The sequence below is a fragment of the Chryseobacterium electrogenes genome (assembly GCF_053553015.1).
Genome location: NZ_JBNPPB010000002.1, coordinates 2,130,382 through 2,245,724, shown reverse-complemented (window position 1 = coordinate 2,245,724; position 115,343 = coordinate 2,130,382). Strand labels below are relative to the sequence as shown.

Here is a 115,343-nt window from a genome sequence, read left to right as displayed (position 1 = left end):
TAATATCAATTTTCTCGGATGACATAAAATTGAAAACCTGTTCTGTAGGCATATTTCCTACTAGATCATCTTTTGCCATAGGACATCCACCAATACCTTTTATCGCACTATCAAACCTTCTGCAGCCTTCGTCATAAGCCGCTTTCAGTTTTTTGTAAGAATCCTCGTAACGGTTATGTAAGTGCGCCCCAAATTTTATGTTGGGATATTTAGCTGGGATTTTATTAAAAAGCAAACTTATTTTCTCCACATCTCCAACACCTGTCGTATCAGAAAGTAAAACATTTTCTATACCAACCTCAGAGAATCTTTGCGCCCAGAAATCTACATCTTCCCACTTCCAGTTTTCGCCATAAGGATTCCCAAAAGCCATCGAGAAGTACAGGTTAAGTTGTTTATTTTCTGCTTTTGTTAAGGCATTCATTTTCACAATTTCTTCAAAAGCATCTTCTCTACTTTTATTAGTATTACGATGCTGGAAGGTTTCTGATATAGAAAAAGGAAACCCAACAATATCCACATTATCATGCTTCAGTGCTTTCTCTGCACCACGATAATTAGCAACAATTACAGAGATTTTAGTATTAGACAGAGACTTATCAATCTCATCTACTACCGTTCCAGAATCTGCCATCTGTGGGATCGTCCTAGGACTTACAAAGCTTGCACAATCTAACACATCAAAACCCACTTCCATTAGAGCATTAATGTAATCTATTTTTTTATCCGTTGGGATCATCTCTCCCCAACCTTGCATGGCATCACGTGGACATTCTGTTAGAAACATGTTTTTCTTTTTACGTTTTATTTAATTTGGGCGTGCCCTTCAGTTTCGTTTTAGGACTCAACTTCAGGTCGCGCTATCCGTTACAATCTTTCGCCCCTTGGCTTATCCATAGCTTGCAAAAGGATTTTCACTGCTATCGCTCACGCAGACAATTCGACTGTTTATAACGCTCGCTTCGCTCGCGTTACTTAAGTTTTCTATAGACCAATAAAAGCCCAGAAAGCATTTGTCATTAATTGCATAAATATATAACTTTGCCCTAATATACCAAAAAAGATGACAACAATAGATTTTAACAAAGAATGGAGAGAAAAACTTCTTAACCGATTCATCACTTATGTCAAAATATATTCTACCAGCGACCCAGAAAGTGAGACTACACCGTCCACACCACAACAATGGGACATGGCAAAATTACTTTTCCAAGAGTTGCAGACCTTAGGTCTAGAAGATGTTACGATGAATGAGCACGGTTATGTTTTTGGATTTATTCCGTCCAATATAGATACCAAGGTTCCTCAAGTTGGATTTATTGCACATTATGATAGCACGCCAGATTTTAATGGTATTGGCGTTAATCCTCAGATTTGGGAAAATTACGATGGATCTAATCTATTGCTGAACAAAGAGACGGGATTTACTCTATCTTCAGAAAAATTTACAGATCTTAAAAAATATATCGGTCAGACCATTATCACAACAGATGGTACGACACTTCTAAGTGCAGACGATAAAGCGGGCGTTGCAGAAATTGTAACGGCAGCAGAATTCTTATTAGCACATCCAGAGATAAAACATGGTAGAATTTCTATCGGTTTTAACCCAGATGAAGAAATTGGTCGTGGCGCACATAAATTTGATGTAGAAAAATTTGGTGCAGAATGGGCTTATACCATGGATGGTGGAGAAATAGGAGAGTTGGAGTATGAGAACTTTAATGCAGCTGGCGCAGTGATTAATATCCATGGCTTGTCTGTGCATCCTGGTTATTCTTTCGGGAAAATGCTTAATGCAGGATTGGTTGCAGCAGAATTTATACAATCGCTTCCTGCTAACGAAACGCCAGCTACAACTAGAGGATTTGATGGGTTTTTCCATTTGACAGACTTTAAAGGGGATGTTTCTGATGCTAAATTGCAATATATTATCAGAGATCATGATGATGCAAAATTCGAGGCTAGAAAGCAATTGATGCAAGAAAAAGTAGATGCTATCAATGCAAAATACGGCGAGAATACTGCAGACTTAGAAATTAAAGCGCAGTATCTTAACATGAAAAAACAATTCGAAGGGAAAATGCATATTATCGACATTGCAGAGCAAGCAATGAAGGATGCTGGTATAGAACCGAAAATTAGAGCAATCCGTGGTGGGACAGATGGTGCACAGCTATCTTATATGGGATTACCTTGTCCTAACATTTTTGCGGGTGGACATAATTTCCATGGTCCGTATGAATTTGTACCTTTAGAAAATATGGAAGCAGCGATTAAAGTGATTGTTAATATCGCTCAATCTGTAAAATAAAAGACTCTCATAGCCCCGATAGTAGCGGTTACCCCGCAATATGCGGTGGCAACGGTGGGGCATGAGGAGTAGAAGCGGATAGCGGGAATTGCTCCAAAAAAATATATATTAAGTCATAAAATTAATTGAGGATGACTATTAAGGAAAAACAAAATGAGTTGATAGAAGAGTTTTCTTTTCTGGATGATTGGGAGCAGAAATATGAGTATATCATAGACCTAGGCAAAGAACTGAAAGGGATCTCCGAGGATAAAAAAATAGACGAAAACTTGATTAGAGGTTGCCAGTCTAAAGTATGGATTGATGCTCGTTTTGAGGAAGGGAAATTGTTTTTTGATGCAGATTCTGATGGGATTTTGCCAAAGGGAATTGTTGCATTATTAGTCCAAATATATAGTGGACATGGGACGCAAGAGATTTTGGATTCTGATTTTGACTTTATAGGAGATATTGGATTGCAGGAGTTCTTGTCGCCTTCTCGCGCTAATGGATTAATGGCAATGACCAAGCAGATTAAGTTTTACGCTGTAGCTTATCAATTAAAAAAGTGAAAAGAATATTAGCATATCGTTTTTCTGCTTTTGGAGATGTTGCGATGACAGTTCCTGTGTTTCGAGAATTTTTGGAACAAAATAAGGATGTGGAAGTTGTTTTTGTAAGCCGGAAAAACTTTAAAGATTTGTTTGATGATGTTCCTAATCTTAAGTTTCACGGAATTAATTTTGACGATTACAAAGGAATTCTCGGTATCAGAAGATTAGCCAAAGAACTTTTAAAAACGTATAAGCCAGATTATGTTGCAGATTTTCATGACGTAATTAGAACCAAGATGATAGATTCTATCTTCAAAAGGCATGGTCAGAAAGTTTATAAAATTAATAAAGGAAAAGAAGATAAGGAAGCCTTAACCAACATCTGGAATCTCGATAAAAAGCAATTAAAACGTACCGTAGAACGTTACGCAGATATTCTTAGAAGTATGGGTTTTTCTGTAAAGTTATCGCAAAAATTACGTACCACAGATACTCCAAAATCAGGCATTGGCTTTGCCCCTTTTGCACAGCATAAAGGGAAATTAATGCCTCATGATAAGTCCTATGAATTGATTAAAGTTCTTGCAAAGCACCATAAGATTTATTTTTTTGGTGGCGGTAAAGAAGAATCTGAAATACTTCTAAAATGGGAAACCGAAATCCCTAATACTTACAGTCTTGCAGGAAAATTAAGTCTTAAAGAAGAATTGAAACATATTTCTGATTTAGAATTAATGATTTCTATGGATTCTGCCAATATGCACCTTGCGAGTTTGGTCGGGACGAGATGTATATCTGTCTGGGGAGAGACGCATCATTTTGCTGGATTTTTGGGTTATGGACAGTCTTTAGATGATATTGTACATGTTAAAGATTTAAGTTGTAGACCATGTTCGGTTTTTGGTGACAAAGAGTGTTTTAGAGGTGATTATGCATGCCTCGAAGAACTGAATATTCAGCATATTATTGATAAGATATGAAACTGTCTATCTGTATTCCTATTTATAATTTTGATGTAAGGCAATTGGTTGGCGACTTGGCACATCAAATGTCTAATCTTCCTTATGATATAGAAATTGTTCTGATTGATGATGGATCAACAAATGATTTTAATATTTTGAATCAACAAATTGAGTCTAAAGTGGCTCAATTTGTTTTTTTACCGAAGAATATAGGTAGAAGTAAAATCAGGAATCTTTTTCTAGATTATGCTACCGGCGATTATTTTTTGTTTTTGGATTGTGATGGGAAACTGTTAACAGATGATTTTCTTAAAAGCTATATAGAATCAATAATTAAGGTTAATCCAGATGTTATCTATGGTGGTCGTGTTGTTGCTAAAGAAAAACCTTCTGATGATTATTTATTACGATGGAATTTTTCTCAACAACGCGAGAATCTTCCATTAAAGAAAAGATTATTTGTGCCATATCTTAGTTTCCAAACTAATAATTTCGTTGTCAAGAAATATATTTTTAAACAGTTTCAATTCAATGAAAATCTTAATCAATATGGTTATGAGGATTTGTTGTTTGCGATGGATCTAAAACAAGCTCATATCCCTATTTTCCATCTCGATAACCCAATCTTGAATGATGATGTAGAAACTAATGTTATTTTCATCGAAAAGTCTAGACAAGCTGCAGAAAGTCTTTCTAAAATTTTATCCGATAAAAACTCGTCATTTAAGGTTAATGATTTAAAATTAAGTAGAGCTTATCTATTCCTGAAGAAATATAAATTGATTTTTATATTCAGATTGTTTTTTAATATGATGCAAGGCTTAATCGTTAAGCAATTAAAAAGAGGAGATGTAAGTCTTAGGTATCTTGATATCTTTAAGCTAGGTACTCTTATTAACTCTTTGCGATAGACTTTAATCTTAATTCCTATATTTTCTCAACTTTTCCTTCTTAGTCTTTTTTTTGTATTTAATTTCCTTATTTGTTGAGAAACTGAGACTGTCTTTTCAATAAAAAATGAAGGTAACCTAAAAGTATGCCTATTATTTCAAAATTGAGGCTAAAAAGCAATATTTTCAATTTGAATGAATTAATTCAAAATCTCTGTCAACTACTATAAACACTAGGGAAGTATAAAGCAAAAAAAATCCTAAGACTAATCTTAGGATTTCTGGGTGGGCCCTGAGGGATTCGAACCCCCGACCCTCTCGGTGTAAACGAGATGCTCTGAACCAACTGAGCTAAGAGCCCGAAATTTTTTAAAGGATTTTCGAACCTTTTGTGGGCCCTGAGGGATTCGAACCCCCGACCCTCTCGGTGTAAACGAGATGCTCTGAACCAACTGAGCTAAGAGCCCTTACTTAGAGAAATATGTTTCTCCGTTTAGAGTGGTGCAAAGATACGATTTATCTTTTATTATCCAAATTTTTTTCTAAAAAATCTCCCACTACAAAGTTACTTCCACCAATAAAAATCATTTCTTCTTTTGTACAATATTGTTTTGCAGAGAGATAGCCTTCTTGTACACTGTCAAAAATTTTATAAAAAATTTTCGAAATTTTTAGTAGATCTTCGTATTCATGAGGATGGCGACCTCTTTCTATGTTTGGTTTAACAAAATAGTAGCTCGCATTACCAGGTAAAATTTGTAATACTTCATCTATTTTTTTATCATTAACAAAGCCTAGAACTATATGTTTATGCTCTGGTAATTGTTTTAGTTGGTCAAAAACCATTGATAATCCAGCGTGATTGTGTCCAGTATCGCAAATTGTTAAAGGCATGTCAGAGAAAACAAACCAACGACCTATAAACCCTGTGTTTTTATGGACGTTTAATAATCCATTTATAATTGCATTGTTATCAATGATAAAGCCTTGTTTTCTGAGAGCTTCGATTAGGCTGATGACAACTTTTATATTATTTTTTTGATAATTACCTTTGAGGTCAGAATCGTAAGACTGCGAAAGTAGAGTAGCATCTATAAAAAGAGCATTAAGCTCTTTTGCCCGATCTTCTATGATATTTTTAACAATCGGATTATTATCTCCGTTAATGATTGGGATGTTATTTTTGATAATTCCTGCTTTTTCAAAAGCAATTTCTTCAATCGTATTACCGAGAATATTCTGGTGATCTAACGCAATATTGGTAATCGCTGTAACTAATGGCGAAATAATATTGGTAGCGTCTAATCTACCGCCCAATCCAACTTCTATGATGGCAATGTCTACCTTTTCCCTTGCGAAATATTCAAAAGCCATTATGGTTGTGAATTCAAAAAAAGAAGGCTGAATGTCTTCAGGGATATTCTGAAGTTTCAAGATCATATCGTAAACAAATTGTTGGTCACAATTTTTACCATTAACCTTTATTCTTTCTGTAAAATCTATGAGGTGTGGAGAGTTGTATAAACCAATTTTGTAGCCAGATTCTTGTAAAACCGAAGCTAGCATATTGCTTGTAGAGCCTTTGCCATTGGTACCACCAATATGAATGCATTTTAGCTTTTCTTGAGGATTTCCAAAATGAGCACACAATTTCGTGATGTTTTGCAAGCCTGGCTTGTAAGCAGATTGTCCGTCTCGTTGATAATTAGGAATCTGAGCAAAAAGCCAATCTATAGCTTCTTTATAGTTGCTTTCTGAGAAGTTTTCGGGGGATTTGAAGTTCATATCATCAATTATCTATTGCAAAAATAAATGCTATTATTTTTACAATATTTATTTTAACAAAGTTTAATATGATTCTAGAACTTTATGGTATAAGTTCCTTTAGAATTGGTTGTTGATTTTTTGGCTTTAACATATTGTTTTAGCCAGATTACAGCCGCAGTTATGGTGCATTTGTCATTAATGCCGCTGCTTCTTCCTGCAGAGGTTACGATGCCGTTTTTGTCAACCATAAAGGACATGACCAATTCTCCTTTTGTGGTACAATTGTGAGAAGGTAATTTTCCTGCTTTTCCCATCGTTCCGGGTATAAAAGCGATTAAATTTCGGTCTTTGCCAATGGTTGTTATTTTTTCTTTTTCGTCTTGTTTAGCTTCATTTTTTGCTAGTTCTTCAGCTTTTTTCTTATCGATTTTTGGCGTTTCTTTTTCGATAATTTCTTTTTCTGGTTTGGTTTCAGAAACAGCAATTTTTTCCTTTTTAACAGTATCGATAGGGATTACTGTAGCTTCGGGAATGTAAATGTCGGGTTTTGATAAACTATCTTGTTCTTCAATAATTTCTTCTTTTAGTAAAACATTGTCCGTGGTAAAGTAATCTTCTTGTTTAAAAGAATATGAAAATGCAAAATATGCCATCGCTAGCAGAAGGAAAAATGCAAAATAAACCGTAATCGGAACTTTGGAAAGTGCTTTAGTTTTTCGACGAAATTCCATTTTACGATGGTTTATTGATGATGTCTAAAAATTCGTTAGAATGGTATTGGATTTTCATCAACATATAATCTACTTTGGCTACTAGATAGTTGTGGAAAATATAGGCGAAAAAACCAATAAAAAGACCAACAGCAGCTGGTGATAGTGCTTTGTAGAATTGAGCTGCCAAGATCTGTTGTGTTTCTGTATTAGATGATCCTGCTAGCCCTGAGAAGATACTCCCAAAAGCAATAACGCTCCCGAAGATCCCTAATATTGGGGCAATGCCAGAAATGGTTGCCAGATAATTAATGTTTTTTTCAGCTTTGTTTAGTTCTATTTGAGCTTGAGTTTCCATTGCGTTAGAGATTTCGCTAATGGGACGCCCCAATCTGTACAATCCTTTTTCTATACTTCTTGCCTCCGGAGAGTTATCTCTTCTACAGAAGTCTATGGCTGCTTGTACACGAGTCTCGCTTAAGAGATCATTAATGTTTTTTAAAAGATAAGGATCTACGCGGTTTTCTCTATTGAGTTTTAAAAATTTTTCTACAAAAAAATATAATGCTGTTAATCCTAGAAAAATTAATAAAATAACGATAATAGTGCCTGTTAATCCACTACCGAAAAGAAATTCCAAAAAAGAAATACCTTGTTTTGCCATAATTTTGATCTGAAAAATATTTATGATTCAAATTTAATGAATCTGTATTGGGAAAAAAAATTAGAATACGATTTTATACGTGCCTTTAGAAGAAACTTTAGCTTTTTCTGCTTTAACATATTGTTTTACCCATTGGATTGCTGTGGATGATACGCAAGGATCTGATATACCAGATGATCTATTGGCAGATACGACATTTCCGGCTTTGTCAACAGTATAACTAATACTGATACTACCTGATGCTTCACAGTTTTGTTTTGGTTGTGCGCCACCTCGTCCCATTGTTCCAGGGATAAAGCCAACTAGCTTTCTATCAATTCCGATTTTGCTGTCGCCATCGCTGTCACCGCCAACAGGATCGCCATAATTTCCTGCTCCCGTGCCTGTGCCTTGTGATCCAGAATTGGTGCCACGTCCTTTTAGTAAGTTTCCAATAGCTGCATTGCCACGTCCGTCACCCGTTGCACCTTCTTTTTTGATATTTCCTTTAGCAATAGTCTTGGATTCTGTTTTTTTATCACTTGTAGAAGTGGATGTTGTTTTAGCTTTTTCTACTTTTTTAGCTGTAGCAACTTTGGTTTCGCTTCTTGTTGGTGTAGGAACAACATTGTCAGGAATTGGTTTCTCAATAACGTCCTTAGTGATTTTTGGTAATTCTATAGGAGGTTCTTCTTTGACGATTTTTTCTTCTATTAATGGCGCTGGGCTTCCTTCTTCTGCTTTTGGTTCTTCAATGCCTTTCCCATTGGTATTATCTCCGAAGTTAATCAACATATTGGAGACATCCAATTCTACCATGTCTTCTTTAACATTCGTTTTTTTAGTCGCTAAAGTTTTAGATGAAACAAAAAAGAAGAAAAATAGAATAGTACATATTGACACGCCTATTAAGAATGCTTTGGTTAAAGTATTATCGTAATGCTTCCGGAATGCATAAGCGCCGTAAGCTTTGTGTCTGTCTTCAAAAATTATGTCGTCTAAATCCTGATACATATATCTATCTGCTAATATTATATAAAAGCCTATCTGTACGTTACAAATCACTTTTATAACGTATAGATAGGTTTTATAGTATTTGGTTAAATTAGATTAATCTTCTACCTCAATGTCATCATGCTTAAAGTGACATTTTAGTTTGAAAACAATTGGCTCATCGGACCCTGTATAAAAGTCGCTGATCTCGCCTGTCCAAAATAATTGTAAGTTTTGATCTTCGTCTAGGTTAAATTTCAGATCATTTTGATAAAGAAAAGCGTCTTCGTCATCATAAAGATCAACTTCTGTATAGCTCTCGTCGTCGTTATCCTCTATCGTGAAACTTTGGTTCTGAAGTTCATCAGAATTAATCGGGAAATCCGAAATTTTAAAAGAAAGCTGTGGGAAATTGTACTGTAATGAGTCGTCATCTACATGGTCTAGAGAATCATCGGTTATAATTTCTACTTCCAAAATATTCTGTGCATTAATATAGACCGCTTTGCAATAAGTGTTTCGGATGTGGTACTTAAGTGTTTCATCCGGATGATAAATTTTTAATAGCCCTTTCATTGTAAGGTTAACAAGTTGTTATAATTATTTGGTTTTAATTGTCTGAAAACAAAGATAAAAAATAGATTTATTTTGAGGGGATTTTGTTTTAAAAATTTTATTATCATTTGTTTTAATCATATTTAGCTCATAATTAATTAATTTTGTTAGCGATATAACAACCATTTGATATGAAATATTCTATACCCAAAGTTTTTTTACTGTTTATTTTAACTATTTCTTTATTTTCTTGTAAGAAAGAAGATGCGCCGGTTAATAAAAATGCAAAAGAAGTTGTTTCTCAAAGCGTTGATATTGATAGTCTTGCTCATAATTATTATGAACAGTATCTTAGATTTTATCCTTTAGAAGCTACATCTCAGGGAGATACCAGATATAATGATCAGTTACCAATTAATATAAGTAAGGCTTTTATTTCTGAAGAGATTGCATTTTATGATTCTGTCCAAAAAGAGCTTAAACAGGTAGATTATGATAATCTGACGGATGATAAAAAAGTAATTTATGATGTTTTGGATTACACACTTAAGGATAAACAAGAGCATTATGCTTATCATCCAGAATATATTCCGTTTACGCAGTTTTCTGGTTTGCCGCTGGATTTTCCATTGTTGGGAAGCGGGCAGGGAAGTCAACCTTTTGCCACCGAAAAAGATTATGAAAATTGGGCAAGGCGTATGGATCAATTCCCAATTTGGATAGATGCTGCGATTGCTAATTTTAGAGAAGGAATGGCTGCTGGTGTTGTATTACCTAAGTCTTTGGTCATTAAAATGATTCCTCAGATGGATGCCGAAGAAATAGTATCTTTAGACTTTAACAAGAATATTTTTTATGGACCGATAAAGAATTTACCTAAAGATTTTAAACCTGTAATTGCTAACAAATACACTAAATTATATCAAGATGCTATAAAAAGTAAAATTGTGCCTGCATATACCAAGATGCACTATTTTTTATTGAAAGAATATTTGCCTAAGTCTAGATTAACAGATGGTTACAATGCTTTGCCAGAAGGTGCTAATGCCTATAATTTTTATGTTAAAAGTTGGACAACTACTAATAAATCACCAGACGAAATCCACAAAACAGGACTTGCAGAAGTTGCCAGAATAAGATCCGAAATGGAAAAAGTGCAAAAGAAAGTCGGCTTTAAAGGTTCTTTAGATGAGTTTTTAACCCATGTCAAAAATGACCCAAAAGCTATGCCTTATTCAACGTCAAAAGAAATTTTGGACGGATTTCAATCGATTTTGACTAAAATAACACCAAAGCTGGAAACGATGTTTAATGTAACACCAAAAACGCCGTTCGAGATTCGTCAAACCGAAAAATTTAGAGAAGCCAGCGCAAGCGCAGAGTATATGCAAGGTACGCCAGATGGCAAGCGTCCTGGGATTTTTTACATTCCGATTCCTGATCCTAAGAAATTTAATGTGACGTCTGGCATGGAGTCTCTTTTCTTGCACGAAGCCATACCTGGGCATCATTACCAAGTGTCGCTTCAACAAGAAAATACTAAGCTTCCTAAGTTTATGAGATTTGGTTGGTTAGGTGCTTATGGCGAAGGTTGGGCGCTGTATTGCGAGTCTTTAGGTTCAGAATTTGGTTTATATACAGATCCTTATCAGAAGCTTGGTTCATTAAGTGATGAGATGTTGCGCGCGGTGAGATTAGTGATTGATACAGGACTCCATACCGGAACAATGACGAGGGAAGAAGCGATAAAATATTTCTTAAGCAATGTTGCTTATGATGAAGCTGGAGCAACCGCTGAGGTAGAGCGTTATATGGCGATGCCTGGGCAAGCATTAAGTTATAAAACTGGTGCGATGAAAATTAGAGAACTCAGAAATTTATATCAAAAGCAATTAGGAAAGAAGTTTAATCTTGCTAATTTCCATGATGAAGTTTTGAGTCAAGGTTGTTTACCACTTGACGTTTTAGATCGAAAAATGAAACTTTGGGCTAAAAATCAAAAGTAATTTTAAAGTTTAGTCTAAATAATATAAATGTCGCCAAAAGTAAAATTAGGCGACATTTTCGTTTATTTTTCGAATAACATTTTCGTAATAAAATCCTTTTCGCCTTTTCCACGAGCGGGAGAATATTCTCTTCCATAGAAAATAATCTGAAGATGAAGCTTGTTCCAAAGTTCTTTTTTCCAAAGCTTTTTAGCATCATTTTCGGTTTGGACAACATTTTTGCCTTCTGTTAATTTCCAAAGTTTCATCAAGCGATGGATGTGCGTATCCACAGGAAAAGCAGGAACCCCGAAAGCCTGACTCATTACCACAGATGCCGTCTTATGACCAACGCCAGGTAAGGCTTCTAATTCTTCGAAAGTCTGCGGAACTTCACCATTATGACGTTCTAAGAGAAGTTCTGACATTCTCTTGAGGTTTTTAGCTTTGGTGTTGCTTAGACCAATTTCTTTAATCAATTCTTTAATCTCGAAGACTTCTAATTTTGCCATTCTTTGCGGTGTTCCCGCCACCTCAAATAAATTCGGTGATATTTCGTTCACTTTTTTATCCGTCGTCTGCGCAGATAGTGCTACAGCGACTAATAAGGTAAAAGCGTCGGTATGATGTAGTGGGATAGGTTGTACGGGATATAGTTTTTCGAGTTCTATATGTACAATCTCTGCTCTTTGTTTTTTCGTCATAATGGTTGTAAATTTACAAAAAAAGATATGTTAAAAGTAGGAGATCAATTACCGTCATTCGAAGGAATTAATCAAGACGAAGCCACGATAAAAAGTTCTGATTTTAAAGGTAAAAAACTAGTGGTTTTCTTTTATCCAAAGGCTAGTACGCCAGGTTGTACAGCGGAAGTATGTAACCTTAGAGATAATTATTCTGTGTTACAAGAGCAAGGTTTTCAGTTGTTGGGCGTGAGCGCTGATAATGCGAAAAGACAGAAGAATTTTATAGAGAAGAACAATTTACCTTTTGATCTGATTGCGGATACAGAGCAAGATGTCATCAACAAATTTGGGGTTTGGCAGCTGAAAAAATTTATGGGACGTGAGTTTATGGGGATTGTCCGTACGACTTTTGTGTTTGACGAAAACGGAATTTGTATTGATATTATCGACAAGGTGAAAACCAAAGATCATGCAGCTCAGTTGTTAGAAAAGTAGCACTCCCAACTTGCGTGAGCCTTCCTACAATTGCATGAGGTTAGAAACATTGTTGTTTTAGACAAAATGCAACTGTAGGAGGGTTCCCACAGATTGTGTACGCCTTTTTTCTATTGCATGAAGTCACAAACGGAGTTGTTTTAAACAAAATGCAATCGCATGAAGTTGCAAATAGGTTTGTTTTAAATAAAATGCAGTCGTGTTTTATATGCAATCTGGTAAGGCCTTATAATATTGTTGGTAATCATTATTTCCTTTTGTGGAGGCTATAAGGTAGCTTCATAATACATTAATTCATCGTCGTCATCAGGTAGTCTAATCATTCTTTGATAAGTTAGACCTAGCTTTTCAATTAACTTTTGAGAAGCAATATTAGTTTCAAGAGTGATGGCAGATACTTTTTTTAATTTAAAATCAATTTTAGCAGCGTCCAATATTCTTTTAGATGCTTCATAGCCGTAGCCTTTGCCTTCATATTGTTCTAAGAAAGCAAAGCCTATATCGGCAATATCCAGACCTTCTCTGGTAAAGAGTCCGCTAGAGCCAATTTTGTCACCAGAATCTTTTAAGACAATCGTGTAACTCCCGAATCCATTGCGCTCAAAATTAGGAAGATGTCGATTGATGATATATTGTCGTGCGTCTTCTTTAGACTTGATATTTCTGTCACCGATGTATTGTAGCCATTTCGGCATGGTCATCAAGTCAAAAATCAAATCTACATCTTCTAGATCTGTTGGTTTTAGAAGTAATCTTTCGGTTTCAAAACTTTTGTAAGCCATCATTAAGGGACGATTACGGTGAAGATATAGGCTAATAAATTTACTAATAATACCACGCCGTATAATACGTTTGTTTTTCCTCTGTTAAGCGACAACATTACGATGTATATGGATAATGACATCAATACCATAGATTTTATATCCAATCCTAACACTAATGGAATATCATAGACTAAACATACTACAGCTACTGCAGGAATCGTCAAGCCAATACTTGCTAATGCAGATCCTAATGCTAGATTAAGACTGGTCTGTAGATGGTTTCTCCTTGCTGCTTTTATGGCTGCTAGACCTTCTGGTAAAAGAACAACTGCTGCAATGATAACTCCGACTAAAGATTTTGGTGCACCCATGTTTTCTACAACGCTTTCTATGGTTGGAGATAATGCTTTTGCTAAAAGGACAACCACACCAAGACATATTAAAAGATAAGTAATACTAATGATTGTATTGGCATTAGTTGGTGGTTTGGTATCGTCATTTTCTCCTTCTCCTTCTGCTAAGAAATAATTTCTGTGACGCACAGTCTGTACCATTAAGAATGTTCCGTAGATGACTAAAGATGCAAATGCAAAAAATATTAACTGTGCATTATTGAAAATTGGTGCATTAATACTTGTAGTATAATTGGGAAGTATTAATGTTAATACTAAAATAGCAACTAAACTTATCAACGCTGTATTAGCTGAGGTTCTGGCAAAGTACTGCTCATGAAATTTAGCTCCGCCAACTAATAGACAGGCACCCAAGATTCCGTTCAGGATTAACATGATGGCTGCGAAAACAGTGTCTCTCGCTAGGGTTACTGCGCTTTCTCCACCTGCTATCATTAATGATATAATTAGAGCAACTTCTATAATGGTAATGGCTATGGCTAGGATGATAGTACCAAAAGGTTCTCCTACTTTTAATGCAACTATCTCCGCGTGATGTACGGCAGATAAAACACTTGCAATTAATAGAATGGCACCAATCATAATAAACCAAGTATTGTTATCAGTCACTCCACTGAAATAATATATCCAAGCTAAAATAGGGAAGATGTGTGTCCAGTGTAATTTGAATTTCATTTGATTTCGATTTTTTACAAAATACAATTTTTCAGGTTAAAACACAAGAAAAAGGGAGCCGAATTTCGGCTCCCTTGTATTAATTATCTGTAATAAGGAAATTATTGTGCTAGTTCCATCTCGCTGATTAAGTGTCCAGCTCCTGAGAATTTGTCAATAATCCAAAGTACAAAACGTGCATCTACGTTAATGGTTCTTTGTAATTCTGGCTCGAAAACAATATCACCACTTAGAGCTTCGCTGTTACCATCAAAAGCTAATCCTATTAGGTGTCCGTTAGCATCCAAAATTGGAGATCCAGAGTTACCACCTGTAATATCGTTATTAGATAGGAAGTTAACGTAAAGGTTGCCGTCTTTGTCAGCATATTTACCGAAGTCTTTTTTCTTACCCATAGAAATTAATTTTGTAGGTAGGTCAAATTCTTCGTCGCCTTTTTTGTATTTTGCTACCATACCATCTATTGTTGTATAGTAGTTTTCTTTGATTCCTTTGTAGTTTCTATCTGCTCTTTTAGGTAGAGTGTCAATGCTTCCGTATGTTAATCTCATAGTAGAGTTAGCATCTGGATAGAAACTTTTGTTAGGTTGTGATTTTCTTAAACCATCCAAAAATAGTCTTGTGTTGTTGGCAAAAGCATTATCTACTTTTTCGTACTTTTCGCTAGAGTTTTTTTGCTCTGCAACAATACCATCGGCGATTTTCTTAAGAGGATCAGTGTTTAACTTAGATTTATCAGGATTGTTAAGAAATGCCGTAGCAGATTCTTTAGTCGCAAAAATCGAAGAGAAAGCGATGTTAGATACTTTAGAAGCGTCAGTGCTTAAGATTGTAGGTGATCCAACTTCCTTGCTTACTCTTTGTTGATACAATGAGAACATTGAGCTAATCATTTCGCCCTCTAATTTATAACTGAAAGTTTCATATACTCTATTGATAGCATCAGTAACCTTTGGTTTCATATCTGCTCTTCCTTTCTCATCCTGATCTGTGTAAGTCTTAAGCAAGCCACCTAGAGAAGCAGCAATGCTGATATACTTAGCATTTCTTGATAATTGAGACATGTAGTTTCTCTCAGCATTTCTGCTAGAGATCTGCTTGTAATATGAGTCTATATTAGGAAGAACATCATAATATGTCTCGTTGTTTTCTGGCATAGCTGCCCACTGCGTATAAGATTGTTCTATCTTTTGTTTGTCTGCGATAGTTCCGTTTTTAACAACAGCATCTATAGTACCTTGTCTGTTTTTCCAATAATTAGCAACAGAAGCATATTGAGACGCATAACCTAGCTTAACCGCTTGGTCTTTGTCCATGTATTTCTTCATTACATCCATAGCTACTTTAGAAGATTCTACCCAAGCTGGATAATCTTTTTCTATCATCTGCTTAATCCCGAAAGATGTTAAGTAACGGTTGGTTCTACCTGGATATCCCATAATCATTGCAAAATCGCCAGGCTTATAACCTTTAAGAGAGACTGGCAAAGAGTGCTTAGGTTTCATAGGAACGTTGTTGATAGAATATTCTGCTGGATTACCGTTAGTGTCAGAATAAATTCTAAATACTGAGAAATCTGCAGTGTGTCTTGGCCACTCCCAGTTATCTGTATCACCACCAAATTTTCCTAATGAGTTAGGAGGCGTACCTACTAATCTAACATCTTTGTAATCTTGATAAACGAAATAGTAAAACTCGTTACCGTTAAAGAAATCTCTTACAACAACTGTATATTTTCCGTTTTCGCTATTTTCTGTTTGGATCGCTTTGTATTCTGTATCAATCACTTTTTTTCTATCTTCAGAAGACATAGAGTTATTAAGTTTAGACGTGATACGTTGTGTAACATCATCCATTCTTACCATAAATCTTACAGAAAGTCCTTTTGCAGGAAGTTCTTCTCCTCTTTTCATAGCCCAAAAACCATTGGTTAGATAGTCTTTTTCTGGGGTAGACAAAGCTGCGATATTACCGTACCCACAATGGTGGTTGGTAAATAATAAACCTTCTTTAGAAACAACTTCTGCAGTACATCCACCACCGAATTGTACAATTGCATCTTTTAAGCTAGAGTTATTAACAGAGTAGATTTCTTCAGGAGTCAGTCTAAGACCTTCCTTTTTCATATCTACACCATTAAGCCTTTTAACAAGCATTAGAAGCCACATTCCTTCATCTGCTCTCATCTGAGCAAAACTCAGTAAGAAAGTAAGCGCTAAAAATATTCTTTTCATTAAGTTAAATTTGTTCGCTAATTTACTGCTTTTATTCCGTTTTTTCTAAAATTGTGGAACGAAATTGGCTGTGGGTATAATATTAAATTAAATATAGTATGAAATACCTTAGTTTTATCTCGAAAATTTCACCTCTTTTTTTACTCATTATTATGGCTTGTAGTACGAAACCAACCATAACAGTTAGTAATACGGAGCTCAAGAGACAATGGATGATGATTGAGTTTCGGGATTATAAGAAGGAAGAATTAATAAAGAAAAAGGCGTCATTAGACTTAACTAATTCTCAATATTCTGCTAATATGGGATGTAACAGCATTGGTTTTGATGTCGATATAAAAGATACTTCTAATGTTGTTTTTTTCAAAAATACGAAGTACAAAAAAATTGTGCTTAGATAATAATCAGTTGGAGGAACGCTTCATAAAAGCTTTATCAGAAGTTAATCATTATAATATTAATGGTCATTTTTTAACATTAACCAATTCTAAAGGAGAGATCATACGATTTGTTGCAGCAGATTGGGATTAATATAATAACACTTTAACAAAAATATTATGAAAAGACAAGCTATCGCCGTATGGAACGGTACAGTAAAAGAAGGTGCAGGACATTTGACGACCGCCAGCCGTGTGTTAGACAATACACAATATTCTTTCAAAAGTAGATTCGAAGACGGTATTGGTACCAATCCAGAAGAGCTTTTGGCAGCGGCTCATGCAGGTTGCTTTACGATGAAAACCAGTGCAGACTTAACAGAAGCAGGCTACACGCCAGAGAACTTGGAGACAACTTCTGTTATTGTTTTTGAAAATGGAAAAGTTGCAAAATCAGAGTTGACATTAGTAGCAAAAGTACCAGGAATTACAGAAGATGAGTTTCAGAAAATTGCACAAAAAGCAAAAGATACTTGCCCTGTAAGTGTAGCCTTCAGTTTTGAAAAAACGTTGGTAGCGACTTTGGTTTCGTAAAATTTACAGGATTTAATTTTTTAAGAATTCCAGGATATTTCTTCTAATTGACGAAGTTATATTCTGGAATTTTTTTTGATTAATATCTTTTAAGCTTTAAATAAAATAAAAAAATAACATCCATTTTTTGTAATTTTTAAATTAAAAAACTAACTTGTGAAACTTACAAGTAATTGACAAATTTAAATGCTAGATAAAAAAGAACATCAGTACGAAAAGGCAGTTTTGGTAGGTGTTGTAACACAACAACAAGACGAAGAAAAGCTTAAAGAGTATATGGACGAGTTGGAGTTTTTAGCTTACACAGCGGGAGCGTCAGTAGAACATAGATTTACTCAGAAGCTAACACAACCAGATTCTAAAACCTTTGTTGGAAGTGGTAAAGCTTTAGAAATTAAAGAATACGTTAAGGAACACGATATAAAAACAATTATTTTTGATGACGAATTATCTCCTTCTCAATTAAAAAATTTAGAGAGAGAAATAGAAGTCAAAATCCTGGATAGAACCAATCTTATCCTTGATATTTTTGCACAAAGAGCTCAGACTTCTTATGCGAGAACTCAGGTAGAATTGGCACAATATCAATATTTATTACCACGATTGACAAGAATGTGGACCCACCTCGAGAGACAGAAAGGTGGTATCGGGATGCGTGGTCCTGGAGAAACCGAAATAGAAACCGATAGAAGGATTATCCGTGACAGGATTACCTTGCTTAAAGATAAACTGAAAACCATAGATCGCCAGATGGCAACCCAACGAAATAATCGTGGTAAGGTTGTGAGAGCAGCTTTGGTTGGTTATACCAACGTTGGTAAGTCAACGCTAATGAATGCTATCTCTAAGTCTGATGTATTTGCCGAGAACAAATTGTTTGCAACATTAGACACAACGGTGAGAAAGGTCGTTATCGGGAATCTTCCGTTCTTATTAACGGATACAGTTGGGTTTATTAGAAAACTACCTACACAATTGGTAGAGTCTTTCAAGTCTACTTTGGATGAGGTGCGAGAAGCCGATTTGTTGATTCATGTTGTGGATATTTCGCATAAAAGTTTTGAAGATCATATTGATTCTGTTAATCAAATTTTAATGGAAATCAATGCACATCAAAAACCAATGATTATGGTTTTTAATAAAATTGATGATTTCTCTTACAGCAAAAAAGATGAAGATGACTTAACGCCAGGAACTAAAGAAAATATCTCGTTGGAAGAATGGGAGAAAACTTGGATGGCAAAAGCCAAGTATCCTACGGTCTTTATATCAGCTCTAACCAAAGAAAATTTCTCAGAAATGAAAAAAATGATTTACGATGAGGTAATGAAAATTCATATTTCACGTTTTCCTTATAATGACTTCTTGTTTGAGTTTTTTGAGGATGAAGAGTAATTTTTATCATACCTTTAGTTGTAAAGTTGGACAATTGCTAATGCTATTGTGCGCTGTTTTTTTATTTTCTCAAGATGCGCCTAATCTCAAAGAAATAAAAAAGCAAGTTAATAGTATTAGCTCTATTTATAATTACGACAAGTTAGTTTTCAAGCTTCGTGGCATGCCACAATCTTTGGATAGCCTAGAGGCAAAACACCTTTATTACGGTAAAATGTTTACCGATTATAGCATCAATCCAACAGATCAAGATTACAAAGATTTTACTAAAGCTTTCCAGGAGAGAGATTATACTAAAGCAATTCCGTTTGGAGAGAATTTAACCTTTAAGGATCCTTCTAATATAGAAATTTTGTTCTTGTTATTGCAATGTTATGAGCAGGTGCAAGATCAGAAAAAATTTGTCTATACTTTGCAAAAATTCCGTGCAATGACTGCTACAGTAATGACTTCTGGTAATGGTGAGACAGAGAATTCTGCTTATATCGTCAACTCAGTTGGAGAAGAGTATGTCTTGTTAAATGTCTTGAAAATCCCTTTCCAAAGTTACCAGAGATCGTCCAAAACGGTTAAAGATGGTACTTTTGATGTTTGGGTAAAGGATAAAGACAAAATTTATATCAAAGTTCTCAACAGCTTTGATTAGATTATCATTAAATAACACTTATTAAAATATGGAATTATATTATTCATTCTCGGTCTTAATTGTTTTGGCATCGATATTTGCTTACATCAACTATCGATTTTTAAAACTACCGAGTACAATTGGCATCATGGTTATCGCCATTGTTGTTTCTACCTTTCTTGTTCTTTTTGGAGAAAGCGTATTACCTAAAACTTTTGGTCATCTTCATGACCTTATGACCAGCATTGATTTTACCGAAGTTCTTATGGGAGCAATGCTTAATTTCTTACTTTTTGCAGGAGGTATCCATATTAACATCAATGATCTTAAAGAAGAATTCTGGCCAGTGGTCATTTTTTCTACGGTAGGTGTTGTCATTTCTACTTTTATTGTTGGTTTTGGTGTTTATTATCTTTTACCTCTTGTAGGGATAGATATGCCATTAATTTATTGTTTGGTATTTGGAGCATTAATTTCTCCAACAGACCCTGTAGCTGTATTGAGTATATTGAAACAAGCTAATGTAACTACGGCTTTAAAAACAAAAGTTGCTGGAGAATCCCTCTTTAATGATGGTATGGCGGTTGTTGTTTTTGCGGTTTTATTGCAGTTAGCTATTGGGACAGATATAGAAATTACAGGAGAAAGTATTGGTCTTTTGTTGCTTAAAGAAGCTGGCGGTGGATTGTTGTTAGGTGTTTTGTTAGGATATTCTACATCAAAATTAATGCGTGAAGTAGATGATTATATTTTATCTGTTTTAGTTACGCTTTCCGTTGTGATGGGAGGTTATCTTATTGCGCATCAGATGCATATTTCTGGGCCATTAACAATGGTTGCAGCTGGATTATTTATGGGTAATTTTAATAAAGGTTTTAAAATGAAATCTGTGACTCAAGATTATTTGATTAAATTTTGGGAGCTTATAGATGAGATTCTTAATGCCGTTTTATTCTTATTCATTGGTTTCGAATTATTGATGATTAAAGATCTTCAGCATTATATGATTCCTGGATTAATTGCAATTGTTGTGGTTTTAATAGCACGATTTATTTCAATCTGGGGACCAACGCAATTTATGTCCTTTAAGACTAGATTTACACCACAGACGGTTAAAGTTTTAGTTTGGGGAGGTATTAGAGGTGGTGTATCTATTGCGTTAGCAATGTCTATCCCTAAGAGTGATTACAGCGAAATTATCTTAAGTATCACTTATTGCGTTGTTGTATTCTCTATCATTGTACAAGGTCTAAGTATTGGTAAAGTTGCCAACCCGAAAAAGATTGCGTCAGAAGAAAAAGAATTAGAAGAAGAGCTAGATGTAGAAGAATCTATATAATAATGAAAACAGAGATTAACCTCAATTCTTGGAACAGAAAAGAACATTATGAGTTCTTTTCTAAGATGGATCAGCCGTCCTTTGGTATTGTAGCCGAAGTAGATTGTACAGCCATCTATCAATTGTCAAAAGATAAAAATCAATCTTTTTTTGCGCATTATCTGCACCGTTCTATGGTTGCGGTTAATCAGGTTGATGCTTTCAAACTTAGAATTGTTGATGACAAAGTATATCAATATGATATTATCCATGCAGGATCTACAATTGCCAGAGAAGATGGGACGTTTGGATTCGCTTTTATAGAGTTTTCTGAGGACTTTGATACTTTTAATAATAATCTTCAAAATGAAATTCTTGCTGTGCAAAATTCTACGGGATTAAGATTAAGTAACGAAGATTTGGATGTTAATTTGATTAGACATTCTACATTTCCTTGGCATCATTTTTCTGCGATTTTGCATCCTTCTAATGTTAATAACAAAGAATGTATTCCGCGAATTGTCTTTGGTAAATTTACCGAAAAAAATGGGCGAAAAATGTTACCCGTTTCTATAGAAGCACATCACGCCTTAATGGACGGACATCATATTGCCTTGTATCTTGACGCTTTTCAAAAAGAACTCAATCGTTAATGACCGTTGTAAAAGATATTAAAGAAGCTTTGGCTGTATTATCCATTCCTGAGAAAGCAGAATTTTACCCAAGATTCTTCAAGACAGGGAAAGGAGAATACGGCGAAGGCGACTTATTTCTAGGTGTTACCGTGCCAGATCAGAGACAAGTAGCTAAAGATTTTATGTTAAAAATAACTTTAGCAGAGTTATCGCAGTTAATCAATTCTCCTTATCATGAAGAGCGATCGACAGCACTTTTTATTTTAGTTTCTAAATTTGAAAAAGCTAAAAAAGAACCTTTAATTCAGCAAGAGATTGTAGATTTCTATTTGGCGCATTTACAATTTATCAATAATTGGGATTTGGTAGATAGTTCTTGTTACAAGATTTTAGGAAGGTTTGCTTATGAGAATCAACAAGATCAATTATTGCGAGATCTATCTCTGTCAGAGGATATGTGGCATAAGAGAATTGCGGTGGTCGGGACGATGTTTTATATTAAGAAAGGTCAATTAGGATTAACTAAAGAATTTGTCGAAAGAAATCTGCATCATCCGCATGATTTGATGCATAAAGCTAATGGCTGGCTACTCCGCGAAATGGGCAAAAAAAATGAATCCGAATTATTGAGTTTCCTCAATCATCATTATCATAATATACCAAGAACTTGCCTAAGATATTCTATCGAAAAGTTGGAAGAAAGCGTACGCCAAGATTATCTAAAAGGGACAATTTAATATGGAGTTTTTTAGAGTTATTGTTCATTATTTTTTACATTTTGGGTTTCCGTTGGTGTTGGCATTTGCTTTCTTCAGAAAAGACTGGAAAAAGGCATATTTCTTAATGCTGATGACCATGCTGGTAGATCTGGATCACCTTTTTGCAACGCCAATTTTTGATCCCAATAGGTGTAGTATTAATTACCACTATTTGCACAGTTACTGGGCGATTGCAATTTATATTTGTTTATTATTCTTCAAAGGAAATCTTAGGATTATCGCCGTAGGATTACTGTTCCATATGCTGACAGATTATATGGATTGTTGGCTTGGTCATCATCTTTAGGACCGCGCCATTTTCATTTTGTGTGCCATAATTCTGGCAATATTTTGAGCACGTTGTAGTGCAATTTCTGCGTTGTCCCCAATAAAATGAGTGCTGATACTTTCTTCCCAAAGTTGTAGCCAGCGTTGGAAATGTTGTTCTTCTAAAGCTGCTACTTGATTAATAGGAAAATGTACGCGCATAGGATTGCCTTCATATACAGGATTACCTATCAAAATACTTTCCCAGAAATTATACATTTTGGGTAGATGTTTTGACAGATCTATTTTGGCAATTTTGGTGAAAAAAAATCCTATTTCTTCGTCTTTAATAATTTTACTATAAAAATCATTCACGAGAAATTCTATGTCATCGCGGGTTTCTATCGTTTTCATATTTACAAAGTTAGGATTTGTATGTTAGTGTAACAATGAATCAATGCAATAATTTATCAATATGGAATCATAATTCTAAAATCCTAGATCTGTTATCTAAAATTAAATTGGAAACACGACTCTGCGCCCCAGATTGAGCGGTCTGTCTAAGCTCGTTATATTGTTCTTGCGGAGGTTACGAAGCAATAACAATATAACAGCGAGTAGCGAAAGCTGGAAATGGCGCCCAAAAAATGAGTAAATTTGTAGCCTTAAAAATAGACTTTGGATTTAGAATTTTATAGACAATCAGCGCAGCAAAAGCATAAAGAACACAAAAAGTTTTTGGAATCTTTGAAGAAAAAACCACCAAAAAATCTGGATTATTTGGTAGAAGATCAGCATGAAGAAACTTTCCAAGAGATCGATTGTTTGTCTTGTGCTAACTGTTGTAAGACTACGGGACCGCTTTTTACAGAGAAAGATAAGGAGAGAATTGCCAAGCATCTAAGGATGAAGATTTCGGAATTTGAGGCAAAATTCCTGCGTATAGATGAGGATCAGGATTGGGTATTGCAATCTACGCCTTGCTTTTTCTTGGACGAAAATGATAACAAATGTAATATCTATGATGTGCGCCCCAAAGCTTGCAGAGAGTATCCACACACGGATAGAAAGAAAATCTATCAGATTAATCACCTTACTCTAAAGAATACAGAAATCTGCCCAGCTACCTATGTTTTTGTAGAAAAATTAAGAAAAATTTTAGATAAATAAAAAAAAGCTTAAAAGCTCATAAAGTTTAATAATTTGCGTTAAAGTTGGTTTTTGCTTATACAATTGGACTGAATCTTGTCGTTTATAGAATTGTAAACACTTAAAAATAAAGTCTTATGAAAAAGGTAATTTTCACAGCTGTATTATTAACAGCAGGAGTAGCATTTGCAAGCGCGCAAACTACAGAAACGAAAAACAATGATGCAACAACAGAGAAAGCTGCAGTAGCAGTGGACTCAGCAGCAGCGGATACAACATTAAAATCTGAAGTTGTCCTAGAGGACAATCAAGTGAAAATGAGCGATCCTAATGCAAACCAAGAACAGCAAGCTGATCAGGAGAAAAAAGCTAATGAGCAACCAATTGATCAAGCTAAGAAAGCTGAGGAAGAGTAAATCGTTTTCTTCTAAATAGTAAATCCCTGAAGCATTATGTTTCAGGGATTTATTTTTTTTATAAGAATGTTGTTTATTTTAAGCTTTCCACTCAACAACAGCGCGGATAAAGGCTTCTGCGTTTTCTACCGGAATATTAGGTAAAATACCATGACCTAGATTCGCAATATATTTATCTTTCCCGAAACGGTCAATCATCTCGTGAACCATTTTTCTAATCACTTCTGGTGAAGAATGTAATCTCGCAGGATCAAAGTTACCTTGCAGCGTGATATTATTATTGGTGAATTGTCTAGCTAACTCTGGTGTTATTGTCCAATCTACTCCTAATGCAGAAACTTTAGATTTCGACATTTCTTCTAGAGCAAACCAACAGCCTTTCCCAAAGACTACAACTGGAGATACAACGCTCAATGCTTCTACAATCTGATTAATATATTGCCAAGAAAATTCTTGATAATCAGCCGGAGATAACATCCCGCCCCAAGAATCAAAAATCTGTACGGCAGATACGCCTTTTTCTACTTTTCTCTTAAGATAAGCAATGGTTGTATCTGTAATTTTTTGTAACAATTTGTGAGCGGCTTCTGGCTGTAGAAAACAAAATGATTTCGCAATATTGAAATCCTTAGAACCCTTACCTTCGATACAATAGCAAAGAATTGTCCACGGACTTCCCGCAAATCCAATTAACGGAATATTATTATCAAGCTTCTGCAATGTCAATTCTATCGCATCAAAAACGTAGCCCAAAGTATCATTAACATCAGGTACAACCACGGCGTCTACTTGTTCTTTGGTTCTGATAGGATTATCTAACCAAGGACCAACAGATTCTTTCATTTTAAAATCGATGCCCATTGCTTGCGGAACAACCAAGATATCAGAAAATAAAATTGCCGCATCCAACGGAAATCTTCTGATAGGTTGTACAGTAATTTCTGCTGCTAATTCTGGCGTCTGACAACGTGTGAAAAAATCATATTGATTGCGAAGTTCTATGAACTCAGGAAGATATCTTCCCGCTTGTCTCATCATCCACACTGGAGGTCTTTCTACAGTTTCGCCACGTAAAGCTCTTAGGTATAAATCGTTTTTAATCATAATATTAATGCTTTGCCGATGCGTAATCACGAATCAGCTTTAATAAATCGTCGGTTGTATTATCTGGACTTGTCATCACAATAAGATCTGTCCAATTGTTTATTTCTTTAGTTGTTGTATCTCCAATAGAAAACAAAGCTTTACCTTCTAAGGAATTATTTTTGACAAAGCTTCTTACGCCACTTGGACTAAAAAATGCTACCGCATCATAATCACTTTCAACTTTAGGCGATAATAATTCTGTCGTGTAAGCCGTGACTTTTTGATAACTAATGTTATGCTCGGTCAATATTTTGCCAATCGTTTCTAAGGCTAAATTTCCGCAAAAATGAACAAATTGCTCTTCTTCGAAATTTAAAACTATAAATTGAGAAAGATCTTCTGCATTTTTTTCAGTTTTAATAACCTTAAAACCTTTGTTCTTTAAAAAGTTTTCGGATTGTAAACCTACGCAAAATATTTTTTGAGTTTGGGTTAAATTTTTCGAAAGCGGATTCTCAAAAAAACTTTTCACTGCATTAATGCTCGTGAAAATTAAAGCTTTGTTGTCTATATCAATTGCTGAAAAATTGATTGTTTTAATTTCTATAACATCAATGATATCAACCAAAAAATCCTTTTCCAATTCGGAAATTAGTGCAGGTTTTAGATGTTTGGTCAATAGTAATTTCATTTTGAAATATATTATCTTATTTAAGCCTTTAACAAGCTCAGAGTAACAGTTTGAGAAAAATAGTGACTAATCACAACGCTTTTATATTGAGCTTGTTAAGATAGTTTTAAATTAAAACTTTTAAGCTTTAATTTGAGTTTTAATCAAGGCCATCATTTCGCGACCACCGTTGTCAAGAACTTGCTCTGCCAATTCTTTCCCGAAGTTTTGTTCAGGATTCCAGTTAATGGTTTCATCAACGTTGATGCTGTTTTTTCCATCCAAAGAACAAAGGCGTCCAAGAAATCTAATTTGATTCCCTATTAATTCTGCTTTTGCGCCAATTGGTGCAGTACAGCCACCTTCTAAGGTTTGTAAAAATTGACGTTCGATCTCAACACAGATTTTGGTTTCTTCGTGATTGATTTTAGATAGAATAGTCGTTAATTCTTCGTTGTCAGAAAGATGAGCAATGCCAATAACGCCTTGCGACGGTGCTTGTAACATAAAGTCTAGATGCTCAAAAGTGATATTGAGATTCATTCTTTCTAATCCAGCCAGAGAGAATAATGTAGCATCTGCTACGCCATCTTCTAGTTTTTTTAATCTTGTCTGTACGTTGCCTCTAATGTCAGCAAATTCTGTTTCTGGGAAAAGTTGTGACCAAAAAGCACGTCTTCTCAAGCTGCTTGTTGCTATTTTTAGATCTTTGAGCTCTTTATGTTTGGCACTTTCTTTTCTGACTAAAACATCTTGCGGAAAGTCGCGTGCTAGCACTGCGCTTATCTGTACGCCTTGCGGTAACTGTGTCGGTACATCTTTAAGAGAATGTACTGCAATATCTATTTCTTTATTAAGAAGTGCAATGTCTAGATCTTTGGTAAAAACACCAGTAATGCCCATTGCATATAACGGAAGATTTAGATTCTTGTCGCCAGAAGATAAGATAGGAGCAATGGTAGTCTCATATCCTAATTGCTGAAGTTGATCTGCAACTTCGTGGGCTTGCCATAAGGCTAAAGGACTATTTCTGGTGCCAATTTTAATGGTCTTCATTATTATTGTTTTTTTTGATTCTGAAGAACCAAAATGTCCTCCAAAAGTTTTGAAACTTCATCTGCTTTCCAAGGGTTTTCTAAGATATACTTAGCGAACCGATTGGTTATTTTTTGTACCAACTTATTAGATAATTCCATGTCTTCAATCTTGGCATATTGATGACGTTTGTGGATGTTATGAAGCTCGTTGGCTTCAATGTTTTTTAATGAATTTTTGAAGCTGTTAATTGTTGGAGCATATTTTCTTTTGTGCTCCCAATCTGTAAATTCCTTGCTCATTTCTTTAATAATGCCTTCTGCTTTAGGAATTTCTTTTTTGCGTTGCTCCATTGTATCAGAAATCTGTTGGGACAATTGATCAACATCTATTAAGGTTACATCTTCTAAATTACCAATTTCCTTTGCCACGTTATTTGGTATTGATAAGTCTATGACAAGCATTTCTTTATTCTTAGGAAAGTTGTCAGGATTTACAATATACTTCTGTGCGCCAGTAGCAACTATCAAGATATCTGTTTTTACTAATTCTTCAGAAAAATCCTCAAAGTTAATCTGAGAGATATTGTACTTTTCTGCAATCTTTTCTGCCTTTTCAAAAGATCTGTTGGCAATTTTTATTTTGGGTTGGTCAACATGTTTTACTAAGTTTTCTATCGTATTTTGGCCTATCTCACCAACGCCAAGAAGCAGGATATTTTTCTCAGAAACATTAATGTTTTTATTAAGAATATAATGTACAGCAGCGTAAGATACAGAGGCTGCACCATTGCTAATACCAGTTTCTGTTTTAATTCTTTTAGAAATTTGAATTGCAGAATTAATTGCTCTTTCTAAGAAAGGATTAGAGCTGCCTTTGTATCTTTTGAATCTATTGTAGGCATTCTTAATTTGAGATACAATTTCGAAATCGCCTATAATTTGGCTTTCTAGTCCAGCTGCCACACGAAACAAATGCAACATCGCATCTTCTCGTTGTAAAATGTTAACATATTGCAAAAACTCGGTAAGGCTTACGCCAATTGTCTTGCAGTATTGTTCGGCAATTAATAGATAGTTTTGAGTTGTTGTATAGATCTCTGTACGATTACAGGTAGAAACAACAAAGGCGTCACCATATTCTTGCTCGTGAATTTGGTTGACAAAGGACTTTATATGCTCATCAAAAAAGGCAAATTTACCTCTAGTTTCGGCGTCAGCTTTTTCATAACTGACACTCAAAACGGCAAAATTGGCTGTTTTGTGGATGTGATTTTTATGATTCATTTTGCAGACGCAAAGTTACGCTTTTAAAATGATAAATTTAAAGTGATATTATCTATATTAGCTATGATAAAGGTCATTTATAATAGGTCTAAATACTTAGCTTATAGAGTGTAAACTTAGAGCATTTTTACTAAAACGATGATTGTGGATAAGTTTTTTAATTTTAATAAAATTTTAACCATTTTGACGATAGATAAAATCTTTAGACTCATGTTAAATTTATATCTTTGTGAATTAATATAGACAGAGAAAAATGGGTTTATTAGATATGTTTACGCAAGAAATTGCCATAGACTTAGGAACAGCGAATACACTTATCATACATAACAATAAAATAGTTATAGACCAGCCATCTATCGTTGCGATAGAAAGACAGACTGGTAAGCCAATCGCTGTAGGCGAGCAGGCGAAGCATATGCAAGGGAAAACACACGAGGATATCAAGACGGTCCGTCCATTGAAAGATGGTGTTATCGCTGATTTTCATGCGTCTGAGCATATGATTAAGGAGTTTATTAAGCAGATTCCTGGGATTAAAGGAAAATTATTTCAGCCAGCTTTGAGAATTGTAATTTGTATTCCTTCTGGGATTACAGAGGTTGAAAAACGTGCTGTAAGAGATTCTGCACAGAAAGTTAATGCCAAAGAAGTACGTCTTATTTATGAGCCAATGGCTGCGGCTATCGGTGTTGGGATTGATGTGCAAAAGCCAGAAGGTAACATGGTTATCGATATAGGTGGTGGTACAACGGAGATTGCTGTTGTAGCGTTAGGCGGGATTGTGTGTGATAAGTCGGTTAAGATTGCTGGTGACGTTTTTACCGGTGATATTGCTTACTATCTAAGAACGCATCATAATTTATACATCGGCGAAAGAACAGCAGAACGTGTGAAAATTGAAGTAGGATCTGCTGTAGAAGAGTTAGATGTTGATATAGAGGATATCCCGGTACAAGGTCGTGATCTTATTACAGGTAAGCCTAAGGAAATTATGGTTAATTATAAAGAAATAGCTAAAGCGTTAGACAAGTCTATTATTAGAATTGAAGATGCTGTAATGGAAACTTTATCATTAACGCCTCCAGAATTAGCTGCTGATATTTATAAAACGGGTATCTATCTTGCCGGTGGTGGAGCATTATTAAGAGGTTTGTCAGATCGTATCCATAGAAAAACAGGATTGCCAGTATTTGTTGCAGAAGATCCATTAAGAGCAGTTGTACGTGGTACAGGTATTGCCCTTAAGAATATGGATAAATTCAATTTCTTGATTAAATAATTTTTTTTCTAATATTTACGACACACATTACGGATGGGATTTTTGCTGAGATTATTTTCGAAGAACGCTTTGTTTGTCTTCTTTATTGTCCTGCAAATCCTTGCTGTAATATTAATATTTTCTAAAAATGCCATGCAACAGTCGTATTTAGCGGCTAAAACTGCAGCATTTAATTCGTGGATGTCTGGTTATATTGATGAAGGTGCTTCTTATTTGAAATTAAAACAAACTAATGAAGATCTTGTCAAGCAAAATAAGCAACTTCTTCTAGAACTTTATGGAAAGGAAGGCGCTGCTGCACCACAATTTAGAAAAGTACATGATACTATTGGTGGTGGGCAGATTTATACTTTTGTAGATGGTGAAGTTGTTTATAATAGTATTAACAGACAGAATAATTACTTTACCATAAATAGAGGGAAGGATGCGGGCGTCTATCCAAAAATGGGCGTTATTGCGCCTAATGGTATTGCTGGTATTGTAATTAATACAACCGATAATTATGCTTTAGTACAATCAGTGCTAAGTGTTAATAAAATTAAAATTAGTGCAGCGCTTAAGAACTCGGGCTACTTCGGGACCTTAACATGGAAGGGCGAAGATCCTAGGACGATGCACCTTTCTGAAATACCAAAATATGTCCCTCTTAAAGTTGGCGATACTGTTGTTACCGATGGGCGATCTTCGATTTTTCCTAAGGGAATTATGATTGGTAAAGTAGCTGGTTATGAGGTTGATAGTAAGACGGGATTTTGGGATGTAGCTGTAGAGCTTAACGAAAAAATGGGACCTATGAAAAAAGTCTATGTTGTACGTAATCTAAAAAAGATGGAAGTGCAGAAAATACAAGATTCTTTGCAAGTTCAAATAAAGAAAGATGATAAGTAGAAACGTTTTTTCTGATGTTATAGTCATCGCGGTTTTAGTTGCTGTGCAGGTTTTTTTACTGAATAGGATTACTTTATTTGGAAAATATATTCCGGTTTTGTATCCCGTTTTTGTCATGTTTTACCCTTTTTTCAGAAATAAGTTTCAGTTTTTAGGATTAAGTTTTCTTTTGGGACTTAGTATTGATGCTTTTCTAGGAACGTGGGGGATTAATGCTTTGGCAACCACTTTTGTAGCTTACTTTAGAACGGTTATATTTAGGACTTCTACGGATACTTCCACAGATTTTTTTTCGTTTCAATCCTTACAATGGCTTCAGTTTGTAGTATTTATATTAAGTAGTATTTTTATTCACCAATTGGTCGTTCAATATGTTGAATTTTTTAAATTATCTCGTTTTTTCGAAATTTTAATGAATGTCATCATAACAAGTTTAATATCATTCGTATTTATAATCGCTTACGCATTAGCTTTTAAAATCAAACAAAGAATTTGAAACCACAGTATCTCAAACTTATTGTCGTTTTATCATTAGTGGCGGTTATTTTTATCGCTAGGCTTTCTTATTTACAATTATTTACAGACCGATATGCGCTTAATGCGGCTAATACTTCTATTAAAAAAGAATATGACATCCCACAACGTGGTGTTATTTTCGATCGTAATGGGAAGATTTTAGTAGGTAATCAACCGTCTTTTGAGATTTCTTATACAGGTGCGCTGATGCGACCAGATTTTGATACAATAGGTTTTTGTAATTTAGTGAAAATTAATAAACCTCAATTTGTAGGAATTATAAAATCCATCGAAAAAGAAAAGTATTATTCTCGTCTAACTCCGATGACTTTTATGAAAAACCTTAGCCGAGAAGATATGGCGAGGATTCAGGAGATTTTGTTTAAGTATCCAGCATTTAGCATCGTTTCTAGACCACAACGCCAATACGAAGTTACTACTTCTGGCAACCTTTTGGGCTATACCAATCAGGTTAATGATAATTATATTAAAAAAGATTCTCTCTATTATTTGCCTGGAGATATTGCTGGGATGAGTGGTGTAGAAAGATCTTATGAAAAAGAATTACGCGGCGAAAAAGGGATTAGATATATCCAGAAAGATATTCGTCAGAGAAATATAGGCTCTTATAAAAACGGAGAACTAGATAAAGAGGTTGTTACGGGTAAAGATTTAACCCTGACAATTGATTATGATCTGCAACGCATTGCCGAAGAAATGTTGGTTAATAAGCGTGGCGCTGTTGTAGCAATAGATCCTAATAATGGTGAGATTCTAACCTTGGCAACAGGCCCAGATATTGATCCTAATCTTTTTACAGGTCCAGATAAGATGAGAAATATCTATCGATTGGTTAATGATAGCATTAATATGCCAATGTTTGATAGATCTGTCCAAGCGGCATATCCTCCAGGATCTACTTTTAAATTATTAACGGCACTTTCTGCAATGGAAATGGGCGTGATGAATCCCGGAACGATCTATCCATGTGGTGGAGGTTTTAATTATATGGGTGTTAGGATCAAAGGTCACGGAGGTGCAGATCCTTTAATTCCGTCAATACAAGTGTCTAGTAACTGTTATTTCTCTTATGCTTACTTAGCAATCCTTAATAAATATCCGGGTAACCCTTCTAAAGGTATGCACGAGTGGAAAGATATTATGGCAAGCTTTGGTCTTGGTGTTTATATGAACAACGATATCGCCACAGGAAGTAAAGGTTATATGCCCGACGAAAATACTTACCTTAAAAGAAACGGCAAAAACTGGAAGCCTATTAATGCGGTTTTTAACGGTATGGGACAGGGCGATATATTAATGACGCCTTTACAATTGGCTAATGCTACTGCTGCTGTTGCTAATAAAGGTTGGTATATTACACCGCATATTGTGAAAAATATAGACGGAAAACCTAATCCTAACCCACTATTTAGAGAAAAGAAAAAAACAAAGGTTGATCCTAAGCATTTCGATTCTGTATTAGAAGGTATGGAAGCTGTTATGCTTCGTGGGACAGGTAGAAGTCTTAAGTCTAATGATTTTACACAACTTGCCAAAACGGGTACGGCACAGGTTCCTCAGGGTAAGGATAACTCTATTTTTGTATTAATTGCACCAGCTAAAAACCCGAAAATTGTTGTGGCAGCCGTAATGGAGCACGCAGGTTTTGGAGCCACTTGGGCAGGGCCAGCTTGTACAGTTATTGCGGAGCGTTATCTTTTAGGTGAAATCAAAAGAGAGCACCTTTATAAAAAGATGATTACATCTAGCTTCCAAGGAGAGTATAAGCGACAATGGACCGAGCATCTTAAGAAAATAGGAAAGTATGTCCCGCCTAAACCAGATTCTATACAACTAAAGAAATTTCAGGATAGCCTTAGAGCCATTAATGATAAAAACCTGAAATTAGAAAACGATAAGAAGAAGTCTAACAAGCAAAACACTACGCAAAGATGAAATGGGCAGAAGGTATTGATAAGTTTGGCTTAGGCTTGTATTTTGTGATTTGTATTTTTGCAATACTCAATATTAGTAGTGTAGACCCAGCCAGTGGCACAAGACAGCTTACTTGGTTTGGTGTTTCTTTGTTTGTTGGGATGATTATCTTCTTTATGAGAACTAAGTTCTTTGAGAATATGTCGGTCGTTTTTTATGTCGTTGGCGTATTGTTATTGATTGGTCTATTTCCTTTTGGGAAAGAAATTATGGGGCAGAAAAACTGGTACAAGTTCGGTCCAGTCAGTTTACAACCGGTAGAATTTGCAAAAATTGCTGTGTCCTTAATGTTGGCTAACTATATCTCGAGTCCAGACTTTGACATGAAAAATACAAGATGCGTTTTAACCTGTCTTGCAATCATGGGAGTACCTGGTTTTGTGGTATTGTTAATTCCCGATGTAGGATCATTAATGGTATTTTTAGCCTTTCTAATCGCTATTTATAGAGAAGGATTTAGTGGTAGGTTTTTCACCGTTATGTTTGTATTTATAGGTGTTTTTCTAGCATCTATCGGGATTGATCCAATTTTTGTAATAGGCGGAATTTTAGTTTGTGCCGCGGGATTTGTTATTTTTAATCTTAACAGAATTCATTGGAATGTGATGAGCATTTCTATGGTTGCGCTTACCGTTATCATTTTATCAGCTTTTTCTTTCGTAACGCCTACTGTTTTAGAAAAATTACCAAAGCACCAACGAGAAAGAATCGAAGTTTTATATAAAGGCGAACGTGCCTTCCGAGATACATCAGGTTATAACTTATTATATTCTAAGACCGCTATTGGATCAGGTGGATTTTGGGGAAAAGGCTACAAAGAAGGCTCTGTCACACAAGGTAAATTTGTCCCAGAACAAAGTACTGATTACATCTTTTGTACCGTGGGAGAAGAGTGGGGATTTGCAGGAAGTTCACTTTTAGTATTGTGTTACGCATTATTTATAGGGAGGATTTATTACCTCTCCGAAAAACAAAAATCAACCTTTAACCGAGTCTTTGGTTACTGTTTTGCCTCAATTTTATTAATGCACTTTTGCATGAATATCGGCATGGTGATGGGCTTGTTCCCTACGGTTGGTATTCCGTTGCCGTATTTTAGTTACGGCGGCAGCTCTTTATTGGCATTCTCTACGATGACTTTTATATTTTTCAAGCTTAATCACGCCGATAAGAATAGTTTGGTGTAATTTTTTTGGAGCCGAGAACCTGCTTTCCGTTTCAATCTTTTTTGCTCGGCATAGCCTCTCGCAAAAAAGGATTTCCACTACAATCAGGGCTAGCCAACTTTATGTATATTAGCGCGTGAAATATAGGCTATTAATTTATGAAAAGACTTCTCTTAGTTTTTGCTCTAGCAATAAGCAGTTACATTATTGCTCAGGCACAACAATCCAACAATCCAATAACCATTACACAGCAAGCCGAATTCCCAGGTGGCAATAGTGCTTTTACCAAAGAATTTATGAAAATGGTTCATGGTTATATCGATTTAGACACTTACAAAGTAAATGGTGTATTTTCATTTGTATTTACCATAGATAAGAAGGGAAAGATATCCAACTTAGTCATCCATCCCAAAGTGAAAAATAGCGAGATGTTTATCGAAGATATGCAATTTGCCATGCGAAAAGTAAAACAAAAATGGAAGCCAGCAATGGCACAAAATACTCCCGTAGAATCCCGATATATATTACAAATAAACTTTGATAGAAATGATTATGACCATGATGATTAAACATTTTATTCTTTTTACTTTTTTACTGGCGTTTAATTTTAATCAAGCACAAACAGAAACTTTAGAACGGTTTCCATTAGGGCAGGATTTTTATGTAAGAGGACGCTTAGGGATATTACAAGATATGAGTAAGATTGCCAAAGACCTTAATCTAGAAGCATGTGAAAATACTGATGCTAATATACAGATTGATATTTTAGTGTATCCAGATGCTACTATAAAATACGTCAAGATGCCTGATGAGGATTATATTGAAAAAAATAGATGTGCCTATGATTTTGGGAAAAAAACAATTCCGCATCTTACAAGATGGTTGCCTGCAAAATTGAACGGAGAATCGGTTTTGGCAATGACCAAAGTCATCGTAGATCCTTTTATGATTGTACATTCTAAAGAAAATGTCAGCGAGAATATTGTGGTAGAGCCGCAATTTAAAGGTGGTCTTTCTTTGTTTCAGAAACAAATACAAGGCTTATTTTATAAAGCAAAATTTTCAGATGCTAAACAAGTTCGTTCCATTAATTTTACCGTGAACCAAAACGGCGAAATGGAAAATTTTGAAATTGATGGCGATTATGATGCTCAAAAGAAAGATCTTTTGATGGCTGAACTTTTAAAAATAAAAGGCACATGGGAGCCAGGAACTTTTAATGGCATTCCAAAATCCTTTAAATTCAATCAAAAAATCACATTCGAAAAATTAGAAAAAGACAATCTCTTATCCCAAGATGATTTTCATTCGGTTATTAGATCCTGGTAATTTTTCACTGTCATTCTGTCATCATTTTTTGTATCTTTGGCGATTAATTAAGACTTTAGAATTGAGTTTAATATCTGCATTCTAAAATCTAAAATTCATTTTTTAAAAGTGCAAGAAAAATATATAGACGAAACCAAACAAGGAGAAGCATTTGCAATTGCCGAAAAACCAGAAAACGGAAAAAAACTGTTTTTAGAAAGTTACGGTTGCCAGATGAATTTTTCGGATTCTGAGATTGTAGCCTCTATCCTTAACGATCAAGGTTACAATACCACACTTAAGATAGAAGAGGCAGATCTTATCCTGCTCAATACCTGTTCTATCAGAGAAAAGGCAGAGCAGACTGTCCGCATGAGATTGTCTCAATTCAAAAATCTTAAAGCAGAAAAACCCAATCTTACCGTTGGCGTTCTCGGCTGTATGGCAGAGCGTCTTAAAACTAAATTCTTAGAAGAAGAACAATTGGTAGATCTTGTCGTAGGACCAGATGCCTACCGTGATCTTCCTAATCTTCTGAAAGAAACAGAGGATGGTAGAGATGCCATCAATGTTATTTTGTCAAAAGAAGAAACTTATGCAGATATCAATCCTGTGAGATTAGGTGGCAATGGCGTAACTGCTTTTGTGACCATTACGAGAGGTTGTGATAATATGTGTACTTTTTGTGTGGTTCCTTTTACCAGAGGTCGTGAGAGAAGTCGCGATCCGCATTCTATTTTGCAAGAATGTCAAGAATTATGGAACAACGGTTACAAAGAAATTACCTTACTAGGGCAGAATGTTGATTCTTATCTTTGGTACGGTGGTGGTCCCAAAAAAGATTTTGCTAAAGCCAGCGAAATGCAAAAAGCTACGGCGGTTGATTTTGCAAAGTTATTAGATTTGGTGGCGAAAGCAATTCCGAGTATGAGAATTAGATTTTCTACGTCTAATCCTCAGGATATGAGCTTGGATGTTTTCCATGTGATTGCGAAGCATGACAATGTTTGTGATTATGTACATCTTCCGGTACAGAGTGGTAGCAACAGAATTTTAGATTTGATGAATCGTCAACATACAAGAGAAGAATATTTAGATTTAATAAGAGAAGCTAAAAAAATTGTTCCGGGTATTTCTTTTTCACAAGATATGATTATTGGTTTTTGTTCAGAAACAGAAGAAGACCATCAGGATACATTAAGTCTTATGCGCGAGGTAGAATATGATTACGGTTATATGTTCTCGTATTCTGAAAGGCCAGGCACGCCAGCACATAAGAAGATGGAAGACGATATCCCTGCGGATGTTAAGCAAAGACGTCTAGCAGAAGTTATTGCTTTGCAAGGAGAACTATCCCGAAAAAGAATGGAGGGGTATGTTGGCAGAATACATGAAGTTTTAATTGAAGGGATTTCTCGAAAAAATAAAAACCAATGGAAAGGCAGAAACTCGCAAAATGCGGTCTGTGTTTTCGATATGATAGAAGGTCAAAAAATAGGAGATGTCGTTTCTGTTTTTGTACATGGTAACACCCAAGGTACATTGTTGGCAGAGACGGTTTTGTAATTAGATTATGAGAAGTCTTTCCTACATTATTATATTAATGTCTTTGATTGCAAATTGCCAATCAGAAAAGTCTTCTTGTGGCCAAGATTCATTTGGAAAGATATGTGAGAATAATCAAAATAATCAATTTCCGGCCAAACAATCATCTAATTATTTCAAAGAATATAATCGATTTTTTTCTAACAGTTTATTCAAGTTTAAACAAGATAATTTATTTAACTGTAAGGTTATTCCATCAGAGGATTTGCACACTTTGAAAGTTTTTGCTTTCGAGAGAAATTTTGATTTAAAATATTTAAATTCAGCATTATTCATAAAGTATAAAATATCGAAAATTAGAAATAAAGATTATTTGGAATTAAGCGTTTGAAACTAAACTCTTAATAATTATATCAGATGTTGTAAAATCTGAAATCACTTAATCTTATTTAAAATGAACGAACTACAAAATATAAAAAACCGTTTTGCTATCATCGGGAATTATCCCGCTCTTAATCGTGCTTTAGAAAAATCTATCCAAGTGGCACCTACCGACATTTCTGTATTGGTAATGGGTGAAAGTGGTGTTGGGAAAGAATTTATCCCGAAAATTATCCACTCAGAATCCCGAAGAAAACATCAACCTTATATCGTTGTTAACTGTGGTGCAATCCCAGAAGGCACGATAGATTCTGAGTTGTTTGGACACGAGAAAGGCGCATTTACAGGCGCAACAAGTACCAGAAAAGGCTATTTTGAAGTTGCCGATGGTGGCACTATTTTCTTGGATGAGGTAGGTGAGTTGCCCTTGCAGACTCAGGTTAGATTGCTGCGTGTGTTAGAAAGTGGCGAGTTTATGAAAGTAGGATCTTCTCAAATCCAAAAAACTAATGTGAGAATTGTTGCTGCAACCAATGTTAATATGATGAATGCCATCCATGATGGACGTTTTAGAGAAGATTTATACTATCGACTTAACACGGTTCAGATTGATATGCCAGCGTTGAGAGAGCGCAAGGGCGATATTCATTTATTATTTAGAAAATTTGCTATAGATTTTGCAGAAAAATACAGAATGCCAGAGTTGGAGTTAGAAGCTGGTGCTGTTAATTATTTAGAAAATTATTCGTTTCCGGGTAATGTTCGTCAGTTAAGAAATCTAGTAGAACAATTAACTGTAGTAGAAAGAAACCGAAATATTACCGCAGAAAAGTTATCAGAATATATCCCAATGGAAGCACATCTTCCTGCTGTAACCAACCAGAATAAATCATCTTCTCAAGGAGATTTCGGGTCAGAAAGAGAGATTATGTACAAAGTGCTTTTTGATATGAGAAATGATATTAATGATTTAAAATCCTTAACTTCGGAGTTAATAAAAAGTAAGGGTAATAATGATCTTAGTCATCAAGAAAAAAATCTGATTAATAGAATTTATACCCCAGAGGCACCGGTTACGGCAAGTCCTAATTCTTTACTCTATTTTGAAAACGCTAACCAAAATGTAGCGCCCACTTTTGTAGATTCTACCTATAATGAGGACGATAATATAGAAGATATAGAAATTGAAGAAGCTACGCCAGAATCTCTGTCATTGCAAAATAATGAGAAAGATCTTATCATAAAAGCTTTAGAAAAACACCGTGGAAGAAGAAATAAAGCCGCTGACGAATTGGGGATCTCTCAGAGAACTTTATACAGAAAAATTAAACAATATAATCTAGAGGATTAATGCAAATTAAATCATTTAATATATTTTACCGAAAGAAGCTAATAGGTTTTATAGCTTCTCTTTTCATCTTGCTGAGCTTGGCAAGTTGCTCGGTATATTCATTTACAGGATCATCATTAAGTCCAGAGACTAAGACGATAATGATTAAGACATTTCCTAATAATGCAGCCAATAATAATCCTAATCTTAGTCAGGATTTTACAGTAGCTTTACAGAATAAGTTTTTGAGAACTAGCCTAAAAGGTGCTGTAGAAAAGCCAGATTTGTTAATAGAAGGTGAGATTGTGAGCTATACAGTTACACCTACAACTATTTCTTCTCCAGTGACTAGTAATAGTACGCAAAATGTCATACAAGCTGCTCAGAATAAATTGACCATTACAGTAAAAGTTCATTATGAAAATCATGTGCCGAATGATGAGCACAAAAGTTTTGATAGGACTTACACAGATGAAGCCGTTTTTAATAGTGACTTAGATCTAAATCAAATAGATGTAACACAGGCAAAAATAGCGACAGATAGGATTATTAATAAAATTTTTAATGATATAGTAGCAGATTGGTAATGATGAATACTAGAATTATTGAGCTGTTGCAACAGCCAAAACTTATTACGTCACAGGATTTGACTCTTTTGGAAGGTCAAATTCAGCAATATCCTTATATTCAGAACATAAGAGCGCTTTATTTATATGGTATCAACCAATATCAGCCAAATCGTTATAAAGAAATTTTAACAAAAACGGCAGCTTATACAACCGACAAAAAGATTTTATATCAATTTGTTAATCAAAAAAGCTTTCAAAAATCTGTTGAGAAAATTAAGGAGTCTTCTGATCAAAAATCTGCAGAACTTCAATCTGATACTAAAATTGTTGAAGCTGCTAAAGTTGAAGAAACTCCAATTATCAATACTGAAGCTAAAAAGAATGATGAAGAGGAAGTAGTTTTGGATAAGGTATCCTTGGATTTACCAGTCGTAGAAGAGCTTGCAGAAGAGCTTATAAGCGAAGAAATCTCTAAAGAAGAAACTATTGAAGTCGTAGAAGAATTGGTTGTTGAAGAACCAGAATTGATTATTAGCAATGATGATGAAGAAACTACGGAAGTAATAGCAGATCAAGAAGAGCAAGTAGTTTTAGAGGATAATATAGAAGTACAATCACAAGCAATAGAAGAAGCTATAAGCTTTGATGCGATAGATGATTTCCTTCCAAATGTAAAATTTTCTGTTCCAAAAAATCACAGTACTTTTCTTAATCCTCCAAAATTTGATCAAACTAAAGAAGATACAATTAACACAGCTAAGTTGGATGATACAATAGAAGAACAATCTGTTGATGAGACTATTGTAACAGAACCAGCTATTCCGGTTTTAGAATCTAAAGACAATTTAGGTTTAGAATCTAAAAATGAAGAAACTGCTCAAGACTTAGAACAAAAACAAGCTGCTGTGGAGTTGTCTAGCCAGAAAGTTTGGCAACCTATGCAATTTGATAATAACCTTCCTGATGCTTTAATTGGAAAGTCTATTGTTGATACTCCAGTAGAAGAAACTAATATTGCAGAAAATATTGTCGTTGAAGAAGAAAATCTTGTAGATAACAAAACGGAAGAGCTTAATGTAGAAGAATCATCGCAAGAAGGTCCTGTAGAAATTACGCAAGAAGCATCTCGCCCAATAATAAATGCTTCTTTTTTCTCAGACGAATTATCCATCATTTCAGAAAACAATAAGCCAAAGCCCACTACAGAAAAAACTATTGTTAAAGAAGAGAAAACAATACCTGCAAGTAACGTAGGTAAGTTTATCAACACTTGGCAAAGTTGGCTGAAAATTGACCGTTCTGATGATACTGATAAAGAAACAGAAAAGGAAATTCAGAAAAATAGAGTAATTGAACAGTTTATAGAAAACCAACCAAAAATTTCTCAATTAAAAGACGAAGTTAATTTTGTTATAAAGGAAAAGAAAGAAGATATCTCTCACCTGATGACCGAGACGTTGGCTAACCTTTATTTAGAGCAACGACTTTATACAAAAGCCATCAAAGCATTTGAGATTTTAATTACCAAACATCCAGACAAGAAGAAACACTTCTTGGCAAGAATAGAAGAGATTAAAGATATAAGAAAACCTTTTTAACGGATATTAATTAATAATTGAGTTAATTTTTGGGTTTATACGCAATAAAAAATGCTGTCAACTGACAGCATTTTTTTATTGCGTATAATTCGATTTAGTTATTTGTAAAGTTCGATAGGATTATTTTGGCTTTTTATTTCTGCTTCCATTCGCTTTTGCACTTCTTGTATTTGCTTAGGATCCATCTGGAAGCTTGCTCGCGGTCCACCAGAAATTGGTCCACCAGTAAAATTAATAAAGCTGGATGGATCTTTTCGGAATTTTTTGTTGAGATCTGTATATTTCTCTTTAGTCAAATTAATCATTTGTCCTCTATTTTGTAATTCTTGTAAGGCAGCGACTTTTTTGGTCTGCATTAGATCAAAGCTGTATTGTCCTTTAGAATCTTCAGCCTTAACGATTAATCCAGGAAGTCCAGAGAATTTATAAGGGCCATCTTGCAAAGGTACATCTTGTGTAAACCAAGCATACCAAGTTCTTCCTCCATATTGTGTTTCTGCTTTTTGGGTATTGTAATCGCCAATTTTTATGGTTTCAGGTAATATTTTCCAAGAAAAATTTGGCTTCTCGTTATAAGAATATTGATCTCGACCAATTCTATCTTTATACAATAGACTTTGATTGGCAATATCTTTTTCTATAACATAGTTAATATTGGATCTCAATTCTTGTAACTGTGTACGGTCAAAACTTCTCGTAGTACGCATCCTCTCCATTATAGAGTCCCGTTTTATACGGTTTTCAGAGTAGAAAATAGATTTTTGTCCGTCTACATCAAGATAGGCAGATTCTATTTTTTTATCATCCAATTTTGTAGAGTCAGGAGATTGAGAAACTTGATAGACAAATCGTGTCACCTGCGAGAAGATTAATTGTGATATAATCAATGCTGTAGCTAAAGCTAGTTTTTTCATGTTGTAGAAATTTAGATCTTAGATTTTGTTTTATTAGTGAAGTTAAATATTAAAATCATTAAAATAGAATCTATCAATTTGAGATTGCGGAAATTAGTTCGTATTTTTGCACAATAAAAAATCAGTCTAAATAAAAACAATGGTAAAAGTTAGTGATCAGGCAAAAGCAAAAGCTGCACAATTAATGACAGAAGAAGGCTTTAACCCTGTGACAGATTATATAAGAGTTGGCGTAAAGAGCGGAGGATGTTCTGGCTTAGAGTACGTCCTAAAGTTTGATAACGCAGTATCAGAGGCCGATCAGGTTTTTGAAGACAATGATGTGAAAATCATCATTGATAAAAAATCTATCCTTTATTTAGCAGGCACCGTATTAGAATATTCTGGCGGGCTTAACGGGAAAGGATTTATTTTCAACAATCCCAACGCATCTAGAACTTGCGGTTGTGGAGAAAGTTTTAGTTTATAATTAGAGAATAGAAGATAGACTTAAGGTATGAAAATCATCCAAAATCTAAAATCTAAAATCTAAAATCTTTTTAAATGTCAAAATATACAGAAGACGACCTAAGAGTCGATTTAGAAAATAAAAAATATGAGTTTGGTTGGGAGACCAAAATCGATTACGAAGATTTCCCAATAGGACTTAACGAAGATATCGTACGTGCTATTTCTGCTAAAAAAGAAGAGCCCGAATGGATGACGGAATGGCGATTAGAGTCATACAGAATTTGGTTGAAAATGGAAGAGCCTTCTTGGGCTAATATCAAATATGAAAAACCAGATTTTCAGGCTATACGTTATTACGCAGCTCCCAAAGTTAAGCCAGAGCTATCTAGCTTAGATGAGGTAGATCCAGAATTACTGAAAACCTTTGCTAAGCTTGGCATCAACATAGAAGAGCAAAAACGTCTCTCTGGTGTTGCTGTTGATATTGTGATGGATTCTGTTTCTGTAAAAACTACTTTCAGAGAAACCTTGATGGAAAAAGGAATTATCTTTTGTTCTATCTCAGAAGCGATTAAAGAATATCCAGATTTAGTTAAAAAATATTTGGGTAAAGTTGTCCCTAGAGGAGATAACTTTTATGCAGCGCTTAACTCTGCCGTTTTTTCTGATGGAAGTTTTTGTTACATCCCAAAAGGCGTAAGATGCCCGATGGAATTGTCAACTTATTTCCGTATCAATCAAGCAGGCACAGGACAGTTTGAGAGAACCTTATTAGTTGCTGACGAAGGAAGTTATGTTTCTTATTTAGAAGGCTGTACAGCTCCATCAAGAGACGAAAATCAATTGCACGCCGCTGTTGTAGAATTAATTGCAATGGACGATGCGGAGATTAAATATTCTACCGTACAGAACTGGTATCCAGGAAATGAAGAAGGTAAAGGAGGGGTTTTCAATTTTGTGACCAAAAGAGGTATTTGTGAGAAAAATGCCAAAATATCTTGGACTCAGGTAGAGACAGGATCTGCAGTAACTTGGAAGTATCCATCTTGCATCTTGAAAGGTGATAATTCTGTTGGAGAGTTTTATTCTATCGCAGTAACCAATAACCATCAATATGCTGATACAGGCACTAAGATGGTGCATATTGGCAAAAATACAAGATCAACAATTATATCTAAAGGTATCTCTGCTGGTAAATCTCAAAACTCTTATAGAGGTTTGGTCAAAGTAATGCCGACTGCAAAAGGCGCAAGAAACTTTTCTCAATGTGATTCTTTATTGATGGGGAATGAATGTGGTGCACACACTTTTCCTTATATAGAAATCAAAGATCCAACCGCACAGTTGGAGCACGAGGCAACGACTTCTAAAATTGGTGAAGATCAGATTTTCTACTGTAACCAAAGAGGTATAGATACCGAGAGAGCAATTGCCTTAATCGTGAACGGCTTCAGTAAAGAAGTTCTTAATAAATTACCAATGGAATTTGCCATCGAAGCTCAGAAATTATTAGAGATTTCTTTGGAAGGTTCTGTAGGATAAAAAACTTTGGATTCGATTGACTATATTTTGTCATTCAGAACGATACAAAGTGGCATCAAGAATCTAGCTTTTAGAGATTTCTTTGCCGAAAATAATAAACAATAAATTATAAAGTTTTAAACATATATAATGCTTAATATTAAAAACTTACACGCCAAAATTGAAGATGGCGCAGAAATTTTAAAAGGAATTAATCTCGAAATAAAACCAGGCGAAGTTCATGCAATCATGGGGCCTAACGGTGCTGGGAAATCTACACTTTCTTCTGTAATTGCAGGGAAAGAAGACTACGAAGTAACAGACGGCGAAATCCTTTTTCAAGGAGAGAACATCAACGAAGACGCACCAGAAGAAAGAGCACATAAGGGTATTTTCTTATCGTTCCAATATCCGGTAGAGATACCAGGTGTTTCTGTGACTAACTTTATAAAGGCTGCACTTAACGAGACCAGAAAAGCTAATGGATTATCAGAGATGTCGGCTAAAGAGATGCTGGCGCTAATCCGTGAAAAATCAGAATTACTAGAAATCAAAAAAGATTTCTTATCTCGTTCTCTTAACGAAGGTTTCTCAGGAGGTGAGAAAAAAAGAAACGAAATTTTCCAGATGATGATGCTTAATCCTAAGTTAGCAATCTTGGATGAGACCGATTCTGGATTAGATATCGATGCTCTTAGAATTGTTGCAGATGGTGTTAACAAGTTCAGAAACGAAGGCAATGCAGTTCTTTTAATTACGCATTACCAGAGATTGCTTAATTATATCCAGCCAGATTATGTACATGTTTTAGCAGACGGAAAAATTATCAAAACAGGAGACAAATCTTTAGCTTTAGAATTAGAAGATAGAGGATACGATTGGCTTCTTAATTAGGTTGAAGTTTTATAGTAATAAAAACTTTAGACTCTTTAACCTTAACTTTAATTATTAGTAATGGCTTTATTTGATCAAATAAAACAACAACAATCTTCACTTTCGGGTGCGCAATCAGAAGCTTTAACATCGTTTTTAGCACAAGGATTTCCTACCAAAAAAGACGAGGAATATAAATATACCAACTTGGCAGAAATTGTAAAGAAAGATTACAATTTTACAGCTAAGCAATCGCATAACATCACCGCCGAAAAGCTTGCTGAGCTACACTTGGGCGAAGAAAACTTTGACTGGATTGTTTTTGTTAATGGGACTTACCGTGCAGAACTTTCTAAGCTAACCAATACAGAGGTAGATTTTCAGCCATTAACCAAAGTGTTGGGTAATGCAGATTATGCGGCGTTAGAGAAAAAGTACTTCTCTCAGATTTCTGGAGATACTGCTTTTGTTCAGCTCAACAGAGCCTTTGTTAACGACGGATTCTTTTTACACGTTCCTAAAAATGTGGTGGTAGAAAAACCAATTCATGTTTTTTACTTGTCTCAAGGTCAGCAAGACAACACAATTTACAATACCAGAAACCTTCTTATTGCAGAAACAGGTTCTAAAGTAGAAGTTATAGAAAGCCATCATAACTTAGATGCTTCTTATACATTTACCAACTCTGTTACTGAGATTTATGCCTATCCTAATGCAAAAGCAGATTGGCACAAATTACAAAATGATTCTGAAGCGACTTATTTGGTAGACAGTACTTTTGCAAAGCAAGAAAGAGATAGTTTGGCAACCGTTAATACATTTACTTTTGGCGGAAAACTGGTAAGAAATAACCTGGATTTTATCCACAATGGAGAGAACATCAATTCCTTTATGAACGGTATTACCATTATTGGCGGCGATCAGCTGGTGGATCATCATACGGCGGTACATCACAAGACGCCTAATTGTCAATCTTATCAAAACTACAAAGGGATTTTCAGTGATAAGTCGCATGGCGTGTTCAACGGAAAAGTTTTCGTAGATAAAATCGCACAGAAAACCAATGCTTATCAGCAGAATAACAACGTATTGTTGTCAGAAGGCGCTAGCATAGACACTAAGCCACAGTTAGAGATTTTTGCAGATGATGTAAAGTGTTCTCACGGATGTACCGTTGGGCAGCTTAATGACGAAGCTTTATTTTATCTAAGAGCACGCGGAATTTCTAAGAAAGAAGCACAAGCCTTATTGTTATATGCCTTTGCGAATGATGCGATGCAGAATATCGATATAGAACCTCTAAAAGTAAAAATATCAACCCTATTAGCTGAGAAATTAGGCGTAGACATGGTTCTTTAGAATTATTTGGGCGCCTTTATCCGTCTTCCGCTCCCAATCTTTTTATAACAGTCCTTCACTCCGTTTGGACTATTAAAAAAAGGATTTCCGCTCAAGCCGGGGCGCAACCCACATAATATATAATTTAATCCTGAAATTCTTTATTGAGTTTCAGGATTTTTTTTATTTTAGATTACAAATTACAAACGATGACCTACGACCAATTGCTCTTTAATATTAATGCTTATAAAGAAAATAATCAGATCTTAGATTTGGCACAATTCATCATTCGAGAATTTGGCTTAGAAGATGATAATTTAGAAGGATTTGGCTTTCGGGATGAGCTAGAAAAAAACTCTATACTGTTAACGGCTAATGGTGATTTAGGAGAACGTCAGATGGTTATGATTCCTAAGAATTTATTTGATTTTGATCTTAATCTTGTGCTGAATATGCTGGCGCATGAGATGTTACACGTCAGACAAAAATCATCTAAAATTATGATAACAGATAAAAACGAAAGAGAATGGCAAGCCTATTATGAGATGCTGTTTCATACCCATTTTCCGCAGATCCCAGATGTTAGCAATTACCATAAAAAGTTCTTTGGAGAGAAAGCACTGATTTATTATGATAGAATGGGAGTTGGATCGGATCTTCAACTAAAATATGCTACACAAAAGCAACAAGTTCTGCAACTGATAGAAAATATTTAATTAAAGCTATAAAAGAAAAAAGAGCGATAATCTCGCTCTTTTCTATGCTAATCTTTACTCGAAGTTTTGTAATTCTACTAACTTTCTATAGACATTATTGTTTTCCATTAATTGTTGGTGGCTACCTTGCTCAACAATTTCGCCACGCTCCATGACAACAATGTGATCTGCTTTTTGGATGGTTGATAATCTGTGAGCGATAACCAAAGATGTTCGGTTTTTCATCATCTTTTCTAGCGCATCTTGTACAAAACGTTCTGACTCCGTATCTAGTGCAGATGTTGCCTCGTCCAAAATCATAATTGGAGGATTTTTTAGTACAGCTCGCGCAATAGAAACTCTCTGTTTTTGTCCACCAGATAACTTGCCACCATCATCACCAATATTAGTATCATAACCTTGCGGTAGGCTTTCTATAAAGGTGTGTGCATTGGCTATTTTTGCGGCTTCTATAATTTCTTCGCGTGTGGCATTTTCTTTTCCCATCGCGATATTATTATATACAGAATCGTTGAAAAGAACAGACTCTTGGGTAACCATACCTAATAGAGAACGGTAATCTTTGAGGTTAAGGTTTTTAATATTTTCGCCATCAATTTCTATAATACCTTCTGTTACGTCGTAAAATCGGGTTAGTAAATTGGCGATGGTTGTTTTACCGCTTCCACTTTGTCCAACTAAGGCAATAGTTTGTCCTTTTTTAATCTCAAGGTTAAAGTTCTTTAGAATCGTACGGTCTTGATTGTAATAAAAGCCTACATTTTTAAAAATAATACTACTTTGTAAATCACTAATAGCAATAGGATTTGGGATTTCGTCTACTTTAACATCGGCATCTAATATTTCCATCACTCTAACTAAAGATGCTTCTCCTTTTTGTACGTTAGAGATGGATGAAGAAAGACTTTTGATAGGAGGTAAAATCTGGAAGAAAATACCTAAGAAAACCAAGAAATCTTCTGGGCTGATACTTTTATTAACAATGATCTCTTTACCACCGTACCAAGTAATAATTAAGAAGGTTAATGCACCTAAGAATTCACTGGTTGGGGAGGCAAGTTCTTTTTTTCTGCCAAGGCTTACAGAGTTACTAATCCATTTTGTCATAGAATTACTGAATCTGTTGCTCAATAATTTATCGGCATTAAAGATTTTAATAATTTTGGTAGACTTTAGAGTTTCATCTACAATAGAGAATATATTTCCTAATTCATTTTGAGCAGCGTGAGAGTCTTTTTTCAAGCTTTTTCCGATTAAAGAAATTAAAGTTCCCATGATTGGTAATACAATTAAACTAAACAATGTTAATTGCGGACTTAGATAAAAAAGTGTTACCAAAGTACTGATAAGCATAAAAGGCGAGTTGATAAGATCCACTAAGCTACCTAATATATTATTTTCTACCTCGCCAACGTCATTGGACATTCTGGACATCATATCGCCCTTTCTTTGTTCTGTGAAAAAAGATACCGGTAATGCTAATACTTTATTATACATCGCACTTCGTAAGTCTTTCGTAACGCCTACACGATAAAATATCAACGTAAAAGCACCGAGATAACGGAAGATATTTCTCAATAAAAACATAAATGCTGTGATGATACATAACCAAAATAAAACATTAAGAGCTCCATTTTCTTGGACTTCATGTTGGATATAGTAATAAGAATATTCTTTTAAATAACTAAAGTAATCCGAGATATGTCCATCATAAACTGGTTTTACAAGAGTTTCTTCCATTTTTATGGTCCCAAATAACATTCCTAAAACGGGTAGTATGGTTCCTAATGAAGCAATCTGAAATAAAGAATAAAGAATATTGAAAAATAAACTAGCGTAGATATATTTTTGATGCGGCGCCGCAAATTTTAGAATTCGACGATATTGATTCATTTTAAATTAAATTAAGCTACAAATGTAATGCATTAAGCATAACAAAAAAACAGCTTCTTAATAAAAAGAAGCTGCTCTTAACTCAAAAAAAATCATTGTAAGGTTTATCGAAGTCGGTCTACAGATTTTACGAGCCTCTCATCTCTACGGATGTATAAATTGCCCATAAGCAGAAATACAATCGCAAGAAGAGGGAAAATCGGCTCAATACCCTTCTCAGGAAAATCAATTCCTCCGGATAATTTTAGTAACCAATACGTCAATATACCAATCAACAAAGCGTTTATAATAATGCTGATATTGTTCAGCAAGATTTGTCTTTTTCTATTTTTATAACTAAAAACACTTAATAAACCAATTAATACTAATATGATACAAGCAATATTAATAATTGGGAAATTCTCTACAATAATAACGTCTTGTGCTGTTGTAAAAAGGAAAACAGCGGCAATTACTGCGAAAAAAATCATTATAGTCTGTATTCTTTGTATCATTTAATAACGTGTTTAGGCTTTATTTTAAGCTTATCATTACATAATATATTTGCAAAAGTAAAATAATTTTTGCATTTTTCAAAAATTAATGTAGATTTGCATGGTAAACATCCAGTAAAGGAAAAACCGCCTGGTTTAACTTTCTTACTTACAAAGCTTTATAATACAATTTTTTACAACATTTATGTTTAACATTGATACGCTGAAGTCAAAGTCCCAAGAGGAGTTGGCTCAAATTTCTAAAGATTTAGGTGTTAAAATTGGAAGAAAACCAAGTCACGAAGACACTGTTTTTGCGATTTTGGATTATCAATCAACCCATGCGTCAGAAATCAAAGAGTATCTGGAAGCTAACAAAAGCCCTATGAATGCAGAAGAACCCAAAGTAGATCAGAATACAGAACCAGCTATTCCTAAAAAACCAGGTAGGAAACCAAAAGCTAAGCCTGTAACTAATACAGAAGAATTATCTGTTGAAAAGCCAATAGAGCCTGTAGCAGCAACTGTCGAAGTGCCAGCAGTTGAGCAAAAAACTACCGAGAACAAGCCTGCTACAACAAGACAACCTAGAAAGCGAGCGCCGAAAGCAATGGACTCACAATCTGATCCAGAGCAAGCAGCAAAAGAAAAAGAGGAAGGTGCTAAAGTAGAAGAGCAACAATTGCCACCAACGACTACTCACCAACAAAACAATCCTCCCAAAAATCCAAGACCGCAGAAGAATAATCCTCAACATTCTCACAATAATCCTAATCAGAATCGCGGTAACCAACAGAATCATAACAATCCTAACCAGAATAAAGAGCAAAATGCCGCTCAAGAAGAACCAGCTAAGAAAGAATTCAATTTCGATGGATTGGTGACGATAGAAGGTGTTTTAGAGATTTTACCTGATAACTATGGTTTCTTACGTTCTTCGGATTTTAGTTATATTTCTTCGCCAGATGATGTATATGTTTCTACCAATCAGATTAGAAACTACGGATTAAAAACAGGAGATACCGTAAAAGGAATTGTACGTCTTCCAAAAGAAGGAGAAAAATATTTTTCTTTACAGAAACCAACTGAGGTTAACGGTAGAGATTTAGAATTTATAAAAGATAGAGTAGCTTTCGAATATCTAACACCACTTTTCCCGCAAGAGAAATTTAATTTAGCTGGACGAAACTCTACGTTATCAACAAGAATCGTTGATCTTTTTGCGCCAATTGGTAAAGGGCAACGTGCAATGATTGTTGCGCAGCCTAAAACGGGTAAAACTATTTTGCTTAAAGAGATTGCCAACGCAATATCTGCCAATCATCCAGAAGCTTATATGATGGTTCTTTTGATAGACGAGCGTCCGGAAGAAGTTACCGATATGCAACGCAGTGTTAATGCAGAAGTTATTGCTTCTACCTTTGACGAAGCAGCAGATAAGCACGTAAAAGTTGCTAATCTAGTATTGTCTAAAGCGCAAAGAATGGTAGAATGTGGTCACGATGTGGTTATTCTATTAGATTCTATCACGCGTTTGGCAAGAGCATATAATACGGTAACGCCAGCATCTGGAAAAATCCTTTCTGGTGGTGTAGATGCCAATGCACTTCATAAGCCTAAGCGTTTTTTCGGGGCAGCTCGTAAGATAGAAGGCGGTGGATCTTTAACGATTATCGCTACAGCTTTGATAGACACAGGTTCTAAGATGGACGAAGTAATCTTCGAAGAATTTAAAGGAACTGGTAATATGGAGCTTCAATTGGATCGTAAGATTGCTAACAAGCGTATCTATCCAGCGGTAGATCTAATTGCTTCTAGCACACGTCGTGACGACTTGCTTCTAGACGAAGTTACACAGCAACGTATGTGGATTATGAGAAAATATTTGTCTGATATGAATCCTATGGAAGCAATGGATTTTGTACAGAAACATATGAAAGCCACAAGAAACAACGAAGAATTCTTAATGTCAATGAACAAGTAAGATTTTAATTTAAAATATAAACAGCCTCAAGAAATTGAGGCTGTTTTTTTTGGTTAAAATTAAAATGTTTCAATTGAAAAAAATGCGTAATTTTACCAACGTAAAAAATTACAAAAATGCAAAACATTCCTAGTGTTGACTTGCGTGATTTCCTATCGGATGACCCGGTACGTAAACAAAAATTTGTAAATGAAATCGGAAAAGCCTACGAAGAAATTGGTTTCGTAGCATTAAAAGGTCACTTTCTTGATGACCAATTGGTTGAGGATTTGTACTCAGAAGTACGACAGTTTTTCACCCTTCCATTAGAAACTAAAGCAAAATACGAAATTCCCGGTATCGGTGGACAACGTGGTTACGTTTCTTTTGGTAAAGAATCTGCAAAAGGTCGTACTACAGGCGATCTTAAAGAATTTTGGCACTTCGGACAATATGTGGAAGATGATGCCAAGTTAGAAGCACAATATCCCGATAATGTTATCGTAGATGAGCTTCCGAAATTCAACACTGTTGGAAAGGAGGCGTATCAGATGTTAGAAAAAACGGGTGTTTATGTATTGAGAGCTTTGGCGATTTATCTAGGATTAGACGAGTTCTACTTTGATAAATATGCTAAAAATGGAAATTCTATCCTTAGACCAATCCATTATCCGCCAATCCAAGATGAACCAAAAGATGCAGTGAGAGCTGCAGCACATGGTGATATCAACTTGATTACCTTGTTAATGGGTGCACAAGGAAAAGGATTACAAGTACAGAATCACAACGGCGAGTGGATTGATGCGATTGCTCAAGATGACGAGTTGGTGATTAATGTAGGAGATATGTTGTCTAGACATTCTAATAACAAATTGAAATCTACCATCCACCAAGTTGTTAATCCGCCAAGAGAATTATGGGGAACATCACGTTTTTCGATTCCGTTTTTTATGCATCCAGTTAGCGAAATGCCATTAGATGTTTTAGAAAATACGATTGACGAAGATCATCCTAAAGCTTTTGAAGATATCACAGCAGGTGAGTTTTTAACAGAACGATTGATTGAGTTAGGCTTAATCAAAAAATAAAACTAAAAAGAAAGTCAGCATAATTGCTGACTTTTTTCTTTATCTAAATATTTCGGTGAAGAAGATTAATTCACCTTTTCTCCGTTGACAAAAACCTCATAACTTACTTCTACATTAGGTTCTAAAGTTTTAGAAACCGAACAGTATTTATCAAAAGATAATTCAGCCGCTTTTTGAGCTTTTTTAGGATCAATTTCTCCTTCTAGTTTAAAGATAACTTTAATATGTTTAAAAGGTTTTGCCTCATCTACTTGCACACGATCACCTTCTACTTCAGCTTTAAAATCGCTTACCGTCTGACGTTGTTTTTGTAAGATAGAAATCATATCGATGCCGCTACAACCAGCAACAGCCATTAATACAGTTTCCATTGGTGACACGCCTTTCGGGTTTTCTTTTGATGTATTGTCAATTAAAATCGAATGACCATTTTGATTGGTGCATTCAAAAAGATAATCGTCGTTAATTCTATTAAGGTTTATTTTCATTAGATTGATTTTTAAAATATAAATTTACAAAATTCCGCGCGCTTTAATCTCTAAATATTTATTGATGACATCTATGTTTAGATTTTCTGGTAAGGTATAAAGCGAATAAATACCGTACTTTTTCAGTTCTTGGGTAATTAACTTTTTTTCATACTCAAATTTCTCCGCGATAATCTTATCGTAGATATCCTGTGTGCTTTCTGGATTAGTATGAATGAGGTTTTGTATTTCAGAATTTTTGAAGAAAACAACGACTAAAAGGTGGTTTTTGGCAATACCTCGTAGATATTTAATTTGACGGTTTAAGCCATCCAACGTTTCAAAATTAGTAAATAACAAGATGAGACTTCTTTGGTTGAGATTGAATTTTACATCCTGATACAATCTGTTATAATCGCTCTCGAAAAAGTCAGTTTTTATATTATAAAGTGCCTCAGATATTTTTCTTAACTGCCCTGATTTATTATCTGCAGCGACTTTATTCTCGGTTTTTTTAGAAAAAGTCATCATTCCGGCGCGATCTCCTTTTTTCAGAATAATATGCGCCAGTGCCATGCTTGCATTAATAGAATAATCCAGAAGACTTAAGCCATTAAAGGGCATTTTCATCGTTCTGCCTTTATCGATGAGCATATAGATGCGTTGTGATTTTTCGTCTTGATATTGGTTAATCATCAAGCGATTACTCTTGGAAGTGGCTTTCCAGTTGATGCTACGGATGTCGTCACCTTGGACATATTCTCGGATTTGCTCAAACTCCATCGTGTGACCTAATTTCCTAATTTTCTTGATGCCTCCAAGTAAGAAATCGCTTTTTATTGCCATCAATTCATAAGTTCTTAGATGGACAAAAGACGGATAACTCGGCAATATTGCATCCTTCTGAAATGTATATCTTCTGGACGCAAAAGCAATGGGAGAACTAACGTAGATATTGAGGTTCCCGAAGCTGTATTCTCCACGTTCTTTAGGTTGAAGAATATATTGTAGTAAAATATTTTTTTTGGACTTAATCGTTCTGTCAATCAAAAAATCTCGCTTTTGAAACTGAACCGGAATTTCGTCGATAATTTTAGTTTTGATATTAAAGCTGTATTCATTTTTAATATCTAATTGTACTGGATTATCATCGCCGTTGGATAGTTTTTCGGGTAAGATTCTTTGCGCTTTGACGCCTGATTTATTTTGAAATAAAACAAAAATTTCGGCAACAAGCAATAATAAAATAAAAACCAAAAGTGCATTGGCAATCCACATCATGACCGGAAAGAAATATGCCAAAACATAGCTGATTCCCACTGCAAAAAGTGAGAAAAAGAATCGGTTATTGAGGTGTAATTGCTTCATTTAGTCTAATGTTTTATCTTGGAATTTCTATGTTTTCTAAAATCTGACGGATAATTTCGTCGGCAGAAAGACCTTCCATTTCTCGTTCTGGAGAGACAATTACACGATGTCTTAAGACAGCATAAGATGCTTCTTTGATATCTTCTGGCGTTACAAAATCTCGTCCTCGTATTGCGGCAAAAGCCTTGCTAGCCGTTAACAAAGCCAAGCTTGCTCTCGGTGATGCGCCAAGATATAAAAATTGATTTTCTCTGGTATTGACGATAATTTTTGCAATATATTCTAACAAGTTTTCTTCAACAATAACCTCTCTAACTAATTGTTGATAGCGCTTAAGCTGATCGCCGCTAACAACTGCTTGTACGGCATCTGTCTTATCATTCAATTTATTATGATGTTGATTTTTGATGATTTCAATTTCTTGATTAAGGTTAGGGTATTTAACTTCAATTTTAAATAGAAAACGGTCTAATTGTGCTTCTGGCAGGCGATAAGTTCCTTCATGCTCAATAGGGTTTTGTGTGGCAATAACCAAGAAAGGCTGTTCCATAATATACTGCGTACCATCCATTGTAATTTGGCGTTCTTCCATCACTTCAAATAAGGCTGATTGCGTCTTTGCGGGAGAACGGTTGATCTCATCAATTAAAATAAAATTAGAGAAAATTGGGCCTTTTTTAAAATTGAAATCACCATCTTTCACATTAAAAACCGAAGTTCCTAAAATATCAGACGGCATAAGATCTGGCGTAAATTGTATTCTGCTAAAATCTACAGAGATTGTCTTAGCCAATAATTTTGCTGTAATCGTTTTGGCAACACCAGGCACACCTTCTATCAATACGTGTCCGTTAGACAATAAAGCTGCGAGAAGATGTTCTATCATATTATCCTGACCAACGATAACTTTAGAAATCTCATTTTTTATTTTGTCTAAGCTGGCACGAAGCTCAGTCATATCAAGGCGTGACTGAAATTCTGGTTGGTTATTTTCTTCTGTATATTCCATAATTGTTGTGTTATGTTAAAATATGGTCTAATAATGTATTTATTTTAGCTAGATCGTCGCTCATCACATTAGCATAAGGATCTTGAGCCTTTTTAATTAATACAATAGCTTCTTTTATTTGATCTTGACTTTTGCCTGTTTTATGATGAAGTTTAGTGATAAAATCATCATCTAATTTTGAGGTGTCAATTAAGTAATCCATTCTTACTTTATTCAGGAAATATTGCGCTTTCTTCGCCATCATATCATGGAAATCACCTTCTTGGAGATAGAGATTCCCGATGCTTCTGACAAAATCTAGTGACGTATTTTTTAGCGGTTCTATGATTGGGACGATACGTTGTTTTCTTTTAATATTAAAAATTACAAAAACCAATAATCCGCTTATTAATAGATACCAAGCATATCTTAACGGCGGATTATCTAAGATAAATCGTATTGGAGATGATGATATTTTTTCTTCTTTTTCTATAAACCACATGGTTTTGCGCTTAGGTAAATAAGAGAAAACGTCTTCTATATACTTTGTATTGCCTTTAAGAAGGTAATAATTAGTTGTTATTAATGGCTCTGAATGTAAGAAAAGATGTCCTTTTCCGTAATTGATTTTGATAAAATTAGCATGAGGTTTTTCTGTTGGTTTCACTTTAGAAAATCCTAAAATCTCATGGTTTTTGTCTATATCGGTAAAGGTCACGTGATCAGGAAGTCGGTTTAATAAGATATTGTCATTCTTAAATTTGACATCCGTTAATTGAGAATAATAAGTGTCGCTTCCAAAGAAATTCCCAGTACTGAATTTTAAAGAATCCTGCATTTTGTTGGGCAAATTTGTGCTGAAAATCAAAGCGTCTGATCCATTTTTTACTTGCGTTAAAATTTTGGTCCAAGATTCTCTATCCCAATTTTTTTCAATGATAATTATGTTATGACTCTCTTGTTGTGGATGGTCAGTATAGTATTTGTAAGGCGATACAAAAATTTTGTCTAGTTTATTATCTAATAACTCCGCGGCTTCTTGACTGAAAATAAATAACCCGAAAGGAGATTTTTTGTCGACATCAAAGTTCTTTCTCCAATCTAAAATTGGTTTTTTATTAACCTGAAAAAGCCCCATCACTATTAATATAATGACGAATAATACTAAGTATATTTTGAAAGTTTTACTCACAATTTATAGGCTTTAAACTGGTTTTTAAACGTATTATAACTAAGCTCATCTAAGAAGAATTCTCCATACCATACATAATCGTAGATGTAAGCCATTTTTATAAAATCCTGCTTTTGTGATTGGTTTTTAAATTCTAGGCTATAATCTTTATTGGTTTTTTCTGGATTCCAATCGATGATTTTTTTATCAGTTAATTGTTTTAATAAATATAAAAAATGATACCGAATAGCTTGGCGATATTCTGCTTGGTTTTCGTGTTGGGTAATGCGATCTGGGAAATTAATCTCGTGGATATTCTCGTCTAGATCTTCTGCATTAATCTTTACTTTTCGGTTTTTTCTACTGAAGAATAAATTGCCTTGTTTGCCCAATAAGAAATTGATAAGAAAATATAATACAACAGCGATAACGATTATTCCTAATGTACGCAAGATGTTTGCTGTGTAGCTCACGGCTTTGTTAGGATCGGTCTTGCCTAATATTTTTGATAATATTTCGTCTAGCTTGTTGATGATTTTTTCCCACAAAGATTTTTTAGGTTTTGTAAGTTCGTAGTTATAATCGTTGGTTTGGTATTTTGATTTAAATTTAGATTCAAAAGTTTTTGGATAGATTGCATTATCTGTTTTATAGTCTATTGTTAAAACAGAATCTGTAGCAATCCAATTTTTTTTGTCTTGATAATTATTGATTTCTACAGTATCAATTTCAGTTTCCTGAGAAAAAGACAATGTAGAAATACTTAGGGATAATATGAAGAAAAATTTATTGTTAATCATTACCAATTGTGTCAATTTCTGATAGTTCTACATTTCTGTGTAGGTCAGATCTGCTATCGTAGTACATTAATCCGGCATTTACCGCAAGTAGATTATATAAAATAGAAGATAATAAAATCGAGATCCCATATATAACGAATAGCAATACTCCCATGCTTCCTGAGAAAGAGTCAGAATCTATGTTGTTGTCTAGATTAGGATTAGTAAATAGTCCAAACATAAGTATGAAATAAGGGATCATTGTAAAAACCATACTTATCGCATAGATTATAATGTACATGATGATTGTAGAGCCCCAGTATTTCCAAAACTTGGCTTTTCTTGTGTCGAACATATTGCCTAATTGTGTTCTCATAGAGTAGCTTAATGCTCCGAAGAATCCTCGATTGCTATTGAGATAATCGTACAACGTCATAGACATTATATTGATAAAGGCTGGCATTAATAATATCATCAAGAAGAATCCAATAATGATAATCATCAAAAAAGAAGAAATAACCATTGCTACTATAAAAAGAGGCAAAAGAATAAAGGTTAATCCTAATAAGTAGATAATGAATTTTCCTATATTTTTTTTGATATCAGAAAGAATTTCGTCAGCTTTAATTTGTGTTTGTCCCTCTGCTGCACGTTTCATATAAAAAACAGGGAAGGTGTACATCACGAGACATAAAGCCAGAAATAAAATAAATAATAGAATTGTAGTCACTGATAATAGCGCCCAATTTTCGTTAAAGTAGCTCTCGAAAAAGAAAGAATCTCCACCGGAACCAGAAGTCATAAGTTGCAAGAAAATCTCTCTGTAACCTATTATAAATACCAAAGTTGTTATTAGTAATAAGACGCTATTAAGAACAAAATAATTTTTAAAATAATTTTTGCCGTAATTTTTGAAAAACGAAAATGTATCACTTATTAGAAACGAAAAATTTCTCTCCTTGTAAAATTGCATCAGATGTGTGTTTTTTATAGACAATTCTTGGGTAAACAATATAGTAATAACAAATAATAAATAAACTAGAAAGTATAATAATTATATTCAGTATCAGAGGCATTGTCTGCGCATGTCTTGTGATATAACCTTCTATAATCCCAGCAGCAATAGTAAACGGAACGGTGCTGATGTAGATTTTAAAGCTATTTTGAAATCCTATTTTAAGAGAATTAAGTCTAGATAGTGTCTTCGGGAATAATATAGAAGCGCCTAAGATTAATCCAGCACAAGCCTCTACAACCATAGAAAATATCTCAAATGTCCCATGTAGCCAGATGCCTTTTGCGCTATCTAATAATTCGTTCTGTTGGTGAAAAAAATACTGAAAAGATCCCAGCATAATAGAGTTACTCATGAGCGCATATAAAGTGCCAAGTCCGCCAAAAACACCGTATACATATAATTTTGCACCTACCATGAGGTTATTAAAGGTAATTGCAACTGTAGACCCGAAGGTAGATCCCGAAGCATATACAGCCGTTGGGTCACCTTTTTTTATGTTTTCTAATGTGCTATTAACATAATCATCACCAAGGATTAGACGTACGAAATCCTTGTCGTAATGTGCCGAAATAACACCAATGGCTGTAAATAAAAAGAAAAAAACAAAGGCGTACAAAAGATATCTTCGATAATGATACATCGTTAAAGGAACATCTGTAGTAAAAAAATGCTTGATTCTATTCTCCTCAACCCTTTTCGTTTTATAGATTCTTTGGTAGATCTGAGATGATAGAAAATTAAGATAAATCGTTGTCTTGCTTTTTGGATAAAAACTTTGTGCGTATGACAAATCATTAATGAGATTAATGTACAATGAGGACAGCTCATCCGGATTTTTTTTAATTTTTCCTTGGATAACCTGCTCTATTCCCAACCATTTTTCTTTATTTTGTTTTATAAAAGCGACTTCTCTCATCGTTTTGCTAAAATATAAAAAATATGAATTTGATTGCTATAAATACCTCACAAAATGTCAATATAGATTTTACAATAGCTGGGATTGGAGAGCGTTTTGTAGCTTTTATTATAGATTTGATTATTAAAGTCGCATATCTAGCTACTATTTTTTACATTTTTATAAAGCTTATGGATATAGGTCAATTTACGCAGAATTGGGACTCTTGGACTATCTATGCTTTTGTAATTATAGTAAGTTCTCCAGTTATATTTTATACATTATTACTAGAAAGCTTGATGGAAGGACAGACTTTCGGAAAAAAAATAATGAAAATTAAAGTGGTCAAAATTGATGGTTATCAAGCTAGTTTTATCGATTATCTCATGAGATGGATGTTTCGATTAGTGGATATATGGAGCAATTTTGCCGCTGTTGGCTTACTTACAAGTATTGCCAGTGCTAATAATCAGCGATTGGGCGGTATTGCATCTGGTACAGCGGTCATATCTTTAAAGAGTAAAGTTAATATTTCGCACACTATTTTAGAAGAGTTAAAAGAAGATTATATTCCAGTCTTTCCGCAAGTTGTGTTGTTGTCCGATAATGATATGAGAATTATCAAAGAAAATTATCAACGTGCAATTAATGCCCGAGATGGCGCTATTATTTCAAAATTATCTCATAAGATTAAAGAAACTATAAAACTGGATAAAAATATAGATTATACAGATTCTCAATTTGTCAATATCGTTATCAAAGATTATAATTATTATACAGGGAAAGATGTTTAATGTAATTTCTTGTTGTTCAAATTTATTATTTTGTTTTAAATTTAAAGAAAAATATAAATTATGAAAAAGTACTTAATTACAATGTCAATTCTAGGAGCTATCAATTTTTCTCAGGCTCAGATTAACCTTGGTAAAGCTATGGATATTGGAGGTAAAGGTTTGAAAGCTTTAACATTTACCAATGCCGATGCAGCTAAGTTAGCTAAAGAAGGTGTAGATTGGATGGATAAGAATAATCCAGTTGCTGGTGCCAAAGATCCTTATACTGTTAGATTGAATAAATTATTCGCTAAACATAAATCTCAGGATGGACTTAATCTCAATTATAAAGTTTATAATGTAAAAGATATTAATGCCTTTGCTTGTGCTGATGGTAGTGTTAGAGTTTTTTCTTCATTGATGGATATCATGACGGATAACGAATTGTTGGCTATTATTGGACATGAGATTGGGCATGTTAAGAATGAAGATACCAAAGACGCTATAAAAAGTGCTTATCTTAAAGCGGCTGCTATGGATGCAGCATCTGCAAGTTCTAAAACAGTTGCCACACTTAATGATAGCCAGCTAGGAGAGATGGCTACTGCAATGATTGATGCGTCACACAGCAAAAAACAAGAGTCTGAGGCAGATACTTACTCTTACGATTTTATGAAGGCTAATGGTTACGATGTAGTGGGAGCGTATACCGCCTTCAAAAAACTTGCACTATTATCAGAAGGTGGAGATAAGCAAAGTGGATTCCAGAAAATGTTTAATTCTCATCCAGATAGTAACAAGAGAGCAGATGCTATAAAGAAAAAAGCAGAGAAAGACGGACTTTGGAAAGATCCAGGAGTTGTAGCGCTTCCCAAGGCAAAGCTTACTAAATAGATTTATAAAAGAATAGTAACACATATTATTGTGTTCTTCATAAAGTTCGGTTATTGCCGGACTTTTTTTGTTATAATAATTAAAATATTGAATTATTTCTAAATTAAACCATACTTGCGACTGAATTTTATCAGTCTAAAATCTCAGAATTTTTTTGAAATTAAATTTAAACTAACGCTTGTTAGTTTTTTGTGTTTTAGATTGAATGTTTCGATTTGTTTTGTTGCGAATTTTAATATTAAATGCTTTTTTGTTTAATTTATTCGTAATTGTTTTTATTGCTAAGATTTTTATCATGCGTATTAATTATGTTAAAATTTTATTTGTATATACATTTGTAACACAGAAAAGATAATTAATATATAATAATAACAATTAAAAATTAAGGATATGGAAATTATAAATAATAAGTCTAATTTATTTATGTCGTTGTTTGTTTTAGCAATTAGTACAATTGGTGTCAATGCTCAAAAACTTGGTGTAACTCAGTCTACTGTTACCGTTAATGGTACTTCTACGCTTCATTCTTGGGATATGACCTCTAAAGAAGCAGCTTTTACAGGAACGGTTAATGGTAATAAAATAGATAATGTTGTATTTACCATAAAAGCTACAAGTCTTAAAAGTAAAGATTCTTCTCTGGACAAGAATGCTTACAAAGCGCTAGATACTAGTAAATATCCTGATATTACTTTCAATGCGGTTTCTATACCTGCAAGCGGTACTTCTAATGTATCTGGTAAGTTGACAATTGCCAACTCTACCAAAGAGATTAGCTTGCCTGTAACAGTTGCAAAAAATGGTGCAACGTACACTTTATCAGGAAAAGTGAAATTGAAAATGACAACTTTCGGGATTAAGCCACCAAGCGTTATGATGGGAACTATTAAGTCAGGAGACGAAATCACTATTAGCTACAACGTAAGTGCTAAGTAATTCAATAAAAATTTTAACCAATAAAATAATAAACCTATGAAATCAAATGCCATTAAAGCTTACTTGTTAGGCGCTTTAGTATTAAGTCCCTTAGCAATTGCACAGAAAAAACAATTAGATAATTATAATCCTACAGATAAAAGATCTATCAACGCCTTCGAAGCGGTGAAAGATTCAACTTCAACCTTTGAGAATCTTCATGTTAAAGTTGGTGGTGCATTTGCACTTCAGTTTCAGGGGATTAAGCATTTTAGCGATGCAGATCAATCAGTTGCTGCAACAACACTTTACCCAATCGGGAATAACTTTAACCTAGCAACAGCTAACTTGGATATTGATGTCGCTTTGTACGACGGAATTAACTTGCACTTAAGGACATTCTTATCTTCTCGTCACCATAACGAAGCTTACGTAAAAGGTGGTTATTTGCAGATTGACAAGTTAGATTTTATCAAAAAAGATTTCTTAAAAGATGTCATGCAGCATGCAACAATTAAGATTGGTCACGATGAGATTAATTATGGTGATGCACATTTCAGAAGAAGTGATAATGCTTACACAATAACCAATCCATTTGTAGGTAATCTTTTGCTAGATGCTTATTCTACTCAGGTATTTTTAGAAGTTTATTATAGACAAAAAGATTGGTTTGGGATGGCTGGTGTCTCTAACGGAAAGCTTAATCAGAATGCCACAGCAGGTGCTGCAAGCCCATCTACTTACGCTAAGATTGGCTATGACAAAAAAGTTTCTGATGATCTAAGATTGAGACTTACAGGATCTGTGTATCATACAGCGCAGACTCAACGTACAGATTTCTATGATGGTGATAGAGCGGGAGCTAGATATTATTATGTGATGGAAAATGCTGCGGCAACATCTTCTGGTAACTTCAGATCTGGACAAGTGATCCCTGGATTTGCTAATAAGCTAACAGCGGTTATGATTAATCCATTTGTTAGATATAAAGGATTAGAATTCTTCGGAACTTATGAGAATGCTTCTGGTAGAAGTTTCCCAGAAGAGACTAATAGAAAATTTAATCAATATGCAGCTGAGGTTCTTTATAGATTTGGCAATAATGATAATTTCTATATTGGTGGAAAATACAATAAAGTAGATGGCAAATTAGCGCCTAAAGCCAGCGGAAATGATATTAATGTGACAAGATTCAACTTTGGAGGTGGTTGGTTTATGACCAAAAATATCTTGGCAAAGATTGAGTATGTTAATCAAAAATATAAAGGATATCCAGAGGCTAGTATGTTGTACGGCGGTAAATTTAACGGCTATATTTTAGAAGCGGCAATTGCCTTCTAGTTTATATTTTATTTGGTAATGAGGGAGATTGTAAAAGTTTCCCTCTAACAAAAACTTGAAATCATGAAAACTCTCTACATACTTACAATTTTTGTTTTAGGCTTTGTTAAAACTTTTGCGCAAGCTAATCTCATCGAAATTAACGGAAGTACTAACATTAATCAATTTAAATGTGAAAATAAAATTGATGATGGTAAGAATGAAGTATATTCTTTTGTAGGTAATGGTTTGCCAATATTAAAGATCGAGGTTAATCGTTTTGATTGTCGTCATAAGATTATGACTAATGATCTCAAGAAGACTTTGGAGTCTAATGTATTTCCTGAGATGTTAATTCGATTTTTAAGTTTTACTAAGACGGCTAATAATAGCTATGCTGCTAATGTTGAGGTAAAGATTATGGATAAAATCCAGAAGTATCAGATTTGTTTTATCTACAATAATGGGAAGCTAACGGGGCGAAAAAATGTTAAATTCAGTGACTTTAATATTATTCCACCTAGAAAACTTGGCGGTACAATTAGTGTAAAAGATGATCTAGGTTTATACTTTAGTCTCAATGGCAGGTTATAAAAAGTTCATATTAATTTTTTCATATTTGTGTTTTTAGAAAGGATTGTTTTGGTAGGACAATCCTTTTATTTTAATTAAATAAATAAAGCCAAACTTTAAGAAAAGTCTGGCTTTATTGTTTTATGAAAACTTGCTTGTACTTATGAGTACATTTGGTCTCTTAATTCTTTAACTTTTTTGTCATCAAGATATTCATCGTAAGTCATTTCTCTATCGATAATACCTTTTGGCGTTAATTCTATCACACGATTACAGACAGTTTCTAGCATTTCGTGGTCATGAGAAGATAGTAGAATATTTCCTTTGAAGTTAGATAAAGAGTTGTTAAGTGTTGTGATACTTTCTAGATCTAAGTGGTTGGTTGGTTCGTCCAATACAAGAACATTTGCTTTTTGTAGCATCATTCTTGAGAACATACAACGCATTTTTTCTCCTCCAGAAAGGACTTTACAAGATTTAAGCGCTTCGTCACCTGAGAAAAGCATTCTTCCTAAAAAGCCACGTACATATTCTTCGTGTCTTTCTTCGTCGGTTAGTACAAATTGTCTTAACCAATCTACTAGGCTCATGTCTTCTGCAAAGAAAGTAGAGTTATCTAGTGGCATATAACTTTGTTTAGTTGTTACACCCCATTGGAAATTGCCTTTGTCGGCTTCTGCATTGCCTGTAATAATTTGGAAAAATTCTGTAATAGCTAAAGAGTTTTTAGAAATTACGGCAACTTTATCACCTTTTTTAAGGTTAAGGTTGATGTTAGAGAATAATAATTCTCCGTCTTTAGTTTTTTCTAAGTCTTTGATTTCTAAAATCTGATCTCCAACTTCACGATCTTGATCAAAAATAATAGCAGGATAACGACGAGAAGATGGCTTGATGTCTTCAATGTTCAATTTGTCGATCATCTTTTTACGCGCTGTAGCTTGTTTTGCTTTTGCAACGTTAGAGCTAAATCTCGCGATAAAGTCTTGTAATTCTTTTTTCTTTTCTTCTGCCTTTTTATTAGCTTGTGCTCTTTGTCTAGTTGCTAACTGTGACGCTTGATACCAGAAGCTGTAGTTACCAGTATAAAGATTAAGTTTTGAGTAATCTAGATCGGCAATGTGTGTACAGACAGTGTCTAAGAAGTGACGGTCGTGAGAAACAACAATAACTGTGTTTTCGTACATAGATAAGAAATCTTCTAACCAAGCAATGGTGTCGATATCCAAGTCATTGGTAGGCTCATCTAAGATCAAAACATCTGGATTTCCAAATAATGCTTGTGCTAAAAGAGCTCTTACTTTGTCCTTGTTTTCTAACTCAGACATCATTTGGTAGTGCATATCATCCTTAATACCTACGTTAGATAACATAGTTTGAGCATCAGACTCAGAGTTCCAACCACCCATTTCGTCATAGATAACACCTAGTTCTCCGGCTTTAATCCCATCTTCGTCAGAAAAATCTTCTTTAGCATAAAGGGCATCCATCTCTTCTTTAATCTCGAAAAGTTTTTGGTTACCTCTCATGACAGTTTCTAAAACTGTAAAGTTGTCGTAAGCAAAGTGATCTTGCTCTAGTACGGACATTCTTTTTCCTGTTTCTAGCGATACACTACCAGTTGTAGCATCCTGCTCTCCACTTAATATTTTTAGAAACGTAGATTTACCAGCTCCGTTAGCGCCAATAACGCCATAGCAATTGCCTTTGGTAAATTTTATATTGACTTCATCAAAAAGTACTCTTTTCCCGAACTGTAATGATAAATTAGATACTGTTAACATATTGTTTTGTAAATTTGTGCAAAAATACGAAAATAAGTTGGCATAACATAGACACCTTATAATAGTTATAATTAATACAGATGAAAATAGAGAAAACTGTTAATATATTTAATAAACGTGCACGCTTTGAGTACGAGATTTTAGATGAATATGAGGCAGGACTTGTCCTTACAGGAACAGAAATTAAGTCCTTACGCTCCTCTAGAGCGTCTATTACAGAAAGTTTTTGCGAATTTCTAAATGGAGAGCTTTATGCCATTAATATCCAAATAGAAGAATATAAATTAGGAACTTTTTATAACCATAGAACAAAAAGGGAACGGAAATTGCTACTGCATAAATACGAGTTGCAAAAACTTAATAAAAAGTTAAAAGACGTTGGTAATACTATCGTACCTTTGAAGTTATATATTAATGATAAAGGGAAAGCAAAATTGCTAATAGCTTTAGCCAAAGGGAAAAAGCTATTCGATAAAAGAGAGGCAATTAAGGATAGAGAAAATAAGGTTAACCTCCAACGACTATTAAAGAAAAGTTAAAAAAACTTTGTTTATAAAGAAAAATTATATTTATTTTGCATTATCAATTATTTAATCATTTAATTCTATGAAAAATCTAAAATTAGGAATTTCAGCATTGGCACTTACTGTTGCCTCTACTGTTTTCGCTCAGACTACTTCTAACCCTTGGGTTATCGGAGTAGGTATGCACGGAGTGAATCACGTAGCGCAAAGAAGTACTTTTGGTGGAACATTCTCTGCTTGGAATGTTAAGGAAAACCTTATGGGTGTTTCTAAATATTCTATCACTCCGCCACTTTCAAAATTAACAGTGGCTAGAAACTTAAACAAATATTTAGTTCTTGACTGGCAAACAACAGTTGGAAATGTAGACAACAAAAGATTTGGTCTTGATAAAGAGTTTTTCTTACAGACAGGTCTTGGTTTGCAATTCAAGTTCAACGGTCTTTGGAACGAAGAGTCTTGGTTTGATCCATATTTAAGAGTAGGTGCTAACTACCTTAGACATGATTATTCAGGAGTTAATTTTCCTTTAAAAGATGGTAGAGATGGTTCTACTTACAGTTCTTGGGACGGTGAAGGAGCTACTGGTAAAGCTAATCACTTTACAGTTGCAACTGGTGCAGGTGTTAACCTTTGGGTGACTAAAAACTTCGGTATTGGTGCGCAAGGTGATTATGTATCTACTCCAACAGATAAGTCAAGTATTGCTAACTTCTGGCAAGCCTCTGCTTCATTGTTATTCAGATTTGGTAACACTGATAGAGATAAAGATGGTATTCCTGATAAGGATGATAGATGTCCAGATACTTGGGGCTTACCAGAATTCCAAGGGTGTCCTGATACAGATGGTGACGGTATCCCTGATATCGATGATAAATGTCCAGACGTAGCAGGTCCTAAAGAAAATGACGGATGCCCTTGGCCAGATACTGATGGTGATGGAGTATTAGATAAAGATGATGCTTGTCCTACAGTAGCAGGTCCAGTAGAAAACAACGGTTGCCCTTGGCCAGATAGAGATGGAGATGGTATCTTCGATAAAGATGATGCTTGTCCAGATGTACCAGGTCTTCCTGAGTACAACGGATGTCCAGCTCCTAAAGCAACAGCAGTAGCAGTAACTGAAGCGCTTAAAGATATCTTGTTTGATTTCAATAAATCTACAGTTAACGCTCAATCTAATGCTAAATTAGATGAAGCTGCTAAAATCATCAAAGGTGCAAATGTTGAAAACTTTGTAGTTGTAGGTGCAACTGATAAAAAAGGTAGCGAACTTTATAACTTAAACTTATCTAAGCAAAGAGCAGCAGCAGTTGTTAAAGCTTTAGAAGCTAGAGGTGTAAATCCAGCTAACTTGAAATCTATCGGTATTGGTTCACAAGAGGCTACAGTTCCTGCAACAGCTTCTGATGCAGAGAGACAAGCTGACAGAAAAGTTATCGTAAGAGCTATTTCTGGTGCAGAATGGGATACATACAAAAAGCATGATATCACAGTAGCTAAACCAGCTAAGAAAGCTCCAGCTAAAAAGGCTCCAGCTAAAAAGAAAAAATAATTAACTTATTTTTCTAAATATTAACACCCTCAATTTTGAGGGTGTTTTTTTGTATAATTATTTTCGTAATTCAGTAATAGAAAGTATTTTTGTACTCTAATTTACTTACAATCACATGGGAAGAGCATTTGAATATAGAAAAGCTTCTAAAATGGCACGTTGGGATAAAATGGCCAAAACATTTTCTAAAATAGGAAAAGATATTGCACTAGCAATTAAGGCAGGTGGTACAGATCCAGAAGCCAATCCAGCATTGAGACGATGCATTCAAAATGCTAAAGGTGCCAATATGCCTAAAGATAATGTAGAACGTGCTATTAAAAAAGCATCTGGTACAGATGCGGAAAACTATGAAGAAATTACCTATGAAGGATACGGACAAGGTGGTGTAGCATTTTTTATAGAATGTACGACTAATAACACAACGAGAACTGTAGCTAATGTTAGAGCTATTTTTAATAAATTTGATGGTAACCTTGGCAAAAATGGAGAGTTGTCTTTTATTTTTGACAGAAAAGGTATTTTTACCATTGATAAAAGTCAAATCAAACTAGAATGGGATGATTTTGAAATGGAATTAATTGATGGTGGGGCAGAAGATATTGACCAAGATGATAATGAGGTGTTGGTAACAACTGCTTTCGAGGATTTTGGGACGTTATCTCATAAGTTAGATGATCTTGGTATTGAGGTGAAAAGTGCAGAACTACAAAGAATTCCTAATATGACAAAGGAAGTTTCTGCAGAGCAATTTGCAATTAATATGAAGATGTTGGAGCGCTTTGAAGATGATGACGATGTACAGAATGTTTTCCATAATATGGAAATTACAGATGAACATCTGGATAGTATTTAATACAAAGAATAAAAAAAAAGGAATTCCAATTAAGGAATTCCTTTTTTATGTTTTTATGATTGTAATAAAATATCTTTTACATCTGTCATGCGCGTCATAACTATCCTTGCGTAGGAGCAATGTGGATAGATTTTCCAGTTATTTTCTCTAGCGAAATCTATGGCGAATTGCACCAGTTGCTTGCCGTAACCATTGCCTTCATATTTTGGGAAAATATTAACAAATGAAATGATTAATTTTTGGTCTTGTGGCATTATTGTATACGTTAATCTACCAATTTCTTCCGTGTTTTGGTGCATTGTTATAAATCCGCCATTACCAGATTGGTTATTTTGATAAGTGAAACTCATAGTAATTATTTTAGGTTTTTAACTTCAAAAAACATTCCATTATTTATGGTTACTGATCCGCGATAGGGATAGAAGCGGTTATCCTTTTTTTCTAAATATAAACTATTCTTCTTAAGGTCATTTCTATAACAACGTTAAAAACCGACTTGACAGAAGACTACTTAATAAAAAAAGATAAAAGCGAATAGCCCGGTCCCGAAAATGCGTTGGATGATGTTTTGGATTTTCGGGAATTGCAAAAAAAATTATCTTACTGGCGTCCGAAATTCTCCATAACCAATGAGTCCATCGTAGTTTCTGCCGAAAGGTTTGTAATATAAAAATCCCTGATAGAGATTTTCTGTTTGCCAAAAGTTACCGTTTATTTCCCCAAAATTAAGAGAGCCGTCTGCATTTTTAGTCACTAAGGCGTAGTTGTAAAATCCTTGTTTTAGATAGATGCTTCCTACGTACATTTTGTTGGCTTCGTCATAGGTCATTTTGCTTTTCTCGTCTGCTTTGTAATCATTAAAAAGCCCTAAAACATATAACTCTTTATCCATCTTGTGACTTTCTAATGCGAAATGTACCCAAGAGTAATCTGCTTCTGTATCGGCAGTGCGCTCAATTCCTAAGTCATTTCTTCTGAAATAAAATGCACCATTAACGTCGGGTTGATATTGATAACTTCCTGGATATGCCCAAACGGGATAAAGCCAAGTTTGATTTTGACCATCTTGTGTATCGACATTGGCAACCATGTCATAAGCTTGATTGATGATTTTGTTATCAAAATAATAGAACTCATTGTTACCAGGAAATGCCAAATTAAGCTGTTGAAATAACATTTTGTTCCCTAAAGTAGAGCTTGGACGTTGGTTATAGATGCCAAGATCCCAATTGTTATTTTGAATGATATTAAGACTTATAGACGATGCATTATTAATAAGATTAGAGCCAGAGCCAATAACCTGAGCTTCTACACGTTGATTAAGATCAGGTTTTCTAGCGTCAGAATATCTAGTGATATTAAGGCCAACTGTTGCACCTTCTTCTACCACACAAAAACGTTTTGTAAACAATGGTTTGTCTGCAGAATCTTTATAAACAATCAGCTCAAAATTCCCAGATATTTTAGGTTGCATTTTATCATTGGGAAAGGTCAAACTATAATGGGTATAAGCTTGAGTGGTGTTGAATGAATATTTGAAATTATCAATTAATCCATTAAGTCCGCCATTAGCATATTCTGTGAAAAATAAGCCATCATCTTGCCAGTTTCTATCATAATGTTTAATCGTATAACGATAGACTTGACTGGAGTTGGTAAGATCATCAAACCTTAGAATCAATTGTTGATTAAAGCTTATGACAGGCGTTTCGTCATTAGTCGCTGGATTGAAAAGCTGTACACTTGAGATTTTCTGAGCACTCATGTAAGTCACAGAAAATAAAAGGATAAATTTTAAAATCTTCATATCACGAATATAACGAAATTAAAGCTTAATTGGTATTTTTGTGAAATAAAGAAATCTATCATGTTACATATTCAATCTTTTGCTTTTAATCCGTTTTCCGAAAATACTTATGTTGTGTATAATGACGATAAGAAAGCCTTTATTATTGATCCAGGAAATCTACAGACTTTCGAAAGTGAGAAATTGCAGAGTTTTATTTCTGAGAATGGGTTAACAGTCCAAAATATTTTGTTAACGCATGCACATATCGATCATGTTTTAGGTTTGCAATGGGCGCACGATACTTATAACGTACCAGTTATAATTCATCTGACGGATAAAGAGTTGTTGGATAGAGCGCCGTTATCTGCGATGCAATTTGGATTTGCTTTCACGCCGTTTGTTGGTAATATAGAGTATATCAACGAAGGTGATGCTTTACAATTAGGTGATGATTTTTTTGATATTTTGTTTGTGCCAGGACATTCTCCAGGAAGTATTGCGTTTTATAATAAAGCACAGAAGTTTGTGATTTCGGGAGATGTTTTGTTTTATGGAAGCATTGGGAGAACAGATCTTTACAAAGCAGATTATGATCAACTGATTAATAGTATAAAAACGAAATTGTTGGTTTTAGAAGATGACACAGAAGTTTTTAGCGGTCATGGTAATTCTACAACAATTGGATTTGAAAGACAAGCTAATCCTTTTCTAAAATAAAAAAAGACAGAGAAATCTGTCTTTTTTGTGTTATATAGTTGGGAAGTTATTTCCATTTGATATTACAACCAAGGCTTGGTCTTTGTAATTCTTCTTGAGGTTGCTCTGCCAATAGATTTTCGAAGGCAATGATAAGATCTTCACCTGTAATTTCTTTTTGATTGCCTGGTCTAGACTCGTCCATTTGACCTCTGTAGATTAATTTTAAATCTGCATCAAAAAAGAAGAAATCTGGCGTGCAAGCTGCTTGGTAAGCTTTGGCAACATCTTGGCTTTCGTCATATAAATATGGGAAACCAATTGCTTTTTCGTCTGCGAATTCTGCCATTAATTCTGGAGAATCTGCCGGATATCTTAGAGCATCATTAGAGCTTATTGCAATAAACTGAATGCCTTCTGGTTGGTAATCTTCATACAATTCTGCCAATTTATCAATTACATGTAATACAAATGGACAATGATTACAGATGAACATTACCAAAGTTCCTTTGGATCCTTTTAAATCTTGAAGTGACTCCAAAGCATTATTTTTAGACGGATTCGGAAGTTTAAAATCTGGTGCAATGGTTCCCAAAGCCAACATATTAGAAGCTGTATCAGACATAATATTTTTATTTTATTGAATAATCTTTTAGCAAAGATAAACTTTCTTCTACAGAATTGTCATAATTTACCCAATGTGTATCGTGTAATTTTTTGTTCCAAGTGGTTTGTCTTTTGGCATATCGTCTAGAATTTTTCTTTATCTCTTCAGTGGCGAAATCTAACGTCCACTCGTTATCGAGATATTTAAAAAGTTCTGTATAGCCTACAGTTTGTAAGGCAATTTTATCTTTGTCATTAATTAAAGTTTTTACCTCGTCTAACAAGCCATTTTCCATCATTATATCAACCCGAAGGTTAATCCTTTCATATAAGATTTCTCTAGGTGCATCAATTCCGATTCTGAAAGTTTCAAAATCTCTTTTGTTTTTTGGCGAACTAATATTTTCGGTATAACTTTTACCCGTTTGCCAAATGATATCTATAGCTCTAAAAAGTCGACGAGCATTATCAATATCTACATTTTGATAATAAATTGGATCTAAAATATTTAATAATTTTTGAAGAGATTCTATACCTTCATGGTCTAAGATGTGTTGCAGTAATTTCTGATGATCGTCATTAGCTTCTGGTAAATCGTTAAGACCTTCTACAACAGCTTTTTCATACATGCCACTTCCGCCAACCATTACTACAAAGTCTTTTTCGTTAAACAACTCTGTTAGTAATTGGGTTGCCTCTCTCTCGTATTGTCCAATAGAGTAGTCATCGTTAATGCTAAGATTACCGATAAAATGGTGCTTTACTTCTGCTAATTCTTCATTAGACGGAACAGCGGTGCCAATGGTCATATCTTTATAAAACTGTCGAGAATCACAAGAAATAATCTCGGTGTCAAGATATTTTGCGACTTCTATGGCAAGTTTTGTTTTGCCGATTCCTGTTGGTCCGATGATGGAGATAAGACGTTTCAAATATTTTTTTGACGAATTTACGAAAAGCTACGATTTTATAGTTAATTTTATCATTCATTCAAGATTTTATGACACCAAAAATCATATCTAAACTGCCTAAAGTAGGGACAACAATTTTCACAGAAATGAGCATGTTGGCAGCTAAAGAAAATGCCGTTAACTTATCGCAAGGTTTCCCTGATTTCCCCGCAGACGATAGGCTTGTATCTTATTTAGGAGAAGCTTCTAAAAGTGGTTTTAACCAATATTCGTCACTTTCTGGTGTTTTAAAACTTAGAGAAGAAATTGCAAAAAAAATCGAAAGCAGTCATCAGTCAATTTATCATGTCGATGAAGAAATTACTGTAACCGCTGGTGCGACGCAAGCTATTTTTACGGCAATCGCAGCAATCATAAGCCAAGGAGACGAAGTGATTATCGTAGAACCGGCGTATGATTGTTATGAGCCGACTATCGAATTATTTGGAGGTATTACCAAAAGATTGACCTTGCATTATCCAGATTATCAAATTAATTGGAATGAGATGAAAGCATTGGTCACAGATAAGACCAAGATGATAATTCTTAACAATCCCAATAATCCGTCGGGTAAGATTTTTACAGATCAAGATATCAAAGCGTTAATAGATTTGGTAAAAGATACCAATATTATATTATTGAGTGACGAAGTGTATGAGAATCTAACCTTTGATGACAATCAACACCTTAGCTTTGCCCGTTTTCCAGAATTGAAAGAAAGAAGTTACATTGTCGCATCTTTTGGGAAATTATTCCACATTACAGGTTGGAAGGTTGGTTATGTTGTCGCACCAAAGGAGCTCATGCAAGAATTCAGAAAAGTACATCAATACAATGTCTTTTGTGTTAATGCACCAGCGCAATATGCCTTGGCAAATTATATGAGTGAGCAAAATGACTACTCAGAAGTAGCAAAATTTTTTCAGCAGAAGAGAGATTATTTTAGAAAAGGATTAGAGCAGACGCCTTTTAAGATTTTAGATTGTGAGGCAACTTATTTTCTTTCTGTTAGTTTTAATACTATTTCAGAGCTTGGTGATAAGGCTTTTTGTTATTATTTAACACAAAATTATAAGGTTGCGAGCATACCATTTTCAGCCTTTTATCATAATTTAGCAGACGAGAAAGTTATCCGCTTCTGTTTTGCCAAAAAACAAGATACATTGGATGCTGCGATAGAAAATCTTTTAAAAATCAAAATATGAAAAAAATAGTAGCTTTAGGCTTACTATGTGCAGGGTTAATGATTAATGCACAGACCAAACAAGATCCTACACAACTTAACTTTGCTAAAATAGATGCAAGTCCTTTGGACGTTGTTTATTATCCTGTGGCAGCGCCTATGAGCAAAGGTGTAGATCCAATTGCCAAAGTAATTTACTCAAGACCTCAAAGTAAAGGAAGAGCTATTTTCGGAAATTTGGTAAAATATAACGATGTTTGGCGTTTTGGTGCTAACGAAAGCACAGAAATAAAATTCTTTAAACCTGTAAAAATTGATGGAAAAGAGATTCCTGCAGGTTCTTACAGTGTCTACGCTATTCCTAATGAAAACGAGTGGATCGTTATTCTTAACTCTGTGACAGACGTTTGGGGATCTTACACTTATGATGCTTTCAAGGATGTTATTCGTGTAAAAGTGCCGGTTAAGAAGTTATCAACTCCAGTAGAATATTTCTCTATCAGCTTTGTGCAGACGGATAAAGGTGCAGATATGGTTGCCGCTTGGGATACTACGCAAATTGCTTTACCAATCAGTTTATAAAATTTTTGGGCGTGCCCCTCTTATAACAACAGAAGATCAATTCTTTAAGAAACCAATATCGTCACGGTTGTTATAAGACGGTCGGTCTTCTGCGGACTTCACTTCGTTGCGGTCCGTTACTATAAAAGGTTTGGCATTTGCCAAACCTTTTATAGTAACGGACTTAGCCTTTCAGGCTAATCCTACGTCCACCTCACGCAATGTGGTGGGTTATATCATAAACCACTCATTAATAAGGCAAGCTGCCAATCTAGCGGTTCTGTCTTGGATATCATATTGAGGATTAACCTCGGCAACATCTAGAGCTTTCAACTTATGAGAAGCCAAAATATGTTTGTACAAGTGCATAAAAGTAGCATCTGCCATAATGCCATTGTAGGCTTGTGCACTTACACCAGGAGCGATAGAAGCATTAAAAACATCCATGCAGATCGTAACATATAAGACGTCTACAGTTTCTATAAAACGATTAATTTCAATATAAAGTCGCGGTAAATTCTCGAAAAACAGTTCGTCTGCTAGGATATATTTCATCCCGAATTGATGTGCGACATCAAATAATTGTAGCGTGTTGCTATTGCGCTGGATACCGATGTGTAGGCTGTTGATGGAGCCTTCTTGGGCGATTTGCCAAAATCCAGTTCCTGACGTTGCCAGACCGTTTTCTGGCTCTCTATTATCAAAATGAGCATCGAAATTTATAATCCCGATTTTAGCATCTGGAAAAGCATTCTTAACACCAGAATAATGAGCATAAGTCACTTCGTGTCCGCCGCCCAAGACAATAGATTTTCCTTTTTTTTGTAAAATGATAGAAACATTGTTGGCTAGATTTTGCTGTGTGCTTTCTAGATCCTCGTCTTCACAAGTAATATTACCAAGATCTAATAATCTAAAGTCTGCTTCTACAACAGGAAAATTACAAAGATTTTTTCTAATAATATTTGGTGCTTCTGCGGCACCAACTCTTCCTTTATTTCTTTTGACGCCTTCATCTACAGCAAATCCTTGTAAAACAAAATTATTCTCAGATATAGCATCAAAGCTTTTATCCGTCTCAACCCGTTGAAAAACTCTGTGATGCAAAGCATCTTCTCCATCAAAACGACCTGTCCAATTATAGCTCATTATTATATTTTTTCGCCGTTAATGTAAGTGTTTTTTGCTGCGAGCCTTCCTTGATAATATAACACATTTTGGAAATTATCAGTTTCGTAGCTTACAAAATCTGCTTTCATGCCTTTGATAATTCTGCCACGATCTTCTAATCCTAGGGCGTACGCCGCGCGGAAAGTGATGGCAGATAAGATTTCTGCAGTAGTTAACTTTTGGAAAGTTGCCAATATTGAAGCTTGCGTGATGAGATTTCCCATGGGTGCAGAACCTGGATTCCAATCGCTGGCAATCGCGAATATTGCGCCTGCATCCAATAATTTTCTTGCTGGCGAAAAATTGTCTCCCAATCCAATGCTTGCACCAGGCAGTGCAATGGCAACCGTATTAGATTCTGCGAGAAAAGCAATGTCTTCATCTGCTGTGGCTTCTAGATGATCTGCAGATTGTGCGCCAACTTCTACAGCAACTCTAGAGCTTCCTGCTGTAAATTGATCGGCATGAACAGTTAACAAAAAGCCCATTGCTTTTGCTTTTTCTAAAAATGCTTTACTTTCTTCTGGTAAAAAAGCGGATTTTTCTATAAAAATATCAACGTGTTTTGCAAGGTTTTCTTCTTTTACTTTTGGTAATATTTCATCCAAAATATATTGTAAGTAAGCTTGATTATCACCATCGAAATCTTTTGGTTTCAGATGAGCAGCAAGGCAAGTCGGGATTAATGTTGCTTTGGTCAACGATTGTGCTTGCTTTATGACCCTTAGCATTTTTAGTTCTTCGGTTACATTAAGACCATAACCACTTTTTACTTCTATTGTTGTGATGCCTAATGATAACAAGTAATTGATTCTTTCTAATAATGTAGAAAGTAATTCTTGTTCTGACGCTTTACGAGTGTGTTGCACGCTGCTCCATATGCCGCCGCCTGCTTCTGCAATTTCTAAGTAGGTTTTGCCTGCATTACGCATAGCGAAATCATTGGCCCGATTGCCTCCAAAACAAATATGCGTGTGTGCATCTACAAAAGCAGGAAGCAATACTTGGGAGCCTTCTATAATTTCTAAAGTTGCGCTAGGATATTTTTCTTTTAGTTGGGTGTAATCTCCTGTTTCTAGGATGGTATTATTGTCTACTACAACGCCTGATTGCGAGAGTATTTCTAGGTTTTCGTCTTGTAGTTTTCCCCGAAGTGAAAGCTGATCTAGTGTGATGAGTTGATGAAAAGGGCCTATAAGTTTCATTTGGAAAATTTTTCTGGGTTAAATTTAGTGATAAACTTTTAGAACACCCAAGGAAACTAGCCCTGATAGAAGCGGCATCCTTTTCTGTGCGAATGAGGCGGCGCAGCGTAGCGGAGCCGTCCGAGTGAGCATAGAAAAGATATAGCGGATAGCAGGTTAAGGCTCCTAAAGAAAGAAGCAACTCCAGGATAACCTGAAGCTGCTTCTCATTATATATGAAAAAAGTCTAATTATTTGCCGTGGCTCATCACGTTGGCATCAATATTAATATTAAGGCCTTGCGCAACACGCATACCTAACTCTATATTAGCTCGGAAGAAATGACATAATTGTCTATTAATAATTTCTTCACGTTTAGGACCTTCTATACCGCTCATGGCACCAACAATATTATTAATCAGAGCATTTCTGTCTTCTTGATTCATTGCTTTGGTGTATAATAGTCCAGGTTGGGTATAATGATCATCGTCATTTTCGTTTCTGTTATAATTAGCAACGTGTGTGTTGTCTAGATCATACTCGAAGCTTTTATAAGACTCGTCAGGATGGATATTATCGAAACTGTTAGGGTAATAGTTTGGTTTATCTTGATAATGGCTAGAGTCTGCCATGGCGCCGTCACGCTGGAAGTTATTAACCATAAATGGACAACGGTTAACTTCTAAGAGATGAGAGTTGACACCTACTCTGTAACGGTGTGCATCTGGATAAGAAAATAATCTGCCTTGTAACATCTTGTCTGGTGAAAAGCTAATGCCGTTAACTAAATTACTAGGCGAAAAGGTAGATTGTTCTACGTGAGCAAAATAATTAACAGGAATCTCATTAAGTTCCATCACGCCAACTTCTATTAACGGATATTCTGATTGAGGCCAAACTTTGGTCACATCAAAAGGATTCCAACGGAAATCATTGGCTTGTTCTTCAGTCATCGTTTGGATATACATAGTCCATTTTGGGAAATCACCAGCTTCGATAGCGTTAACTAAATCTTCTTGAGCAAAATCCGGATTTTCACCTTTCATTTTTACAGCATCGTCATTGGCAAAATTCTTAACGCCTTGCTGGGTTTTGAAATGAAACTTAACCCAAGTTCTTTCATTCTGAGCATTAATCATAGAAAAGGTATGAGAGCCAAAACCATGCATGTGTCTATAGCCGTGTGGCGTCCCACGATCTGACATTAATATTAAAACTTGATGTAGAGATTCTGGATTAAGACTCCAAAAATCCCACATCATTGTTGCACTTTTTAGGTTGGTTTTAGGAACTCTTTTTTGGGTGTGTATAAAATCAGGAAACTTCTTAGCATCCTTGATGAAAAATACAGGCGTATTATTACCAACAACATCCCAATTGCCATCTTCTGTATAGAATTTTAAGGCAAATCCTCTAGGATCACGCTCTGTATCTGCACTTCCTTTTTCTCCACCAACAGTAGAAAAACGGGCAAACATCTTACAGGTATTACCTACTTGAGAGAAAATTTTTGCTTTGGTATATTTTGAAATGTCATGGGTTATCGTAAGCTTGCCATAAGCTCCTGTCCCTTTGGCATGGACAATGCGCTCTGGGATTCTTTCTCGTACGAAATGGGCTAGGTTTTCTTGTAAAATAAAGTCTTGCAATAAAACTGGTCCTCTTGATCCCACAGTCTGAGAATCTTGGTGCTCATAGTAAGGAGCTCCCGTGGCATTTGTAAGTTTTGTAGAATCCATATCTGTCTTTTTTGTGTTATAAAAATACGTATTATTATATAATAAATGTGATAGTGAAGATATAATTATAAGTTAAAATATTTATCTTCGCCCTTTGTTATTGACGACAAAATTCTCAAAATATATTGATATACCAAACATATTAATAATTATATTTGTAATAGATAAAATTAATTAAAGTGAATATCCAGCAACTAGAATATCTTATCGCAGTCGATAAATACAAGCATTTTGGCAGAGCAGCACAAGCGTGTTTTATAACACAGCCAACTTTGAGTGCGATGATCCAGAAATTTGAAGATGAATTAGATGTCAGGATATTTGACCGTACCACACATCCAATTAGGACAACAGATGCTGGGTCAGAAATTATTGCTCATGCACAGAAAGTTGTAGACTCTGTAATGGAGCTCAAGAATAAAGCTAATCTTCTTAATAATATCCTGGCAGGTAAGATTAATCTGGGCATTATCCCAACAGTTTCTAGCTACATTTTGCCAACAGAGATTTTTAGTTTTTTGCAAAAGAATCCTCAGATAGAGCTTAATATCAAAGAGATGACAACCGAGAGTATTATCAAGGCTCTAAAATCTGGAGAGTTGGATGCGGGTATTATCTCTACACCTTATGATGCTGCCAACGAGTTTTATCATGATTTCTTATTTAATGAAGAGTTATTGATATATGCAACAGATGAAGACTGTCAGAAAAAAGCAGATCGTTTTGTTGTACCAGAAGAAATAGATGTAGATAAAGTCTGGCTATTAGAAGAAGGTAATTGTCTGAGAACTCAATTCGAAAATATATGCCATCTAAAAGAAAATAAATTAAAACCTAAAAATTTAGATTTCTTAGCCTCTAACATTAATACTTTAGTACAAATGGTAGATAAGTTAGGTGGGATTAGTATTCTTCCAGAAATGGCTGTAGAGCAATTGTCAGATGTGCAGAAGTGTAAGGTTTCTAGATTTAGAAAACCGTTTCCGTATAGAGAGGTGAGTATGATTTATTATAAGCCGACCTACAAACAAAGAATTATAAGCGAATTGATTAACGAAGTAAAGACTTCATTAGAACAACGTCTTAATTATTATAAAGAGCCAAAAGAATTTGTGAGTATAAAACCTCAATAACTGATATTTATCTTATAAATAAGATATATTTTGTAGATTGAGAAATACTTTTTAATTTTGCGGCATTATTAAAAGAGGAAAAATTTGAACTGATTGCAACCTCCATAAAAAATGCTAAAACGGATTTTCTTTTTTAGTTCCTTTTTTGTGATTTTCAAATTTTCGTCATAAATTTTAAAGGAATATTATGCCATATTTATTTACGTCCGAATCAGTTTCTGAAGGACATCCAGACAAAGTCGCAGATCAGATTTCTGATGCGCTTATCGATAATTTTTTAGCTTACGATAGAAGCTCAAAGGTTGCTTGTGAAACACTCGTGACAACAGGACAGGTTGTTTTAGCAGGTGAGGTAAAGTCAGAGGCTTATCTTGATGTGCAAAGCATTGCTAGAAATGTCATCAATAAAATTGGTTATACTAAGAGTGAGTATATGTTTAATGGAGATTCTTGCGGTGTTATCTCTGCAATCCATGAGCAGTCACCAGATATCAACCAAGGTGTAGATCGCTTGTCTGACGAATCTGATTTCGAAACTAAAGCCAACTCTCAAGGTGCAGGAGATCAAGGTATGATGTTCGGTTATGCAACCAATGAAACCGAAAACTACATGCCATTAGCATTAGATCTTGCACATCAATTATTGAGAGAATTAGCAGATCTAAGAAGAGATGGTCATGCCATTAGTTATCTTCGTCCAGATGCAAAAAGTCAAGTAACGATTGAGTATTCTGACGATCATAAGCCAGTTAGAATAGACAGCATTGTAATCTCTACACAACACGATGATTTCGGGAGTGAAGAAGCAATGTTAGCTAAAATCAAAAAAGATATCATCGAGATTTTGATCCCAAAAGTTAAAGCAGCTCAGAAGCCAGAGATTCAAGCTTTATTTAATGGTCAAATAAAATATCATATTAATCCAACAGGGAAATTTGTAATCGGTGGTCCTCATGGTGATACAGGTCTTACAGGTCGTAAGATTATTGTAGATACTTACGGTGGTAAAGGAGCTCACGGTGGTGGTGCTTTCTCTGGGAAAGATCCATCTAAGGTGGATAGAAGTGCAGCTTATGCAACACGTCATATCGCAAAAAACCTTGTTGCAGCAGGTATTGCAGATGAGGTCTTGGTTCAGGTTTCTTATGCGATTGGTGTAGCAGAACCTTGTGGTCTTTACATCAACACTTATGGGACGGCTAAAGTTAATTTAAACGACGGAGATATTGCTAGAAAAGTTCAGGAGCTATTTGATCTTAGACCTTATGCGATAGAACAAAATCTTAAATTAAGAAACCCTATATATCTAGAAACTGCGGCTTACGGTCACATGGGAAAAGATTATTATGTTGGTAGCAAAACCTTTAACAAAGGTCATAAAAACGAATTAACTATTGATAATCTTGAGTTTTTTACTTGGGAGAAATTAGATCGTGTAGAAGACATCAAAAAAACATTTGGTCTTTAACATATAATTTAAAAATCTTTTTAGCTGCTTTGTCCTCTCGGATGAAGCAGTTTTTTTATCTTTGAAATATGAATAAAAAAATTGCATTTCTACTCATTATATTAAGTTTTGCATTACCGGCAAAAGCACAATTAACAACGCATAAACTTCTTAATGTTGGTTATGTTTATCAGAATCAAAGCTTTGCGGAGGTTGGTGGCAAGTTACTATTTCTTAGTAACGATAATGTCATTTATAGGCTGGGAGGTTCTGCGCTATTGGGAGAGACTAATGGGAAATTTGCCATAATGCCTAAGTTACAAGGTGATATTTTGCTTAATTTTCAGGATCATGTGGATATTTATCATTCTCATTATTTCTTGGCTGGAGCAGAGCTTACATCAAAATATGTAGCACCAAAAGTAGGAGTCAGTATTCTTGGCATGATAGATCTTACCGCAGGTTATGCCTTTGACTTGCCTAATCAGACACTACAAGGAAAAACGATGAAAGGATTTAATTTTAATTTCGGAATTAATCTTCCTCTTGTATTATTGCATGATTTATTGAAATAATATCTCAACTAATCTTAATGTTTTATAATAAATTAACAATGTGTTAACTTTTTTTTTATTAAATTTACCAAATCATAAAAAAATGACATCTATTTAGAAAACTTTACTTTTTACAATTACGAGAAAAAAAATATGTAAAATTAATACGTCTATACGTGTTTGTTTAACAATTGTGGAAAGCATAGTTATGAAGTTAAAAACAGATAGTCAACTTATATCCTTGTACCAGGAAGGATGCGAAAAAGCCCTAGCAACTTTAATAGATAGGTATCAGAAAGATTTATATTCATTCATTTATTATAAAATGTTGGATACAGAATTAGCTAATGATATTTTTCAGGATACTTTTATAAAAATCATCGTTACACTTAAGGATAGACGCTATAAGGAGGAGAATAAATTTATTCTCTGGGCAAAACGTATTGCTCATAATCTTATGATAGATTATTTTAGACTGAAATCAAAATACATTAAAGTTTCTGAAACAACATACCACGACGAAGAATATTCTATTTTTGATACCATAAAAGAACCAGACGAAAACATAGAAGATTTATTAGTGTCTTTACAGATTAACGAAGACCTTTTCAAGATGCTTACAATGTTGCCAGATAACCAGCAAGAAGTTATAAAATTAAGATATTTTGATAACTTAAGTTTCAAAGAAATTGCCGAGCATACAGAGACGAGTATCAATACCACATTGGGACGAGTGAGATATGCGCTGATTAATCTGAGAAAAATTATGGAGGAAAATAATATTATTTTAACCAAATAAATAATAAATCAATATTATTTCCGTTTCAATTGCAAAGAGATTGGCCTATGAAAAATAACGATACTTTAACAATAAAAACGATGAAACCTAAAAAAGAAACCATTGATTTTTTATTGTCATACTCTAAAAATCTTAAAAGTATGAAGCTAGCAGATGATAAGATTGTTTTGATTACTAAAAATTAAAAAGCACCTAATTTTATTAAATAGTTTTATGATTGAACTTTACTAGTTATGTTAAAAATGATTAGTTTTGTGCCTTATGAAAATAAGGCACATTTTTTTTGACTTAGACAATACACTTTGGGATCATCGTAAAAACGCGTATTTGACGATAAAAGATTTATTCCAAAAATTAGAAATAGGGGAGAAATATCCAATAGATTTTGAGCCATTTCATGTTAAATATAATGAAGTTAATGAGAAACTTTGGGAAGATATCCGAGATGGATTAATTGACAAAGATTACCTAAGAAAACATCGTTTTTATGATACCTTCTTACATTTTGGCGTTGATGATGAAGCATTAGCCTCTTATTTCGAAAATCATTTTTTAGATCAAATCCTCAGTTATAACGAGTTAATAAATGGCGCTGAAGATCTATTGATTTATCTTAAAAACAAAGACTATCAATTATATATAATCTCTAATGGTTTCCAAGAAGTGACGGAGAGAAAGTGCCAATTGTCAGGTATTGCTCAATATTTTGAGACGATAACCAGTGCTGATTCTGTTGGAGTTAGAAAACCTAATCCTAAGATTTTCGAGTATTCTTTGGGACTTGTAGATGCAAAAAAAGAAGAAAGCATCCTGATTGGAGATGATTGGATTGCTGATGTAAAAGGCGCTCAGAATTTTGGGATAGACGTAATTTTCTTTGATGCTTTAAAAGAACATAAATCCGAAGAAGGCTTAAAAACAGTTTTAGAGCTTTCTGAGATCAAACAATATTTATAATTAAAAAAACGCTTTTCAGAAATTCCTGAAAAGCGTTTGTATTTTTTATGGTTTTATTTTTTTAAACTCCAAGACTTTCTCGTACTCTAGTAATCGTTTCTTTAGCAATCACTTTAGTTTTTGCAGCGCCTTCTTGTAATTTTGCTTCCAATTCGTCTAGGTTGTTGAGGTAGTAGCTAAACAATTCTCTTTCCTTAGAAAATCGCTCTAATATCAAGGCTAACAGCGCATTTTTTGCATGACCATAACCGAAGTTTCCAGCAAGATATTTTGCGCGTAGATCTTCTGTCTGTTCTGGTGTTGCAATCAATTCATAAATTGCAAATACTTTGTCTGTTTCTGGATCTTTAGGATCTTCCAAAGCTTTAGAGTCTGTTTCTATGCTCATAACTTGCTTTTTCAGTTCTTTCTCAGGAAGGAAAATATTAATGATATTTCCCATAGATTTTGACATTTTTCTGCCGTCCGTTCCTGGTACATATTTGGTGTCTTCTTGCAATTCTGCCTGAGGCAATACAAAAACATCTCCCATCTGATTGTTAAATCTACTTGCAACATCTCTCGCAATTTCTAAATGCTGAAGCTGATCTTTCCCAACAGGGACAACTTCTGCATCGTACAACAAGATATCTGCCGCCATTAGAATTGGATAATTAAACAATCCAGCGTTAACATCCGCAAGACGATCTGCTTTATCCTTAAAAGAATGTGCTAATGTCAATCTCTGAAAAGGGAAAAAACAATCCAAATACCACGTTAACTCGCAAGTTTCTGGGATGTCGCTTTGTCTATAAAAATAAGTTTTCTCAGTATCTAATCCGCAAGCCAGCCAAGCCGCAGCAATCTCATAGGTATTTTGTTTTAACTCTTTAGCATCTTTAATTTGAGTTAAAGAGTGCAGGTTAGCGATAAACAAAAAGGATTCATTATTTGCTTTTTTTGATAGCTCGATTGCAGGAATAATGGCTCCTAAAAGATTTCCAAGATGTGGAGTTCCGGTGGCTTGTATGCCGGTTAAGATTCTTGACATTGTTATTAATTACTAAGTTTTGATTGAAAAGTGAACGTAAAAAACATGGGCAAAATCGCAGATTGACTATTGCCAATTATGGGCTTTAGAAGAACTTATAGTTCTGAGAAAAACCAAGAAGAGCCAATGCTTTTTAGTGGAAACGAAATTACAAAAAATGTTGTAACAATAAGCACTCGTTGAGTAAAAAAGTAGTTGAACTCATCTCAAGTCTTAATCTCGTATTGCGTCAATACTCGCTGTATCAGATAATTTTATAGTAATTGTATAAGAATATAAGTTACCCACGTAAGAATATAACTCTTTGTCGGAAGAATTGAATTTTAGGTTATGGATTCTTGCGATGAATCTCTAATTATTATAAAAAAGTCCATTTAATAAGAATTAAATAGACTTTGGGTTTTCATGTTTTCAAAAGATGGATTGTATAAGGTTTACAGTTTTTGTTCTTATATTTCCACTTGTTCGCAATATTGTATAGCTTCAGGACAATTTATTACTACTCCTTCTTTTACCTCTCTATCTGTTTGCCATAAAATTCGATATTCAGATTGATGTTGATAATTTTTTAATTTTAAAAAAAGAGAATCGAAACCTTGAACATAACTGTTAGCCGCCATTAGTTTTTCTCCTGAAATTCCACCATTTTCACTTTTAAAAAAGTCTAAGCCATTTCCCTGTATATTTTTATTCAATACTCTGTCGTCTACATATAGGCAATGACCATGTACGACTTGTCTGACTCTTTGTAAACTTCGAGTAACTTCTATCATAAAATTTAGAGGGTCTTTAATTCTAAAAACACCAGTCCTAGAAAATGTTTTTAATAAATTTTTATCTAAGTTTGTCGATGTACAAAATGAGTAATCGTTCATTCCAGTAGATACAACTGAAGTCATAACTAGATTATTACCTAAGTTAAGATTGTTCATTGACGTCCCCTCGTCAGAATCACCAAGTTCATTGTCTTTATATTTTTTGTAGTTATGAAAGGAACTAATAAACAAGTCGCCATTTTCAAAAAAAGTATCAATGTAATTTTGATCTTCATATCTATACAAGAAAGGAATTACAGAGATATAATTTATTGCATCACCTGCTGCAGAATAAGAGTTTCTCATTGGTAGGAAGTTTTTTTAATTTTAAATAATATTAAATTTGATTATTGAAATGCCAGTTGCTTCTATTAATGACTTTATTTTTGAGTCATAAAAACTCTGACTTCTATCAAAAATAACGAAATTAAAACTAAAATGCAAAAACATACAATTGACCAATCACCACATCATCAAATACCGTAGATTTCCTTGAAAAGAACAGCTTGTCTACGAGAAATTTCGACTTGGTTGTCGTTAGGAAGTTTTACCATGAGGTTTCCGCTGAACCAATTCTCGATGTTCTGGATATAATTAATGTTGAAAATCGTATTTCTGTTGGCTCGGAAATATTTTTCTTGTGGTAATTTTTTTTCGATCACATTAAGAGAACGCATTAAAGTGGCTTTTTCGTTCCTGAAAAAAACTTTGGTGTAATTGCCTTCAACTTCGAAAAGATAGATTTCTGAGATTTTTACCATCCAACATTTTTCGCCTTCTTTGATAAAGATTTGATCTTCGATGTCTAGTTTTTTATCTTGCTTTTCTGCTTTTTCTGCGAGTTTTTCTTTGACTTTATCAATGGATTGTAAAAGTCTTTTTGGGTTGATTGGTTTTAATAGGTAATCCAAAGCATTGTACTCAAAGGATTTAATAGCAAATTCATCAAAAGCTGTGGTGAAAATTACAATCGGGATATTATCCAACATTTCTAATAATTGAAAGCCATCTTTGCCTGGTAATTGGATGTCTAGAAATAATAAATCAAACTGCTGATTACTTATGTACTCATAGGCTACATCTACGTTTTCTGCCTCTGCGAGAATATTAATCTCAGGAAAATCTTGCAGGAGATCCTTAAGTTCGTTTCTGGCAAGGCGAGAATCTTCTACGATAATAGCGTTAATTTTTTTCATCTTGTGCTTTTAGAATTGACTTTTATTGATCCTGATTTGCGCGATCACATCGCTTTCGTTTTCTGTTAGATTAAAAGAAGCTTGGTTGTCGTAGAGCAATCTTAGACGTTCTTCGATGTTCTTGATTCCGATTTTGGTGCCGCTTTCTTGTTGGTTAATTTGTCCTGTATTTTTGACTAAAAGGTTGAAGTAATCGTCTTCTAAAAAGGTTTTAATAACAATACTGCCGCCGTTTTTTAATCTAGAAATACCGTGTTTTACAGCGTTTTCTACTAACATTTGTAAGATCATAGGCGGGACTTGGAAATCTCTTGTTTCGGGTGAAATGTCCATGCTGAATTGCAGTCGCTCTTCATACTGAATTTTGGATATTTCTAGAAAATTATCTACCGTTTCTATTTCCTGTTCTAACGAGACGGTATTGGTCTTGTCAGACAAAAGTGATGACCGTAATAACTCTGACAATCGGGTTATCATTTCTTTAGATTTTATTGGGTCTTCTTGCACCAATCCTCTGATATTATTAAGACTATTGAAGATGAAATGTGGATTGATCTGACCTTTCAGTGTATTAAGGTTGGCTTCTTTAAGGTTTTTTTCGATGGTTAATTTTTGTTCTAATTCTTGTTGATTGCTTTGATAGATTTTATAGGCATAAATAAATATCAACCAATTAAAGGTCATAAACAAAAAGTAGAAAAAATTGACTATTTGCTTATCCAAAGTCTGCCTTGGTGTGAAGACAAAAAGATCACTTTTGGCCGAGAAAAATTGTTGTGCATACATTAATGAAGGCCAAAGTATAATCTGGAAAATGATGTGTAATACAACCGTAATCAATATTACCAAAATAATATTTCTAAAAGTAAGAATCTGAGTAGGGCAAACTAACTCAATAAAATAAATGATGATATTAGAAATAATATAAAGCAATGCCGAAACATAGAAAAGTTCAAAAATATAAAAGTTGATATATATATCTGAGTAGATTTCTGTATAAATTAATTTTCTGAATGTTAAAAAAAAGAAAATAATGCTTACAAAAAAAACATAGGTGAAAAGGTGATATTTCCAGTTTTTGAGAAGATTCAAGATGGTTTTATTTTAATGTTTTTTGAAAAATAGAGCATAAATAACTCCTGCCACAAAAGTGAGTATAATAAAGCTTAAAAGGACAGTAATAAAGATAGTGATAACTTTTAATAAGATTTTACCAATAGACATTTTGGGATAAAAACCTTTGTAAAACCAGATGCTTAATAGTGGCGTGATGAGAAACAGTCCATTTAGAATTAAAGAAAAAGCAGTCACATTCTCTTTAAATATATAAAGCAATGGATAGATTAAAATATAAATTATGGTATAAAAGCATTGAAAAAAAGCATTCATTATGACGTGCTCATAATAATTTTGACCTTCTTTTCTAAACATTAATCGGGTGAAAATCGCAAAAATAGGAATCAGTAATAATGATAAAAATGATATGTAGTTAGATACCTTCGCTATCACTTGATTAGAAGTTGTTACAGGTAGTCCCATATCTGCATAATATTTTACAATCATGCTGTTGAAGTCAATAATATTGTAAGCGATAAATGTAGAAAGTCCGCTTAGAAGAAAAGCCAAATAAATTGGCTTATAATGATTAACCCGATTGCCCTCTATAAAGTCGCGTGCCGTCTGACCTGGATTTTTCAGGATCTTTTTAATAGAATAGAAAAAACCTTTGTTGGTGTGTATGGCGATATATTGTATCTCATCAATAAGATATTTTCTATCTATACGTTTGTATTTTTTTTGACCACAATGGCTACAGAAATTCTGTTCTATATCATTGGTGCAGTTTTTACAGGCGTGATCCATTAATATAAATTAAAAAAGATTATTGTTGTCTAGATTTCAACTCTTCGTTCAATTGGTTAATGATTATCCCAAAAGGTAATAGTACTATAGGAAGCGTGAAAATAGGAATCATCGATGCAAAAGGAATTTTACCAAAACCTTGAGAAATAATAATCCCAATAAAAACTAAAATCAATATTACCCAGACGATTCCTATCCCGATGAGTGATGATTTCAGCATGTTTCTTTTTTTAAGAAGTTCTTCGTTGCTTAGTTTTTTGTAAGCTTGCTCTGCTTTTGATTTTGGTTTAGAATTCATATTAATTTTAAAATAGTTGTGAACAAAATTCAACAATCTTAAAGGCGATTTCGATGATAAGAGTAATCATAATAATTTGTTTTGATAATTCGACATAACAAATATATAGTGATCATTACATTATCCTCAAAAAAAAATGATGAACGGTAGATATATGATGCTGAATGGATTTTTTAAGGAATTATAATTTTATCGCCACCAAATTTAGGCTCCACGCCAAACCAAGAATCCCAAAATACTTTGGCTCTCGCTAGCTTTTCTCTAAGATTAGTTTTGAAACCAGCATATCGGTTAACATCTTTTGCGTTGTAGCCATAAGCATTAATGCCTTTTTGTTTTGCTAAAAAAACAGCACGTTCATTATGGAATTGTTGTGAGATGATAATGTAAGAATTTTGACCAAATACTTCTTTGGCTCTAACTACAGAATCCAAAGTCCTGAATCCAGCAAAATCCTCAAAAATATTATTCTCAGGGATGCCTTTCGCGATAAGATCAAGCTTCATGTCTTCTGGCTCGTTGTAGTTTTCTTGAGAATTGTCTCCGCTAACGATAAAATATTTTACTTTCCCAGCGTGATAAAGCTCTGCTGCAGCATCTATCCTGTAACTGAAGTACAAGTTGGCTTGTCCATTGGCAAGAAGCTTACTTGTACCTAATATCACACCTACTTTTTCGTTAGGTAATGTATTGATATTGCTTGTTACGTAATCTTCGGTATCGCTTTCTATTTTCCAATTGCTCCACCATATAAAAAGAACTGATAATCCTAAGAAAATCAGTCCTGCTAATATTATTTTTTTGAATAAATTCATTTTTAAAAATCTAATCCGTTAGGGAAAGCTTTCTTCCTAAAAATATATAAAAACAAAGCACCAACGGTAATTGCGCTGTCTGCAATATTAAAAATATATTTGAAAAACTCAATCTGCTTACCTCCCAAAATAGGTACCCAATCTGGCCAAGTTGTATCTACCAGCGGGAAATGGAGCATATCTACCACGCAACCTTTCATAAAATGAGAGTAGCCATGCCCAAATTGTGTGAGTTGAGAAATGTTGTCGTAATCTATCCAGCGATTAATGCTTTCTTCATAGACTGTTCCGGTATCGAATATCATCCCGTAAAACATCCCATCGATAATATTACCAATAGCACCTGCAAAAATGAAAGACATCGGTATTAGTAGATAATTAGAAGCGCCTTCTTTTAACCATTTTTTAAACATGAAAATCATCCCGATGATTAAAGCGAGGCGTAAAACAACCAAACTGTATTTGCCAATTAATCCACCAAATTGTAGACCATATGCCATGCCTGGGTTTTCTACAAAAGTTAATCGGAACCAGCTTAATCCCATCACTTCTACACTTTCTCCAAGATGAAAATGAGTTTTGATATAGATCTTAGAGGCTTGATCGATTAATAAAATCAAAAATGTAACTAAAGCAATCTTTTTCATTATGATCCTTTTGGTTTATATGATTTTATGATTTTTTCAGTTTTTTTATCGTTGATTTTTTTTATCGTTTTTTGATTGTGAAAATTATTCTTGGTATGAAATTTTTCAAATTCAATATTCATGTCTTTTAGCACGCTTTTCAGAGCGGTAAGCTCCATAGAGTTTTTCGTATGTACGATAATAGATTCCATAATTTATTTTTTTAATTCTCATTATTTTGAGAGTTCGTCTAATCTTTTTTTGTCTTTTTCGCTAAGATCTGCTAATCCATTTTTGCCTATTTTGCTAAGAAGTTGATCTATTTCTATCTGCTTTTCTCTTCTTCGCGCATTAAAACGATCATCTATACTGACGTATTTTTCTTCTTTAGTAGATCGTTTAACATTCAGTTTTTTTCTGAAAACAAATGCAAAAATAACGATAATAATGAGAAGTATAACAACTGCGGTCATGATTAGTATTCAAAAAATAGGTTTACAATAATATTGTAAACCTAAGTTAATTTTAATTAGTATAAAAATAGTAGAATTGGTTTTGGACAATTTCTAGCTAATATTTATTTTATCGTTGCATATTTTTAGCTTCAATACTCAAGGTTGCATGTGGCACAGCTCTTAGTCGCTCTTTAGCAATTAATTTGCCGGTTACTCTGCATACACCGTAAGTTTTGTTTTGGATGCGGATTAATGCATTCTTAAGATCACGGATAAATTTTTCTTGTCTTGATGCCAATATTGCATTTTGTTCTTTACTCAAAGTTTCTGCACCTTCTTCAAAGGCTTTGAAGGTTGGCGAAGTATCATCTGTCCCATTATTTTGGTCATTGATGAAACTTTCTTTAAGTAGACCAAGGTCTTTTTCTGCTTTATCTATTTTATCTTGAATTAGTTGTTTAAATTCTTGTAATTCTGCATCATTATAGCGTAATTTTTCTTCTGCCATATTCATAACTTGTATTGTTTAATAATTTGGATTTTCATAATTTAAATTAAAGATACGAAAATAATTAATAATTCAATTGAATAATAAACAACTAATATTAATATTTATTTAAGCTTTTTCAATCTTTATATTAAATTTAATTTCATCTATTTCAATTTCGTCTACCGAATTATTGTTGTTCTCAATTTTGATTTCGTTGGCTAATACTTCTTCAGAAATATAAACCTTATTTTTCTCTAAATCAGTTAAGAAAGGATTGTCAGTGTCTACAGAAATAATAATTTTATCTGTTAGATCAAAGTTTTTATCTTTTCTTAAATTCTGGATTCGATTGATAAATTCTCTTGCAATTCCTTCGGATTTCAACTCGTCCGTAATTAGCAAATCTAGTGCCACAGTTATTTTACCATCACTTGCTACGGTCCATCCAGGGATATCTTTAGTAGAAATCTCTACATCATCCATAGTAATGTCATAGTTAGCAACTATAATCTTACCTTCTTTTTCTAAGGTTGATATGTCATCAGATGTAAGCTTAGAAATCTCATTAGCCACGACTTTCATATCCTTGCCTAATCTTGCGCCTAGAGCCTTGAAGTTAGGCTTTATTTGTTTGATGATAAGATGCGATGCTTCTTCGGCATTAATTAAGTCTAACTCTTTAACGTTAACCTCTTGTTTTATCAGCTCAGAAACTGCTAAAATCTGTTCTTCCGTTTTCTTATCCAACACAGGAATCATTACTTTCTGCAATGGCTGACGGACTTTTACATTTTCTTTCTTTCTTAGAGAGAATACCATAGAAGTGATGCTCTGCGCTAGATGAGTTTTCTCTACAAGATCTAGATCTATTAAGCTCTCATTAACTACAGGGAAATCTGTAAGGTGGATAGATTCTGCCTTGTCTTTTCCTGTTACAGCATTAAGATCTTGGTATAATTGATCCATAAAGAATGGCGCAATTGGTGCAGAAAGCTTAGCTACAGTCTCTAGACAAGTATATAATGTCTGATAAGCAGAAATTTTATCATTGCTGTAATCACCTTTCCAGAAACGTCTTCTGCATAATCTTACATACCAGTTAGATAGATTATCGTTAACAAAAGTATTGATAGCTCTTGCTACTTTAGTTGGTTCATAATCTTCATAGAAGGCTTTTACTTCTTTAATTAAAAGATTAAGTTCTGATAAAATCCAACGGTCTATTTCTGGGCGGTTTTCTACCTCTTTTTCAGAATAATTGAAACCATCAACATTGGCATATAATGCAAAGAACGAATACGTATTATATAATGTACCGAAGAATTTTCTTCTGGTTTCATCAATACCTTCAATATCGAATTTCAGATTCTCCCACGGATTAGCGTTAGAAATCATGTACCAACGTGTTGCATCTGGTCCATAGACAGAAAGCGTCTCAAAAGGATCTACGGCATTGCCCAAACGTTTTGACATTTTTTGTCCGTTTTTATCTAAAACCAAACCGTTAGACATAACGTTTTTATAAGCCACCGAATCAAAAATTGCCGTAGAAATAGCATGAAGTGTATAGAACCAACCACGAGTCTGATCCACGCCTTCTGCGATAAAATCTGCAGGGAAGGCTTTGTTCTCATCAATCATCGCCTTATTCTCGAAAGGATAATGCAATTGTGCATAAGGCATTGAGCCTGAGTCAAACCAAACATCGATTAAGTCGCTTTCGCGTTTCATAGATTTTCCTGATTCTGAAACCAAAACAATCTTATCCACCACATTTTTATGAAGATCAATTAATGCATAGTTTTCTTCGGACATATTACCGATTTCAAAGCCTTTGAAAGGATTGTCATGCATTAATCCAGCCTTAATTGACTGTTCTATTTCGTTATATAATTCTTCTACAGAACCAATGATTTTTTCTTCCTTCATGTCCTCCGTTCTCCAGATAGGAAGCGGGATGCCCCAATAACGAGAGCGAGAAAGATTCCAATCATTAACGTTTTCTAACCAATTGCCAAAACGTCCTTCTCCAGTAGATTTTGGTTTCCAATTGATAGTTTCGTTTAGTTCTACCAAGCGATTTTTAACTTGAGACATTTTTACAAACCAAGAATCCAATGGATAATATAATACGGGCTTGTCTGTTCTCCAACAATGTGGATAACTGTGGACATATTTTTCTACCTTAAAGGCTCTGTTTTCTTCCTTTAGTTGAATTGCCAAATGCACATCCCAAGATTTCTCTGGGGCTTTGCCATCGTCGTAGTATTCGTTTTTAATATATTTCCCTGAGAAAATTTCTGGGACATTTTCGCCATGGATAAATTTCCCTTGCAGGTCTACTAAAGGCACTAAGTTGTCATGTGCATCTTTTACCAACATTGGTGGTACGCCAGCATCTTTTGCCACTTTAGCATCGTCAGCACCAAAAGTTGGCGCGGTGTGTACGATTCCTGTTCCGTCTTCTGTTGTTACAAAATCTCCAGGAATAACACGGAAAGCCGCTTCTGGATTTTCTGCCGGCAAAAACCAAGGAACGAGTTGCTCGTAAGTGGTATCAACCAAGTCAGAACCTTTAAACTCTGCTAATAATTGATAAGGAATCGTCTTAGATTCTGACGTGTAATTTGCGAAATCTTCATCCGTCCCTTCTACAAATTTCTTCCCAAATTGTTTTGTCATCAAAGCTTTTGCCAAGATGATATTAATAGGCTCGAAAGTGTATTGATTAAAGGTTTTAACCAAAACATAATCTATATTATTACCAACTGTCAACGCTGTGTTAGACGGCAAAGTCCAAGGCGTAGTCGTCCAAGCTAGGATGTAGATTGGTTGATTGTTGCTTGCTAATTGTTGGTTTAGTTTTTCAGAGAAGTTCTTTACTTTAAACTGAGCGACAATCGTTGTGTCAGACACATCTCTGTAAGTCCCAGGTTGATTAAGCTCGTGAGAAGATAATCCTGTACCTGCTTTTGGAGAGTAAGGCTGGATGGTGTAACCTTTATATAATAGCTCTTTGCTGTATAATTGTTTTAGCAACCACCATACCGTTTCCATGTATTTTGGTTTGTAGGTAATGTATGGGTCTTCTAGATCTACCCAGTATCCGATTCTTTCGGTAAGGTCATTCCATACATCAGTGTAGCGCATCACGGCTTCGCGACAAGCTTTGTTATAATCTTCAATAGAGATTTTTTTACCGATATCTTCTTTAGTAATTCCTAATTCTTTTTCTACACCTAGTTCTACAGGAAGTCCGTGTGTATCCCAGCCAGCTTTACGGAAAACTTGCTTTCCGTTTTGAGTCTGGTAACGGCAAAAAATATCCTTAAGCGCTCTCGCCATAACGTGGTGAATACCTGGCATTCCGTTAGCGGAAGGAGGTCCTTCGTAAAACACATATTCTGGTTGTCCATCACGAATTTCAACACTTTTCTTGAAGGTGTTATTCTGTTTCCAGTATTCGGAAACTTGTTCTGCGATGTTGGTAAGGCTTAGGTTTTTATATTCTTTGAATTGGCTCATCTTTAAATAATTCAATATCGTTGGTGGATTAAGTGAGCAAATTTAGTGAAAAAAATAGGAAAAGCTTATCTATATCTACAATTGAAAATGGAATGTGATGAATATATTAATCTTTTCTGTTAAGATTGATGTAACATAATTAATATAATGTAAACTTTAATTGATTCTAAATTATATTATTAATAATAGAAAAGCTAATTATACAGTCTATTTTAGGACTTTATACAGGCTCTATGAAGAACATTAGAATACAGTAATTATTGAAATGTAAATGTTTTTATAAAAAAACGTCTATTTTTGCAAAAAAATTCTGAATGTCAAAGAATCTAGTTATCGTCGAGTCACCAGCAAAAGCAAAAACCATCCAAAAGTATCTAGGGAAAGATTTCGAAGTAAAATCAAGCTTCGGTCACATCCGTGATTTACCTAAAAAAGGAATGGGTATAGATCTCTCGACTTTTACACCAGATTACGAAGTTTCTGCAGACAAGAAGAAATTAGTAACTGAGCTTAAAGCCGCTGTCAAAAAAGCAGATATGATTTGGTTAGCGTCCGATGAGGACCGCGAAGGAGAAGCTATTGCTTGGCATCTTGCTCAAGAATTAAAATTGAAAGAAGACAATACCAAGCGTATTGTTTTTCATGAAATTACCAAAAATGCGATTCTTAAAGCCATAGAAAATCCTAGACAGATCGACCAGAATCTTGTTAACGCACAACAGGCAAGACGAGTTTTGGATAGAATTGTAGGTTTTGAGATGTCGCCAGTTCTTTGGAAAAAAGTAAAGACTGGATTATCAGCTGGTCGTGTGCAATCCGTTGCAGTGCGATTAGTGGTAGAGAAAGAACATGAGATTAGAGCCTTCCAACCAACGGCTTCTTATAAGGTTGAAGGTGTTTTTCAGAATAAAGACGGACAAGATATTGCCGCAAAGCTTAAGAAAGATTTTGACAAAGAATTAGATGCAGAACAGTTTTTAATTCAAGCTCAGAAAACAGATTTCAAAGTCCTTAATGTTGAGAAAAAACCAGGGACAAGAAGTGCTTCTGCGCCCTTTACAACCTCTACTTTGCAACAAGAAGCTTCTAATAAGTTAGGTTACGGTGTGACTTCTACCATGCGTGTAGCACAACGTCTATACGAGGAAGGTTACATTACTTATATGAGAACCGACTCTGTTAATCTATCGCAAGAAGCTATTAATAACGCGAAAGATTATATTATTAAAGAATTTGGTGATGTTTACTCTAAACCAAGAAATTATACAACCAAATCATCTTCTGCACAAGAAGCCCACGAGGCGATAAGACCAACGGATTTCTCTGTTAAATCTATTGCTGATGCGCAGTTGAATAAATTATACCAATTAATCTACAAAAGAACATTAGCCTCTCAGATGGAGAATGCTAAAATCGAAAAAACAGTTGTAGAAATTGGCAACGCTTCTCTGCCACATCATTTTGAAGCGCAAGGAGAAGTGATTGTTTTTGATGGTTTTTTAAGGGTTTATGGTTTTACTTCTGCCGAAGAGGACGAAGAAGACAACAACGAAAAATTACTTCCAAAAGTAGATAAAGGCGAAGCTTTAGACTATAAAAAAATTATTGCAGTTGAGAAGTTTACACGACCTTCTGCAAGATATACCGAAGCTGGATTGGTGAAAAAGTTAGAAGAATTAGGCATTGGACGACCTTCTACTTATGCGCCAACTATCCAGACTATTCAGAATCGTGAGTATGTTGATAAGCGCGAGATCTTACCTCAAGAACGAGAAATTGTCAAAATGACTTTAGCCAAAACAGGCATCAAAAAAGAAGTGTTGACGGAGAAATTTGGCGGTGATAAAAATAAATTTGTCCCAACAGATATCGGAGAAGTGGTTAATGATTTCTTGACGTCTAACTTTGCTGAGGTTTTAGATTTTGGATTTACCGCGAGAGTAGAGCAAGAATTTGATGATGTCGCTAATGGTGGTAAAGAATGGAAAACTCTTATGACCGACTTCTACAATGTCTTCCATCCGAGGATTGCCGATGTTGAAGAAAATGCAGAACGTGCTAATGGAGAGCGCCTATTAGGTGTTGATCCTAAGTCTGGTAAAAATGTACATGCAAGAATTGGGCGTTTTGGGCCTATGATTCAGATTGGTGAGCAAGACGATGAAGAAAAGCCAACTTTTGCCTCGCTAATGGCTGGACAGAATATCGCGACTATCGCTTTAGAAGAAGCTTTAGAATTATTCAGATTACCGTTTGAACTAAATGAAGTTGATGGACATCCTGTTGCCGTTGGTGTTGGTCGTTTTGGTCCTTATGTTAAGTGGGGAGAAACGTATATCTCTATCCCGAAAGGCGAAGATCCTTTATCTGTTAATCAAGATCGAGCAGAAGAAATTATCAATGAAAAAAAGTTGGCTGACGCGCCAATTGCTAATTATAAAGGAGAACCAGTAACCAAAGGCGTTGGCCGTTTTGGACCTTTCCTTAAGTATAAAAGTATCTTTGTTAACGTTCCTAAGAAATATGATTTCGATAATTTATCAGCGTCTGATATTAATGAATTAATAGATGCTAAATTAGATAAAGAAGCCAATCGTTATATTCAACAATGGGAAAAAGAAAAGATTGCTATTGAAAATGGACGTTGGGGACCTTTTATCAAATTCGGGAAGTCCAACCTTAAAATCCCGAAAAAAACAGATGATACCAAGTATGATGCTGAAGAGCTTAAAGAACTGGATCTAGACACTGTAAAAGCTTGGATTAAAGAGCAAGATCCTAAAGCTTTCGAAGAGAAGAAAAAAGCACCTGCTAAGAAGCCTGCAGCTAAAAAACCAGCAGTTAAAAAAACAACAGTAGCTAAGAAACCTGTTGCTAAGAAAAAGTAGCATTAAGTTATAAAAAGAGCCATCATTCAACAAGAATGGTGGTTTTTTTACTGTATTTAATTGGTTTTTAGTTTTTATTCATTTTTTGGTGATGAATAAATAAATCTATTTTAATACATTTGCTTTTCACACCAAATGACTGAAAATACCCAATGGCTATACTGCACCCTGTTTTTACTTTACTTGTAATTTTTGTTATCATTGGTAGTTTTATGGAGGTGTATAGTGATTCTTATAAAAAGTATCCTTTGGCACTTGGGATTATTGGTTTTTTCATGATTGTTTTTATTGGATTAAGGGGTTTTGTAGGGGCGGATTACGGTGTGTACAGGATTTTATATAATATCTATTTCCCAACGATTGAGTTTTCAGAATTAATGAATAAAGCTACTTTTGGTCGCTCTAAGGTTGAGGAAGAATGGCTTTATATATTCCTTAATAAGTTAGTTTTTTTTACGGGAAGTCCATTTTATATTTTTACTCTAGTTAGTGCTATTATAACTTTGGGTATTAAGTTTTTGAGTTATTCTAAAAATTCTGTTTATCCTATTTTTTCGGTAATGTTGTTCATTTTTCCGAGTTATTTTATAGCAGATAGCGGACACATGAGGCAAGCTTTGGGGATGGTTTTTTGTTTGGCGGCTTTTAAGTTTATCAAAGAAAGAAATTTGTGGTTGTACTTGCTTTGTATGTATGTCGCGATAGGATTTCATAAATCTGCTATTATTTTTTTACCGATGTTTTGGTTGGTTAAAGTCCCGCTTAACTCGTATCGTATTTTTTTATTAATTGGTGTGAGTATACTTTTGTCTCCGTTTCAGATTTATAATTTTGCATCAGTTTTTCTTAATTCTTTATCTGTACAAGATCTTTCTAATGGTATTAATGGTTATATAGATTATGAAGCAAGGACATCTACGTTTATGGATGGCTATATTGTTGTATTTTGTATTTTAGTTATTGTTTTTAACAAAGTAGCGTGTGAGAGGATTTTATATTATGAATATATGCGGAATATTGTTGTAATGGGTCTGTGTATGTACTTCATTATGCGAGATAATCCTGTGTTTTCTACCAGGTTGGTAGGAAGTTTCATGTGTTATATTCCCTTAGTTATACCTAATATTGTTGCTTCTATTAGAGAAGAAAGCCGAAAGAAACTACTACATCTTTATTTTGTAATATTTACGGTGTTCTATTATTTTGTTTTTGCTTCTTTCCAAGGGGATAAAGGGAGATTTACTCCAAGTACTTACGAGAATGTACTGTGGCGTACGTGATAAATGCAAATTATGAAAAAAAACTATATACTTTTATTAATGATTTTACTATTAAGCCTTTTGGTTCTTTATAGTATTACATCAGTTAGCGGTTATGCTGGGCGTTATATTTATCCACTAGATGATACTTATATACATCTTTCTATGGCTAAAAATTTCGCACAATTTGGGACTTGGGGTATTACACAGTATGAATTTTCGTCTACCACATCTTCTCCTTTTTTTACATTTTTATTGTCCGTTTTCATTAAGATATTTGGGACTTGGGATTATATTCCGATTGTTATTAATACTATTGCGGGATTGCTTATTCTTATTATTTGTAACCAATATCTTAGACGTTTTTCTACTCTTTCTCAAGTTATTATTCTACTTGCGATAATACTGTTGATGCCTATGCATCTTATGATAATAGTTGGGATGGAACATGTTTTTCATGCGTTGACTATGCTGTTGACATTTATTTATTTTGAGAAATATATAAATGTAAAATCTAATAAAAACTTTTCTTTATTAGTTCTTTATGCTTTATTGGCAACAGGGTTTAGGTATGAAAGTTTATTCTTTATCTTAATCATGTGTATGTTTTTATTTTTCATCAAGAAGGATTTTGCAAAAAGCATTTTGTTAGGGATTTTCGCATTGTTGCCCGTTATCATATACGGTTGGATTTCTGTAGAGAAAGGTTCTTATTTTCTGCCCAATTCTTTAGTCTTAAAAGGAAATACTAATGATGGTATACAAGGCTTTATTATGCGCGTTGCTGGTAATGGTTATAGAGGTTTATCAGTATTGATGTTGGTAATAATTGTATTGACTCAATTATTTTGGAATATAAAAAATGAAAAAGGCTTTATTAATAAACTTACAAAAAAAGCTTTACCAGTAGTTGTTTTAGCCGGATTTGGATTACATCTTATGTTCGCTAATTTTGGGTGGCTTATCCGCTATGAAGCTTATATGATTGTTTTGTTGTTATTTGTAATTGCACCTTTTTTTAACGAGATATTCTCTTATTCAAAACCTAAAATAATACTAAGATCCCTTGTCGTTATTCTATTAGTATGCACGCTTTGGATGAGATTTGTTAACATGTTGAAATACCAAACTCTTGCCTCAAAAAATATCTACGATCAACAGATACAATTGGCAGATTTCCTACATCAATATTATAGAGATTCTTGGATTGTCGCTAATGATATCGGAGCTATTACTTATTATAATAATATACATCTATTAGATACCTATGGACTAGGAAATATAGAAATTGCTAAGCTGAGAAAAGACGATCATGCTAAATTTAAAGATAACAAGCCACTACAAAAATACATTGCTGATGTCACAAAAAATGGTGAATATAAAGTAGCAATTGTTTTTGAAGATTGGGTGAAAATGCCAGATTTTTATACTAAAGTTGGAGCGTTAACCCTTCATGATAATTATATGAACGGCGGCTCTACCGTATCTTTCTTTGCTATAAAAGAAGAGCAAGTAGCAATTCTTAAAAATCAACTCAAAGAGTTTTCTCAAAAAGTACCAAAAGACGTTACCATAACTATTGTAAATTAACCCATGAATTTCGAGGACTTTATTATTGCGCCTAAGCCAAGACGAACAGAAAATTGGCAGATTGGAAACAGTATTGAAAATGATATTATTGATGATAGCATTGTATTGCTATTTTTATCAGATTATCGCGGTGCAGGAGGCGGTGCAGTGGTTGAAGATTTTAACCTAATCAGAAAAGAATTTTATAAATTATCTAAGTTAGACTTTCATGTTCCTATTGTTGATCTAGGAGATCTTGTCTCTGGCAAAACTCAGGAAGATTCTCACTATATATTGCAAGAGGTTTTGGAGATTTGTCATCAGAAAAAAGCCATTCCTGTAATTGTTGGCGGAAGTAATGATTTTGCATTTTCGTTGTTTTCTGCGCTTAATTTTCATCAAAAAGACATTAATTATACTCAAGTTAGTAATGTTATTTCGCTAAAACAAAGTGAAGGAATTAATGAAAGTAACTTTCTGGGGAAAATACTTGGATCCAGAAATTTCTCAATAAAGAATTACCATCATCTTGCCTATCAAAAACATCTTAATGAGATGGATTCTATTAAAATGATAAAAGAAGTGCAATTCGATATTGTACGTCTAGCAGAAATGATGAATTCTACAGAAAGAACAGAACCTTACTTTAGAAAAGCCAATCTTGTAACCATTAATTGTGATGCCATAGAGAGTTTTACCGATGCTTTCTCTATTAATCCTCAGGTTAATGGGCTTAACAGAAGAGAGATCTGCGCTTATATGAAAGAAGTAGGACTTAGCGAAAAGTTAATGTCTGTAGGTCTATTTAATTATAATATTTATTCTGAAAATCAACTAAATCATCAACTGTTAGCACAGATGATTTGGTATTTGATAGAAGGTATTAATATTCAAAAATCGCATCCTAAAGAAAGACAATACGAGACATTTTATATATTAATTAAAGATGAAAAATATGCCTTTAAAAGAGATGTCTTCAGAGATCTTTGGTATTTTGGAGAAGATGAAGATATTGATAATTGCATCCCTTGCTCTCGATTAGATTTTGAAGATAGCAAAAGAGGTTTTCTTAATCCGCGGTTTACCAGAAATTAAGACTTGATAATCAACATCATTATAAGTGCTAAATATTCTTCTGTATTTAGTCATCTCAAATGTGTTGTCGTATAATAACAAAGCAAAGTAAATTATGAAAGTATCAATCATAGTGCCTGTATATAATGTAGAAGAATATTTGGAAAAATGTTTAGATTCTTTAGTCTTACAGACATTAGATGATATTGAGATTATAGCAGTTAATGATGGGTCTAAAGATGGTTCTCAGCAAATATTAGAACGTTATCAAGAGAACTATCCAAGCAGATTAAAAGTTTATAGTAAAATTAATGGAGGTCTTAGTGATGCCAGAAATTTCGGTATAGATAGAGCTTCTGGGGATTATATTGGTTTTGTAGATAGTGATGACTTTGTGACGCATAATATGTTTCTTGATATGTGGCAGCTTGCCGATAAACATAAAGCCGAAATTGTAGTATGTAATCTTCAAAAAGTTAACGAAAAGGGAGAGGTTACAAGAGAGATTCCGCAAATCCCTAATATGCCAGAAAAGATCTTGTTAAAAGATAATTTGTCTATTTTCTCTGATTTGGGATGCTTCGCTTGTAATAAGCTCTTTAGGAAAGAATTATTTAATAATCATCGTTTCAAGAAAGGCGTTCATTTTGAAGATATTCAATTAATTCCGCAATTAATATTAGAAAGTACTGTCGTTGCACAGACACAATCGTGTCATTATCAATACTTTGAAAGAAGTGCTTCCATAAGTAAAGCCTTTACTGTAAAAGGTTTGGATATGTTAGATGCGGTACGAGATGTTGAGGTGTTTTACGATCACTCAAGATATAGTGACAATAAGTTAGTGCTTAAGAATTTTCAAATTTTAGAAGGGGTTTATTCTTTTTTGGCCTACTTAGCGTATGTCGATGATAAGAAATCTTATAAAATGATGAAGTCTCAATTCTTAGAATTTTGTAAAGAAAGATCTATCACAACAAAAGATATTCTTAATTATAAAAGATTTGGTAAAAACTACTTGTTAGGGCTGTCTTTAAAGAAAATTATCTATTATATTTTGGTTTTTAGTGGGTTTGATTTATCAATATTTAAAAAATAGTGCAATTTACAGAATTGTAATTATTTATATGGAAAATATAAATTTTTCAATGAATTTTATGGTTTGTTTTGGTTTGTAAATTGGGAAAAACTTTATTTTATTGAAAATTATATATTACCTTTGCAATGATGAAAATGAAACGTGCCTTCTTTTAGTTCTATGTATTAAAAGGTCTTTTATAGTAGTCATAAAAACTAATCAAATTTTGGATGAAAAATATAGAACTTTACATTGAAAGTCTTGGCATATCCTTTTTTTACTTTAAGATAGTATTGGGATTTTCCCTTTCATTTTTAATTACCTTTACTAGTATCCCTATAATTGTAAGAATATCTCGCCGTAAAAACCTTATGGATGAGCCGGGTTCTAGGAGCTCTCATCTTAGTAAAGTTCCTAATTTGGGAGGTGTGGCTATATTTTTTTCTTTAGGGGTTTGTGCTCCTATTTTTGCATATCAGTTATTTGAAAGTTATAAGTTTCTATTTCCATCCTTAGTTATTCTTTTTTATGTAGGTATTTGCGATGATATAACAGTGATGAGGGCTTATAAGAAATTATTAATACAGATTCTGGTTTCTGTTCTCATTGTGATTGGATCTGATGTAAGAATTAGAAGTCTTTTTGGGTTATTTGGGATTTATGAGCTTAATTATTTTGTGAGTGTAATCTTTAGTATATTAACATTTGTAATCCTTATTAATGCTTTTAACCTTATAGATGGTATTGATGGCTTGGCGGGAGGCTATAGTATATTGTCTAGTTTGTTATTTTCTGTAAGTTTTTTCTGGTTAGGAGAATATAATTATCCATTAGTTATTTTTTGTGCTATAATTATAGGGTCTGTCTTGGCTTTTCTGTATTATAATCTATCGCTTGTTAGGATAAGAAAAATTTTTATGGGTGATACAGGATCTATGATATTAGGGTTTCTTTTAGCATTTACTGCTATGACATTTATAGATTTATTTATCGCGGTCAAAGATGTAGGTGTCCCATTTTATCATCTCCAGACGGCTCCTGTTATTGCAGTTGCAATACTTATATTACCTATTATAGACACCTTGACTGTTATTATTGTAAGATTACTACGAGGTAAGTCTGTTCTAGAAGCTGATAAAAATCATATCCATCATAGGATTTTAGAATTAGGCTTAGGTCATCGTAGAGCGACGTTTTACATCTGTATATATTATCTTATGATTGTATTAGTTGCCTATTTTATGAGACATCAGAATATTAATGTTTTACTATTGACTATATTTGTGCTTGGATTTATAGGTTCGTTATTGCCTAATATTGTGAAAAAATATTCTAGAGCATAACCTGTAAAGGCATAATTAAAATTAAATTACACAGTTTCGATGAAAAAAATTTTATATATCTTATTCATTTTAGTTCTTACAATTTCTTGCGTATCAAAAAAAGACGTACGCTATTTACAACCTAGCGAGAGTCTTACAATTAATGAAGAAGGATTAATCCCCTATAATATACAAGAGTATCGAGTAACAAAGAGCGATATTTTAGCGCTTAATATTATTACACCACCTAAGGGAGATGCCGCTCAATTTTATTCTACATATAATACATCTTCAGGAGAGGGTGGCGGTGGACAAAGTCCTAGTGCACAAGGAGGAGGCGCTGGTGTGGGCGGGAATAGGCTTTTCTATTTTAATGGCTTAAAATTAGACTCTAAAGGTGATATTTATGTTTTCGGTATTGGCTATGTTAAAGCCGAAGGAAGAACTTTAGAAGATATTAGTGCAGAAATACAAAGTAAAGTTAACGAGAATTTTCTAGAAGGAAAATCAGAAGTTAGATTAAATACAGATGGACTTACTTATTATATATTAGGAGATATAGAAAGTACAGGTATTACAGGTGCTAAAACATCTCATGTACAAAGACTTAATATATTAGAAGCTCTATCTACAGAAGGAGGTCTTAACCGTACGATTGATAGAAAAAACATTGTATTACAGCGTCAGTACCCAGAAGGTATAAAAAGAGTTCAGCTAGATCTTACAAGAGAAGATGTAATGAATTCGCCTTATTTTTGGTTGCAAAATGGTGATATGATTTTGTTAAATACGAATGGTAAAAGTATCTCTGGCTTTGGAAAAGAACCATTACAAAGTTTGACAACTGGTGTCTCATTGCTTACCACAGTGTTATCAATCTATCTCATCATCACAAAGCTTTAATCTATGATTCCTGATACAAAAAATAATGATTCTAGTCCTAAAGAGGGAGATGTAGTTGTTAATTCATTTAGCTTTTTTGATCCTCTTCATTTTCTTAATAGAATTTTAAGAAATTGGTACTGGTTTGCTATAATGGCAGTTATTGGCTATTCTATTTCGTATGTTTATAGTAAATATTATGCACAAAGAGTCTATGCCTCTAGTTTGTCATTAAGTGTTTCTAATAATACGGCAAGTTATTTTACCCCTAATCAATCCATTAATTTTATTTGGGGTCAGACGGGTAACCAAGACGGAATTTATATTAAAAAGATTTTGACATCCCGTAGCTTAAATGAATATATTGTTGATAAGCTCAGTCTGTACACCAATTATACCACTAAGGGATTTATTAAAGAAACATTCTTAGATGAAGATGATTCTCCAGTTATCATGGAGATTGACAAAACACACCTTCAACAAGTTAATTATCCAATTACACTATTGCCGAAAGCTAATGGTAAGTATCAAGTAGTATTACCAGAAGAAGGAGAAAGCACCAGTCTTTATAGTTATATCGCTGAGTCCTATGAGTCTGTTAAAGACTATAGTAGACCAGAAGATAAGATCATTGCTATTGATGAATGGTATGAATCTCCTAATCTTAAATTCAAACTTAAAAAAAATCCTAATGCGTCTCCTATTAAATTTGACAATATCAGAATTCAATTAGTTCCTATTAACCAGGCGGTTAATGATATAATAGGAAGCCTGAGTGTAGATTTTGACAAAGAATTACCTTCCATAATGATTATTAGTAAAAAAGGTTATAATCTTAACGGAACTGTGCGTTTTCTTAATTTGTCTGTAGACGAATTGATAAAGAAAAGACTTAATGATCAGAATAAAGTTGACCAAAATACTATCGTTTATCTTAAAAAAAGTATGGACGATGTACGTGTAAAGTTAGACTCTAGCGCAAGTGTTCTTAATGGTATTAAGATAGAAAATAGATTGTATGATCTTAAAAATCTAGATCAAAAAACGTTTGACAAACTTACAGAATTAGAGAAAAATAGATCCGATTTATTAACTAAGTTAAAATCCTTAGACCAAGTAAGAAACGCTGTTGTTAGTAATAACATAGATAATATTATCAATATTAATTCTGCTGGGATAGAAGATGGAGCTTTCTCAGCATCTGTTTCTGAGCTCAAAGCTTTGTATGCTAAGAGAAGAGAGATGGCGTTAATTTACACACCTAATTCTGAACCCATGAGAGAAATTAATCGTCTGATTAATGAAGCTAAAACCAATTCTCAAGGTGGTCTTAAGAAATATTACTCAGGCTTTGATGAGCAATTGAAAGCTCTTAATACAGAGATTGCAACCATTGATAACAGTCTGACTTCTCTTCCAGAAAAAGAAAGAAAATATTTAGATGCAGAAAGAGGCTACGCTATTATAGAAGCTGCTTATAACACTTTACTAGCAGAGCAATCTAAGTCTCAGATGAGAATTGTTTCTAACACAAGTAACCTTACAGTTATTGATAAAGCTAAGAACTTAGGGCAAGGGCCAATTGCACCTAATGTTAGCGCTACCAAAACTGCTATTATGGGGAGTTTGTTGCTTATTCCGTTGTTGTTTCTTACTCTTGTAGAACTTTTAGATAATAAAATTAGAAATATCAAAGAAGTTGCAAAAGTGACTAAGATGCCAGTTTTAGGAATTATTGGTAAAAATACAGAAGAAGGTAATTTAGTGGTCTTAAGTAAGCCTAAAGCCTCAATAGCAGAAGCTTTCCGTGGTATAAGAGCTAATCTGAAATTTCTATCCAGTGATGTTAAAAATAGCAAAGTTATATTAGTTACTTCCTCTATTGGAGGAGAAGGGAAAACCTTTGTTTCTATGAACCTTGCTTCTGTGATTGCGCTAAGTGGGAAAAGAACGATACTTTTGGGTATGGATCTTCGTAAGCCAAAAATTTTCGGAGATTTTATGATTAATAACCAAAACGGAATTTCTAACTATCTAACAGGTGATGTTAATTTAGAATCAATTATTAATAAAACAAGTCTTGATAGTCTGGATGTTATAATGTCTGGGCCAATTCCGCCAAATCCTTCTGAGTTATTGCTGAGTGATCGTAATGCTCAATTAATAGCAGACCTTAAAGAAAGATATGATTTTGTTATTATAGATTCTCCACCATTGGGATTAGTGGCAGATTCTTTTGAGCTTATAAAACAAGCTGATTCTACTATCTATGTTGTACGACATGAATATACAGAAAAGTATATGTTAAAGATGATAACGGAGAAATATGCCAAAAAAGAAGTAGAAAATATAGGGATTATTTATAACGATTTCGAAGCTAAACAAGGTTATGGCTACGGCTATGGCTACGGTTATGGCTATGGCTACGGCTACGGCTATGGTTATTTTGAAGAAGATCAGAATTTTAAAGAACCATGGCTGATTAAAATTAGAAATAAAGTGAAAAATCTACTCAATAAGAAATAGAAAACCGCCCTCATTATTTGAGGGTTTTTATTAGATCTGAAAAATAATTAAAGCATACTTTCGTTTTTTAGATTAACCTTATGATTTTTTGAGCTTATTTAACTAAAATTTAAGAATATCTCTAACATAAAAAAGTTTTATATTTGCAGCAACTTTGAGAATTGGGATATGTCTAATAGATGTATATGAAGAGATTAATTTTTTATTGTATTGTTTTAATATGTTCTTTTGCAGTAACTACTTCTGTAAAAGCACAGCGTCATGAGATTGGTGTACAATTTGGCATTAGCAATCTTGTGGGAGATATTGGTAGGACTAATTATTTTTTACAAAAACCCATACTTAATAATCTTAGCGAGATGGGCATACCGGCTAATGTAGGTGTCTTATATAGAATGAATCTTAACCCTTATCAGACTGTTAGGCTTAACTTGGGTTATCATAATGTACAATTTGATGATAGGGTAGCCAAAGAAAATTATAGAAGATACAGGCAGCTTCATGGTAGTAACTCTATTTATGAAGCAGATGTAATTTTCGAATATAACTTCTTTCCTGTTAATGAAGAGCACCAATCCATGTTAAGTCCTTATGTTTTTGGCGGACTTGGTGGGATGTATGCTAGTGTTTCGCAGGCAATATTAAAGAATGATTTTAACAGAGATTTTACAACAGGCGATGCTATTACACCTGCTAATAGTTCTGACTTTGTAACAACTGCTAAATATCAAAGCGCTAAGAAATTTACAATGGCAATTCCTTTTGGGGTTGGATTAAAATATAAATTCAATTATAATTGGGCTCTATCGGGAGAAGTAACATTTCGTCCAACTTTTTCAGATGCTTTAGATTATAGTGTGATTGATAATAAAGATGTTAAGATGACTTTTAATAAAGATATTTTGGCATCCGGTACTGGTAAAAAATCTTTATTAGAGACTGGTGCTTTTTTAGATGAAGCTAATCGACGCAAAGAAGATTTTATAAAGGATAGACAAATCGGAAATACTAATTCTAAGGATTGGATTAACTCTGTATCACTTATCTTATCGTATTCATTTGGTAGACCTCCTTGTTATTGTGATTAATTGATATGTCAGAAATAAAATTAAAAATAGACAGTAATGTCCTCCCTCAACATGTTGCCATCATTATGGATGGTAATGGTAGATGGGCGCAGACTCGCGGAAAAGAAAGATCTTATGGACATCAATGTGCGGTTGATGCAGTTAGAAATGCTATTAATGCATGTAACGAAATCCATATTCCTTATCTGACGCTTTACGCATTTTCTACAGAAAACTGGAGTCGTCCTGCGGATGAAGTTTCTGCGTTAATGACTTTATTGTCAGAAACATTGCTTAAGGAAGGTGATGATATTTTTACTAAAGGTCTTAGATTGCACGTCATTGGTGACATATCTGAGTTACCGGATTTTGTAAGTGAGCAACTTCTTAATCTGATAGACCTTACGAAGGAAAATGATAAAGGAAACCTCATATTGGCGCTTAACTATGGCTCTCAAAAAGAAATAGTGAAGGCTGTAAAAGAAATAAGCCAAGATGTAAAAGATGGAAAGATTAATAAAGATGATATAGACGAAAACTTATTAGGACAACATCTTTATACAAAAGATTTCCCTAATGTCGACTTAATGATAAGAACAAGCGGAGAAGTTCGTATTAGCAATTTTTTGTTATGGCAGATTGCCTATGCAGAATTGCAATTTTTAGATATTCTTTGGCCAGATTTTACCAAGGATACTTTTTTCCAATGTATTCTGGATTATCAAAATAAAGAAAGAAGGTTCGGTAAGACTAGCCAACAAGTTCAACAATAATATTTAAAGCATAGAGAGAACATCTCGATTATATAGAGACAATGAAATTAAAATTTGTACCCATAATTCTTTTTGTAGCGTCAACCTATCTACATGCTCAGGTAACGCCACAGACTAATACTGCACAAGGAACTGTACAGTCAGAGCCACAAGAGCAAGAATATATCCTTAAGGATGTTGTGATAGATGGCGTTAAGAAATTTTCTTCTGCACAAGTTCTGCGTATGGCAGGTCTTGTTAAAGGCGAAAAAATCGAAATTCCGGGTCAGCGTGTAAGCTCTGCAATTAAGAAACTATGGGAAACTCAGTCCTTTTCTAAGGTTGAAGTTTATGTAGAAAACTATGAAGGCGATCAGGTTGTATTGAAATTCTCACTTCAAGATTTGAAAGAACTTGGTGAGATCAAATTTACAGGTAAAGGCATCGGAAAGTCTAAAAATGAAAAATTCATTAAAGATAATAACCTTAAACCAGGAACTAAGATTAACGATAATCTTATGTCTAGCTTAAGTAACAAAATTCCACAAGATTTTATTAATAAAGGTTTTGCAGATGCAAAAATCAAAATTAATGAAAAGCCTAATGCAACAGATCCTAATTTGGTAGACTGGAGTATTGAGGTGGACAAAGGTAAAAAAGTAAAGATTGACGAGATTACATTTACCGGTAATGAGAGCGTAACTAGCAAAAAACTTAGAAAAAACGGTTTTAAAGATACCAAGCAGAAACGCTTTTTAATAGGTATTATAAAACCATCTAAATTTATTCAGGAGAAATACGACGAAGACAAGAAAAAACTAGTTAGTTATTACAACTCATTAGGTTTTAGAGATGCTGCTATTGTTTCAGATTCTGTTACAAGAGACAAGAAAGGTTTTCATATTAATGTTAATGTTAAAGAAGGGAAAAAATACTACATTGGAGATATTAACTTCGTAGGAAATACTACATTTACTACAGAATATCTACAAAGAGTTTTAGGATATAAAACGGGAGATATTTATGATGCAGTAGGATTTAACAAAAAAGTTGGAGAAGATGGCGGAAAAGAGGATGACTCAGATCTTAAGTCTAATTATATGAACAATGGTTTCTTGTTCTCGCAAGTTACCCCAATAGAAAAATCTGTAAAAGGCGATTCTATAAACTTAGAAATTCGTATTAACGAAGGCGAAAAAGCAACTTGGAACCGTGTAACTTGGTCTGGTAACACAACTACGCATGACCACGTTATTCTTAGATCTTTAAGGACTAAACCAGGAGCATTATTCGCAAAGTCTGATATCAAAAGAACTTATTTTGAATTGGCAGGAATGCAGTTTTTCGATCCTCAACAGATCGGTACAGATGTAAAGCCTAATCCTCAGGATAATACCGTTAATATGCACTGGAGTCTTGTAGAGAAAGGATCTTCTCAGGTACAGTTGCAAGCCGGTTATGGTGGTAACTCTTTTATCGGTACTTTAGGATTAACCTTTAATAATTTCTCATTAAGAAATTTCTTGAAATTCAAAGACTTCAAGCCAGTACCTCAGGGTGATGGACAGACTTTAGGACTTCAAGCTCAGGCAGGACAATATTTCACCAATTACGGAATTAATTTTGTAGAACCTTGGGTATTTGGTACAAGACCTACATCATTAAGTATTGGACTTAATTATTCTCGTGTTAACTATAATTATTCTAACGCAGAAAATCAGACGCTTAATATTTTCTCTGCTACAGCAGGTCTTACAAGGATGCTTAAGTGGCCAGATGATTATTTTGCATTATATACAGGGATACAATTCCAGAGTTATAATTTTAAAAATTATCCATTCCAATTTGGAGATAGACAAGAGATGAATGGGACAACCAAATCTTTTACCTTCAATGTTGGATTAAGCCGTAACTCTGCGGGTCTGGATCCAGTATTTCCAACTTATGGATCTAATTTAGAATTATCGGCTAAGTTTACACCACCATTTTCTTTATTTGAGAATAAGGACTATGCTAGTATGAGTCCTTTGGATAAGTATAAGTGGATGGAGTTTTTCAAAGTTAAATTTAAGGCAGATTTCTATAACGAAGTAGTTGGTAAGTTAGTTCTTAGAACAACAGCTGAGATGGGTTATCTTAATGGTTACAACAAAGAACTTGGTGCACCGCCATTTGAGAGATTCTATGTTGGAGGTGTTGGTCTGTATAATGGTAGATTTGATGGTAGAGAAATTGTACCTTTAAGAGGATATGAGAATTCATCATCAACAGGATTTACAAGCAGTACACCTTATGATATCACGCCTTATGGAGGAGCAACTATATACAATAGATTTGCAGCAGAGCTTAGATATCCAATTTCTATGAACCAGACTGCGAAGATTTTTGCTTTAACATTTGTAGAAGGAGGTAATGCTTGGAACAGTTTTGGGAGCTACAACCCATTCCAATTAAAAAGATCAATTGGATTAGGGATTAGAGTATCCATGTCTGCATTTGGATTAATTGGGTTTGACTTCGCGTACGGATTTGATAAAACATTAGGAGGTTCAGAACCGTCTGGATGGCGTCAGCATTTCTTGATGAATCAGCCATTGTAATTTTTATATATTTGTAATATGAAAAAAATCTTGCTCGCTTTAAGCGTATTTTCAATATCAATAGCTTTTGTAAAAGCTCAAAAAATTGGGGTAATTGATACCAATTATATTTTGGCAAAATTGCCACAATATAAAGATGCAGAGAATAGACTTAATTCTCAAATCTCTCAATGGCAAGGTGATTTGCAACGTTTACAAAGCGAATATGAAAATAGAAAAGCTGCTTTTGATAGTGAGAAAATTCTTTTGGTTGGAGATCAACTAAAATTAAGAGAAAAAGAAGTCACGGATCTAGAAACTAATATTAGAAATACCATCAACGGAAGATTTGGGACCAATGGTGAGATTGATCAATTAAGAGCAAGTCTTACAAAACCATTTCAGGATCAAATTTGGACGAGCATCAAAACGATCTCTGAGAAAAATAACTTGGGCATAGTTCTTGATAAAAGCAATGGTGCAAGTGTACTATTTTTAGACAAGAAGTATGATTATACAGATAATGTATTAGATTTGTTGGGGAAAAATTTATCAAAAGTTAATACAACTTCTCAACAAGATACCAAGGTTGGTGCTCCTGTTAACGATGGGAAAAAGAATAAAATTAATGCGGTAAAGCAAAATGACAGTAAGTCATCTATGCAAAGATCTTCTAAGTAGAAATAAGAAAAAGTAATTAAATAACAATAAATATTATAGAATCATCAATTATGAAAAAACTAAGTGTATTATTTGCAGCTGTAGCAATGTTTATGGCAGTGGGAATAGCAAAAGCTCAAAAAATAGCATCTTTAGACGTTACTGCAGTACTTAACGTAATGCCAGAAAAAATTAAGTTAGAGCAACAAATGAAAACTTTGTCTGATGCGAAAAAAACAGAATTAGATAAAAAAAGAAAGACTGCAGAAGAACTTTTTGAAAAATATCAAAAAGAAGCTGCTACGCAAACACCTGCAATCAACGAAACAAGAAATGCAGAATTGCAAAAGCTTCAAAGTAACTTGCAAGCAGAAGCTGCTGCAGGAGAAAAAGATCTTCGTGATAAATATGAGACAGGATTAGATCCAATCGAAAAGAAAATCCAAGATGCAATCTCTAAAGTTGCTAAAGCTAAAGGATACGATTTTATCGTAGATGCTTCAGTTTTTGTTTACAAAGGAGGTCCAGATGCAACTACAGATGTTAAAACTGAATTAGGAATTAAATAATTTCCTTAATTAACATAAATTAACCACTCTCTTTAGGGTGGTTTTTTTATTTTTGTAATATGGAAAAAGAACTGAAAAGCCTTGCCAGAATTAGATTCGGAGATTGTGATCCTATAGGACACCTTAATAATGTAAAATATCTAGAATATATGCTCAATGCTCGTGAAGATCATGTAGAGCAAGGTTTCGGATTTACCTATGAAGAATACACCAAAAAAACAGGATGTACGTGGGTAAGTATTCAAAATGAAATCGCATATCTTAAAGAAGTAAAATATAATGCAAAAGTAGTTTTAACCAGCAAGACGATAGAGATACAAGATCGTGTTGCAAAAGTTGAAATACTTATGAAAAGTGAAGACGAAAAAAGTATCCATGCCGTGCTTTGGATGACTGTCATTTACTTTAATATGAAAACCAGAGCCAGTGAAGTACACCCGAAAGAAACAATGGATCTTTTCCGTGAGTCTTTAGTTGTGTTAGAGCAAAAAGACTTTTCTGATCGCGCGCGCATTCTTCGTCAACAAAATAAAAAAGCTTAATCATGAAAAAAATTCTCGTAATAGGTGCTAACGGTCAATTAGGACATTGTTTACAAAAACAGGCACACAAATATCATGACATCTATGATTTCAATTTTACGGGATCATCAGTATTAGACATCACAAAGCGCGCAGATATTTTTCGGGAATTTCAAAATTATCGTCCAGACATTTGTATTAATGCTTCTGCTTATACCGCTGTAGATTTAGCAGAAACAGAAGCCGAAAGAGCTTATGCCGTTAATGCCTATGCTGTTGCAGATCTAGCAGAGATTTGTGGAGATTTTGATAGTACATTAATTCATGTTTCCACAGATTATGTATTTGAAGGAAGTACCAATGTAGATTACGACGAGGATAATTTTACCAATCCAACAGGTGTCTATGGCGCTAGTAAAAGAAAAGGAGAAGAGCTGGCATTGGATAATAACCACAGAACAATCATTTTGAGAACATCTTGGTTATATTCTGAGTTTAATAAAAACTTTGTCAAAACAATGCTTCATTTATTTAATACTAAAGAAGAATTAGGTATCGTAGATGATCAGTACGGGCAACCTACTAATGCTAATGATCTTGCAGAAACAATAATGACCATTATTGATAAAGAAGCAAGACACTACGGGATATTTCATTTCTCTAATTATCCTGAGACGACTTGGTATAAGTTTGCTGAGAAAATCAAAGAGTTTTCTGGATCGGATATTAAGCTTAACCCTATCACAACAGATCAATTTCCTACACCAGCAAAACGTCCAATGCGAAGCACAATGTGTCTCGATAAAATCGAAAAAACCTATGGCATAGAGCCTCGTCGTTGGGAGAATAGTTTAGAAGAATGTATGGAAATTATCAAAGCACTTTAAGATGAAAAAAATATTTTCGCTACTAACTTTATTCTTGGTAATCCTTACATTTTCTCAAAATGTAATTCTGAGCAAGGTTGATAAAATCAATGATAACAAAGACAAGATTTTCTATAAAATTAATCCAGATCAGACCAAAGGAGATTATCTTGGAGAGATTCTGGTTAACGGATTTAACAATGATGATGTTGCCGTTTTTGGTGCTATTTACAAAAAAGCAAAAGAAATTGGCGCCAATACATTTGCTGTAAAAAAAGTTGAAGGATTAGAAGACGAAGCTTTCAATCCTAATCATTATTTTTTGAGTTTGTATTATGTGCCATCGGAGTCAATTCCGCAAGAATACAATACGCTTTACATTATTGCCTCGGCTGGTAAAGACCAAAAATTAAGCATTAATGGCGAAAAAACAGTATTGTTGGAGCGACATTTTATAAAGAAAAGCTTTGCACCTGGCGAAGTTGTTAATGTTTCTACAAGGCAATTTTTAGGAAGTGGCATTAAAGTAAAGGGCAAAGATCAACATCCCGCACAATATATGCAGATTTCTAATTTTAAAGTTAAAGAAAACCAAAGCATCTATGGCGGAATTAACATCAAATCCAGCGACATTATTGGTGTAGAGCGATCTTACGCAGATTTTCTCACAACCATCTATGAAGAACAAAAATAATAAAAAACCTTCCTATCATTGGAAGGTTTTGTTTTTTTTAGAAGCAATTCCCGCTATCCGCTATATCTTTTCTGGCCTCACTCGGACGGCTCCGCTACGCTCCTCCGCCTCATTCGCCCAGAAAAGGATGCCGCTTCTATCGGGGCTAGGAAGTTGGCGTATACATTAAAATTCTAAGCTTTACGATTAGCGTAATAATTCCAAAGTAATCTAATCTCATTATACTCGAAATCGTTTGGCAATGCAGCTTTCCAATCATTAAGGTTTTCCTGAGGATTCTCTTTATATACTTTCTCGAAAGCTTCAATTTTTTCTTTAGGATAGATTCTTAGAAGATCTTTTTTATCTAGGACGCCCTGCTCGGCAAATTTCCCTAGGTGTCCAAACACTGTGGAGATAACCAAGCCACGTTCTTTTGCAATCTCTCCCATTGTTTTCCCCTCCTGGAAAAGCTGAAAACTAACAATATGTGTTGGTATTTTCTTCACTGTTGCTGTAAGTTCTACATCGTTAGCTTTATCAAAGAGATCAGTGTCCAGAAGTTGAGCACTTTTAATATCAGACAAATATTCTTGCAGATCATCAATCCAAAGTTTAAAATCTTCATTGTAAGCCTTAAGCCCTTTTACGCCTTTAGTTGTGGCATAAAAATCCTTTAAAGGGATAAAGATCTTATCATTAACATTCTTGAAAAAGAAATTAACTGCGCCTTTCGCTTTCTCTTCAACTTGAGGCCATTCAATCTCTTGTAGAATAAATTTCTGGGTTAATTGTTTCAGTATCTTTTCGAACTTTACAAAAATAAGTTGAAGATTATTAATCTCGGGTTTTAGGCTTAGATAAAGATTTTTCTTCTGCTCTCTATCCAAGAACTTGCTGTCTTTACCACTATTATACCATATTTCTAAAGTCTGCGGAAACCAAGTGCAATCTAATCTTCTGATGACTTTTTCTATGCTGTAATCATATTTTTCTGCGTGCAAAATATCTTCCATTTTGTCATTGGCATTGGTTGCCACCTGGAAACTTTCTACACGATGATCTTTGTAGATGACATCTGGCGTAATCCTAGATTTCAGGATAATACCTTCTAAAGTTCTACATCTAGAAAGTGCGACATAGACTTGTCCAGAGGCAAAACTTTTCCCTGCATCAATAATTAGTCGATCAAAGGTAAGACCTTGACTTTTATGGATGGTCACCGCCCAAGCTAATCTTATTGGATATTGCTTAAAACTTCCT

The 115,343-nt window shown here is 34.3% G+C and carries 114 protein-coding genes and 2 tRNA genes (2 of these 116 only partly in view); 68 read left to right on the top strand and 48 right to left on the bottom strand.

Features of this window, described 5'->3' with window-relative positions:
- Positions 1-787, bottom strand: partial view of a hydroxymethylglutaryl-CoA lyase-like TIM-barrel protein gene (locus tag ACQQ6V_RS10340; RefSeq protein WP_448845442.1) — the 5' portion only. The gene continues 62 nt to the left of window position 1, outside the view; only the first 787 of its 849 coding nucleotides appear in the window; the start codon lies at positions 785-787; its stop codon lies off the left edge, out of view.
- A 276-nt stretch (positions 788-1,063) separates the two neighbouring features.
- Here ACQQ6V_RS10340 and pepT point away from each other — a divergent pair, with 276 nt between their 5' ends.
- From pepT to ACQQ6V_RS10320, 4 genes are all read left to right on the top strand, one after another.
- The gene (pepT, locus tag ACQQ6V_RS10335; protein ID WP_448845441.1) at positions 1,064-2,314 is read left to right on the top strand and encodes a peptidase T; all 1,251 of its coding nucleotides are present in this window, start codon (positions 1,064-1,066) and stop codon (positions 2,312-2,314) included.
- A gap of 131 nt (positions 2,315-2,445) precedes the next feature.
- Positions 2,446-2,865: a SufE family protein gene (locus ACQQ6V_RS10330; RefSeq protein ID WP_448845440.1), complete on the top strand. Its 420-nt coding sequence runs from the start codon at positions 2,446-2,448 to the stop codon at positions 2,863-2,865.
- On the top strand, positions 2,862-3,827 hold the full coding sequence (locus ACQQ6V_RS10325; RefSeq protein ID WP_448845439.1) for a glycosyltransferase family 9 protein: 966 nt from the start codon (positions 2,862-2,864) through the stop codon (positions 3,825-3,827). The genes ACQQ6V_RS10330 and ACQQ6V_RS10325 overlap by 4 nt, the downstream gene beginning before the upstream one ends.
- Positions 3,824-4,720, top strand: coding sequence for a glycosyltransferase family 2 protein (locus ACQQ6V_RS10320; protein ID WP_448845438.1), 897 nt, complete (start codon positions 3,824-3,826; stop codon positions 4,718-4,720). Before ACQQ6V_RS10325 ends, ACQQ6V_RS10320 begins: the two co-directional genes overlap by 4 nt.
- Positions 4,721-4,985: 265 nt before the next feature.
- Here the strand turns inward: ACQQ6V_RS10320 and ACQQ6V_RS10315 are convergent.
- From ACQQ6V_RS10315 to ACQQ6V_RS10285, 7 genes are all read right to left on the bottom strand, one after another.
- Positions 4,986-5,060 (bottom strand) — tRNA-Val (locus tag ACQQ6V_RS10315).
- A gap of 31 nt (positions 5,061-5,091) precedes the next feature.
- Positions 5,092-5,166, bottom strand: a tRNA-Val gene (locus ACQQ6V_RS10310).
- A 49-nt stretch (positions 5,167-5,215) separates the two neighbouring features.
- Positions 5,216-6,484, bottom strand: a complete 1,269-nt coding sequence (locus ACQQ6V_RS10305) for a bifunctional folylpolyglutamate synthase/dihydrofolate synthase (RefSeq protein ID WP_448845437.1) — start codon at positions 6,482-6,484, stop codon at positions 5,216-5,218.
- Positions 6,485-6,558: 74 nt separating this feature from the next.
- Complete coding sequence (locus ACQQ6V_RS10300) at positions 6,559-7,197, bottom strand: hypothetical protein (RefSeq protein ID WP_448845436.1); 639 nt, start codon at positions 7,195-7,197, stop codon at positions 6,559-6,561.
- 1 nt (position 7,198) lies between these two features.
- Complete coding sequence (locus ACQQ6V_RS10295) at positions 7,199-7,840, bottom strand: MotA/TolQ/ExbB proton channel family protein (protein WP_448845435.1); 642 nt, start codon at positions 7,838-7,840, stop codon at positions 7,199-7,201.
- Between the two features lie 60 nt (positions 7,841-7,900).
- Positions 7,901-8,884, bottom strand: a complete 984-nt coding sequence (locus tag ACQQ6V_RS10290; protein ID WP_448845434.1) for a cell envelope integrity TolA family protein — start codon at positions 8,882-8,884, stop codon at positions 7,901-7,903.
- Positions 8,885-8,929: 45 nt separating this feature from the next.
- Positions 8,930-9,388 (bottom strand): hypothetical protein, encoded by a 459-nt coding sequence (locus ACQQ6V_RS10285; RefSeq protein WP_448845433.1) that lies wholly within the window; start codon positions 9,386-9,388, stop codon positions 8,930-8,932.
- Between the two features lie 170 nt (positions 9,389-9,558).
- Between ACQQ6V_RS10285 and ACQQ6V_RS10280 the strand changes: the two genes are divergently transcribed.
- Positions 9,559-11,373 (top strand): DUF885 domain-containing protein, encoded by a 1,815-nt coding sequence (locus ACQQ6V_RS10280; RefSeq protein ID WP_448845432.1) that lies wholly within the window; start codon positions 9,559-9,561, stop codon positions 11,371-11,373.
- 62 nt (positions 11,374-11,435) lie between these two features.
- Here ACQQ6V_RS10280 and ACQQ6V_RS10275 read toward each other — a convergent pair whose 3' ends face one another.
- Positions 11,436-12,056, bottom strand: coding sequence for an endonuclease III domain-containing protein (locus ACQQ6V_RS10275; RefSeq protein ID WP_448845431.1), 621 nt, complete (start codon positions 12,054-12,056; stop codon positions 11,436-11,438).
- Positions 12,057-12,083: 27 nt separating this feature from the next.
- On the opposite strand from ACQQ6V_RS10275, the gene bcp reads away from it, so the two are divergent.
- Positions 12,084-12,533, top strand: a complete 450-nt coding sequence (gene bcp / locus ACQQ6V_RS10270; protein ID WP_448845430.1) for a thioredoxin-dependent thiol peroxidase — start codon at positions 12,084-12,086, stop codon at positions 12,531-12,533.
- A 266-nt stretch (positions 12,534-12,799) separates the two neighbouring features.
- Here bcp and ACQQ6V_RS10265 read toward each other — a convergent pair whose 3' ends face one another.
- From ACQQ6V_RS10265 to ACQQ6V_RS10255, 3 genes are all read right to left on the bottom strand, one after another.
- Positions 12,800-13,318 carry a GNAT family N-acetyltransferase gene (locus ACQQ6V_RS10265; RefSeq protein ID WP_448845429.1) on the bottom strand — a complete coding sequence of 173 codons (519 nt, stop codon included), beginning with the start codon at positions 13,316-13,318 and terminating at the stop codon, positions 12,800-12,802.
- Positions 13,318-14,385: a calcium:cation antiporter gene (locus ACQQ6V_RS10260; protein WP_448845428.1), complete on the bottom strand. Its 1,068-nt coding sequence runs from the start codon at positions 14,383-14,385 to the stop codon at positions 13,318-13,320. Before ACQQ6V_RS10260 ends, ACQQ6V_RS10265 begins: the two co-directional genes overlap by 1 nt.
- Before the next feature lie 101 nt (positions 14,386-14,486).
- Positions 14,487-16,619 (bottom strand): S46 family peptidase, encoded by a 2,133-nt coding sequence (locus ACQQ6V_RS10255; RefSeq protein ID WP_448845427.1) that lies wholly within the window; start codon positions 16,617-16,619, stop codon positions 14,487-14,489.
- Between the two features lie 98 nt (positions 16,620-16,717).
- Between ACQQ6V_RS10255 and ACQQ6V_RS10250 the strand changes: the two genes are divergently transcribed.
- From ACQQ6V_RS10250 to ACQQ6V_RS10210, 9 genes are all read left to right on the top strand, one after another.
- Positions 16,718-17,020 (top strand): hypothetical protein, encoded by a 303-nt coding sequence (locus tag ACQQ6V_RS10250; RefSeq protein ID WP_448845426.1) that lies wholly within the window; start codon positions 16,718-16,720, stop codon positions 17,018-17,020.
- Positions 17,007-17,150, top strand: a complete 144-nt coding sequence (locus ACQQ6V_RS10245; RefSeq protein ID WP_448845425.1) for an META domain-containing protein — start codon at positions 17,007-17,009, stop codon at positions 17,148-17,150. Before ACQQ6V_RS10250 ends, ACQQ6V_RS10245 begins: the two co-directional genes overlap by 14 nt.
- Positions 17,151-17,176: 26 nt before the next feature.
- Entirely contained in the window at positions 17,177-17,590 is a 414-nt protein-coding gene (locus tag ACQQ6V_RS10240) for an OsmC family peroxiredoxin (protein ID WP_448845424.1), read from the top strand.
- A 186-nt stretch (positions 17,591-17,776) separates the two neighbouring features.
- A complete protein-coding gene (gene hflX / locus ACQQ6V_RS10235; protein ID WP_448845423.1) occupies positions 17,777-18,985 on the top strand; it encodes a GTPase HflX in 1,209 nt (402 codons plus the stop codon).
- Positions 18,975-19,631, top strand: coding sequence for a DUF4919 domain-containing protein (locus tag ACQQ6V_RS10230; RefSeq protein ID WP_448845422.1), 657 nt, complete (start codon positions 18,975-18,977; stop codon positions 19,629-19,631). Before hflX ends, ACQQ6V_RS10230 begins: the two co-directional genes overlap by 11 nt.
- A 28-nt stretch (positions 19,632-19,659) precedes the next feature.
- On the top strand, positions 19,660-20,949 hold the full coding sequence (locus ACQQ6V_RS10225) for a cation:proton antiporter (RefSeq protein ID WP_448845421.1): 1,290 nt from the start codon (positions 19,660-19,662) through the stop codon (positions 20,947-20,949).
- 2 nt (positions 20,950-20,951) lie between these two features.
- On the top strand, positions 20,952-21,581 hold the full coding sequence (locus ACQQ6V_RS10220) for a CatA-like O-acetyltransferase (RefSeq protein ID WP_448845420.1): 630 nt from the start codon (positions 20,952-20,954) through the stop codon (positions 21,579-21,581).
- Positions 21,581-22,300, top strand: coding sequence for a DNA alkylation repair protein (locus tag ACQQ6V_RS10215; protein WP_448845419.1), 720 nt, complete (start codon positions 21,581-21,583; stop codon positions 22,298-22,300). Before ACQQ6V_RS10220 ends, ACQQ6V_RS10215 begins: the two co-directional genes overlap by 1 nt.
- Before the next feature lies 1 nt (position 22,301).
- A complete protein-coding gene (locus ACQQ6V_RS10210; RefSeq protein WP_448845418.1) occupies positions 22,302-22,628 on the top strand; it encodes a DUF6122 family protein in 327 nt (108 codons plus the stop codon).
- On the opposite strand, the gene ACQQ6V_RS10205 is transcribed toward ACQQ6V_RS10210, so the two are convergent.
- The gene (locus tag ACQQ6V_RS10205; protein ID WP_448845417.1) at positions 22,625-23,002 is read right to left on the bottom strand and encodes a group III truncated hemoglobin; all 378 of its coding nucleotides are present in this window, start codon (positions 23,000-23,002) and stop codon (positions 22,625-22,627) included. The genes ACQQ6V_RS10210 and ACQQ6V_RS10205 overlap by 4 nt on opposite strands.
- A 264-nt stretch (positions 23,003-23,266) precedes the next feature.
- Between ACQQ6V_RS10205 and ACQQ6V_RS10200 the strand changes: the two genes are divergently transcribed.
- Together ACQQ6V_RS10200 and ACQQ6V_RS10195 are read left to right on the top strand one after the other, a co-directional pair.
- A complete protein-coding gene (locus ACQQ6V_RS10200; RefSeq protein WP_448845416.1) occupies positions 23,267-23,758 on the top strand; it encodes a YkgJ family cysteine cluster protein in 492 nt (163 codons plus the stop codon).
- Positions 23,759-23,874: 116 nt separating this feature from the next.
- Positions 23,875-24,153 carry a hypothetical protein gene (locus ACQQ6V_RS10195; RefSeq protein ID WP_448845415.1) on the top strand — a complete coding sequence of 93 codons (279 nt, stop codon included), beginning with the start codon at positions 23,875-23,877 and terminating at the stop codon, positions 24,151-24,153.
- Positions 24,154-24,231: 78 nt separating this feature from the next.
- Here the strand turns inward: ACQQ6V_RS10195 and hemE are convergent, their stop codons facing one another.
- The 4 genes from hemE to hemA all read right to left on the bottom strand — a co-directional run bounded on the left by hemE (position 24,232) and on the right by hemA (position 28,230).
- Positions 24,232-25,257 (bottom strand): uroporphyrinogen decarboxylase, encoded by a 1,026-nt coding sequence (gene hemE / locus ACQQ6V_RS10190; protein WP_448845414.1) that lies wholly within the window; start codon positions 25,255-25,257, stop codon positions 24,232-24,234.
- 4 nt (positions 25,258-25,261) lie between these two features.
- Positions 25,262-25,930: a uroporphyrinogen-III synthase gene (locus ACQQ6V_RS10185; RefSeq protein ID WP_448845413.1), complete on the bottom strand. Its 669-nt coding sequence runs from the start codon at positions 25,928-25,930 to the stop codon at positions 25,262-25,264.
- 120 nt (positions 25,931-26,050) lie between these two features.
- Positions 26,051-26,965, bottom strand: coding sequence for a hydroxymethylbilane synthase (gene hemC, locus ACQQ6V_RS10180; protein WP_448845412.1), 915 nt, complete (start codon positions 26,963-26,965; stop codon positions 26,051-26,053).
- Positions 26,966-26,967: 2 nt separating this feature from the next.
- Positions 26,968-28,230: a glutamyl-tRNA reductase gene (gene hemA, locus ACQQ6V_RS10175; protein ID WP_448845411.1), complete on the bottom strand. Its 1,263-nt coding sequence runs from the start codon at positions 28,228-28,230 to the stop codon at positions 26,968-26,970.
- A gap of 253 nt (positions 28,231-28,483) precedes the next feature.
- Here hemA and ACQQ6V_RS10170 point away from each other — a divergent pair, with 253 nt between their 5' ends.
- The 11 genes from ACQQ6V_RS10170 (at position 28,484) to ACQQ6V_RS10120 (ending at position 40,805) form a co-directional block, all read left to right on the top strand.
- The gene (locus tag ACQQ6V_RS10170; protein ID WP_448845410.1) at positions 28,484-29,509 is read left to right on the top strand and encodes a rod shape-determining protein; all 1,026 of its coding nucleotides are present in this window, start codon (positions 28,484-28,486) and stop codon (positions 29,507-29,509) included.
- Between the two features lie 33 nt (positions 29,510-29,542).
- Entirely contained in the window at positions 29,543-30,397 is an 855-nt protein-coding gene (mreC, locus tag ACQQ6V_RS10165; RefSeq protein WP_448845409.1) for a rod shape-determining protein MreC, read from the top strand.
- Positions 30,387-30,893 (top strand): rod shape-determining protein MreD, encoded by a 507-nt coding sequence (locus tag ACQQ6V_RS10160; RefSeq protein ID WP_448845408.1) that lies wholly within the window; start codon positions 30,387-30,389, stop codon positions 30,891-30,893. Before mreC ends, ACQQ6V_RS10160 begins: the two co-directional genes overlap by 11 nt.
- On the top strand, positions 30,890-32,869 hold the full coding sequence (locus ACQQ6V_RS10155; protein ID WP_448845407.1) for a peptidoglycan D,D-transpeptidase FtsI family protein: 1,980 nt from the start codon (positions 30,890-30,892) through the stop codon (positions 32,867-32,869). Before ACQQ6V_RS10160 ends, ACQQ6V_RS10155 begins: the two co-directional genes overlap by 4 nt.
- Positions 32,866-34,095, top strand: coding sequence for a rod shape-determining protein RodA (rodA, locus tag ACQQ6V_RS10150; RefSeq protein ID WP_448845406.1), 1,230 nt, complete (start codon positions 32,866-32,868; stop codon positions 34,093-34,095). The genes ACQQ6V_RS10155 and rodA overlap by 4 nt, the downstream gene beginning before the upstream one ends.
- A 137-nt stretch (positions 34,096-34,232) precedes the next feature.
- Complete coding sequence (locus ACQQ6V_RS10145) at positions 34,233-34,643, top strand: energy transducer TonB (protein WP_448845405.1); 411 nt, start codon at positions 34,233-34,235, stop codon at positions 34,641-34,643.
- Positions 34,633-35,403, top strand: coding sequence for a hypothetical protein (locus ACQQ6V_RS10140; protein ID WP_448845404.1), 771 nt, complete (start codon positions 34,633-34,635; stop codon positions 35,401-35,403). The genes ACQQ6V_RS10145 and ACQQ6V_RS10140 overlap by 11 nt, the downstream gene beginning before the upstream one ends.
- 108 nt (positions 35,404-35,511) lie before the next feature.
- Positions 35,512-36,948: a tRNA (N6-isopentenyl adenosine(37)-C2)-methylthiotransferase MiaB gene (miaB, locus tag ACQQ6V_RS10135; protein WP_448845403.1), complete on the top strand. Its 1,437-nt coding sequence runs from the start codon at positions 35,512-35,514 to the stop codon at positions 36,946-36,948.
- Positions 36,949-37,381: 433 nt separating this feature from the next.
- A complete protein-coding gene (locus tag ACQQ6V_RS10130; RefSeq protein ID WP_448845402.1) occupies positions 37,382-38,659 on the top strand; it encodes a sigma-54 interaction domain-containing protein in 1,278 nt (425 codons plus the stop codon).
- Positions 38,659-39,225: an LptE family protein gene (lptE, locus tag ACQQ6V_RS10125; protein WP_448845401.1), complete on the top strand. Its 567-nt coding sequence runs from the start codon at positions 38,659-38,661 to the stop codon at positions 39,223-39,225. Before ACQQ6V_RS10130 ends, lptE begins: the two co-directional genes overlap by 1 nt.
- Positions 39,225-40,805 carry a DUF8458 domain-containing protein gene (locus ACQQ6V_RS10120; protein WP_448845400.1) on the top strand — a complete coding sequence of 527 codons (1,581 nt, stop codon included), beginning with the start codon at positions 39,225-39,227 and terminating at the stop codon, positions 40,803-40,805. Before lptE ends, ACQQ6V_RS10120 begins: the two co-directional genes overlap by 1 nt.
- 98 nt (positions 40,806-40,903) lie before the next feature.
- Here the strand turns inward: ACQQ6V_RS10120 and ACQQ6V_RS10115 are convergent, their stop codons facing one another.
- Positions 40,904-41,719 carry a GLPGLI family protein gene (locus tag ACQQ6V_RS10115; RefSeq protein ID WP_448845399.1) on the bottom strand — a complete coding sequence of 272 codons (816 nt, stop codon included), beginning with the start codon at positions 41,717-41,719 and terminating at the stop codon, positions 40,904-40,906.
- A gap of 139 nt (positions 41,720-41,858) precedes the next feature.
- Here ACQQ6V_RS10115 and ACQQ6V_RS10110 point away from each other — a divergent pair, with 139 nt between their 5' ends.
- The 5 genes from ACQQ6V_RS10110 (at position 41,859) to ACQQ6V_RS10090 (ending at position 46,617) form a co-directional block, all read left to right on the top strand.
- Positions 41,859-42,188 carry a HesB/IscA family protein gene (locus ACQQ6V_RS10110; protein WP_448845398.1) on the top strand — a complete coding sequence of 110 codons (330 nt, stop codon included), beginning with the start codon at positions 41,859-41,861 and terminating at the stop codon, positions 42,186-42,188.
- A gap of 74 nt (positions 42,189-42,262) precedes the next feature.
- A complete protein-coding gene (gene sufB / locus ACQQ6V_RS10105; RefSeq protein ID WP_448845397.1) occupies positions 42,263-43,711 on the top strand; it encodes a Fe-S cluster assembly protein SufB in 1,449 nt (482 codons plus the stop codon).
- Positions 43,712-43,840: 129 nt separating this feature from the next.
- Positions 43,841-44,584: a Fe-S cluster assembly ATPase SufC gene (sufC, locus tag ACQQ6V_RS10100; protein ID WP_448845396.1), complete on the top strand. Its 744-nt coding sequence runs from the start codon at positions 43,841-43,843 to the stop codon at positions 44,582-44,584.
- Between the two features lie 60 nt (positions 44,585-44,644).
- Entirely contained in the window at positions 44,645-45,922 is a 1,278-nt protein-coding gene (sufD, locus tag ACQQ6V_RS10095; RefSeq protein WP_448845395.1) for a Fe-S cluster assembly protein SufD, read from the top strand.
- A 188-nt stretch (positions 45,923-46,110) separates the two neighbouring features.
- Complete coding sequence (locus ACQQ6V_RS10090; RefSeq protein WP_448845394.1) at positions 46,111-46,617, top strand: hypothetical protein; 507 nt, start codon at positions 46,111-46,113, stop codon at positions 46,615-46,617.
- A gap of 54 nt (positions 46,618-46,671) precedes the next feature.
- Here ACQQ6V_RS10090 and ACQQ6V_RS10085 read toward each other — a convergent pair whose 3' ends face one another.
- On the bottom strand, positions 46,672-48,510 hold the full coding sequence (locus ACQQ6V_RS10085; RefSeq protein ID WP_448845393.1) for an ABC transporter ATP-binding protein: 1,839 nt from the start codon (positions 48,508-48,510) through the stop codon (positions 46,672-46,674).
- 104 nt (positions 48,511-48,614) lie between these two features.
- Positions 48,615-49,004 (bottom strand): DUF4293 family protein, encoded by a 390-nt coding sequence (locus tag ACQQ6V_RS10080; protein ID WP_448845392.1) that lies wholly within the window; start codon positions 49,002-49,004, stop codon positions 48,615-48,617.
- Positions 49,005-49,188: 184 nt separating this feature from the next.
- Between ACQQ6V_RS10080 and rho the strand changes: the two genes are divergently transcribed.
- Positions 49,189-50,967 (top strand): transcription termination factor Rho, encoded by a 1,779-nt coding sequence (gene rho, locus ACQQ6V_RS10075; protein WP_448845391.1) that lies wholly within the window; start codon positions 49,189-49,191, stop codon positions 50,965-50,967.
- Between the two features lie 116 nt (positions 50,968-51,083).
- On the top strand, positions 51,084-52,034 hold the full coding sequence (locus ACQQ6V_RS10070) for an isopenicillin N synthase family dioxygenase (protein ID WP_448845390.1): 951 nt from the start codon (positions 51,084-51,086) through the stop codon (positions 52,032-52,034).
- Between the two features lie 65 nt (positions 52,035-52,099).
- Here ACQQ6V_RS10070 and ACQQ6V_RS10065 read toward each other — a convergent pair whose 3' ends face one another.
- Genes ACQQ6V_RS10065 through ACQQ6V_RS10035 form a run of 7 tightly spaced genes read right to left on the bottom strand, consistent with a single transcriptional unit; the run spans position 52,100 to position 58,741 of the window.
- Positions 52,100-52,522 (bottom strand): OsmC family protein, encoded by a 423-nt coding sequence (locus tag ACQQ6V_RS10065; RefSeq protein WP_448845389.1) that lies wholly within the window; start codon positions 52,520-52,522, stop codon positions 52,100-52,102.
- Between the two features lie 24 nt (positions 52,523-52,546).
- Complete coding sequence (locus ACQQ6V_RS10060) at positions 52,547-53,869, bottom strand: DUF58 domain-containing protein (protein WP_448845388.1); 1,323 nt, start codon at positions 53,867-53,869, stop codon at positions 52,547-52,549.
- Positions 53,870-53,882: 13 nt separating this feature from the next.
- Positions 53,883-54,878: an AAA family ATPase gene (locus tag ACQQ6V_RS10055; RefSeq protein ID WP_448845387.1), complete on the bottom strand. Its 996-nt coding sequence runs from the start codon at positions 54,876-54,878 to the stop codon at positions 53,883-53,885.
- Between the two features lie 10 nt (positions 54,879-54,888).
- Positions 54,889-56,049, bottom strand: coding sequence for a DUF4350 family protein (locus ACQQ6V_RS10050; protein WP_448845386.1), 1,161 nt, complete (start codon positions 56,047-56,049; stop codon positions 54,889-54,891).
- Complete coding sequence (locus ACQQ6V_RS10045) at positions 56,046-56,828, bottom strand: DUF4129 domain-containing protein (protein WP_448845385.1); 783 nt, start codon at positions 56,826-56,828, stop codon at positions 56,046-56,048. The genes ACQQ6V_RS10050 and ACQQ6V_RS10045 overlap by 4 nt, the downstream gene beginning before the upstream one ends.
- The gene (locus tag ACQQ6V_RS10040; RefSeq protein ID WP_448845384.1) at positions 56,821-57,780 is read right to left on the bottom strand and encodes a DUF4013 domain-containing protein; all 960 of its coding nucleotides are present in this window, start codon (positions 57,778-57,780) and stop codon (positions 56,821-56,823) included. Before ACQQ6V_RS10040 ends, ACQQ6V_RS10045 begins: the two co-directional genes overlap by 8 nt.
- Positions 57,737-58,741 (bottom strand): stage II sporulation protein M, encoded by a 1,005-nt coding sequence (locus ACQQ6V_RS10035; RefSeq protein WP_448845383.1) that lies wholly within the window; start codon positions 58,739-58,741, stop codon positions 57,737-57,739. Before ACQQ6V_RS10035 ends, ACQQ6V_RS10040 begins: the two co-directional genes overlap by 44 nt.
- A 23-nt stretch (positions 58,742-58,764) precedes the next feature.
- Between ACQQ6V_RS10035 and ACQQ6V_RS10030 the strand changes: the two genes are divergently transcribed.
- From ACQQ6V_RS10030 to ACQQ6V_RS10010, 5 genes are all read left to right on the top strand, one after another.
- Complete coding sequence (locus ACQQ6V_RS10030; protein WP_448845382.1) at positions 58,765-59,514, top strand: RDD family protein; 750 nt, start codon at positions 58,765-58,767, stop codon at positions 59,512-59,514.
- A 60-nt stretch (positions 59,515-59,574) separates the two neighbouring features.
- On the top strand, positions 59,575-60,387 hold the full coding sequence (locus ACQQ6V_RS10025; protein WP_448845381.1) for a M48 family metallopeptidase: 813 nt from the start codon (positions 59,575-59,577) through the stop codon (positions 60,385-60,387).
- A gap of 390 nt (positions 60,388-60,777) precedes the next feature.
- Complete coding sequence (locus ACQQ6V_RS10020; RefSeq protein ID WP_448845380.1) at positions 60,778-61,323, top strand: YceI family protein; 546 nt, start codon at positions 60,778-60,780, stop codon at positions 61,321-61,323.
- A 36-nt stretch (positions 61,324-61,359) separates the two neighbouring features.
- Positions 61,360-62,643, top strand: coding sequence for a hypothetical protein (locus ACQQ6V_RS10015; protein ID WP_448845379.1), 1,284 nt, complete (start codon positions 61,360-61,362; stop codon positions 62,641-62,643).
- A gap of 63 nt (positions 62,644-62,706) precedes the next feature.
- Complete coding sequence (locus ACQQ6V_RS10010) at positions 62,707-63,216, top strand: hypothetical protein (RefSeq protein ID WP_448845378.1); 510 nt, start codon at positions 62,707-62,709, stop codon at positions 63,214-63,216.
- Between the two features lie 140 nt (positions 63,217-63,356).
- On the opposite strand, the gene ACQQ6V_RS10005 is transcribed toward ACQQ6V_RS10010, so the two are convergent.
- Positions 63,357-64,979, bottom strand: a complete 1,623-nt coding sequence (locus tag ACQQ6V_RS10005) for an ABC-F family ATP-binding cassette domain-containing protein (RefSeq protein WP_448845377.1) — start codon at positions 64,977-64,979, stop codon at positions 63,357-63,359.
- Positions 64,980-65,059: 80 nt separating this feature from the next.
- Here ACQQ6V_RS10005 and smpB point away from each other — a divergent pair, with 80 nt between their 5' ends.
- From smpB to ACQQ6V_RS09990, 3 genes are all read left to right on the top strand, one after another.
- Complete coding sequence (smpB, locus tag ACQQ6V_RS10000) at positions 65,060-65,518, top strand: SsrA-binding protein SmpB (protein ID WP_448845376.1); 459 nt, start codon at positions 65,060-65,062, stop codon at positions 65,516-65,518.
- A gap of 67 nt (positions 65,519-65,585) precedes the next feature.
- Complete coding sequence (locus ACQQ6V_RS09995; RefSeq protein WP_448845375.1) at positions 65,586-67,058, top strand: OmpA family protein; 1,473 nt, start codon at positions 65,586-65,588, stop codon at positions 67,056-67,058.
- A 115-nt stretch (positions 67,059-67,173) separates the two neighbouring features.
- Positions 67,174-67,914, top strand: coding sequence for a YebC/PmpR family DNA-binding transcriptional regulator (locus ACQQ6V_RS09990; protein ID WP_448845374.1), 741 nt, complete (start codon positions 67,174-67,176; stop codon positions 67,912-67,914).
- A gap of 53 nt (positions 67,915-67,967) precedes the next feature.
- Here the strand turns inward: ACQQ6V_RS09990 and ACQQ6V_RS09985 are convergent, their stop codons facing one another.
- Together ACQQ6V_RS09985 and ACQQ6V_RS09980 are read right to left on the bottom strand one after the other, a co-directional pair.
- Positions 67,968-68,264, bottom strand: coding sequence for a GNAT family N-acetyltransferase (locus tag ACQQ6V_RS09985; RefSeq protein ID WP_448845373.1), 297 nt, complete (start codon positions 68,262-68,264; stop codon positions 67,968-67,970).
- A 245-nt stretch (positions 68,265-68,509) separates the two neighbouring features.
- The gene (locus ACQQ6V_RS09980; RefSeq protein ID WP_448845372.1) at positions 68,510-69,721 is read right to left on the bottom strand and encodes a type IX secretion system plug protein; all 1,212 of its coding nucleotides are present in this window, start codon (positions 69,719-69,721) and stop codon (positions 68,510-68,512) included.
- A 60-nt stretch (positions 69,722-69,781) separates the two neighbouring features.
- On the opposite strand from ACQQ6V_RS09980, the gene ACQQ6V_RS09975 reads away from it, so the two are divergent.
- Positions 69,782-70,420 (top strand): MBL fold metallo-hydrolase, encoded by a 639-nt coding sequence (locus ACQQ6V_RS09975; protein ID WP_448845371.1) that lies wholly within the window; start codon positions 69,782-69,784, stop codon positions 70,418-70,420.
- Positions 70,421-70,466: 46 nt separating this feature from the next.
- Here ACQQ6V_RS09975 and ACQQ6V_RS09970 read toward each other — a convergent pair whose 3' ends face one another.
- Together ACQQ6V_RS09970 and miaA are read right to left on the bottom strand one after the other, a co-directional pair.
- Entirely contained in the window at positions 70,467-71,024 is a 558-nt protein-coding gene (locus tag ACQQ6V_RS09970) for a thioredoxin family protein (RefSeq protein ID WP_448845370.1), read from the bottom strand.
- Between the two features lie 7 nt (positions 71,025-71,031).
- Complete coding sequence (miaA, locus tag ACQQ6V_RS09965; protein WP_448845369.1) at positions 71,032-71,937, bottom strand: tRNA (adenosine(37)-N6)-dimethylallyltransferase MiaA; 906 nt, start codon at positions 71,935-71,937, stop codon at positions 71,032-71,034.
- Between the two features lie 68 nt (positions 71,938-72,005).
- On the opposite strand from miaA, the gene ACQQ6V_RS09960 reads away from it, so the two are divergent.
- Entirely contained in the window at positions 72,006-73,160 is a 1,155-nt protein-coding gene (locus ACQQ6V_RS09960) for a methionine aminotransferase (protein WP_448845368.1), read from the top strand.
- A complete protein-coding gene (locus ACQQ6V_RS09955) occupies positions 73,157-73,720 on the top strand; it encodes a DUF2911 domain-containing protein (protein WP_448845367.1) in 564 nt (187 codons plus the stop codon). The genes ACQQ6V_RS09960 and ACQQ6V_RS09955 overlap by 4 nt, the downstream gene beginning before the upstream one ends.
- 210 nt (positions 73,721-73,930) lie before the next feature.
- Here the strand turns inward: ACQQ6V_RS09955 and hutG are convergent, their stop codons facing one another.
- From hutG to ACQQ6V_RS09940, 3 genes are all read right to left on the bottom strand, one after another.
- Positions 73,931-74,848: a formimidoylglutamase gene (gene hutG, locus ACQQ6V_RS09950; RefSeq protein ID WP_448845366.1), complete on the bottom strand. Its 918-nt coding sequence runs from the start codon at positions 74,846-74,848 to the stop codon at positions 73,931-73,933.
- 2 nt (positions 74,849-74,850) lie between these two features.
- Positions 74,851-76,074 carry an imidazolonepropionase gene (hutI, locus tag ACQQ6V_RS09945; protein ID WP_448845365.1) on the bottom strand — a complete coding sequence of 408 codons (1,224 nt, stop codon included), beginning with the start codon at positions 76,072-76,074 and terminating at the stop codon, positions 74,851-74,853.
- A gap of 230 nt (positions 76,075-76,304) precedes the next feature.
- Positions 76,305-77,792 carry a catalase gene (locus ACQQ6V_RS09940; RefSeq protein ID WP_448845364.1) on the bottom strand — a complete coding sequence of 496 codons (1,488 nt, stop codon included), beginning with the start codon at positions 77,790-77,792 and terminating at the stop codon, positions 76,305-76,307.
- 179 nt (positions 77,793-77,971) lie between these two features.
- On the opposite strand from ACQQ6V_RS09940, the gene ACQQ6V_RS09935 reads away from it, so the two are divergent.
- The 6 genes from ACQQ6V_RS09935 (at position 77,972) to ACQQ6V_RS09910 (ending at position 82,682) form a co-directional block, all read left to right on the top strand.
- Entirely contained in the window at positions 77,972-78,925 is a 954-nt protein-coding gene (locus tag ACQQ6V_RS09935; protein WP_448845363.1) for a hydrogen peroxide-inducible genes activator, read from the top strand.
- A 187-nt stretch (positions 78,926-79,112) separates the two neighbouring features.
- Positions 79,113-80,393: a methionine adenosyltransferase gene (gene metK / locus ACQQ6V_RS09930; RefSeq protein ID WP_448845362.1), complete on the top strand. Its 1,281-nt coding sequence runs from the start codon at positions 79,113-79,115 to the stop codon at positions 80,391-80,393.
- A gap of 68 nt (positions 80,394-80,461) precedes the next feature.
- Positions 80,462-80,947 (top strand): hypothetical protein, encoded by a 486-nt coding sequence (locus ACQQ6V_RS09925; RefSeq protein ID WP_448845361.1) that lies wholly within the window; start codon positions 80,462-80,464, stop codon positions 80,945-80,947.
- A gap of 187 nt (positions 80,948-81,134) precedes the next feature.
- A complete protein-coding gene (locus ACQQ6V_RS09920) occupies positions 81,135-81,725 on the top strand; it encodes an RNA polymerase sigma factor (RefSeq protein ID WP_448845360.1) in 591 nt (196 codons plus the stop codon).
- A 47-nt stretch (positions 81,726-81,772) separates the two neighbouring features.
- Complete coding sequence (locus ACQQ6V_RS09915; protein ID WP_448845359.1) at positions 81,773-81,910, top strand: hypothetical protein; 138 nt, start codon at positions 81,773-81,775, stop codon at positions 81,908-81,910.
- A 76-nt stretch (positions 81,911-81,986) separates the two neighbouring features.
- Complete coding sequence (locus ACQQ6V_RS09910) at positions 81,987-82,682, top strand: YjjG family noncanonical pyrimidine nucleotidase (RefSeq protein WP_448845358.1); 696 nt, start codon at positions 81,987-81,989, stop codon at positions 82,680-82,682.
- Positions 82,683-82,743: 61 nt separating this feature from the next.
- Here ACQQ6V_RS09910 and trpS read toward each other — a convergent pair whose 3' ends face one another.
- From trpS to ileS, 12 genes are all read right to left on the bottom strand, one after another.
- A complete protein-coding gene (trpS, locus tag ACQQ6V_RS09905; protein WP_448845357.1) occupies positions 82,744-83,712 on the bottom strand; it encodes a tryptophan--tRNA ligase in 969 nt (322 codons plus the stop codon).
- A 449-nt stretch (positions 83,713-84,161) separates the two neighbouring features.
- A complete protein-coding gene (locus tag ACQQ6V_RS09900; protein ID WP_448845356.1) occupies positions 84,162-84,833 on the bottom strand; it encodes a hypothetical protein in 672 nt (223 codons plus the stop codon).
- Positions 84,834-85,000: 167 nt separating this feature from the next.
- The gene (locus ACQQ6V_RS09895; protein WP_448845355.1) at positions 85,001-85,723 is read right to left on the bottom strand and encodes a LytR/AlgR family response regulator transcription factor; all 723 of its coding nucleotides are present in this window, start codon (positions 85,721-85,723) and stop codon (positions 85,001-85,003) included.
- Positions 85,724-85,732: 9 nt separating this feature from the next.
- Positions 85,733-86,815, bottom strand: a complete 1,083-nt coding sequence (locus ACQQ6V_RS09890; RefSeq protein ID WP_448845354.1) for a sensor histidine kinase — start codon at positions 86,813-86,815, stop codon at positions 85,733-85,735.
- Between the two features lie 12 nt (positions 86,816-86,827).
- Positions 86,828-87,586 (bottom strand): DUF3667 domain-containing protein, encoded by a 759-nt coding sequence (locus tag ACQQ6V_RS09885; protein WP_448845353.1) that lies wholly within the window; start codon positions 87,584-87,586, stop codon positions 86,828-86,830.
- A 19-nt stretch (positions 87,587-87,605) separates the two neighbouring features.
- The gene (locus ACQQ6V_RS09880) at positions 87,606-87,884 is read right to left on the bottom strand and encodes a hypothetical protein (RefSeq protein ID WP_448845352.1); all 279 of its coding nucleotides are present in this window, start codon (positions 87,882-87,884) and stop codon (positions 87,606-87,608) included.
- Between the two features lie 173 nt (positions 87,885-88,057).
- Positions 88,058-88,699: a SanA/YdcF family protein gene (locus ACQQ6V_RS09875; RefSeq protein WP_448845351.1), complete on the bottom strand. Its 642-nt coding sequence runs from the start codon at positions 88,697-88,699 to the stop codon at positions 88,058-88,060.
- A gap of 2 nt (positions 88,700-88,701) precedes the next feature.
- Complete coding sequence (locus tag ACQQ6V_RS09870) at positions 88,702-89,346, bottom strand: lipoprotein signal peptidase (RefSeq protein WP_448845350.1); 645 nt, start codon at positions 89,344-89,346, stop codon at positions 88,702-88,704.
- Positions 89,346-89,537 carry a DUF2683 family protein gene (locus ACQQ6V_RS09865; RefSeq protein ID WP_448845349.1) on the bottom strand — a complete coding sequence of 64 codons (192 nt, stop codon included), beginning with the start codon at positions 89,535-89,537 and terminating at the stop codon, positions 89,346-89,348. The genes ACQQ6V_RS09870 and ACQQ6V_RS09865 overlap by 1 nt, the downstream gene beginning before the upstream one ends.
- Positions 89,538-89,558: 21 nt before the next feature.
- Positions 89,559-89,798 (bottom strand): DUF6576 domain-containing protein, encoded by a 240-nt coding sequence (locus ACQQ6V_RS09860; RefSeq protein WP_448845348.1) that lies wholly within the window; start codon positions 89,796-89,798, stop codon positions 89,559-89,561.
- Positions 89,799-89,907: 109 nt separating this feature from the next.
- Positions 89,908-90,288 carry a TraR/DksA family transcriptional regulator gene (locus ACQQ6V_RS09855; RefSeq protein ID WP_448845347.1) on the bottom strand — a complete coding sequence of 127 codons (381 nt, stop codon included), beginning with the start codon at positions 90,286-90,288 and terminating at the stop codon, positions 89,908-89,910.
- 108 nt (positions 90,289-90,396) lie between these two features.
- The gene (ileS, locus tag ACQQ6V_RS09850) at positions 90,397-93,795 is read right to left on the bottom strand and encodes an isoleucine--tRNA ligase (protein WP_448845346.1); all 3,399 of its coding nucleotides are present in this window, start codon (positions 93,793-93,795) and stop codon (positions 90,397-90,399) included.
- 314 nt (positions 93,796-94,109) lie between these two features.
- Between ileS and topA the strand changes: the two genes are divergently transcribed.
- From topA to ACQQ6V_RS09770, 16 genes are all read left to right on the top strand, one after another.
- A complete protein-coding gene (gene topA / locus ACQQ6V_RS09845; protein WP_448845345.1) occupies positions 94,110-96,683 on the top strand; it encodes a type I DNA topoisomerase in 2,574 nt (857 codons plus the stop codon).
- Between the two features lie 152 nt (positions 96,684-96,835).
- Positions 96,836-97,963, top strand: coding sequence for an EpsG family protein (locus ACQQ6V_RS09840; protein ID WP_448845344.1), 1,128 nt, complete (start codon positions 96,836-96,838; stop codon positions 97,961-97,963).
- Between the two features lie 12 nt (positions 97,964-97,975).
- Positions 97,976-99,532: a DUF8728 domain-containing protein gene (locus tag ACQQ6V_RS09835; protein ID WP_448845343.1), complete on the top strand. Its 1,557-nt coding sequence runs from the start codon at positions 97,976-97,978 to the stop codon at positions 99,530-99,532.
- 3 nt (positions 99,533-99,535) lie between these two features.
- Complete coding sequence (locus ACQQ6V_RS09830; protein WP_448845342.1) at positions 99,536-100,606, top strand: arginase family protein; 1,071 nt, start codon at positions 99,536-99,538, stop codon at positions 100,604-100,606.
- 94 nt (positions 100,607-100,700) lie between these two features.
- Positions 100,701-101,684, top strand: coding sequence for a glycosyltransferase family 2 protein (locus ACQQ6V_RS09825; protein ID WP_448845341.1), 984 nt, complete (start codon positions 100,701-100,703; stop codon positions 101,682-101,684).
- Between the two features lie 209 nt (positions 101,685-101,893).
- Complete coding sequence (locus tag ACQQ6V_RS09820) at positions 101,894-103,006, top strand: glycosyltransferase family 4 protein (RefSeq protein ID WP_448845340.1); 1,113 nt, start codon at positions 101,894-101,896, stop codon at positions 103,004-103,006.
- Between the two features lie 39 nt (positions 103,007-103,045).
- Positions 103,046-103,888, top strand: a complete 843-nt coding sequence (locus ACQQ6V_RS09815) for a polysaccharide biosynthesis/export family protein (RefSeq protein WP_448845339.1) — start codon at positions 103,046-103,048, stop codon at positions 103,886-103,888.
- Positions 103,889-103,891: 3 nt separating this feature from the next.
- The gene (locus tag ACQQ6V_RS09810) at positions 103,892-106,393 is read left to right on the top strand and encodes an exopolysaccharide transport family protein (protein WP_448845338.1); all 2,502 of its coding nucleotides are present in this window, start codon (positions 103,892-103,894) and stop codon (positions 106,391-106,393) included.
- A 185-nt stretch (positions 106,394-106,578) separates the two neighbouring features.
- Positions 106,579-107,481, top strand: a complete 903-nt coding sequence (gene porG / locus ACQQ6V_RS09805) for a type IX secretion system protein PorG (RefSeq protein WP_448845337.1) — start codon at positions 106,579-106,581, stop codon at positions 107,479-107,481.
- A gap of 5 nt (positions 107,482-107,486) precedes the next feature.
- Positions 107,487-108,233, top strand: coding sequence for an undecaprenyl pyrophosphate synthase (uppS, locus tag ACQQ6V_RS09800; protein WP_448845336.1), 747 nt, complete (start codon positions 107,487-107,489; stop codon positions 108,231-108,233).
- Positions 108,234-108,274: 41 nt separating this feature from the next.
- Positions 108,275-110,812 carry an outer membrane protein assembly factor BamA gene (gene bamA, locus ACQQ6V_RS09795; RefSeq protein ID WP_448845335.1) on the top strand — a complete coding sequence of 846 codons (2,538 nt, stop codon included), beginning with the start codon at positions 108,275-108,277 and terminating at the stop codon, positions 110,810-110,812.
- An 18-nt stretch (positions 110,813-110,830) separates the two neighbouring features.
- Positions 110,831-111,472 (top strand): OmpH/Skp family outer membrane protein, encoded by a 642-nt coding sequence (locus tag ACQQ6V_RS09790; protein ID WP_448845334.1) that lies wholly within the window; start codon positions 110,831-110,833, stop codon positions 111,470-111,472.
- 50 nt (positions 111,473-111,522) lie between these two features.
- A complete protein-coding gene (locus ACQQ6V_RS09785) occupies positions 111,523-112,020 on the top strand; it encodes an OmpH/Skp family outer membrane protein (RefSeq protein ID WP_448845333.1) in 498 nt (165 codons plus the stop codon).
- A 59-nt stretch (positions 112,021-112,079) separates the two neighbouring features.
- A complete protein-coding gene (locus ACQQ6V_RS09780) occupies positions 112,080-112,562 on the top strand; it encodes an acyl-CoA thioesterase (RefSeq protein WP_448845332.1) in 483 nt (160 codons plus the stop codon).
- A 2-nt stretch (positions 112,563-112,564) separates the two neighbouring features.
- On the top strand, positions 112,565-113,428 hold the full coding sequence (gene rfbD / locus ACQQ6V_RS09775; RefSeq protein ID WP_448845331.1) for a dTDP-4-dehydrorhamnose reductase: 864 nt from the start codon (positions 112,565-112,567) through the stop codon (positions 113,426-113,428).
- Between the two features lies 1 nt (position 113,429).
- Complete coding sequence (locus ACQQ6V_RS09770; RefSeq protein WP_448845330.1) at positions 113,430-114,101, top strand: hypothetical protein; 672 nt, start codon at positions 113,430-113,432, stop codon at positions 114,099-114,101.
- 173 nt (positions 114,102-114,274) lie between these two features.
- On the opposite strand, the gene ACQQ6V_RS09765 is transcribed toward ACQQ6V_RS09770, so the two are convergent.
- Positions 114,275-115,343: the 3' portion of a helix-turn-helix domain-containing protein gene (locus ACQQ6V_RS09765; RefSeq protein ID WP_448845329.1), read on the bottom strand. It continues 1,058 nt past the right edge of the window; the window shows 1,069 of its 2,127 coding nt (coding positions 1,059-2,127); its start codon lies beyond the right edge, outside the window; the stop codon is at positions 114,275-114,277.

Excerpts from the sequence above, each read along its gene's own strand:
- pepT (WP_448845441.1), top strand. The coding sequence starts at position 1,064 with ATGACAACAATAGATTTTAACAAAGAATGGAGAGAAAAACTTCTTAAC.
- ACQQ6V_RS10330 (WP_448845440.1), top strand. The coding sequence starts at position 2,446 with ATGACTATTAAGGAAAAACAAAATGAGTTGATAGAAGAGTTTTCTTTT.
- ACQQ6V_RS10320 (WP_448845438.1), top strand. The coding sequence starts at position 3,824 with ATGAAACTGTCTATCTGTATTCCTATTTATAATTTTGATGTAAGGCAA.
- ACQQ6V_RS10305 (WP_448845437.1), bottom strand. The coding sequence starts at position 6,484 with ATGAACTTCAAATCCCCCGAAAACTTCTCAGAAAGCAACTATAAAGAA.
- ACQQ6V_RS10300 (WP_448845436.1), bottom strand. The coding sequence starts at position 7,197 with ATGGAATTTCGTCGAAAAACTAAAGCACTTTCCAAAGTTCCGATTACG.
- ACQQ6V_RS10295 (WP_448845435.1), bottom strand. The coding sequence starts at position 7,840 with ATGGCAAAACAAGGTATTTCTTTTTTGGAATTTCTTTTCGGTAGTGGA.
- ACQQ6V_RS10285 (WP_448845433.1), bottom strand. The coding sequence starts at position 9,388 with ATGAAAGGGCTATTAAAAATTTATCATCCGGATGAAACACTTAAGTAC.
- ACQQ6V_RS10280 (WP_448845432.1), top strand. The coding sequence starts at position 9,559 with ATGAAATATTCTATACCCAAAGTTTTTTTACTGTTTATTTTAACTATT.
- ACQQ6V_RS10275 (WP_448845431.1), bottom strand. The coding sequence starts at position 12,056 with ATGACGAAAAAACAAAGAGCAGAGATTGTACATATAGAACTCGAAAAA.
- bcp (WP_448845430.1), top strand. The coding sequence starts at position 12,084 with ATGTTAAAAGTAGGAGATCAATTACCGTCATTCGAAGGAATTAATCAA.
- ACQQ6V_RS10265 (WP_448845429.1), bottom strand. The coding sequence starts at position 13,318 with ATGATGGCTTACAAAAGTTTTGAAACCGAAAGATTACTTCTAAAACCA.
- ACQQ6V_RS10260 (WP_448845428.1), bottom strand. The coding sequence starts at position 14,385 with ATGAAATTCAAATTACACTGGACACACATCTTCCCTATTTTAGCTTGG.
- ACQQ6V_RS10255 (WP_448845427.1), bottom strand. The coding sequence starts at position 16,619 with ATGAAAAGAATATTTTTAGCGCTTACTTTCTTACTGAGTTTTGCTCAG.
- ACQQ6V_RS10250 (WP_448845426.1), top strand. The coding sequence starts at position 16,718 with ATGAAATACCTTAGTTTTATCTCGAAAATTTCACCTCTTTTTTTACTC.
- ACQQ6V_RS10240 (WP_448845424.1), top strand. The coding sequence starts at position 17,177 with ATGAAAAGACAAGCTATCGCCGTATGGAACGGTACAGTAAAAGAAGGT.
- hflX (WP_448845423.1), top strand. The coding sequence starts at position 17,777 with ATGCTAGATAAAAAAGAACATCAGTACGAAAAGGCAGTTTTGGTAGGT.
- ACQQ6V_RS10230 (WP_448845422.1), top strand. The coding sequence starts at position 18,975 with ATGAAGAGTAATTTTTATCATACCTTTAGTTGTAAAGTTGGACAATTG.
- ACQQ6V_RS10225 (WP_448845421.1), top strand. The coding sequence starts at position 19,660 with ATGGAATTATATTATTCATTCTCGGTCTTAATTGTTTTGGCATCGATA.
- ACQQ6V_RS10220 (WP_448845420.1), top strand. The coding sequence starts at position 20,952 with ATGAAAACAGAGATTAACCTCAATTCTTGGAACAGAAAAGAACATTAT.
- ACQQ6V_RS10215 (WP_448845419.1), top strand. The coding sequence starts at position 21,581 with ATGACCGTTGTAAAAGATATTAAAGAAGCTTTGGCTGTATTATCCATT.
- ACQQ6V_RS10210 (WP_448845418.1), top strand. The coding sequence starts at position 22,302 with ATGGAGTTTTTTAGAGTTATTGTTCATTATTTTTTACATTTTGGGTTT.
- ACQQ6V_RS10205 (WP_448845417.1), bottom strand. The coding sequence starts at position 23,002 with ATGAAAACGATAGAAACCCGCGATGACATAGAATTTCTCGTGAATGAT.
- ACQQ6V_RS10195 (WP_448845415.1), top strand. The coding sequence starts at position 23,875 with ATGAAAAAGGTAATTTTCACAGCTGTATTATTAACAGCAGGAGTAGCA.
- hemE (WP_448845414.1), bottom strand. The coding sequence starts at position 25,257 with ATGATTAAAAACGATTTATACCTAAGAGCTTTACGTGGCGAAACTGTA.
- ACQQ6V_RS10185 (WP_448845413.1), bottom strand. The coding sequence starts at position 25,930 with ATGAAATTACTATTGACCAAACATCTAAAACCTGCACTAATTTCCGAA.
- hemC (WP_448845412.1), bottom strand. The coding sequence starts at position 26,965 with ATGAAGACCATTAAAATTGGCACCAGAAATAGTCCTTTAGCCTTATGG.
- hemA (WP_448845411.1), bottom strand. The coding sequence starts at position 28,230 with ATGAATCATAAAAATCACATCCACAAAACAGCCAATTTTGCCGTTTTG.
- ACQQ6V_RS10170 (WP_448845410.1), top strand. The coding sequence starts at position 28,484 with ATGGGTTTATTAGATATGTTTACGCAAGAAATTGCCATAGACTTAGGA.
- mreC (WP_448845409.1), top strand. The coding sequence starts at position 29,543 with ATGGGATTTTTGCTGAGATTATTTTCGAAGAACGCTTTGTTTGTCTTC.
- ACQQ6V_RS10160 (WP_448845408.1), top strand. The coding sequence starts at position 30,387 with ATGATAAGTAGAAACGTTTTTTCTGATGTTATAGTCATCGCGGTTTTA.
- rodA (WP_448845406.1), top strand. The coding sequence starts at position 32,866 with ATGAAATGGGCAGAAGGTATTGATAAGTTTGGCTTAGGCTTGTATTTT.
- ACQQ6V_RS10145 (WP_448845405.1), top strand. The coding sequence starts at position 34,233 with ATGAAAAGACTTCTCTTAGTTTTTGCTCTAGCAATAAGCAGTTACATT.
- ACQQ6V_RS10140 (WP_448845404.1), top strand. The coding sequence starts at position 34,633 with ATGATGATTAAACATTTTATTCTTTTTACTTTTTTACTGGCGTTTAAT.
- ACQQ6V_RS10130 (WP_448845402.1), top strand. The coding sequence starts at position 37,382 with ATGAACGAACTACAAAATATAAAAAACCGTTTTGCTATCATCGGGAAT.
- lptE (WP_448845401.1), top strand. The coding sequence starts at position 38,659 with ATGCAAATTAAATCATTTAATATATTTTACCGAAAGAAGCTAATAGGT.
- ACQQ6V_RS10120 (WP_448845400.1), top strand. The coding sequence starts at position 39,225 with ATGATGAATACTAGAATTATTGAGCTGTTGCAACAGCCAAAACTTATT.
- ACQQ6V_RS10115 (WP_448845399.1), bottom strand. The coding sequence starts at position 41,719 with ATGAAAAAACTAGCTTTAGCTACAGCATTGATTATATCACAATTAATC.
- ACQQ6V_RS10110 (WP_448845398.1), top strand. The coding sequence starts at position 41,859 with ATGGTAAAAGTTAGTGATCAGGCAAAAGCAAAAGCTGCACAATTAATG.
- sufB (WP_448845397.1), top strand. The coding sequence starts at position 42,263 with ATGTCAAAATATACAGAAGACGACCTAAGAGTCGATTTAGAAAATAAA.
- sufC (WP_448845396.1), top strand. The coding sequence starts at position 43,841 with ATGCTTAATATTAAAAACTTACACGCCAAAATTGAAGATGGCGCAGAA.
- sufD (WP_448845395.1), top strand. The coding sequence starts at position 44,645 with ATGGCTTTATTTGATCAAATAAAACAACAACAATCTTCACTTTCGGGT.
- ACQQ6V_RS10090 (WP_448845394.1), top strand. The coding sequence starts at position 46,111 with ATGACCTACGACCAATTGCTCTTTAATATTAATGCTTATAAAGAAAAT.
- ACQQ6V_RS10085 (WP_448845393.1), bottom strand. The coding sequence starts at position 48,510 with ATGAATCAATATCGTCGAATTCTAAAATTTGCGGCGCCGCATCAAAAA.
- ACQQ6V_RS10080 (WP_448845392.1), bottom strand. The coding sequence starts at position 49,004 with ATGATACAAAGAATACAGACTATAATGATTTTTTTCGCAGTAATTGCC.
- rho (WP_448845391.1), top strand. The coding sequence starts at position 49,189 with ATGTTTAACATTGATACGCTGAAGTCAAAGTCCCAAGAGGAGTTGGCT.
- ACQQ6V_RS10070 (WP_448845390.1), top strand. The coding sequence starts at position 51,084 with ATGCAAAACATTCCTAGTGTTGACTTGCGTGATTTCCTATCGGATGAC.
- ACQQ6V_RS10065 (WP_448845389.1), bottom strand. The coding sequence starts at position 52,522 with ATGAAAATAAACCTTAATAGAATTAACGACGATTATCTTTTTGAATGC.
- ACQQ6V_RS10060 (WP_448845388.1), bottom strand. The coding sequence starts at position 53,869 with ATGAAGCAATTACACCTCAATAACCGATTCTTTTTCTCACTTTTTGCA.
- ACQQ6V_RS10055 (WP_448845387.1), bottom strand. The coding sequence starts at position 54,878 with ATGGAATATACAGAAGAAAATAACCAACCAGAATTTCAGTCACGCCTT.
- ACQQ6V_RS10045 (WP_448845385.1), bottom strand. The coding sequence starts at position 56,828 with ATGATTAACAATAAATTTTTCTTCATATTATCCCTAAGTATTTCTACA.
- ACQQ6V_RS10040 (WP_448845384.1), bottom strand. The coding sequence starts at position 57,780 with ATGCAATTTTACAAGGAGAGAAATTTTTCGTTTCTAATAAGTGATACA.
- ACQQ6V_RS10035 (WP_448845383.1), bottom strand. The coding sequence starts at position 58,741 with ATGAGAGAAGTCGCTTTTATAAAACAAAATAAAGAAAAATGGTTGGGA.
- ACQQ6V_RS10030 (WP_448845382.1), top strand. The coding sequence starts at position 58,765 with ATGAATTTGATTGCTATAAATACCTCACAAAATGTCAATATAGATTTT.
- ACQQ6V_RS10025 (WP_448845381.1), top strand. The coding sequence starts at position 59,575 with ATGAAAAAGTACTTAATTACAATGTCAATTCTAGGAGCTATCAATTTT.
- ACQQ6V_RS10020 (WP_448845380.1), top strand. The coding sequence starts at position 60,778 with ATGGAAATTATAAATAATAAGTCTAATTTATTTATGTCGTTGTTTGTT.
- ACQQ6V_RS10015 (WP_448845379.1), top strand. The coding sequence starts at position 61,360 with ATGAAATCAAATGCCATTAAAGCTTACTTGTTAGGCGCTTTAGTATTA.
- ACQQ6V_RS10010 (WP_448845378.1), top strand. The coding sequence starts at position 62,707 with ATGAAAACTCTCTACATACTTACAATTTTTGTTTTAGGCTTTGTTAAA.
- ACQQ6V_RS10005 (WP_448845377.1), bottom strand. The coding sequence starts at position 64,979 with ATGTTAACAGTATCTAATTTATCATTACAGTTCGGGAAAAGAGTACTT.
- smpB (WP_448845376.1), top strand. The coding sequence starts at position 65,060 with ATGAAAATAGAGAAAACTGTTAATATATTTAATAAACGTGCACGCTTT.
- ACQQ6V_RS09995 (WP_448845375.1), top strand. The coding sequence starts at position 65,586 with ATGAAAAATCTAAAATTAGGAATTTCAGCATTGGCACTTACTGTTGCC.
- ACQQ6V_RS09990 (WP_448845374.1), top strand. The coding sequence starts at position 67,174 with ATGGGAAGAGCATTTGAATATAGAAAAGCTTCTAAAATGGCACGTTGG.
- ACQQ6V_RS09985 (WP_448845373.1), bottom strand. The coding sequence starts at position 68,264 with ATGAGTTTCACTTATCAAAATAACCAATCTGGTAATGGCGGATTTATA.
- ACQQ6V_RS09980 (WP_448845372.1), bottom strand. The coding sequence starts at position 69,721 with ATGAAGATTTTAAAATTTATCCTTTTATTTTCTGTGACTTACATGAGT.
- ACQQ6V_RS09975 (WP_448845371.1), top strand. The coding sequence starts at position 69,782 with ATGTTACATATTCAATCTTTTGCTTTTAATCCGTTTTCCGAAAATACT.
- ACQQ6V_RS09970 (WP_448845370.1), bottom strand. The coding sequence starts at position 71,024 with ATGTCTGATACAGCTTCTAATATGTTGGCTTTGGGAACCATTGCACCA.
- ACQQ6V_RS09960 (WP_448845368.1), top strand. The coding sequence starts at position 72,006 with ATGACACCAAAAATCATATCTAAACTGCCTAAAGTAGGGACAACAATT.
- ACQQ6V_RS09955 (WP_448845367.1), top strand. The coding sequence starts at position 73,157 with ATGAAAAAAATAGTAGCTTTAGGCTTACTATGTGCAGGGTTAATGATT.
- hutG (WP_448845366.1), bottom strand. The coding sequence starts at position 74,848 with ATGAGCTATAATTGGACAGGTCGTTTTGATGGAGAAGATGCTTTGCAT.
- hutI (WP_448845365.1), bottom strand. The coding sequence starts at position 76,074 with ATGAAACTTATAGGCCCTTTTCATCAACTCATCACACTAGATCAGCTT.
- ACQQ6V_RS09940 (WP_448845364.1), bottom strand. The coding sequence starts at position 77,792 with ATGGATTCTACAAAACTTACAAATGCCACGGGAGCTCCTTACTATGAG.
- metK (WP_448845362.1), top strand. The coding sequence starts at position 79,113 with ATGCCATATTTATTTACGTCCGAATCAGTTTCTGAAGGACATCCAGAC.
- ACQQ6V_RS09925 (WP_448845361.1), top strand. The coding sequence starts at position 80,462 with ATGAATAAAAAAATTGCATTTCTACTCATTATATTAAGTTTTGCATTA.
- ACQQ6V_RS09920 (WP_448845360.1), top strand. The coding sequence starts at position 81,135 with ATGAAGTTAAAAACAGATAGTCAACTTATATCCTTGTACCAGGAAGGA.
- ACQQ6V_RS09915 (WP_448845359.1), top strand. The coding sequence starts at position 81,773 with ATGAAAAATAACGATACTTTAACAATAAAAACGATGAAACCTAAAAAA.
- ACQQ6V_RS09910 (WP_448845358.1), top strand. The coding sequence starts at position 81,987 with ATGAAAATAAGGCACATTTTTTTTGACTTAGACAATACACTTTGGGAT.
- trpS (WP_448845357.1), bottom strand. The coding sequence starts at position 83,712 with ATGTCAAGAATCTTAACCGGCATACAAGCCACCGGAACTCCACATCTT.
- ACQQ6V_RS09900 (WP_448845356.1), bottom strand. The coding sequence starts at position 84,833 with ATGAGAAACTCTTATTCTGCAGCAGGTGATGCAATAAATTATATCTCT.
- ACQQ6V_RS09895 (WP_448845355.1), bottom strand. The coding sequence starts at position 85,723 with ATGAAAAAAATTAACGCTATTATCGTAGAAGATTCTCGCCTTGCCAGA.
- ACQQ6V_RS09885 (WP_448845353.1), bottom strand. The coding sequence starts at position 87,586 with ATGGATCACGCCTGTAAAAACTGCACCAATGATATAGAACAGAATTTC.
- ACQQ6V_RS09880 (WP_448845352.1), bottom strand. The coding sequence starts at position 87,884 with ATGAATTCTAAACCAAAATCAAAAGCAGAGCAAGCTTACAAAAAACTA.
- ACQQ6V_RS09875 (WP_448845351.1), bottom strand. The coding sequence starts at position 88,699 with ATGAATTTATTCAAAAAAATAATATTAGCAGGACTGATTTTCTTAGGA.
- ACQQ6V_RS09870 (WP_448845350.1), bottom strand. The coding sequence starts at position 89,346 with ATGAAAAAGATTGCTTTAGTTACATTTTTGATTTTATTAATCGATCAA.
- ACQQ6V_RS09865 (WP_448845349.1), bottom strand. The coding sequence starts at position 89,537 with ATGGAATCTATTATCGTACATACGAAAAACTCTATGGAGCTTACCGCT.
- ACQQ6V_RS09860 (WP_448845348.1), bottom strand. The coding sequence starts at position 89,798 with ATGACCGCAGTTGTTATACTTCTCATTATTATCGTTATTTTTGCATTT.
- ACQQ6V_RS09855 (WP_448845347.1), bottom strand. The coding sequence starts at position 90,288 with ATGGCAGAAGAAAAATTACGCTATAATGATGCAGAATTACAAGAATTT.
- ileS (WP_448845346.1), bottom strand. The coding sequence starts at position 93,795 with ATGAGCCAATTCAAAGAATATAAAAACCTAAGCCTTACCAACATCGCA.
- topA (WP_448845345.1), top strand. The coding sequence starts at position 94,110 with ATGTCAAAGAATCTAGTTATCGTCGAGTCACCAGCAAAAGCAAAAACC.
- ACQQ6V_RS09840 (WP_448845344.1), top strand. The coding sequence starts at position 96,836 with ATGGCTATACTGCACCCTGTTTTTACTTTACTTGTAATTTTTGTTATC.
- ACQQ6V_RS09835 (WP_448845343.1), top strand. The coding sequence starts at position 97,976 with ATGAAAAAAAACTATATACTTTTATTAATGATTTTACTATTAAGCCTT.
- ACQQ6V_RS09830 (WP_448845342.1), top strand. The coding sequence starts at position 99,536 with ATGAATTTCGAGGACTTTATTATTGCGCCTAAGCCAAGACGAACAGAA.
- ACQQ6V_RS09825 (WP_448845341.1), top strand. The coding sequence starts at position 100,701 with ATGAAAGTATCAATCATAGTGCCTGTATATAATGTAGAAGAATATTTG.
- ACQQ6V_RS09820 (WP_448845340.1), top strand. The coding sequence starts at position 101,894 with ATGAAAAATATAGAACTTTACATTGAAAGTCTTGGCATATCCTTTTTT.
- ACQQ6V_RS09815 (WP_448845339.1), top strand. The coding sequence starts at position 103,046 with ATGAAAAAAATTTTATATATCTTATTCATTTTAGTTCTTACAATTTCT.
- ACQQ6V_RS09810 (WP_448845338.1), top strand. The coding sequence starts at position 103,892 with ATGATTCCTGATACAAAAAATAATGATTCTAGTCCTAAAGAGGGAGAT.
- porG (WP_448845337.1), top strand. The coding sequence starts at position 106,579 with ATGAAGAGATTAATTTTTTATTGTATTGTTTTAATATGTTCTTTTGCA.
- uppS (WP_448845336.1), top strand. The coding sequence starts at position 107,487 with ATGTCAGAAATAAAATTAAAAATAGACAGTAATGTCCTCCCTCAACAT.
- bamA (WP_448845335.1), top strand. The coding sequence starts at position 108,275 with ATGAAATTAAAATTTGTACCCATAATTCTTTTTGTAGCGTCAACCTAT.
- ACQQ6V_RS09790 (WP_448845334.1), top strand. The coding sequence starts at position 110,831 with ATGAAAAAAATCTTGCTCGCTTTAAGCGTATTTTCAATATCAATAGCT.
- ACQQ6V_RS09785 (WP_448845333.1), top strand. The coding sequence starts at position 111,523 with ATGAAAAAACTAAGTGTATTATTTGCAGCTGTAGCAATGTTTATGGCA.
- ACQQ6V_RS09780 (WP_448845332.1), top strand. The coding sequence starts at position 112,080 with ATGGAAAAAGAACTGAAAAGCCTTGCCAGAATTAGATTCGGAGATTGT.
- rfbD (WP_448845331.1), top strand. The coding sequence starts at position 112,565 with ATGAAAAAAATTCTCGTAATAGGTGCTAACGGTCAATTAGGACATTGT.
- ACQQ6V_RS09770 (WP_448845330.1), top strand. The coding sequence starts at position 113,430 with ATGAAAAAAATATTTTCGCTACTAACTTTATTCTTGGTAATCCTTACA.